Origin of the sequence: Faecalibacterium sp. 3 (genome assembly GCF_048323735.1) — a bacterium.
GTDB classification, from domain to species: Bacteria; Bacillota; Clostridia; order Oscillospirales; family Ruminococcaceae; genus Faecalibacterium; species Faecalibacterium wellingii.
This window is the reverse complement of record NZ_JBLWFN010000001.1, coordinates 1561216-1673931: the sequence shown is the minus strand read 5'-3', so window position 1 is coordinate 1673931 and position 112716 is coordinate 1561216. Positions and strand designations below refer to the sequence as shown.

108 protein-coding genes, 1 other RNA gene, 2 pseudogenes and 1 riboswitch (2 of these 112 cut by a window edge) are annotated in these 112716 nt (G+C 58.3%); of the genes and pseudogenes, 64 read left to right on the top strand and 47 right to left on the bottom strand.

Translation table 11 applies throughout. From position 1 onward, the window contains the following. The 3 genes from ACNSPV_RS07910 to ACNSPV_RS07900 all read right to left on the bottom strand — a co-directional run. Positions 1-224 carry the 5' portion of an ATP-binding protein gene (locus ACNSPV_RS07910; protein ID WP_249238374.1) on the bottom strand. The gene continues 181 nt to the left of window position 1, outside the view, so 224 of the gene's 405 nt are visible here — the first part of the coding sequence; its start codon is at positions 222-224; its stop codon lies off the left edge, out of view. A 51-nt stretch (positions 225-275) separates the two neighbouring features. After that, positions 276-1607, bottom strand: coding sequence for a glucose-6-phosphate isomerase (locus tag ACNSPV_RS07905; RefSeq protein WP_348583786.1), 1332 nt, complete (start codon positions 1605-1607; stop codon positions 276-278). Between the two features lie 213 nt (positions 1608-1820). Beyond that, on the bottom strand, positions 1821-3059 hold the full coding sequence (locus tag ACNSPV_RS07900) for a D-alanyl-D-alanine carboxypeptidase family protein (RefSeq protein ID WP_348583787.1): 1239 nt from the start codon (positions 3057-3059) through the stop codon (positions 1821-1823). A gap of 285 nt (positions 3060-3344) precedes the next feature. Here ACNSPV_RS07900 and ACNSPV_RS07895 point away from each other — a divergent pair, with 285 nt between their 5' ends. The 5 genes from ACNSPV_RS07895 (at position 3345) to ACNSPV_RS07875 (ending at position 8339) form a co-directional block, all read left to right on the top strand. Continuing rightward, positions 3345-3482, top strand: coding sequence for a hypothetical protein (locus tag ACNSPV_RS07895; RefSeq protein ID WP_339395579.1), 138 nt, complete (start codon positions 3345-3347; stop codon positions 3480-3482). A gap of 437 nt (positions 3483-3919) precedes the next feature. Continuing rightward, the gene (locus tag ACNSPV_RS07890; RefSeq protein ID WP_348583788.1) at positions 3920-4345 is read left to right on the top strand and encodes a twin-arginine translocation signal domain-containing protein; all 426 of its coding nucleotides are present in this window, start codon (positions 3920-3922) and stop codon (positions 4343-4345) included. A gap of 156 nt (positions 4346-4501) precedes the next feature. Next, a complete protein-coding gene (gene mtaB / locus ACNSPV_RS07885) occupies positions 4502-5797 on the top strand; it encodes a tRNA (N(6)-L-threonylcarbamoyladenosine(37)-C(2))-methylthiotransferase MtaB (protein WP_348583790.1) in 1296 nt (431 codons plus the stop codon). 250 nt (positions 5798-6047) lie between these two features. Beyond that, entirely contained in the window at positions 6048-7601 is a 1554-nt protein-coding gene (locus tag ACNSPV_RS07880; RefSeq protein ID WP_348583791.1) for a 4Fe-4S dicluster domain-containing protein, read from the top strand. Positions 7602-7865: 264 nt separating this feature from the next. Beyond that, complete coding sequence (locus ACNSPV_RS07875) at positions 7866-8339, top strand: pilin (RefSeq protein ID WP_249238367.1); 474 nt, start codon at positions 7866-7868, stop codon at positions 8337-8339. A 51-nt stretch (positions 8340-8390) separates the two neighbouring features. Here ACNSPV_RS07875 and ACNSPV_RS07870 read toward each other — a convergent pair whose 3' ends face one another. After that, positions 8391-8597, bottom strand: a complete 207-nt coding sequence (locus tag ACNSPV_RS07870) for a hypothetical protein (protein WP_348583792.1) — start codon at positions 8595-8597, stop codon at positions 8391-8393. A gap of 186 nt (positions 8598-8783) precedes the next feature. Here ACNSPV_RS07870 and ACNSPV_RS07865 point away from each other — a divergent pair, with 186 nt between their 5' ends. From ACNSPV_RS07865 to ACNSPV_RS07835, 7 genes are all read left to right on the top strand, one after another. Then, positions 8784-9620 carry a bifunctional hydroxymethylpyrimidine kinase/phosphomethylpyrimidine kinase gene (locus ACNSPV_RS07865; RefSeq protein ID WP_249238365.1) on the top strand — a complete coding sequence of 279 codons (837 nt, stop codon included), beginning with the start codon at positions 8784-8786 and terminating at the stop codon, positions 9618-9620. A gap of 12 nt (positions 9621-9632) precedes the next feature. Then, positions 9633-10139 carry a tRNA (cytidine(34)-2'-O)-methyltransferase gene (locus tag ACNSPV_RS07860; protein WP_249238364.1) on the top strand — a complete coding sequence of 169 codons (507 nt, stop codon included), beginning with the start codon at positions 9633-9635 and terminating at the stop codon, positions 10137-10139. Continuing rightward, complete coding sequence (locus ACNSPV_RS07855) at positions 10130-11020, top strand: DegV family protein (protein ID WP_339395588.1); 891 nt, start codon at positions 10130-10132, stop codon at positions 11018-11020. Before ACNSPV_RS07860 ends, ACNSPV_RS07855 begins: the two co-directional genes overlap by 10 nt. Before the next feature lie 224 nt (positions 11021-11244). Further along, a riboswitch (PreQ1-III riboswitch) is annotated at positions 11245-11345 on the top strand. A 9-nt stretch (positions 11346-11354) separates the two neighbouring features. After that, positions 11355-11882, top strand: a complete 528-nt coding sequence (locus ACNSPV_RS07850) for a QueT transporter family protein (protein ID WP_339395589.1) — start codon at positions 11355-11357, stop codon at positions 11880-11882. Positions 11883-11946: 64 nt separating this feature from the next. Next, on the top strand, positions 11947-12597 hold the full coding sequence (locus ACNSPV_RS07845) for an HAD family hydrolase (RefSeq protein ID WP_348583794.1): 651 nt from the start codon (positions 11947-11949) through the stop codon (positions 12595-12597). 444 nt (positions 12598-13041) lie between these two features. Beyond that, the gene (gene secA, locus ACNSPV_RS07840; protein ID WP_348583795.1) at positions 13042-15882 is read left to right on the top strand and encodes a preprotein translocase subunit SecA; all 2841 of its coding nucleotides are present in this window, start codon (positions 13042-13044) and stop codon (positions 15880-15882) included. Positions 15883-15959: 77 nt separating this feature from the next. Beyond that, a complete protein-coding gene (locus ACNSPV_RS07835) occupies positions 15960-17180 on the top strand; it encodes a M20 family metallopeptidase (protein ID WP_348583796.1) in 1221 nt (406 codons plus the stop codon). A 160-nt stretch (positions 17181-17340) separates the two neighbouring features. Here the strand turns inward: ACNSPV_RS07835 and ACNSPV_RS07830 are convergent, their stop codons facing one another. The 4 genes from ACNSPV_RS07830 to ACNSPV_RS07815 form a co-directional block, all read right to left on the bottom strand. Beyond that, positions 17341-18273 (bottom strand): hypothetical protein, encoded by a 933-nt coding sequence (locus ACNSPV_RS07830; RefSeq protein WP_418268264.1) that lies wholly within the window; start codon positions 18271-18273, stop codon positions 17341-17343. A 24-nt stretch (positions 18274-18297) separates the two neighbouring features. Further along, positions 18298-19617, bottom strand: a complete 1320-nt coding sequence (locus tag ACNSPV_RS07825) for a competence/damage-inducible protein A (RefSeq protein ID WP_348583798.1) — start codon at positions 19615-19617, stop codon at positions 18298-18300. Between the two features lie 7 nt (positions 19618-19624). Continuing rightward, the gene (thiI, locus tag ACNSPV_RS07820; protein WP_207698639.1) at positions 19625-20824 is read right to left on the bottom strand and encodes a tRNA uracil 4-sulfurtransferase ThiI; all 1200 of its coding nucleotides are present in this window, start codon (positions 20822-20824) and stop codon (positions 19625-19627) included. A 172-nt stretch (positions 20825-20996) separates the two neighbouring features. Then, positions 20997-22148 carry a cysteine desulfurase family protein gene (locus tag ACNSPV_RS07815; RefSeq protein ID WP_348583800.1) on the bottom strand — a complete coding sequence of 384 codons (1152 nt, stop codon included), beginning with the start codon at positions 22146-22148 and terminating at the stop codon, positions 20997-20999. A 433-nt stretch (positions 22149-22581) separates the two neighbouring features. Here ACNSPV_RS07815 and ACNSPV_RS07810 point away from each other — a divergent pair, with 433 nt between their 5' ends. Beyond that, positions 22582-24243: a formate--tetrahydrofolate ligase gene (locus tag ACNSPV_RS07810; RefSeq protein WP_348583802.1), complete on the top strand. Its 1662-nt coding sequence runs from the start codon at positions 22582-22584 to the stop codon at positions 24241-24243. Between the two features lie 269 nt (positions 24244-24512). On the opposite strand, the gene ACNSPV_RS07805 is transcribed toward ACNSPV_RS07810, so the two are convergent. Further along, positions 24513-25412: a GDSL-type esterase/lipase family protein gene (locus ACNSPV_RS07805; RefSeq protein WP_348583803.1), complete on the bottom strand. Its 900-nt coding sequence runs from the start codon at positions 25410-25412 to the stop codon at positions 24513-24515. Positions 25413-25652: 240 nt separating this feature from the next. Between ACNSPV_RS07805 and ACNSPV_RS07800 the strand changes: the two genes are divergently transcribed. Beyond that, positions 25653-25937 carry a hypothetical protein gene (locus ACNSPV_RS07800; RefSeq protein WP_097775268.1) on the top strand — a complete coding sequence of 95 codons (285 nt, stop codon included), beginning with the start codon at positions 25653-25655 and terminating at the stop codon, positions 25935-25937. 42 nt (positions 25938-25979) lie between these two features. Here ACNSPV_RS07800 and ACNSPV_RS07795 read toward each other — a convergent pair whose 3' ends face one another. The 25 genes from ACNSPV_RS07795 to ACNSPV_RS07675 all read right to left on the bottom strand — a co-directional run bounded on the left by ACNSPV_RS07795 (position 25980) and on the right by ACNSPV_RS07675 (position 57055). Next, positions 25980-26570, bottom strand: coding sequence for a CD1247 N-terminal domain-containing protein (locus ACNSPV_RS07795; RefSeq protein WP_348583804.1), 591 nt, complete (start codon positions 26568-26570; stop codon positions 25980-25982). A gap of 86 nt (positions 26571-26656) precedes the next feature. Continuing rightward, the gene (gene efp / locus ACNSPV_RS07790) at positions 26657-27214 is read right to left on the bottom strand and encodes an elongation factor P (protein ID WP_005928281.1); all 558 of its coding nucleotides are present in this window, start codon (positions 27212-27214) and stop codon (positions 26657-26659) included. A 119-nt stretch (positions 27215-27333) separates the two neighbouring features. Continuing rightward, positions 27334-28200 carry a TIM barrel protein gene (locus ACNSPV_RS07785; RefSeq protein WP_348583805.1) on the bottom strand — a complete coding sequence of 289 codons (867 nt, stop codon included), beginning with the start codon at positions 28198-28200 and terminating at the stop codon, positions 27334-27336. After that, positions 28197-28700 (bottom strand): YqeG family HAD IIIA-type phosphatase, encoded by a 504-nt coding sequence (locus ACNSPV_RS07780; RefSeq protein ID WP_348583806.1) that lies wholly within the window; start codon positions 28698-28700, stop codon positions 28197-28199. Before ACNSPV_RS07780 ends, ACNSPV_RS07785 begins: the two co-directional genes overlap by 4 nt. A gap of 107 nt (positions 28701-28807) precedes the next feature. Next, the gene (gene rpsU / locus ACNSPV_RS07775; protein WP_005928271.1) at positions 28808-28984 is read right to left on the bottom strand and encodes a 30S ribosomal protein S21; all 177 of its coding nucleotides are present in this window, start codon (positions 28982-28984) and stop codon (positions 28808-28810) included. 219 nt (positions 28985-29203) lie between these two features. Then, entirely contained in the window at positions 29204-31753 is a 2550-nt protein-coding gene (gene leuS / locus ACNSPV_RS07770; protein ID WP_348583808.1) for a leucine--tRNA ligase, read from the bottom strand. 239 nt (positions 31754-31992) lie between these two features. Continuing rightward, a complete protein-coding gene (gene rsfS / locus ACNSPV_RS07765) occupies positions 31993-32376 on the bottom strand; it encodes a ribosome silencing factor (protein ID WP_005944348.1) in 384 nt (127 codons plus the stop codon). A 22-nt stretch (positions 32377-32398) separates the two neighbouring features. Beyond that, positions 32399-33775 carry an LCP family protein gene (locus ACNSPV_RS07760; RefSeq protein WP_348583809.1) on the bottom strand — a complete coding sequence of 459 codons (1377 nt, stop codon included), beginning with the start codon at positions 33773-33775 and terminating at the stop codon, positions 32399-32401. A 115-nt stretch (positions 33776-33890) separates the two neighbouring features. Further along, positions 33891-34496: a bis(5'-nucleosyl)-tetraphosphatase (symmetrical) YqeK gene (gene yqeK / locus ACNSPV_RS07755; protein WP_348583811.1), complete on the bottom strand. Its 606-nt coding sequence runs from the start codon at positions 34494-34496 to the stop codon at positions 33891-33893. Beyond that, complete coding sequence (gene nadD, locus ACNSPV_RS07750) at positions 34447-35130, bottom strand: nicotinate (nicotinamide) nucleotide adenylyltransferase (protein ID WP_348583812.1); 684 nt, start codon at positions 35128-35130, stop codon at positions 34447-34449. The genes yqeK and nadD overlap by 50 nt, the downstream gene beginning before the upstream one ends. 2 nt (positions 35131-35132) lie before the next feature. After that, a complete protein-coding gene (locus ACNSPV_RS07745) occupies positions 35133-35429 on the bottom strand; it encodes a YhbY family RNA-binding protein (RefSeq protein WP_005932885.1) in 297 nt (98 codons plus the stop codon). Between the two features lie 13 nt (positions 35430-35442). Beyond that, the gene (rdgB, locus tag ACNSPV_RS07740; protein WP_348583813.1) at positions 35443-36075 is read right to left on the bottom strand and encodes an RdgB/HAM1 family non-canonical purine NTP pyrophosphatase; all 633 of its coding nucleotides are present in this window, start codon (positions 36073-36075) and stop codon (positions 35443-35445) included. A 93-nt stretch (positions 36076-36168) separates the two neighbouring features. Next, the gene (gene ftsY, locus ACNSPV_RS07735; RefSeq protein WP_249238345.1) at positions 36169-37119 is read right to left on the bottom strand and encodes a signal recognition particle-docking protein FtsY; all 951 of its coding nucleotides are present in this window, start codon (positions 37117-37119) and stop codon (positions 36169-36171) included. 31 nt (positions 37120-37150) lie between these two features. Further along, a complete protein-coding gene (gene smc / locus ACNSPV_RS07730) occupies positions 37151-40708 on the bottom strand; it encodes a chromosome segregation protein SMC (protein WP_348583815.1) in 3558 nt (1185 codons plus the stop codon). After that, positions 40709-41383 (bottom strand): ribonuclease III, encoded by a 675-nt coding sequence (gene rnc / locus ACNSPV_RS07725; RefSeq protein WP_223451991.1) that lies wholly within the window; start codon positions 41381-41383, stop codon positions 40709-40711. It lies immediately after the preceding gene. A gap of 181 nt (positions 41384-41564) precedes the next feature. Next, entirely contained in the window at positions 41565-42581 is a 1017-nt protein-coding gene (gene plsX, locus ACNSPV_RS07720) for a phosphate acyltransferase PlsX (protein ID WP_348583816.1), read from the bottom strand. Positions 42582-42596: 15 nt separating this feature from the next. Continuing rightward, on the bottom strand, positions 42597-43973 hold the full coding sequence (gene trmFO, locus ACNSPV_RS07715) for a methylenetetrahydrofolate--tRNA-(uracil(54)-C(5))-methyltransferase (FADH(2)-oxidizing) TrmFO (RefSeq protein ID WP_249238342.1): 1377 nt from the start codon (positions 43971-43973) through the stop codon (positions 42597-42599). A 216-nt stretch (positions 43974-44189) separates the two neighbouring features. Then, a complete protein-coding gene (gene topA, locus ACNSPV_RS07710) occupies positions 44190-46274 on the bottom strand; it encodes a type I DNA topoisomerase (RefSeq protein ID WP_348583818.1) in 2085 nt (694 codons plus the stop codon). Positions 46275-46401: 127 nt separating this feature from the next. Then, positions 46402-47538, bottom strand: coding sequence for a DNA-processing protein DprA (gene dprA / locus ACNSPV_RS07705; protein WP_348583819.1), 1137 nt, complete (start codon positions 47536-47538; stop codon positions 46402-46404). Then, on the bottom strand, positions 47535-48317 hold the full coding sequence (locus tag ACNSPV_RS07700; protein WP_348583820.1) for an RNA methyltransferase: 783 nt from the start codon (positions 48315-48317) through the stop codon (positions 47535-47537). The genes dprA and ACNSPV_RS07700 overlap by 4 nt, the downstream gene beginning before the upstream one ends. 176 nt (positions 48318-48493) lie before the next feature. Next, positions 48494-48844: a 50S ribosomal protein L20 gene (gene rplT, locus ACNSPV_RS07695; protein WP_005928218.1), complete on the bottom strand. Its 351-nt coding sequence runs from the start codon at positions 48842-48844 to the stop codon at positions 48494-48496. A gap of 55 nt (positions 48845-48899) precedes the next feature. Next, positions 48900-49103 carry a 50S ribosomal protein L35 gene (gene rpmI / locus ACNSPV_RS07690; protein ID WP_005928215.1) on the bottom strand — a complete coding sequence of 68 codons (204 nt, stop codon included), beginning with the start codon at positions 49101-49103 and terminating at the stop codon, positions 48900-48902. Between the two features lie 18 nt (positions 49104-49121). Beyond that, entirely contained in the window at positions 49122-49700 is a 579-nt protein-coding gene (gene infC / locus ACNSPV_RS07685) for a translation initiation factor IF-3 (RefSeq protein WP_249238338.1), read from the bottom strand. A gap of 309 nt (positions 49701-50009) precedes the next feature. Beyond that, positions 50010-53702, bottom strand: coding sequence for a UvrD-helicase domain-containing protein (locus tag ACNSPV_RS07680; protein ID WP_348583821.1), 3693 nt, complete (start codon positions 53700-53702; stop codon positions 50010-50012). Next, positions 53699-57055, bottom strand: a complete 3357-nt coding sequence (locus ACNSPV_RS07675) for a PD-(D/E)XK nuclease family protein (protein WP_348583822.1) — start codon at positions 57053-57055, stop codon at positions 53699-53701. Before ACNSPV_RS07675 ends, ACNSPV_RS07680 begins: the two co-directional genes overlap by 4 nt. A gap of 142 nt (positions 57056-57197) precedes the next feature. On the opposite strand from ACNSPV_RS07675, the gene ruvX reads away from it, so the two are divergent. Further along, positions 57198-57629 carry a Holliday junction resolvase RuvX gene (gene ruvX, locus ACNSPV_RS07670; RefSeq protein WP_348583823.1) on the top strand — a complete coding sequence of 144 codons (432 nt, stop codon included), beginning with the start codon at positions 57198-57200 and terminating at the stop codon, positions 57627-57629. Between the two features lie 30 nt (positions 57630-57659). Here ruvX and ACNSPV_RS07665 read toward each other — a convergent pair whose 3' ends face one another. Next, positions 57660-58388 (bottom strand): peptidylprolyl isomerase, encoded by a 729-nt coding sequence (locus ACNSPV_RS07665; protein WP_348583824.1) that lies wholly within the window; start codon positions 58386-58388, stop codon positions 57660-57662. Between the two features lie 239 nt (positions 58389-58627). Between ACNSPV_RS07665 and ACNSPV_RS07660 the strand changes: the two genes are divergently transcribed. The 3 genes from ACNSPV_RS07660 (at position 58628) to ACNSPV_RS07650 (ending at position 59912) form a co-directional block, all read left to right on the top strand. Next, on the top strand, positions 58628-58942 hold the full coding sequence (locus tag ACNSPV_RS07660) for a DUF1292 domain-containing protein (protein ID WP_249238333.1): 315 nt from the start codon (positions 58628-58630) through the stop codon (positions 58940-58942). A 22-nt stretch (positions 58943-58964) separates the two neighbouring features. Next, positions 58965-59169: non-coding RNA, 6S RNA (ssrS, locus tag ACNSPV_RS07655), on the top strand. A gap of 95 nt (positions 59170-59264) precedes the next feature. Further along, positions 59265-59912 (top strand): AhpC/TSA family protein, encoded by a 648-nt coding sequence (locus ACNSPV_RS07650; RefSeq protein WP_348583825.1) that lies wholly within the window; start codon positions 59265-59267, stop codon positions 59910-59912. A 151-nt stretch (positions 59913-60063) separates the two neighbouring features. Here ACNSPV_RS07650 and ACNSPV_RS07645 read toward each other — a convergent pair whose 3' ends face one another. The 4 genes from ACNSPV_RS07645 to ACNSPV_RS07630 are packed head-to-tail and all read right to left on the bottom strand — an operon-like array spanning position 60064 to position 62876. Beyond that, a complete protein-coding gene (locus tag ACNSPV_RS07645) occupies positions 60064-60267 on the bottom strand; it encodes a DUF378 domain-containing protein (protein WP_348583826.1) in 204 nt (67 codons plus the stop codon). A 59-nt stretch (positions 60268-60326) separates the two neighbouring features. Further along, the gene (gene ispE / locus ACNSPV_RS07640; protein WP_348583827.1) at positions 60327-61202 is read right to left on the bottom strand and encodes a 4-(cytidine 5'-diphospho)-2-C-methyl-D-erythritol kinase; all 876 of its coding nucleotides are present in this window, start codon (positions 61200-61202) and stop codon (positions 60327-60329) included. A 10-nt stretch (positions 61203-61212) separates the two neighbouring features. Continuing rightward, entirely contained in the window at positions 61213-62397 is a 1185-nt protein-coding gene (locus ACNSPV_RS07635; protein ID WP_348583828.1) for a pyridoxal phosphate-dependent aminotransferase, read from the bottom strand. Next, positions 62397-62876 carry an Lrp/AsnC family transcriptional regulator gene (locus ACNSPV_RS07630; RefSeq protein ID WP_005944413.1) on the bottom strand — a complete coding sequence of 160 codons (480 nt, stop codon included), beginning with the start codon at positions 62874-62876 and terminating at the stop codon, positions 62397-62399. Before ACNSPV_RS07630 ends, ACNSPV_RS07635 begins: the two co-directional genes overlap by 1 nt. A 232-nt stretch (positions 62877-63108) precedes the next feature. Here ACNSPV_RS07630 and ACNSPV_RS07625 point away from each other — a divergent pair, with 232 nt between their 5' ends. The 9 genes from ACNSPV_RS07625 (at position 63109) to ACNSPV_RS07585 (ending at position 71881) form a co-directional block, all read left to right on the top strand. Then, positions 63109-63378 (top strand): ACT domain-containing protein, encoded by a 270-nt coding sequence (locus tag ACNSPV_RS07625; protein ID WP_249238329.1) that lies wholly within the window; start codon positions 63109-63111, stop codon positions 63376-63378. Between the two features lie 24 nt (positions 63379-63402). Further along, the gene (locus ACNSPV_RS07620; RefSeq protein ID WP_418268299.1) at positions 63403-64764 is read left to right on the top strand and encodes a PFL family protein; all 1362 of its coding nucleotides are present in this window, start codon (positions 63403-63405) and stop codon (positions 64762-64764) included. 65 nt (positions 64765-64829) lie between these two features. Next, complete coding sequence (locus tag ACNSPV_RS07615; protein WP_348583830.1) at positions 64830-65459, top strand: stage II sporulation protein R; 630 nt, start codon at positions 64830-64832, stop codon at positions 65457-65459. Positions 65460-65511: 52 nt separating this feature from the next. Beyond that, positions 65512-65982: a peptidoglycan-binding protein gene (locus tag ACNSPV_RS07610; protein WP_348583831.1), complete on the top strand. Its 471-nt coding sequence runs from the start codon at positions 65512-65514 to the stop codon at positions 65980-65982. 321 nt (positions 65983-66303) lie between these two features. Continuing rightward, the gene (locus ACNSPV_RS07605) at positions 66304-67446 is read left to right on the top strand and encodes an exonuclease SbcCD subunit D (RefSeq protein WP_348583832.1); all 1143 of its coding nucleotides are present in this window, start codon (positions 66304-66306) and stop codon (positions 67444-67446) included. Next, entirely contained in the window at positions 67443-70247 is a 2805-nt protein-coding gene (locus ACNSPV_RS07600; protein WP_348583833.1) for an SMC family ATPase, read from the top strand. The genes ACNSPV_RS07605 and ACNSPV_RS07600 overlap by 4 nt, the downstream gene beginning before the upstream one ends. Positions 70248-70541: 294 nt before the next feature. Continuing rightward, complete coding sequence (locus ACNSPV_RS07595; protein ID WP_348583834.1) at positions 70542-70982, top strand: hypothetical protein; 441 nt, start codon at positions 70542-70544, stop codon at positions 70980-70982. A 93-nt stretch (positions 70983-71075) separates the two neighbouring features. Beyond that, entirely contained in the window at positions 71076-71297 is a 222-nt protein-coding gene (locus tag ACNSPV_RS07590) for a YdbC family protein (protein WP_120079997.1), read from the top strand. Between the two features lie 2 nt (positions 71298-71299). Beyond that, positions 71300-71881 carry a hydrolase gene (locus tag ACNSPV_RS07585; RefSeq protein ID WP_348583835.1) on the top strand — a complete coding sequence of 194 codons (582 nt, stop codon included), beginning with the start codon at positions 71300-71302 and terminating at the stop codon, positions 71879-71881. A gap of 181 nt (positions 71882-72062) precedes the next feature. Here the strand turns inward: ACNSPV_RS07585 and ACNSPV_RS07580 are convergent, their stop codons facing one another. The 4 genes from ACNSPV_RS07580 to ACNSPV_RS07565 form a co-directional block, all read right to left on the bottom strand. After that, on the bottom strand, positions 72063-72584 hold the full coding sequence (locus ACNSPV_RS07580; RefSeq protein WP_348583837.1) for a hypothetical protein: 522 nt from the start codon (positions 72582-72584) through the stop codon (positions 72063-72065). Positions 72585-72634: 50 nt separating this feature from the next. Further along, complete coding sequence (gene ftsZ / locus ACNSPV_RS07575; RefSeq protein WP_249238320.1) at positions 72635-73801, bottom strand: cell division protein FtsZ; 1167 nt, start codon at positions 73799-73801, stop codon at positions 72635-72637. 109 nt (positions 73802-73910) lie between these two features. Beyond that, positions 73911-75215, bottom strand: coding sequence for a UDP-N-acetylglucosamine 1-carboxyvinyltransferase (locus ACNSPV_RS07570; protein WP_348583838.1), 1305 nt, complete (start codon positions 75213-75215; stop codon positions 73911-73913). Between the two features lie 153 nt (positions 75216-75368). Continuing rightward, positions 75369-76451 (bottom strand): FtsW/RodA/SpoVE family cell cycle protein, encoded by a 1083-nt coding sequence (locus ACNSPV_RS07565; RefSeq protein WP_418268298.1) that lies wholly within the window; start codon positions 76449-76451, stop codon positions 75369-75371. Between the two features lie 174 nt (positions 76452-76625). Between ACNSPV_RS07565 and ACNSPV_RS07560 the strand changes: the two genes are divergently transcribed. After that, complete coding sequence (locus tag ACNSPV_RS07560; protein ID WP_348583840.1) at positions 76626-78515, top strand: peptidoglycan D,D-transpeptidase FtsI family protein; 1890 nt, start codon at positions 76626-76628, stop codon at positions 78513-78515. Positions 78516-78559: 44 nt separating this feature from the next. Here ACNSPV_RS07560 and tenpIN read toward each other — a convergent pair whose 3' ends face one another. After that, complete coding sequence (gene tenpIN / locus ACNSPV_RS07555; protein ID WP_418268263.1) at positions 78560-79093, bottom strand: type III toxin-antitoxin system TenpIN family toxin; 534 nt, start codon at positions 79091-79093, stop codon at positions 78560-78562. Positions 79094-79215: 122 nt separating this feature from the next. Between tenpIN and ACNSPV_RS07550 the strand changes: the two genes are divergently transcribed. The 9 genes and pseudogenes from ACNSPV_RS07550 to ACNSPV_RS07510 all read left to right on the top strand — a co-directional run bounded on the left by ACNSPV_RS07550 (position 79216) and on the right by ACNSPV_RS07510 (position 87975). Further along, complete coding sequence (locus tag ACNSPV_RS07550) at positions 79216-80595, top strand: ParB/RepB/Spo0J family partition protein (RefSeq protein WP_348583842.1); 1380 nt, start codon at positions 79216-79218, stop codon at positions 80593-80595. Positions 80596-80904: 309 nt separating this feature from the next. After that, on the top strand, positions 80905-81261 hold the full coding sequence (locus ACNSPV_RS07545) for a hypothetical protein (protein ID WP_173015368.1): 357 nt from the start codon (positions 80905-80907) through the stop codon (positions 81259-81261). Continuing rightward, positions 81248-82333 (top strand): DNA cytosine methyltransferase, encoded by a 1086-nt coding sequence (locus ACNSPV_RS07540; protein WP_348583844.1) that lies wholly within the window; start codon positions 81248-81250, stop codon positions 82331-82333. Before ACNSPV_RS07545 ends, ACNSPV_RS07540 begins: the two co-directional genes overlap by 14 nt. 4 nt (positions 82334-82337) lie before the next feature. Beyond that, positions 82338-83051 (top strand): antirestriction protein ArdA, encoded by a 714-nt coding sequence (locus ACNSPV_RS07535; protein ID WP_005927704.1) that lies wholly within the window; start codon positions 82338-82340, stop codon positions 83049-83051. 14 nt (positions 83052-83065) lie between these two features. Then, positions 83066-84115 (top strand): hypothetical protein, encoded by a 1050-nt coding sequence (locus tag ACNSPV_RS07530; protein ID WP_348583845.1) that lies wholly within the window; start codon positions 83066-83068, stop codon positions 84113-84115. 91 nt (positions 84116-84206) lie between these two features. After that, positions 84207-84677: a PcfB family protein gene (locus ACNSPV_RS07525; protein WP_025543433.1), complete on the top strand. Its 471-nt coding sequence runs from the start codon at positions 84207-84209 to the stop codon at positions 84675-84677. After that, a pseudogene (locus ACNSPV_RS07520) lies at positions 84674-85624 on the top strand (type IV secretory system conjugative DNA transfer family protein); the annotation flags it as partial. The gene ACNSPV_RS07525 and the pseudogene ACNSPV_RS07520, both read left to right, overlap by 4 nt. Positions 85625-85714: 90 nt before the next feature. Then, complete coding sequence (locus ACNSPV_RS07515; protein ID WP_050004275.1) at positions 85715-87595, top strand: recombinase family protein; 1881 nt, start codon at positions 85715-85717, stop codon at positions 87593-87595. Between the two features lie 26 nt (positions 87596-87621). Beyond that, the gene (locus tag ACNSPV_RS07510) at positions 87622-87975 is read left to right on the top strand and encodes a TnpV protein (RefSeq protein WP_050004276.1); all 354 of its coding nucleotides are present in this window, start codon (positions 87622-87624) and stop codon (positions 87973-87975) included. Between the two features lie 60 nt (positions 87976-88035). Here ACNSPV_RS07510 and ACNSPV_RS07505 read toward each other — a convergent pair whose 3' ends face one another. After that, positions 88036-89019: a helix-turn-helix transcriptional regulator gene (locus ACNSPV_RS07505; protein ID WP_050004277.1), complete on the bottom strand. Its 984-nt coding sequence runs from the start codon at positions 89017-89019 to the stop codon at positions 88036-88038. 294 nt (positions 89020-89313) lie between these two features. Between ACNSPV_RS07505 and ACNSPV_RS07500 the strand changes: the two genes are divergently transcribed. The 12 genes from ACNSPV_RS07500 (at position 89314) to mobQ (ending at position 100516) form a co-directional block, all read left to right on the top strand. After that, positions 89314-89919 (top strand): MptD family putative ECF transporter S component, encoded by a 606-nt coding sequence (locus tag ACNSPV_RS07500; RefSeq protein WP_015533385.1) that lies wholly within the window; start codon positions 89314-89316, stop codon positions 89917-89919. Continuing rightward, positions 89919-90659: an energy-coupling factor transporter transmembrane component T gene (locus tag ACNSPV_RS07495; protein ID WP_050004278.1), complete on the top strand. Its 741-nt coding sequence runs from the start codon at positions 89919-89921 to the stop codon at positions 90657-90659. Before ACNSPV_RS07500 ends, ACNSPV_RS07495 begins: the two co-directional genes overlap by 1 nt. Beyond that, positions 90659-92152 carry an ABC transporter ATP-binding protein gene (locus tag ACNSPV_RS07490; RefSeq protein ID WP_050004279.1) on the top strand — a complete coding sequence of 498 codons (1494 nt, stop codon included), beginning with the start codon at positions 90659-90661 and terminating at the stop codon, positions 92150-92152. The genes ACNSPV_RS07495 and ACNSPV_RS07490 overlap by 1 nt, the downstream gene beginning before the upstream one ends. Continuing rightward, a complete protein-coding gene (locus ACNSPV_RS07485; protein ID WP_348583848.1) occupies positions 92142-92795 on the top strand; it encodes a hypothetical protein in 654 nt (217 codons plus the stop codon). The genes ACNSPV_RS07490 and ACNSPV_RS07485 overlap by 11 nt, the downstream gene beginning before the upstream one ends. Continuing rightward, entirely contained in the window at positions 92788-94527 is a 1740-nt protein-coding gene (locus ACNSPV_RS07480) for an ABC transporter ATP-binding protein (protein ID WP_050004281.1), read from the top strand. Before ACNSPV_RS07485 ends, ACNSPV_RS07480 begins: the two co-directional genes overlap by 8 nt. Next, positions 94524-96263 (top strand): ABC transporter ATP-binding protein, encoded by a 1740-nt coding sequence (locus ACNSPV_RS07475; protein WP_024724762.1) that lies wholly within the window; start codon positions 94524-94526, stop codon positions 96261-96263. Before ACNSPV_RS07480 ends, ACNSPV_RS07475 begins: the two co-directional genes overlap by 4 nt. After that, positions 96263-96646 carry a metal-dependent transcriptional regulator gene (locus ACNSPV_RS07470; RefSeq protein ID WP_024724761.1) on the top strand — a complete coding sequence of 128 codons (384 nt, stop codon included), beginning with the start codon at positions 96263-96265 and terminating at the stop codon, positions 96644-96646. Before ACNSPV_RS07475 ends, ACNSPV_RS07470 begins: the two co-directional genes overlap by 1 nt. 477 nt (positions 96647-97123) lie before the next feature. Then, a complete protein-coding gene (locus ACNSPV_RS07465) occupies positions 97124-97537 on the top strand; it encodes an RNA polymerase sigma factor (RefSeq protein ID WP_007860240.1) in 414 nt (137 codons plus the stop codon). A gap of 103 nt (positions 97538-97640) precedes the next feature. Next, positions 97641-98093 (top strand): RNA polymerase subunit sigma-24, encoded by a 453-nt coding sequence (locus ACNSPV_RS07460; RefSeq protein ID WP_050004283.1) that lies wholly within the window; start codon positions 97641-97643, stop codon positions 98091-98093. Positions 98094-98103: 10 nt separating this feature from the next. Further along, positions 98104-98565 carry an RNA polymerase sigma factor gene (locus ACNSPV_RS07455; protein WP_009296689.1) on the top strand — a complete coding sequence of 154 codons (462 nt, stop codon included), beginning with the start codon at positions 98104-98106 and terminating at the stop codon, positions 98563-98565. Between the two features lie 28 nt (positions 98566-98593). Continuing rightward, entirely contained in the window at positions 98594-98884 is a 291-nt protein-coding gene (locus ACNSPV_RS07450) for a DUF3847 domain-containing protein (protein WP_050004284.1), read from the top strand. A gap of 186 nt (positions 98885-99070) precedes the next feature. Next, a complete protein-coding gene (gene mobQ / locus ACNSPV_RS07445) occupies positions 99071-100516 on the top strand; it encodes a MobQ family relaxase (protein ID WP_348583853.1) in 1446 nt (481 codons plus the stop codon). Between the two features lie 77 nt (positions 100517-100593). Here mobQ and ACNSPV_RS07440 read toward each other — a convergent pair whose 3' ends face one another. Both ACNSPV_RS07440 and ACNSPV_RS07435 read right to left on the bottom strand, forming a co-directional pair. Further along, entirely contained in the window at positions 100594-100884 is a 291-nt protein-coding gene (locus tag ACNSPV_RS07440) for a type II toxin-antitoxin system YafQ family toxin (protein WP_002596328.1), read from the bottom strand. Then, positions 100881-101159 carry a type II toxin-antitoxin system RelB/DinJ family antitoxin gene (locus tag ACNSPV_RS07435; RefSeq protein WP_005924829.1) on the bottom strand — a complete coding sequence of 93 codons (279 nt, stop codon included), beginning with the start codon at positions 101157-101159 and terminating at the stop codon, positions 100881-100883. The genes ACNSPV_RS07440 and ACNSPV_RS07435 overlap by 4 nt, the downstream gene beginning before the upstream one ends. Positions 101160-101285: 126 nt before the next feature. Between ACNSPV_RS07435 and ACNSPV_RS07430 the strand changes: the two genes are divergently transcribed. The 15 genes and pseudogenes from ACNSPV_RS07430 to ACNSPV_RS07360 all read left to right on the top strand — a co-directional run. Then, positions 101286-101684, top strand: a complete 399-nt coding sequence (locus ACNSPV_RS07430) for a cysteine-rich VLP domain-containing protein (protein ID WP_118209249.1) — start codon at positions 101286-101288, stop codon at positions 101682-101684. A gap of 113 nt (positions 101685-101797) precedes the next feature. Further along, complete coding sequence (locus ACNSPV_RS07425; protein WP_348583857.1) at positions 101798-102532, top strand: phage replisome organizer N-terminal domain-containing protein; 735 nt, start codon at positions 101798-101800, stop codon at positions 102530-102532. Further along, positions 102529-103392: an ATP-binding protein gene (locus ACNSPV_RS07420; protein ID WP_348583859.1), complete on the top strand. Its 864-nt coding sequence runs from the start codon at positions 102529-102531 to the stop codon at positions 103390-103392. The genes ACNSPV_RS07425 and ACNSPV_RS07420 overlap by 4 nt, the downstream gene beginning before the upstream one ends. A gap of 43 nt (positions 103393-103435) precedes the next feature. Further along, a complete protein-coding gene (locus ACNSPV_RS07415) occupies positions 103436-103630 on the top strand; it encodes a transposon-encoded TnpW family protein (protein ID WP_348583861.1) in 195 nt (64 codons plus the stop codon). 77 nt (positions 103631-103707) lie between these two features. Beyond that, a complete protein-coding gene (locus tag ACNSPV_RS07410; protein ID WP_050004289.1) occupies positions 103708-104073 on the top strand; it encodes a hypothetical protein in 366 nt (121 codons plus the stop codon). 75 nt (positions 104074-104148) lie between these two features. Next, positions 104149-105036, top strand: a pseudogene (locus tag ACNSPV_RS07405) (VirD4-like conjugal transfer protein, CD1115 family); the annotation flags it as partial. 89 nt (positions 105037-105125) lie between these two features. Beyond that, positions 105126-105341: a Maff2 family mobile element protein gene (locus ACNSPV_RS07400; RefSeq protein ID WP_016306504.1), complete on the top strand. Its 216-nt coding sequence runs from the start codon at positions 105126-105128 to the stop codon at positions 105339-105341. Positions 105342-105382: 41 nt separating this feature from the next. Then, on the top strand, positions 105383-106249 hold the full coding sequence (locus ACNSPV_RS07395) for a VirB6/TrbL-like conjugal transfer protein, CD1112 family (RefSeq protein WP_270477438.1): 867 nt from the start codon (positions 105383-105385) through the stop codon (positions 106247-106249). A gap of 42 nt (positions 106250-106291) precedes the next feature. After that, entirely contained in the window at positions 106292-106933 is a 642-nt protein-coding gene (locus ACNSPV_RS07390; protein WP_158573025.1) for a septation protein SpoVG family protein, read from the top strand. Between the two features lie 42 nt (positions 106934-106975). After that, a complete protein-coding gene (locus tag ACNSPV_RS07385; protein WP_227358979.1) occupies positions 106976-107596 on the top strand; it encodes a DUF7007 domain-containing protein in 621 nt (206 codons plus the stop codon). A gap of 44 nt (positions 107597-107640) precedes the next feature. After that, the gene (locus ACNSPV_RS07380) at positions 107641-108027 is read left to right on the top strand and encodes a PrgI family protein (protein ID WP_003500106.1); all 387 of its coding nucleotides are present in this window, start codon (positions 107641-107643) and stop codon (positions 108025-108027) included. Continuing rightward, positions 107945-110374: a VirB4-like conjugal transfer ATPase, CD1110 family gene (locus ACNSPV_RS07375; protein ID WP_412311819.1), complete on the top strand. Its 2430-nt coding sequence runs from the start codon at positions 107945-107947 to the stop codon at positions 110372-110374. Before ACNSPV_RS07380 ends, ACNSPV_RS07375 begins: the two co-directional genes overlap by 83 nt. Positions 110375-110653: 279 nt before the next feature. Beyond that, positions 110654-112321, top strand: a complete 1668-nt coding sequence (locus ACNSPV_RS07370; RefSeq protein ID WP_348583868.1) for a CD1108 family mobile element protein — start codon at positions 110654-110656, stop codon at positions 112319-112321. 22 nt (positions 112322-112343) lie between these two features. Continuing rightward, positions 112344-112610: a DUF4315 family protein gene (locus tag ACNSPV_RS07365; protein ID WP_005927622.1), complete on the top strand. Its 267-nt coding sequence runs from the start codon at positions 112344-112346 to the stop codon at positions 112608-112610. Then, positions 112597-112716 carry the beginning of a DUF4366 domain-containing protein gene (locus ACNSPV_RS07360; RefSeq protein ID WP_270477444.1) on the top strand. It continues 528 nt past the right edge of the window, so 120 of the gene's 648 nt are visible here — the first part of the coding sequence; its start codon is at positions 112597-112599; its stop codon lies beyond the right edge, outside the window. Before ACNSPV_RS07365 ends, ACNSPV_RS07360 begins: the two co-directional genes overlap by 14 nt.

Sequence of the window (112716 nt, the reverse complement as noted above, 5' to 3'; positions counted from 1 at the left end):
CTTGCCATCAGGCCAGCAATGAAGCCGTACAGCATTTCGCCGCCGGAGATCTTGTACTCGTCCAGATCGATCAGACGTGCAGAAGAAGAGATGTCGTAGGTGAGCTTCATGCCCTTTTCAACGACGACCACGTTGCCCTTGGAGGTCTTGACCGCATCATTGATCTGGTCGATCATAGCCTTGGTCTTGCCGGAGCCCTTGGTACCAACAATCAGTTTAATCATAGTTCAGTCCTCCTGTATTTTCCACGCCTTGCGGCGGGAGATCATTGTCATTTACTTCAGCTTTGCTTCCAGCTCGGCAGTCAGGCCCTCGTAGCCCGGCTTGCCCAGCAGTGCAAACATGTTCTTCTTGTAGCTTTCAACACCCGGCTGGTTGAAGGGGTTGACGCTGAGCAGGTAGCCGCTGCATGCACATGCACGCCAGAAGAAGTAGATCAGGTAGCCCACATTGTAGGCAGTCAGGTCGTCCACCTCGATCAGCACCTCGGGCACGCCGCCGTCGGTGTGTGCCAGAATGGTGCCTTCCATGGCCTTGCGGTTGACAACGCTCATGTTCTGGTTTGCCAGGAAGTTCAGGCCGTCAAAGTTGCCTTCCAGCGGGTCGATGAACAGGTCCTGTGCCGGCTTCTTCACATCCACGATGGTCTCAAACATGGTGCGGGAGCCTTCCTGAATGAACTGGCCCATGGAGTGCAGGTCGGTGGAGAAGATGCAGCTTGCGGGGAACAGGCCCTTGTTGTCCTTGCCCTCGCTCTCGCCGAACAGCTGCTTGTACCACTCGTTCATCAGGGCGAAGTCCGGCTCGTAGCACTCCAGGATCTCCACGCTCTTGCCCTTGCGGTACAGGATGTTGCGGACAGCAGCATACTTGTAGGCATCGTTGTCCTTGCCCAGCACGGAGAAGCGCTCCATGGAGTCGGCAGCGCCCTTCATCAGGTCGTCGATGCTGATGCCGGCAGCGGCAATGGGCAGCAGGCCCACAGCGCTCAACACGGAGTAACGGCCGCCCACGTCATCGGGGACCACGAAGGTGGGCCAGCCCTGTGCATCGGCCAGCTGCTTCAGAGTGCCCTTGGCACGGTCGGTGGTGGCGTAGATGCGCTTGTTGGCTTCTTCCACGCCCATTTCCTTTTCCAGCAGCTCACGCAGCACGCGGAATGCCAGAGAGGTCTCGGTGGTGGTGCCGGACTTGGAGATGACATTGATGGAGAAGCGCTTGCCCTTGCACAGACTGATGATGTTGTTCAGGTAGGTGGGGCTGATGCTGTTGCCGCAGAAGTAGATCTTGGGGCCGTTCTCCAGTTCATTGTGGAACTGGCCCTTGACAGCCTCGATCACAGCGCGGGCACCCAGATAGCTGCCGCCGATGCCGGCAACCACCAGCACATCGGAATCCTCGCGGATCTTGGCAGCTGCTTCCTTGATGCGGGCAAACTCTTCCTTATCATAATCGCGGGGCAGGTACATCCAGCCAAGGAAATCATTGCCCGGGCCGGTCTTTGCTTCCAGCTGGTTATGCGCGGCCTCTACCTGCGGGTAGATGGCTTCATATTCCTCTTCACTGATAAAACTGGAGAGGTGCTTGGTGTTCAACGTGACACTCATTTTATTATAACCTCCAAACGATTTGCAGGTTCTCAGCCCTGCGAGGAAATATCTTGGTATAAGTGTACCGTTCCCTCCGGGCAAAGTCAAGGTCAAAATCCTTGGATTTCATACAATTTTAATAGTGTTTTTTTGTTTCTTCATCCAGAATTGTTCACCCAGACAGTTCCATGCAGCCTGCTGCCGCACACTTTTGTACGCTGAAGCGTGCATTCAGTCCTCCCGGCCGGTCAGCGCGCCCCACAGAAGGCCGAAAGCCGTGCCAAAATCCATTTTTGGCGCATCCGCCGCCGCGCGGATCTCGTATTCGCCCAGCAGCGTTTCCCCGCTCAGGACACGCACCGTGCCCACCGCCTGCCCCTGCTGCACCGGTGCGTCCAGCGCATCCGGCAGATCGGCCCGGGCGGTCAGGGCAGTGCTGCCCTCCTTGGGCATCAGCAGGGTCCCGGGCAGGGCAGAGTAATCCAGCGGCACGCTCTCCTCTGCACTGCCTTTTACCTTTATAAGCAGCGGCTGGTCTTCCACCGCCGGCAGCGGCACGGCCCGGTAGGCCGCAAAGCCGTAGTCCAGCAGGGTGGTGGCTGCGTCGAACCGGTCGGAGCTGGAAGGTGCGCCCAGTACCACCGCGATCAGCTCCAGCCCGTCCCGGGTGGCGCTGGCGCTGATGCACACCCCCGCACCGCTGGTGGTGCCGGTCTTGAGGCCGGTGATGCCGTTATACCGCCGCAGCAGCTTGTTGGTGTTCACCAGCTGGGTGGCACCGCCCCGCAGGGTGTCGGTCCAGATGCCGGTGTAGTGCAGCACCTCCGGGCAGGTGTTCAGGATGTACCGGCTCATCACCGCCACATCCCGGGCCGTGGAAAGGTGGCCCTCGGCGTCCAGCCCGCAGGCATTGTGAAAGACCGTGTTCGTCATGCCCAGCTCTGCGGCGCGGGCGTTCATGCTTTGCACAAAGCCCTGCTCGCTGCCGCCCACCAGCTCCGCCACAGCCACAGCGGCGTCGTTGGCAGAGGACACGCAGATCGCCTTGATCATCTCGTCCAGTGTGAACTGCTCGCCGGGCTCCAGCCAGATCTGACTGCCACCCATGTGGTAGGCGTGCTCGCTCACCGGCACCGGCGTATCCATGGTCAGCTGTCCGTTGTGCACCGCTTCAAAGGTAAGCAGCAGGGTCATCACCTTGGTGATGGACGCAATGGGCATCTGCTGGTCGGCGTTTTTTTCGTACAGCACCGTGCCGGTCTGCTGGTCGATGAGACAGGCAGCGCGGCAGGGCAGTTCCAGTGCAGGCGGCTCTGCGGTAAGCTGCACCGGCCCCTGCGGCTGCACCGCCGTCTGCACTGCCGGGCTCTGCCGACGCAGGCCGCCGCCCTGTGCCGTGCCAAAGGCCAGCGCAAACAGCCAGAAGCACACCACCCCCGCGCACAAAAGCGCCAAGTTTTTTCGCTCCATTCCGGTCCCTCCCTGCGCAATGTCTCTTGGTGAGAAAGTATGCGGGCAGCGGCGGATTCAGAACTGTGCAAAGTCGAAAAGCAGGTTGTACTTTGTCGTAGAACGTGATAAAATAAAAATGCCACCGAACAGTGGCGTTAAGGCACTGTCTGCAAGTGCAGGTGGTCACGCTCCCTGCCCGTATCGCTGATTCTTCCTTTTTACATGGAATGAAACAGAGTTCCGGGAGTGGAACTTTTTTGGAGAAACTTCCCGGAGCCTCGAAGGCGAAGGGAGGGATGTCGGATGAATCTGATGGAGACTCTCACGCTCTTCATGGTCATTTTCAGTTTTCTGGGATTGATCGTGGACGTGATCCGTCTGACCGTTGAGGTCGTGGACAAGTTTTACCAGAAGAAACACGATGATAACAAAAAAGATTGACCGCCTCAAGTGTCCAAGCTCAAGCGGTCAATCTTTTTGACTGAACGGGCAAGGAGCTGACCATTGCGGACAGCGCCTTTTCTATTTGTAGTATAGTGATTTTTTATTCTTTTGTCAAGGGAACAGCTGCCTTTCTGACAGGTAAGGTGTGTTCTGTTTTCTTTTCCGGGCACAGTGCATACGATCACGCTTTGTATTTCCATGCGTTTCTTTTGCATTTTTCCCAAAAAGGCTTGACTTTCGCCTCCCCACACATTTGCATCCGAGAGCCAGGCTTTGCGGCCTGTCTCTTTTTGTTTGTGCTTAACTTCGGTCGTCTTTCGCAAAAACGCTTGACTATTTTTACCAGAAACGCTACACTAAAGGTGGAATAGCCCACTCCGGGCTGTATTGCTTCAATTTGTGAAATCATCTTAAATTATTAGGAGGATACTACCATGATTCTGTCTCGTCGTTCTTTCCTGAAGGTCGCAGGTCTGTCCGCCGTTGCTGTTGCAGGTGCTTCCATGTTCACCGGCTGCAACGTCAACAATCTCTTCTCCACCGGTGTTGTCTATTCTGCTAAGCCAGGCTCCGGCATCACTGAGGACACCATCAAAAAGCTGAACGAAAACAACTCCACCAAGGCTGTCCCGGGTCACTCCGATCTGTACAGTGATCCCAATAAATGCGTGAGCGCTGTCAACACCCAGCTGCGTGGTGCCGCTGCGATGAATGTTGAAGCCGCCAAGGGTGTTGAAGTCGACACCGCTACTATCGTTCATAAGCTGAACGACAAGGGCGAGATCGTCAAAGAGAACGGTAAGGAAGTCTACGTCATCAAGGCCGTGCTGAAGAAGACCACCACCTCTACCAACGGCTGATTTTCCCACGCCATCCCACGAGAGACGGGCATTTGCCCGTCTCTTTTTGTTTTGCCCTGCCTGCACACATCCGCTCTTGCACTGCATGGCCGCTGTGATATATAATAAAGAGTATTGCAAGCATCACCCCGTTTTTAGTCGAAAGGATACCCTCTCATGCGAGTTTGTTTTTATACCCTTGGCTGCAAGGTCAACCTGAACGAGACCGGCGCACTGGAACAGCTGTTCCGCGCCAACGGCTTCACCATTGCGCAGGAAGGTGAACCGGCCGATGTGTTCATCGTGAACAGCTGCACCGTGACCAACTTCGGCGACCAGAAAAGCCGCAAGTGGCTGCGCCGCAAAAAGCGCGAGAACCCCGGTGCGGTCACGGTGCTCACCGGCTGCTATCCGCAGGCCTTCCCGGAGGAAGCCGCCCAGTTCACCGAGGCCGACCTTGTGTGCGGCAATGGCGACCGCAAAGCCATTCTGGACAATGTGCAAAAGCTGCTGGACGGCCACGAGCGCATCGTTGCCATCCAGCCCCACCAGCGCGGCGAAAAATTTGAGGAACTGCCTGTGGAGCGGTTCGAGACCCACACCCGCGCCTTTATCAAGGTAGAGGACGGCTGCAACCGCCAGTGCGCCTACTGCGTCATCCCCCGGGCCCGCGGCCCGGTGCGCAGCCGCAGCGAAGCCAGCATCCTTGCCGAGCTGCGCCAGCTGGCCGCTTCCGGCTACCGCGAGGTGGTGCTCAGCGCCATCTCCCTGCCCAGCTACGGTCTGGACACCGGCACCAACCTCGTGGAGCTGGTGGAGCACTGCGCTCAGGTGGAGGGCATCCAGCGCATCCGTCTGGGCAGTCTGGACCCGGATATGCTCACGCCGGAGTTCATCACCCGCCTTGCCGCCGTGGAAAAGCTCTGCCCTCAGTTCCACCTGAGCCTGCAGAGCGGCTGCACCGCCACCCTGCGCCGGATGCGCCGTGTGTACACTGCTGAGCAGTACGCACAGGTGGTGGACCAGATCCGTGCCGCCTACGGTGCGCGCCCGGTCAGCTTTACCACCGACTGCATCTGCGGCTTCCCCGGCGAGACGCAGGCCGACTTTGAAGAGAGCTGCAGATTTTTGAAAAAGATCGGTTTTCTCAAGGTGCATGTGTTCCCCTACTCCCGCCGCAGCGGCACCCCGGCCTACGATTTCCCGGAGCAGGTGCACGAGCGGGAAAAGCAGGAGCGCAGCCGCGTGATGAACGGCATCGCCGAGGAGGTGCGCCGCGAGGTGCTGGCCGCCCATGTGGGCACCGAGGACGATGTGCTGCTGGAGACTCCCCTCTCCGGCACCCTGTTCACCGGCTACACCCGGCTGTACATCCCGGTGGTGGTGTCCGCCCCCGGCCATGTCAGCGGCGAGATCGTGCATGTACGCTTGGGCGAATACGACGGCGAGCGCGTGCGTGCAGCACTTTGCTGAGTTTACGCGATTAAAATTGTTGATTCTGTACACGAGGACGAATACAACAAATTTTTAACAAATTTTGCGTTTTATCCCTTTTCATACGGCACGCTTTATGCTAAAATGAAAGTGAACCATCCCGGGCACAGTGCTGTTTGCAGCAGTGCGTTACCAATGTGCCCTGTAACACGCCCGCCCTGCGCGGCACAACGCTGCCGGCAGCCGGGTGCAGCCCGTTTGTTTTTAGCAAAGCAAGGAGAGAATTGGAATGAGTTTCAGAGGAATCAATACCACGGTCATCCAGATCCGCCGTCAGGTGTTCACCGAGGTGGCACGCATGGCTTACGCCAACGTCAAGGGCGAGCAGGCCAACCACCTGATGCGCAAGATCCCCTACACCATCATCCCCGGTGAGGAAGGCAAGCTGCGCAAGGACATCTTCCTGGAGCGCGCCATCGTTGAGGAGCGCGTGCGTCTGGCCATGGGTCTGCCCACCCGCCGCATGGACGAGCACAACAGCGTCGTCTCCGGTCTGGAGGATGCATCCATCGCCGATAAGTATTACGATCCCCCGCTGGTGAACGTGATCAAGTTTGCCTGCAACCGCTGCCCGGAAAAGCTGGTCAAGGTCTCCGACCTGTGTCAGGGCTGCCTTGCCCACCCCTGTATGGAAGTGTGCCCCAAGAAGGCCATCACATGGGAGAGCGGCCGTTCCACCATCGATCAGGACAAGTGCATCAAGTGCGGCCGCTGCGTCGGTGTGTGCCCCTACAACGCCATCGTCAAGACCGAGCGTCCCTGCGCCGCTGCCTGCGGCATGGGTGCCATCCACTCCGATGAGCTGGGCCGTGCCGAGATCGATTACAGCAAGTGCGTTTCCTGCGGCCAGTGTCTGGTCAACTGCCCCTTCGGCGCCATTGCGGACAAGGGCCAGATCTATCAGCTGATCCAGGGCTTCAACCGCGGCGACCGCATCTATGCACTGGTGGCTCCCGCCTTCATCAACCAGTTCCCGGGTCTGGCTTCCACCGGCAAGCTCAAGGCTGCCCTGAAGGCCGTCGGCTTCTGCGATGTGGTGGAGGTTGCCATCGGTGCCGACCTGTGCACCGTGGACGAGGCCCACGACTTCCTGGAGGAAGTGCCCGAAAAGCTGAACTTCATGGCTACTTCCTGCTGCCCGGCATGGAGCATGATGGCAAAGACCGCATTCCCGGATCTGGCCAAGAACATCTCCATGACCATGACTCCCATGGTGTTCACCGCACGCATGATGAAGAAGGCCGACCCCGAAGCCCGTATGTGCTTCATCGGACCCTGCGCCGCCAAGAAGCTGGAAGCTTCCCGCCGCACCGTCCGCTCGGATGTGGACTTCGTGCTCACCTTTGAGGAGCTGGCCGGCATCATCGAGGCAAAGGACATCGACGTGGCAAATCTGGAGGTCGATCCCAACGAGCAGGATCTGATCCACGCTTCCGCTGCAGGCCGCGGCTTTGCACAGTCCGGCGGCGTGGCAAAGGCTGTTGCCGATAAGATCAAGGAATGGCACCCGGATATGGATGTGAAGATCGCATCCGCACAGGGTCTGGCCGAGTGCAAGAAGCTGCTGATGCTGGCAAAGGCCGGCAAGTACAACGGCTACCTGCTGGAAGGCATGGGCTGCCCGGGCGGCTGCATCGGCGGCGCAGGCACCATTGCCGACCCCGCACGCACGGCCATCCAGCTGAACAAGTACGTCAAGGAAGCTCCCTTCACTGACCCGGAGCAGAGCGCCTTTATGACCAACATCCATGTGCTGAAGGACGACCCCAACTTTGAGATCTAAGCCGAACTAGTTTTTCCGTTTTCAACACCGGACGGCCTGCGGGCCGTCCGGTGTTGTGTTTTCCCGGTAAAAGTCCGGCTGCCTGCGGCATAGGAGCCAACAGATCAAAAGCACCTGTTTTTTGTTTCTTATGTGCAACGTTTTTGTGAAAGGTTCACGAAGCAGATTGACATTTTTACACGTCCATGCTATTTTAGCATTGAAAGTTCCGGTATTTCGTGTGCCGGATAAGGCCGCCTCTGCGGCAAAGAAAGGCAGATATCCATGACTAAGACCTGTCAGCGCGTAAGCGCCGCCCTGCTTTCGGTACTGCTGCTGTGCATGTTCACCTTTGGTGCCAGCGCTGCTGCTACCCTGAACGTGGGCGTTAAATTCTGGAAGGAAAGATCCGATAAGGAATCCATGGCCAACTCCGGCATCGACACGGACCGCGATGCCAGCCTTACCCGCCAGTCCAACGGCACCTATACCCTCACCCTGCCCATCCGGCAGGTAAGCAAGATGGGCGTCACCGGTTACCTGACCGGCCTGACCATCGGCGATGTGAACTACACCGGCGCTGTGACCGGCGAGGTGTCCAAGGGCACCGGCGTGCTCACCATCAAGAACCTGCCCGCCTCGGTGCTGACCGGTGACGATGTCAACAAGTCCCTTACCGTGACCTGCAACATCCAGATGGATCTGAGCGTTCTGGGCGAGATCAATACTTCGGCCCGCATGTGCATCTGGAACAAATGAGCTTTTCAAAGCAAGGAACGGCGTCCCATCCGGAACGCCGTTCTTTGTTTTTTACCCTTCCATGTGCTTTTCCACAAAGTCCCCCACCATTTTGTCCAGCTGCAAAACGGCGTTTTCCGCGCCCTTCACCACCTTGCGGGTGGTGCGGCGCAGCTGGCGCTGGTTCTGGGTGGCAGCCATCACGCCCACGGCACCCAGTGCCGCGCCGGCCGCCATCCCCAGCAGCATCCCGGAAGAATTGTTCGTTTCGTGTCTCATCTTCAAAGCTCCTTTCGGTGAAAAGATCCGGTCTCCGGGGTTATTATTTCCAATAAAGTATCTGGTATCCGCTTTTTTTATGCAGAAATTTGTGGTATACTGTGTCGTGAAATTTATTATGGGTCTGTGTGCCCGGCCCAAACCGGCCGCGGCCCGTACTGCATACTGGCAAGGAGGTCCCCTTATTTGATACACCCTGTTGAACCCAAAAAAGTTCTCTGCATCCACGATCTTTCCGGCATGGGCCGCTGCAGTCTGGCGGTCATCCTGCCGGTGCTGTCGGTCATGGGCGTGCAGCCGGTGGCCCTGCCCACGGTAGTGCTTTCCACCCACACGGGCGGTCTGGGCACCCCTGCACGGCTGGACGGCTCTGCCTACGGCCAGCAGGCGCTGGAGCATTATCACGCTCTGGGTGTGGAGTTTGACTGCATCTATACCGGCTATCTGGGCGGCGAGGCACAGGTAGCACTGGCTGAAAAAGCATTTGCGTACTGGCCCGCTGCCAAAAAGGTGGTGGACCCGGTGATGGGCGACAACGGCAAGGCCTATTCCACCGTCACCTCTGCCCTCATCGACCGCATCCGCGCGCTGTGCCAGTCCGCAGACCTGATCCTGCCCAACTACACCGAGGCGCAGCTGCTTTTGCAGCGTGAGCCGTGCACCGAGCCGCTCACCGACGAGGCCGCACAGGCTCTGGCCGACGAGCTGACCACTCTGGCCCCGGGGGCTGTCGTCACCGGCCTGCCGCTGGGCAAGTACATCGGCTGCGCAGGCAGCGGCAGAGACCGCTTTCTGGTCAAAAAGCTGCACATCAGCCGCAGCTTTCCCGGCACCGGCGATCTATACGGTGCCGTGCTCATCGGCTCGCTGCTGCAGGGCAACGCCCTGAGTGCCGCCGCCGACAACGCCGCCGAGTTCGTGGCGCTTTCCATCCAGAGCACTCCCGCCGCACAGGATACCCGCTTCGGCGTCTGGTTCGAGCCGTTGCTACCGCGCCTGTGCCCTGTGTCCGTGACCGAATAAGGAGACCGACCCATGAACGAAAAACCGACTTTGAACATCGTTCTTGTAGAGCCGCGCATCCCGCAGAACACTGGCAACGTGGCCCGCACCTGTGCCTGCACGGCCTGCCGCCTGCATCTGGTGGGCCCCATGGGCTTTGCCATCGATGACAAAAAGCTCAAGCACGCGGGGCTGGACTACTGGCATTACCTCGACATCAGCTATTACGACAGTCTGGACGAGTTCTTTGCCAAAAACAGCGGCCCCTATTACTATTTTACCACCAAGGCACCCCAGCGCTACACCGATGTGAGCTACCCGGACGGCAGCTATCTCGTGTTCGGGCGCGAGGACGCCGGCCTGCCGGAAGCACTGCTTGCGGCCAATCAGGAGCACTGTATCCGGATGCCCATGCGGGACACCTGCCGCAGCCTGAACCTTTCCAACAGCGTGGCTGTAGGCGTATATGAGGTGCTGCGCCAGTGGGACTTTCCGGAGCTTCTGGACCACGGACATTTACGAGATTACCAATGGAAATGAGGGAAATTATGAGCAAGATCGCGATCCTGACCGATTCCTCCTGCGATATCCCGCAGGAGATGGCCGAAAAATACGGCATTGACATCATGAGCTTCCACATCCTGCTGGATGATGTGGATTATATTGAGCGTGAGAGCTGCACCAACACCGAATTCTATGATAAGATGCGTGCCGCTAAGGGCGTGCCTTCCACTGCCGCCATCACCCCCATCCAGTTCTGTGAAAAATACTGCCAGTACGTGGATGAGGGCTATACCGATGTCATCCATGTTCCCATCAACAAATCCGGCTCTTCCACCTATAACAACGCACTCATGGCGCAGGGGATGCTGCGGGAAGAGCGCCCGGAGCACCACTTGAAGATTCATCTGCTGGACCCCCACACCTATTCCATGGTGTTCGGCTGGTATCTGTGCGAAATGGCCCGCAAGCTGAAGAACGGTGCAGAGATCAGCCATGTGATCCATGAGTTCGAGACCCAGATGGACTGCATGGAGGTCATTCTGGGACCCTACAGCCTGAAGCAGATGAAAAAGAGCGGACGCATCTCCGCCGCTGCCGCCGTCATGGGCGAGCTGATGGGCATTCGCCCCATCATTACGCTGATCGATGGCAAGACCAGGGTGGAAGCCAAGGTGCGCGGCGATGACAAGGTGGTGCCCTCCATGGTGGAGCTGTGCAAACAGCGCTGCGAGGGCGTAGAGGACTTTGATTATATGATCGGTCACACGAACATCCCGCAGGCAGCGGATCTGGAAAAGGCCTGCCGCAGGGCCTTTGGCAAGCCGCCGCTGCTGGTGTTTGAGCTGGGCGGCGTCGTTTCCGCCAACACCGGCCCCGACACGGTGGCTCTGGTGTATACCGGCCATCCCAGAGGGTAAAACACGATTTTAATAGCCTCCGCTTTCGCTCTGGCTATTTCAGCGGTAATTTTATTTTTATTTTGAGGTTCCGAAAAGCCTGCGGGCTTTTCGGAACCTCTTTTTCACCGGAAGGGTCCAAACCAAAAACTGCATCTGTACCTGATTCTGCGAAAATTCGTTGCAATCTGCCAAAAATTATGCTATACTGCCTTTTGCTGTGTTTTTTGCGCGGCATCCTTTCAGAGCAACTTAGGATTTTAGGCTCCCCGGTGTGTCTCGAACCACGCCGGGCCAAACCCACAGGGGCTGGCGGCCCTGTGCGGTCAAAATCATCCCGCTGGAGTATTATATCATGAATCAGAATCCTTCCATCCGTAAACTGGTGCGCTGCGGCGTGGTCGCAGCCATTTATGTTGTGCTCTGCATGGCCCTGCAGCCGCTCTCCTATGGTGCGGTACAGGTGCGTGTGGCTGAGGCGCTCTGCCTGCTGCCGGTGTTCGGTGCCGAGTACATTGCCGGTGTGGTGCTGGGCTGCTTTTTGGCAAACCTGCTGGGCTCCACCATCGTGGATGTCATCTTCGGCACCCTTGCCACCCTGCTGGCCTGCCTTGTCACCTACAAGCTGCGGAACATCCGCTTCAAGGGTCTGGCTGTGGCGGCTTCCCTGCCGCCGGTGCTGTTCAATGCAGTGATCATCGGCATTGAGATCGCCGTCATGTTCCCGGACCCCACCTCCAGCGCTCCCATCTGGCTGGCCTGCATCACCAACGGCATCTCCGTGGGCATCGGCGAGCTCATCAGCTGCACCGTTCTGGGTGTGCTGCTGGTGAAGATCATCGAGAGCAGCAAGGCCCTGAACAAGCTCTTTGCAGCAGAATAAGCCGCTGTTTTCGCAGTGCGCTGATCCGTTCGCGGAAAACGGCTTCTAAAAATCGGAGGTTTCCATGCAGGCAAACGGTATGATCTTCTGGGACTGGAACGGCACCCTGATGGATGACCTGGACTTCACCCACAGCTGTCTCAACTGGATGCTGGAGACTCACGGCTATCCGCAGCGGTACGATCTTGCCGCCTACCGGGAAATTTTCGGTTTTCCCATTGAGGAATACTACATCCGCGCCGGCTTCGACTTTGCCAGACATCCCTACCCGGAGCTGGCCGAGTGCTTTATGGCGCACTACAACGCAGGCGTGGATGCCTGTCCCCCCTCTGCACACGCTGCCGAGACGCTGGCCGAGCTTTCGCGCCGGGGCTGGCGGCAGAGCGTGCTGTCTGCCTCCCGCCGGGACTACCTGATCGAGCAGGTGGCCGCGCGGGGCCTGCAGGGCTATTTTACCGAGTTGCTCGGCCTTGCAGACATCTATGGCGTCAGCAAGGTGCAGGTGGGCCGGAACTGGCTTGCCCAAAGTGGCATCGACCCTGCCGCCTGCGTAATGGTCGGCGATACGCAGCACGACGCCGAGGTTGCCGCTGCACTGGGCACAGGGTGTGTGCTCTACACCGGCGGGCATCAGTCCCGCAAACGGCTGGAAGCGGTATGCCCCCACGTCATCGACGATCTGGCCCAGCTGCCGCAGCTGCTGGAAACCTTATAATGTACATCTGACCACTTCTGATTTGCAAAAATCAGAGGTGGTTTTTGTTTTAGCTGGCTTGCCCTCTCAGTCTCGCATTCGCTCGCCAGATTCCCCTTTTTGTCGCTGCGCGACATCTTCCCCCGGACCGGGGGAAGTCTTTCCTCAAAGGGGGAGCCTCTGGCGAAACCGGAAACTTTGCGTGGATTGCCAAGGCCTCCCACTTTGGGGGAAGTGGATGCGACCAGCGGGAGCAGACGGAGAGGGCGAGGCTGTTCGCCTCCACCACATATCTTTTCCTTTTATGCCCCCCGCCAGCGCAAATTTACAGAAAATTCATTCAAAAACCGGCTAAAATAACCTTGCAGGTTTGACGCGTCTGCCGCTTTGGTGTATCATATAGTAGTATTGTTATGTCTATCTCCGGGAAGCCTTTTCCCGAATTTGATCTATGAGGTGTTACCAATGTCCCTTGTTGAAAAACTCTTTGGCAGCTTCTCCGACCGGGAGCTGAAAAAGATCAACCCCATTGCCAAGCAGGTGCTTGCATTGGAAGGCAAATATGCCGCCCTGTCCGATGCTGAGCTGCAGGCCCAGACGGCCGCTTTCAAACAGCAGCTGGCCGACGGCAAGACCACCGACGATATCCTGCCCGATGCATTTGCCGTCTGCCGCGAAGCCGCATGGCGCGTGCTGGGCATGAAGCACTTCCCTGTGCAGATCATCGGCGGCATTGCCCTGCACCGCGGTGATATTTCCGAAATGCAGACCGGTGAAGGCAAGACCCTTGTGGCCACCCTGCCCGCCTACCTGAATGCCCTCACCGGCGAGGGCGTGCATGTTGTCACCGTTAACGATTACCTTGCCAAGCGCGACAGCGAGTGGATGGGCAAGCTCTATCGCTGGCTGGGTCTGAGCGTCGGCCTGATCGCACAGGGCATGGACGGCGATGCACGTCGTGCCGCCTACGCCGCCGACATCACCTACGGCACCAACAATGAGTTCGGCTTTGACTACCTGCGCGACAACATGGTGACCTATAAGGCCAACATGGTGCAGCGCGGCCACGCCTTCGCCATCGTCGATGAGGTGGACTCCATCCTGATCGATGAAGCCCGCACTCCCCTGATCATTTCCGGCCGCGGCGAGGATTCCTCCAGCCTGTACACGCAGGTGGACCGCTTTGTGCGCACCCTGCGCAAGAGCGTAGTGGTGGAGCTGGAAGACAAGGTGTCCACCGATGAACAGGCAGACGGTGATTACGTTGTGGACGAAAAGCACAAGACCTGTACCCTGACTGCCAGCGGCATCAAGAAAGCGGAAGCCTACTTCAAGGTCGAGAACCTTGCCGCCGCCGAGAACATGACCCTTGCCCATCACATCGATCAGGCCATCAAGGCCTACGGCGTGATGCAGCGGGACATCGATTACGTGGTCAAGGATGGTCAGGTCATCATCGTGGATGAGTTCACCGGCCGTCTGATGATCGGCCGCCGCTACAACGAGGGTCTGCATCAGGCCATCGAGGCCAAGGAGGGCGTAAAGATTGCCGCCGAGAGCAAAACGCTGGCCACCATCACCTTCCAGAACTACTTCCGCATGTACAAAAAGCTGTCCGGCATGACCGGTACCGCCAAGACCGAGGCCACCGAATTCACCGAGATCTACGGCCTGAACATCGTCACGGTGCCCACCAACCGTCCCCGTCAGCGCATCGATTATCCGGACGCCATCTACAAGACGGTCAACGGCAAATACAATGCCGTTATCCAGCAGGTGCTGGAATGCCACCAGAAGGGCCAGCCCGTGCTGGTGGGTACGGTCAGCGTGGAAAAGAGCGAAACGCTGGCAAAAATGCTGCAAAAGTACACCCGCAATTTCAACGTACTGAACGCCAAGAACCACGAGCGCGAGGCCGAGATCGTGGCGCAGGCCGGTAAAAAGGGTGCCATCACCATCGCCACCAACATGGCAGGCCGTGGTACCGATATCATGCTGGGCGGCAATGCCGAGTTCATGGCCAAGGCCCAGATGCGCAAGGAGCACTTCTGTGAGAACCTGCTGAATCCCGAAAAGCCCGAGGACGCCGACCCGGCAGCGGTGGAGATGCTGCTGACCGAAGCAAACGGCCACGGCGACACCGAGGACGCCAACATCCTTGCGGCCCGCAGGCGCTTTGATGAGCTGTACGCCCAGTGCAAGCCCCAGATCGACGCCGAGGCCGAGGAAGTGCGTGCTGCAGGCGGTTTGTTCATCATCGGCACCGAGCGCCACGAGAGCCGCCGCATTGACAACCAGCTGCGGGGCCGTGCCGGCCGTCAGGGCGACCCGGGTGCTTCCCGCTTCTATCTGAGCCTGGAAGATGACCTGATGCGCCTGTTCGGCGGCGACCGCGTCTCCAGCCTGATGGACACCCTCAAGATCGACGAGGACACGCCCATCGAGAACCGCATGATCACCAACACGCTGGAAAGCGCCCAGAAAAAGCTGGAAGGCCGCAACTTCGAGATCCGCAAGAACGTGCTGAAGTACGACGACGTGATGAACCAGCAGCGCGAGATCATCTATGGCCAGCGCCGCAAGGTGCTGGACGGCGAGGACATCAGCACCGAGATGCACAAGATGCTGCGGGAGAACATCGATTCCAGCTGCGCCCAGTTCCTGGCCGGTGATGTAAAGGACGACTGGGACTTTGGTGCCCTGCGCCGCCACTATCTGGGCTGGCTGACCACCGACACCGACCTGCACTATGATGTGGCCGACTTTGAGGATATCTCCCGTCAGAGCATTGCCGATATGCTGTATGACCGCGGCATGAAGATCCTTGCCGACAAGGAGCAGCGCTACGGTGCCCCGGTCATGCGCGAGCTGGAACGCATCTGCCTGCTCAAGTGCGTGGACCGCATGTGGATGGATCACATCGACAACATGGATCAGCTGCGTCAGGGCATCGCGCTGCGCGGCTACGGCCAGAAGGATCCTGTTGTGGAGTACCGCATCGAAGGGTTTGACATGTTTGACCAGATGGTGGATTCCATCCGTGAGTCCAGTGTGAAGATGCTGCTGTCCATCGAGATCCGTCAGGCCGGTGCCGCCCCCAAGCGTGAACAGGTGGCAAAGCCCACCGGCGAAGGCTTTGTGCCCGGCAACGGCGCTCCCGGTGCCAAGGGTGCACCCCACGGCCAGCCTGTGCGGGTAATCAAGATCGGCCGCAACGACCCCTGCCCCTGTGGCAGCGGCCTGAAGTGGAAAAAGTGCACCTGTGCCAAATATCATCCGGAAGGCACCCCGACGGACGAGAACTAAGGAATAAAGAGCCCTCTCCGTCACGGCCAATGCCCGAGAGGGTTTTCTTTATAAAATAAGAGGGAGTTGATTTTGAAATGATCACACCGGAAGAACTGCTCAGCGCTGCAAAAGAGCTGGAACCCCAGCTGTGCGAATGGCGGCGCACCCTGCACCGCCACCCCGAGGTGGGCTTTGATCTGCCGCAGACCAAAGCGCTGGTGAAAAAGGCCCTGACCGAAATGGGCTATGCCCCGCAGGACTGCGGCAGATGTGGCGTTCTCGCGCTGGCAGGCGGCAAACGCCCCGGCAAGACCATCCTGCTGCGCGGCGACATGGACGCCCTGCCCATTCAGGAAGAATCCGGTGAGGAGTTTGCTTCCGAGATCCCGGGCAGGATGCACGGCTGCGGCCACGATATGCACACCGCCATGATGTTGGGCGCAGCAAAGCTGCTGAAGGCCCACGAAGACGAGATCGAAGGCACCGTGAAGCTGGAATACCAGCCTGCCGAGGAAATTTTTCAGGGCTCGCTGGACATGCTGAAAAACGGCCTGCTGGAAAACCCGAAGGTGGATGCCGCGGTGATGTTCCACGTTCTGGCCGGGATGCCCCTGCCGGTGGGTACGGTGCTGGTGCCGGGCGGCGGCATCACCATGGCAAGCTGCGAGCAGTACCACATCACCGTCCACGGCAAGGGCGGCCACGGCTCCATGCCCAACGCCTGCATCGACCCCATCACTGCAGCGGCCCACATCCACATTGCCCTGCAGGAGATCAACAGCCGTGAGCTGGACCCCGCCAAGTTCGGCGTGTTCACCACGGGCCGGTTCGAGGCGGGCAAGGCCTCCAACGTCATCCCGGATACAGCCGACATGTGGGGCACCATCCGCACGGTGGACCCCGAGGGCGCAGTCAGTGAGCAGATCCACCAGCGCATGACCGAGATCGCACAGGGCGTGGCGGCAGCCTATCGCTGCACCGCTGAGGTGGAATTCAGCGACCACTGCCCCTGCATGGTGGTGGACACGCCCCTTGCCAAAGATTCGCTCACTTATATGACCGAACTGCTGGGCCGGGGTGCCATGGACATGACCGCCCTCACCGGCGGCAAGCCCGGCGGCGGCAGCGAGGACTTTGCCTTTGTCAGCCATGAGGTGCCTACCGTGAGCATGTTCCTCTCCGCCGGAAATGCCAAGGAAGGCTATGTTTACGGTCAGCACCACCCCAAGGTGCGCTTTGACGACAGCGTGCTGTACGAAGGCTCTGCGGCCTATGTTTATATGGCTCTGCGGTGGCTGAGCGACCACAAGGCATAACCATTCGGAAAATTTATCATTTATTTGAACCTCCGAAAAATCTGCGGATTTTCCGGAGGTTCTTTTTCACGGATGGGTTCGGAGCAGCACACTGCATCTCTTAAAAAATCGCCTTTATAAACAAAAAATCCCGGAAGGTTCACACCCTCCGGGGTCTTTTTTAGATCAGCTTTGCCCCCGCGTGGGGCAGGCTGTCGGCACCAAGGCTCTGCAGTCTCTGGGGCAGGGCGGTCAGGTCGCCGCCGGTGTAATACCACGCGGCGGCAAACGCGGCCAGTGCCAGAACCAGCAGAAAAATCAGGGCATTCCGCACCCTGTGCCGTTTGCGGGGCGGCTTTGCCGGAGCAGCAGACGCCGTTCCTTCCGGCTTGTCCGGCAGAGTCTGCGCCGTCAGCACATCCGCCGGGACCGCCCTGCCGTATTTTTGCCAGCTTGTCCCCGCCGCCTGCGGCAGACCGGATGCAGCACGACGGATCATGTCCAGCAGCCAGAGGGCCGGTGCATCCGTGTTCGCCACTGTGCGCACCCAGCAGCCCCTGCGGTTGCCCAGAAACAGCACGGTGTCCTCGGCGCGCTCCACACACCCGGCGGCAAGATCTGCGCCCACAAAACGCTGTGCCGCCTGCACACGGGCCAGTTTTGCCGGAATGGGCCCGCCTTTCACGCGGCAGGTCCTGACGCTCAGCTTTTCCCGGATCTTTGCGTCCGCATAACTCAAAGCCCCAAAATCGAACACCTTTTCTGCACCCGGCACCGTTTCCAGCCGGGCTTCCAGCAGGGTGCCTGCGTCCGCATCACAGCATACCAGCAGCCTGCGGTGCGTTTCCAGCGCCTGCACCGCTGCATGAACAAGGGTCATCTCCCCTTCTCCATAGAGCTCTGCCGCAAAGCGGCCGTTCAGGGCCTTGCGGGCCTTTTCCAGCCTGGCAGGCGTTTCGGCCTGCAGGGCCGCAAGCACCTCCGCCCCACGGCCACGGCATCGGGCTGCAATGTCTGCCTGCTGTGCTGCCTGCTGCACCGTCCACAGCGGTGCGCCAAACAGACGCAGCACACAGGTGGTCTGCGTTTTTTCTTCGTGTATCAACTGCTTCACCCCCGCGGCCCGGGGCCGCTCGTATTAACCCTTGAGGAAGGTGCTGTCCAGTGCCGTCAGAGCCGCATCGTCATGCTGGGCGCTTTTTGCCAGCGCCTGTGTATCTGCAGGAACTTTGCCCTGAGCCAGACGCAGCGCCAGTTCCAGTGCCGCCTGTGCCGCGCGGGCACGCACCAGCGCACGGTCGGGGCGGGAGACGAAGAGCTTTTTCACATATACGGTCTCGCCGCAAGCCGCACCCAGATACACCGTGCCCACCGGACGGACGGCATCGCCGCCGTTGGGGCCTGCCAGACCGGTGACGCTGACAGCGATATCGGCCCCGGCAGCTTCTGCCGCGCCAAGTGCCATCTGTGCCGCCACAGGAGCAGACACCACATTGTATTTTGCAATGACTGCCGGTTCCACACCTACCATTTTTGCCTTGGCCTGTTCCCAGTAGGTGACAAAGCCGAAACCGAACACCTCACTTGCACCCGACACATTGGTCAGCCGCTGGGCGATCATGCCGCCTGTGCAGCTTTCTGCCGTGGCAATGGTGAGCCCCTTTCCCTTCAGGGTGTGCACCAGAGTCTCTTCCAGACCGGTCACATCCTCATCATACACCGCATCACCCAGCAGATCATAGAACTTTGTGGCGTATGCGCGGCACATTTTTTCGGCTGAACTGTCGTTTTCTGCCCGGGCCGTGATACGGATCTCACATTCGCCGGTCTTGCAGTAGATGGCGGCGGTGGGATTTGCATTTTCCAGCAGATGCCGCACACGGTATTCGATATCGCTTTCACCGCCCAGCACCCGCAGCGTTATGGAATGCAGGGTGCAGTTCTGGCGGGCCAGCAGCAGGCCGCGCACGCTCTCCTCCCACATGGCTTTCATTTCGTGAGGCACGCCGGGCATCAGCACGGCGCAATGGTCATCCTGCTCGAACCATGCCCCGGGAGCAGTGCCGTGGTTATTGATGATCTTGTGGCCGTGCACCGGCACCATGGCCTGCTTGCGGTTGTTGGGGGTAGTCTTGCGCCCGGTGCGCGTGAAGAAATCCACGATCTTCTGCCATTCTTCCGGGTCAAAGGCCAGCGTGTCACCGTAGCAGCCGGCAACCGTCTCCTTGGTCAGGTCGTCTGCGGTGGGGCCAAGCCCGCCGGTAAACACCAGCAGGTCGCACCGCTGCTTTGCCTCGTTGACAAAATCTGCCAGACGGTCGTGGTTGTCGCCGATGGTGCTCTCGCGCTGGACCGTAATGCCCAGTGCCGCCAGCTCGCGGCTCAGATACTGGGCGTTGGTGTTCAAAATGTTGCCGAGCAGCAGCTCGGTACCCACACTGATGATCTCTGCTGTCATGGATAAATCAACCCTCAAATTCTACCTGATCGGTGATACGGATGCGGATGCGCTCGGCGTTCTCTGCGGCTTCGGCTTCCAGCGCGGCAAGGCCGGGCATGGCGGCTTCGGCTTCCAGAATTTCGGCCAGCTCCGGGCGGATCTTCGGATGCGGCGGGGTGAAGATGGTACAGCAGTCCTCATAGGGCAGGATGCTGGTCTCAAACGTGTTGATGTGGCGGGCCGTCTCCACGATCTCGGTCTTGTCCATGCCGATGAGCGGGCGCAGGATGGGCAGGTCCTGCGCAGCATCGGTGCACTGCAGGGCCTTGACGGTCTGGCTGGCCACCTGAGCCAGACTCTCGCCGGTAACAAGGGCTTCACAGCCCTGCTTTTTGGCAATGACATTGGCAATGCGCATCATGCTGCGGCGCATCAGCACCGTGAACAGCACATCCGGAGCATTATCCCGGATGTACTCCTGCGGCTTGGTGTAGGGCACGACGAACAGATTGGAGCTGCCCGTATAGATGCTGGTGAGCTGCGCCAGTGCCTTCACCTTGAGCTTTGCGCGCTCCGAAGTGTACGGCGGAGACGCAAAATGGATGTGGTCCAGAGCCAGACCGCGCTTAGCCATGCGGTAAGCCGCCACCGGGCTGTCGATGCCGCCGGACAGCATGTTCAGTGCACGGCCGCTGGTACCCACAGGCAGGCCGCCCTCACCGGGCACCTTGGGGCCGTGGATGTAGGCACCGTAATCCCGAATTTCTACGATCACCTTAAAATCCGGGTTATGCACATCCACCTTGAGGTAGTTGTGTTTGCCCAGCAGATAGGCACCCAGTTCCCGCATCAGTTCAGGGCTGGTCATGGGGTAGGTCTTGTCGGAGCGGCGGGCTTCCACCTTGAAGGTGCGGATGCCGTGCAGGCTGGCACCCAGGTAATCCTCAGCGGTCTGGCAGATGGTGTCAAAGTCCTTGTCGCAGACCACGGCGCGGCTGAGTGCCGCAAGGCCGAACACCTTGCTCACCCGGTCAAAGGCAAGATCCATGTCCACATCCTCTTCCTCGGGTTCCATGTAAAAGGTGGACTGAGTGCAGTAGACCTTGAACTTGCCCACGGTCTTGAGCCGGTAGCGCAGGATCTTCATCATCGCCGACTCGAACTGGTTGCGGTTGAGGCCTTTCAGGGACATCTCACCCTGATAGCCCATAATGATTTCATGCATAAATGTTGTATCTCCTAAATATGATCGTAACTCGAGTGCTTCCGTCCGGCAGGCTAGCAGATAGCTTTCTCCGCGAACAGCCCGGAACCCACGGTTCCGCCCTACCACCTGCGGTGGCAGGGTCCCACTTCCCGGTCATTCGCTGGAGAAACTATCTGCTATCCTGCCTTTGTCACTTCCGGATCTTCTGCAGATGCTTCATGCCGTCCTCAAAGCGGTCAAGGAAGGCATCCACATCCTCGGGGGTGTTGTCGCCGCAGAAGGACACCCGGATTGCCGTATCGATGGCCAGCGGATCTTTGCCCATGGCCGCCAGCGTATGGCTGGGCTGGCCCCGGCCGCAGGCGCTGGCCGACGAAACGTAAATTTGTGCTTCGGCCAGCCATGCCAGCATGGTCTCGCTCTTGATGCAGTTCTCGCTGAAGTTCAGCACCTCGGGCACGGCGTTTTCCGGGCTGTTGATCTCCACCTCCGGGAAAGCCTTCAGCCCTTCCCGCAGGCGCTGGTTCAGCGCCCGCATGGCAGTGTCACGGCTCTTCATGGTCTTTGCCAGACGGGTGGCGGCTGTCGCCAGACCCATGGCATAGGGCAGGTTCTCGGTGCCGGGGCGCAGGCCGCGCTCCTGCTCACCGCCCAGATAGGGCGGCCGGAACGCCTGCACCAGACGGTCGGAAAGATACAGCGCACCAATGCCCTTGGGGGCATGGATCTTGTGGCCGCTCACCGACAGGGTGTCGATGTTGTCCAGCTTGATGGGCACACGCATCCACGCCTGCACCGCATCCACATGGACGATGGTGCGGCTGTTGCGGCGCTTGACCTCGGCGGCAAGGCGTTCCACATCGTTGCGGGTGCCCACCTCGTTGTTCACCATCATGCAGGCCACAAGGATGGTGTTTTTGTCCACATGCTCCAGCATCCGGTCCATGTCCAGCGTGCCGTCCGGGCGGGGTTTGATCACCGTGACATCATAGCCCTGCTTCGCCAGCTCTTCCAGCGGGCGCTGGACGCTGGGGTGCTCAAAGCCGGACACCACGATGCCCTTGCCAAAGGTGCGGGTGCGCACCGCGCCCAGCAGAGCCAGATTGTTGCTCTCGCTGCCGCAGGAGGTAAAGTACAGCTCCCGGCTCTTGCAGCCCAGTGTGCGGGCCACAGCGGCACGGGCGGTGTTCAGCGCTTCCTCGCTGCGGGCACCGGGGCCGTACAGGCTGGACGGGTTTGCCCAGTGTTCCCGCATGGCCTTGTCGATCACATCCGCCACCTCGGGAGCAACCATCGTGGTGGCGGCGTTATCCAGATAATGCAATTCAGGGTTTTGCAGCATAAAAGGGATTCCTGCTTTCTAAAATTTCAGAATAAACCATGATAAGTATACCACAACCCATCTTATAACGCAAAATATTTAGCACTGTTTTTCCTTGACAAACACCCCGGTGATGTGCTATCTTTACAGCATAGAGACCGCGTTTCCGCTGACGGAACCTTGTGGAGCACCACAGTGCGGATGCGCAGGAGAGTCAATGCCGACCGTCTGGGCAGCCTTGCGCATTTGCTGCGCAAAGCTGCCTTTTTTTGTTGTCGGAAGTTGTTTTTATAAGCAGCGTGCGCTGAATGGCGAGATTTTTTGCCCGCAGACAAGGCGATTTTTCGCCGTGATCCTGACGGATCGCAAGGGAAAGCAACGCAGGATGCGAGCAAAAAGGCCGTTCAGGCGGCGTGCAATGCTTGTGAAAACGGCTTCCAAAGGAGGATGTCTGATGAAAACCGATATCGAGATCGCACAGGAAGCAAAGATGAGACCCATCACCGAGATTGCCGCCCAGCTGGGCCTTTCCGATGAGCACGTGATCCCCTATGGCCGCTACAAGGCCAAGATCGATCACCGCCTGATCCACGATGCCAAAAAGCAGGGCAAGCTGATCCTTGTCACTGCCATCAGCCCCACCCCGGCGGGCGAGGGCAAAACCACCACCAGCGTGGGTCTGGCCGATGCCATGAACGCTCTGGGCAAAAAGACCATGCTCTGCCTGCGTGAGCCCAGCCTTGGCCCGGTGTTCGGCGTCAAGGGCGGTGCTGCCGGCGGCGGCTACGCACAGGTGGTGCCCATGGAGGACATCAACCTGCACTTTACCGGCGACCTGCACGCCATCGGTACAGCCAACAACCTGCTGGCTGCCATGATCGACAACAGCATCCAGCAGGGCAACCCGCTGAACATCGACCCCCGCCGCATCACATGGAAGCGCTGCATGGACATGAATGACCGTCAGCTGCGGTTCATCGTGGACGGTCTGGGCGGCAAGGTGAACGGCACCCCCCGCGAGGACGGCTTTGATATCACCGTTGCCAGCGAGGTGATGGCGATCTTCTGCCTCGCCACCAGCATTTCCGATCTGAAGGAGCGTCTTTCCAAGATCGTGTGCGCCTACACCTACGACGGTAAGCCCGTCACCGCCGGTGAGATCGGTGCTGCCGGTGCCATGACCGCCCTGCTGAAGGACGCACTGGACCCGAACCTTGTGCAGACGCTGGAAAATAATCCCGCCATCATCCACGGCGGCCCCTTTGCCAACATCGCCCACGGCTGCAACAGCGTGCTGGCCACCAAGCTGAGCCTTTCTCTGGCCGACTACACCATCACTGAGGCCGGTTTCGGTGCCGATCTGGGCGCAGAGAAGTTTTTGGATATCAAGTGCCGCTATGCAGGCATCGCACCCAGCGCCTGCGTGCTGGTGGCCACCGTGCGTGCCCTCAAGAGCCACGGCGGCGTGGCAAAGGCCGACCTGAGCCAGCCCAACCTCGAAGCTGTCAAGGCCGGTGCCTCCAACCTGATCCGCCACATCGACAACCTGAAAAACGGCTTCGGACTGCCGGTGGTGGTCGCCATCAATGCCTTCCCCACCGATACCGCCGAAGAGCAGGCCTATGTGGAGCAGGTGTGCGCCGAGCAGGGCGTTCCCTGCGTGCTGAGCGAGGTGTTCGCCAAGGGCGGCGAGGGCGGCAAGGCTCTGGCCGAAAAGGTGCTGGAGGTTCTGGAGGATCGTCCCATCCAGTACACCTACCCGCTGGAGATGCCGCTGAAGGATAAGATCAGCGCCATCGCCACCAAAATCTACCGCGCCGACGGCGTGAACTACAGCGCCGCCGCCAGCAAGACACTGGCTGAGCTCACCGACATGGGCTACGGGAATCTGCCTGTCTGCATCGCCAAGACCCAGTACAGCTTCAGCGACAACGCAAAGCTCATCGGTGCCCCCACCGGCTTTACCATGGAGGTACGCGAGGTGCGCCTTGCTGCCGGTGCCGGCTTCGTGGTGGTCATCTGCGGCAATATCATGACCATGCCCGGCCTGCCCAAAAAGCCCGCCGCTGTGGGCATCGATGTGGATGCCAACGGCAAGATCACCGGTCTGTTCTGACCTGAAGCTTTCCGTCTTTTAAACAGTAAAACGATTTGAATGGTCTCCGCTTCGCTCTGACCATTTTTCAGTGGAACCCCTATTGATATTTCGCGATTGTCGCGGCCCGCAGGCCGCGACAATCGTATTTTCACAGAAGGGGCCGCTTCCGTTGTTAGCAACTTTTCTCTGTGAAAACGTGGCCCAGAGCAACGCAGAGGGCATTTCAAATCGTCCCACACAACAAGGGGCTGTCGCACCAAACTCAGTGCAGCAGCCCCTTGTTCTTTTTACTCTGCAGTGTGGCTCCGCAGGTAGTCCACCCATGCCGCATAACCGGCGGGTCTCAGGTGGTAGCCGTCCGGCTGAGCATAGCTCTCGATCAGATCGCCGTTTTCGTCTGCCAGCACTTCCCACAGGTTGAGGAAATAGCAGTCCTTTTCCAGTGCGATGGCTGCCAGCTCATTGTTGATCTGGTACAGCCTGTCACGGTTCAGTCCCTCGTGGCCGGACTTCTGGCTCACCTCCGGACGCACCGGCGTGATCGACTGCACGTAAATTTTGGTGTTCGGCAATGTCTGGTTCAGCATGTCCAGCATCAGCCGGTAGTAGGTCAGAAAGCTGGAATAGTCCGTATCGCGGCCCAGTACATTGGTCCCCAGCAGCAGATACACCGCCCTTGGGTTCTGAGCGGTCAGGGCTTCCAGCGGCACCTCGGTCGTGCCATCGGCACGCTTGCAGGTGGTGCCATTGACGATCACATTCGGGCCCACACCCTTGTAGGCGCAGAACATGGCATTCTGCATTCCCTCCTCGTACAGCTGCATCCCCTGCGTCAGGCTGTCGCCCACAAAGCTCACATCGTTGAACCAGCTTTTTTCCACAGCCGTGCTCTGCGGCACAGCCGCCATGCGGAAATCCAGTGCCGTGGCCGTGCTGCCTGCAAGCGCCTGCACCGTGAGCGGCCGCGCCACTGCATAGGAAACCGTGTTCCATGTGTCGTCCTGTGTCACTTCCTGCAGGATGGTGTTCTGCCCCATGCCGGAGGGGTTTGTTTCGCGGTGCAGGCTTTTCCACAGCATCCCGATGGCTCCCACCATCAAGAGCAGCAGCAAAAGCCCTGTCGCCATGAACCGCCTGCGCCAGCGCCTGCGCAGCACCCGCCGCCGGTATTCCTGATAGTCTGCCATGGTGTTTTCCCTCACTTTTCCGCACCGGTCCGCCCGGGCTTTTTCTGCTTTTAGTATACCATATCTGTGCGCCGCTACAAGCCCTGTTTTCTGCCAGAGTGCCTAAAATTGCAGATTTTTTTGCACGCAGGCATGCCATTGTGTGCAAAAAGCCTGCCTTTTGCGGGTACAAAAGCTTGCATCCTGCACCACAGATGTGTTATACTGAACTGAACTACTATTGATAGGGAGGCTTTCACGATGGCATTCACTCCAAAACTGACTTATAAAGGCAAGCCCCTCGTCCGCAAGGACAATGAGCTGTACTACGGCAATATGACCGACCCATATGTGCTCTATCTGCAGATCACGACCACCAAGCCTGTGGGCGACCAGCAGGTTGCAGACAAGGTCCACCTGATGCTGCTCTCTACCGACACCACCAAGGCTCCGCAGGAGCGCGTGATGCGTCAGACCACCAAGATCGGCCTGTACAACGCTTTGGACATCGGCAGCATCTGGCTGCAGAAGGCAAACGCACAGTAAACAAAAAAGACCGCTGCACCGGAGTGCAGCGGTCTTTTTTGTTTATTCTTCGGTCACTTCAAAGTCGAGGGGCTTGCCGCAGTTCGGGCACTTGGGTGCGCCGTCCAGCAGTTCGTCTTCCTCAAACACGGCGGTGGTGCCACAGTCCGGGCAGGTCACTTCGTACTGCACGGGGCCATCCTCGGCATCCTCTTCGCCGTCCCCTTCCAGAGCGACCTCAAAGGTCACGCCGCAGTGCGCGCAGTTGGCTTCGCCTGCATCCAGATCATCCTCGCTGACGTAAACGGTCTCGCCACAGTTGGGGCAGGCCACTTCATAGAACGGCTCGCTGGCGATGTCATCATCCTTGGCATCGTCATCGTCGTCGGAGTCCTCATCCTCGGCGTCCTCGCTTTCGCCGTCTTCGTCGTCCTCCTCGTACAGATCTGCTTCCAGATCTTCCAGCTCATCGCTCAGGTCGTTGATCTGGTCGTAGGCGCGGGAAAGATCTTCGTCCACGCTCTCGATGACCTCAGCCATTTCACCCAGCAGTGCGCTCATGGCCTTGATGATCTTGCCCTCTTTGGTGGTATCATCAATGCCCAGACCATCGACCAGACCCTGCAGATAAGCTGCCTTTTTGTTCAGTTCCATACGAATGCCCTCCTTAAAATGAAAAACTCGGAGTTTTAAAAAACCGGGCAAACGGTTGCCCGCAGCCCGGTTTGGCGTTAAAGGGATCAGACGCGCTCCATATACTCGCCGGTGCGGGTATCGATGCGGATGTGGTCGCCCTCGTTGATGAACAGGGGCACACGAATCTCAGCACCGGTCTCGACGGTAGCGGGCTTCAGGGTGTTGGTGGCAGTGTTGCCCTTGACACCCGGCTCGGTCTGGGTAACTTCCAGCTCGATGAAGTTGGGGATCTCGACGCTGAACACCTTGCCCTTGTAGCTCAGCAGCTTGCACAGCTCGTTCTCCTTGCAGAACTTGAAGTTATCGGGCACATCGGCTGCGTTGACGGGGATGTCATCGTAGGTCTCGTTGTCCATGAAGTGGTACAGATCGCCATCCTCGTAGCTATAGGTCACGTCCTTGCGCTCGATGAAAGCCTGCGGGAACTTTGCGGTCGGGTTGTAGCTGGTCTCAACCACAGAGCCGGTAATCACGTTCTTGGTCTTGGTACGGACAAAGGCAGCGCCCTTGCCGGGCTTCACGTGCTGGAACTCAACGACCTGAAGAACCTGGCCGTCCTGCTCAAAGGTCACGCCATTGCGAAACTCGCCTGCAGAAATCATAGGAATTCCTCCATTAGTTTAATCTCAAATGCTTAACGCATATCTTTATTTATTTTACCCAATCCGTTTGCATTTGGCAAGGGGTTTCGGCAAAAAAGACGATAAAAACACAAAATTTTTTACGTTTTGCACGCTGCATGGTACATCTGCTGCATAGCCCCGGCATCCTCAGCCTGCGTGCCTGCGCTCTCGCAGATGATGACCGGCTGCAGCTTCCGCTCAGCCAGCAGTTCCATCAGCGGCTGCGGCTCCGGGCCGAACTGGGTCTCGGCAAAGGTCCAGTGGCGCTTTTCGCCGCCCGCCGAATACTCGATGCGGGAAAAATGCACATGGAACCGTTCTGCCCGTTGGTCCCCCAGCTTTTCTGCCATGCGGTCAAGGATGGCAGCGTAGTCCTCTTTCGAGCGGATGCCGCCCAGAGTGCGGGCATTCAGGTGGCCGAAGTCGATGCAGGGCGTAATGCGCTTATCCACGCTGCACAGCGCCAGCACCTCGTCCAGTGTGCCCAGCTGGCCGATCTTGCCCATGGTTTCCGGGCAGAGAGTCATATCGGCAAAGCCTGCTTCGTCCAGCGCTTCCACGGCACGGCGCATGGTATCCAGTGCTTTTTCAAGGGCCGCTTCCCGGCTCTGCTTGCCGCAGCTGCCGGAGTGGAAAATAATTCGCCTGCCGCCCAGTGCCCTGCACACCGCCGCGCTCTGCAGCAGATACTGGATGCTGTTGAGCCGCTTGTCCTCTTCCAGACTGGACATGCTGATATAATAAGGTGCGTGCACACTGAACAGAATGTCCTTTGGCCCGGCCAGTGCGGCCATTTTTGCGGCCTTGTCCAGTCCCAGGCGCACACCCCGTCCGCACTGGTACTCGAAGGCGTTCAGCCCCATCTTTGCGGTGTACTCCGGCACGTCCAGACTGCTCTTGTACCCTTGGGCTGCAAAGCTGTCGCTGGTGCCTGCAGTGCCGAACCGGATCTTCCAATCACTCACAGGGTCCTGCCTCCCCGGTCATAGTATTTCTGCCAGTGTTTTTTCTCCCACTTTCGCTTGAGGATGACCTGCGCACCGAGGTCCGGGCCACGGGGCACCACCATCAGGCCCGGAATGCCGTACAGCGCTGCCGCCATGCGGTCGGCATAGAGCTGGTCGCCCACCATCGCCATCTGACGGCGCTTCACGCCCATGCGGTGCTGTGCCGCTATCAGCGCAAAGGGCAGCGGTTTTGCGGAACGGTACAGGTACGCAAGGCCCAGTTTCTGGGCAAAGGGCCGCACCCGCTTTTCCGTGCCGTTAGACACGATGGTGAGCTTGACACCCGCCCTGCGCATGATGTCCAGCCACCCGGCCACTTCTTCCGGCAGCTCCTGACTGCGGTCGGCCGTAAGGGTGTTATCGATATCCAGCACCAGCGCAGTGATGCCTTTTGCCGCCAGCCATTCCGGCGTGATGTGGGTGACATCCTTGAAAACATATTCGGGGGTGATGAGCATAGTATTTCTCCCTGAAATGAAAATAGGAGAGCCTGAAATCAGGCTCTCCTACATCGGCGTTAGCAACGCGTATGAAATCTAAAGCAACAGCGATTTCAAGCGATCAATTACTTGAACTTGCGCTTGCGGGCTGCTTCGGACTTCTTCTTGCGCTTGACAGACGGCTTCTCGTAAGCCTCGCGCTTACGGACCTCTGCGAGCACACCGCTGCGAGCAGTGCTGCGCTTGAAGCGACGCAGTGCGCTTTCCAGCGACTCGCCCTCTTTAACACGAATTTCCGACATCTTATTCCCTCCCTTGGACCGTGAGGCAGGAATTTCGTTGTTACATGGTAACTAACAGTAGACAGTATAGCGCATTTTCTCTGGTTCGTCAACCTTTTTTTGAAAGTTTTTTGCCCAAAATCTTTGAAAAGATTTTGAACAGACGCTCCCGGGTGTTTTATGCGTTCGTCCGCCTCTGCGGGTAGTTGTATATCCAGCCTTACGGCAGGGTATCGGGGTTTAGCCCTTGACGGCCAGATTGACCAGACGTCCCTTGACGTAGATCTCCTTCACCAGCTGCTTGCCTTCCAGAGCGGCGGCAACAGCGGGGTCAGCCTTGGCGGCGGCAATGGCGGCTGCAGCGTCGATGTCGGCTGCCACCTTCAGGCGGGCCTTCACCTTGCCGTTCACCTGCACAGCGATCTCCACCGTGCTCTCCACGCACTTGGCCTCTTCGTACTTGGGCCAGGGATAGTAAGCCAGCTGCTCATCGTGGCTGTGGCCCAGCTTCTCCCACAGCTCTTCGGTCATGTGGGGAGCAAACGGGTTCAGCAGCTGAACAACGGTCTCCAGCTCGGCCTTGGTTGCGCCGCCGTTGTCGTACAGGGCGTTCACCAGCGTCATGAGCTGGGCAATGGCGGTATTCATCTTCAGGGTCTCGATGTCAGCGCCCACCTTCTTGATGGTCTGGTGCATCAGAGTCTCCACCTGTGGACGATAGCCCTCGCCCTCCACCAGCTTGTCGGACAGTGCCCACACGCGGTCCAGGAAGCGGTTGCAGCCTGCGATGGCAGAGGTCTGCCACGGTGCAGCCTGCTCGAAGTCGCCCATGAACATCTCGTACAGACGCATGGTGTCGGCACCGTACTGGTCCACCACCTCGTCCGGGTTGATGACGTTGCCCAGAGACTTGGACATCTTCACGATGGGGTGGCGTGCCATTTCGCCGTACTTTTCTTCCAGAGCCTTTTCAGCGGCCTTCTGGCTGCCGTACTCCTTCAGCAGCTTTTCCTGCTCCTCAGCGGGCAGGTTGACAAAGCTGTGGGGGTTCAGGCCCAGGATCATGCCGTGAGCGGTACGCTTCTGGTAGGGTTCCGGAGAAGGCACAGCGCCGATATCGTACAGGAACTTATGCCAGAAACGGCTGTACAGCAGATGCAGGGTGGTGTGCTCCATGCCGCCGTTGTACCAGTCCACCGGAGACCAGTATTCCAGAGCCTCCTTGGACGCAATGGCATCCTTGCAGTGGGGATCCATGTAGCGCAGGAAGTACCAGGAAGAACCGGCCCACTGGGGCATGGTATCGGTCTCACGGGTAGCAGGGCCGCCGCAGCAGGGGCAGGTGGTCTTGACCCAATCCTTGTGGCGGGCCAGCGGAGATTCGCCGTCCGGGCCCGGCTCAAAATCGGTGATGTCCGGCAGGGTCAGGGGCAGGCTGCTCTCGGGCAGGGGCTGCCAGCCGCACTTTTCACACTTGACCATGGGGATGGGTTCGCCCCAGTAACGCTGACGGCTGAACACCCAGTCGCGCAGCTTGTAGTTGACCTTATCGCAGCCCTTGCCGTTTGCCTCCAGCCATTCGATCATCTTTTTCTTTGCATCGGTGACGGACAGACCGTTCAGGAAGCCGGAGTTGACCAGCGTGCCGGTGGCCACATCGGTGAAAGCGGCTTCGTCCAGATTGGAGGGGGTATTGCCCTTGACCACCTCGATGATAGGCAGGCCGAACTTCTTGGCAAACTCCCAGTCACGGGTATCGTGAGCGGGCACAGCCATGATGGCACCGGTGCCGTAGGTGGACAGAACGTAGTCCGAGATAAAGATGGGGATCTCGGTATCATTGACCGGGTTGATGCCCATGACGCCTTCCAGCTTGACGCCGGTTTTTTCCTTGTTCAGCTCGCTGCGCTCAAAGTCGCTCTTGCGGGCTGCCTCGGCCTGATAGGCCTTGACGGCATCGGCATTCTTGAGGATGCCCTTGTCCAGCCACTCCTTGACCATAGCGTGCTCCGGAGAAACGACCATGTAGGTGGCACCGAACAGGGTGTCGCAGCGGGTGGTGTACACGGTCAGGGTATCGCCTGCGGTGGTGCCGAAGTTGACCTCTGCGCCGTGGCTGCGGCCGATCCAGTTCTTCTGCTGGGTGGCAACGCGCTCAATGTAATCCAGACCGTCCAGACCATCGATCAGCTTATCGGCATAAGCGGTGATCTTGAGCATCCACTGGCTCTTGACACGGTGAACGACCTCGCTGCCGCAGCGCTCGCACACGCCGTTGACAACTTCCTCGTTGGCCAGCACGCACTTGCAGCCGGTGCACCAGTTGACGTTCATTTCCTTCTTGTAAGCCAGACCATGCTTATACAGCTGCAGGAAGATCCACTGGGTCCACTTATAATACTCCGGATCGGTGGTGTTGATCTCGCGGTCCCAGTCAAAGGAGAAGCCCAGAGCCTTCAGCTGGCTGCGGAAGTGGTCCACATTGTTCTTGGTGACAATGGCCGGGTGGATGTGGTTCTTCATGGCAAAGTTCTCAGTGGGCAGGCCAAAAGCGTCCCAGCCCATGGGATACAGCACATTGTAGCCGTTCTGACGGCGCTTGCGGCTGACCACGTCCAGCGCGGTGTAGCTGCGGGGATGGCCTACATGCAGGCCGGCACCCGACGGATACGGGAACTCGACCAGTGCATAGAACTTGGGTTTTTTGTGGTCGATCTCGACATGGAAGGTCTTTTCGTCCTCCCACACCTTCTGCCACTTGGCTTCAACTGCCTTGTAATCGTACTTCATGTTGTTAATCAGCTCCAGACTTTATCCAAAATACCGTTGCTTGGGGGCGTATGCTTTCAAGGTGCTCCCGGTATAAACCCTCTCAGTCAGGGCATTCGCCCTGCCAGCTCCCCCGAGGGGGGAGCTTTTTTGCCAACTTTCCCTATTGCGCCAAAACCTCTCCCTTTCGGGAGAGGTGGCATCGCGCAGCGATGACGGAGAGGGTTTTGCCAGAAGCAGACCTGTTTGCCTTGATCAAATTATTCAAGGGTGCTGTCGGGGGTGAGGTACTCGGAGATATCAATGGGCTCACCATCTGCCCACAGGTGCTCCAGATCGTAATAGGTGCGGGTATTGGGCACGAATACGTGCACGATGACGTTGGAATAATCCAGCAGCACCCAGTTCTTGGAGTCGTAGCCCTCCGTGCTGTAGGGCTCCAGACCCTTCTGGGAAAGCTCGTACTCCACCTCGTCGGCCAGAGACGCCACCTGCGTGGTGGAAGTGCCGGAGGCAATGACAAAGTAATCGGTGAGCACGGTCAGGCTTTCCACCTTGAGCACGCGCACATCGTGGGCCTTTTTCTTATCCAGGATCTTTGCGATCTCAATGGCAAGCGCCTTGCTGTCGTTGAAGTTCTCCATATGTTTTTCCTTTCTGTCAGTTTCAGTTTGCGGAGCCTGCGGCCTGACCGTCGGTGGTAACAGCGCCATCAAGGTCTGTATCGCCGTTCAGGATGGCATCGTCCGACTCCTTATCGATGCGGCCCATATACTGCACGTTGGCATCGGTGGATGCACTGCCGTGAGGCCACTCGTCGGTGACAAGGTTCATTTCGCTCACATCAATGGGGCCGGTGTAGGTGCAGAAATACTGATTGAGCAGGTTTGCAATGGAACCCGCATCCGGCACCACGCAGGAGTAGCCGGCAAAGGTGTCGGTCTTGCCCACATTGGGCACGCCCATGAACACCGGCGTCTGCGCCAGAATGATGTTGGAGCTGTCGAGTTTGAGGAAGGACACCACCAGCTTTGCAATGGTGGAAATGTCCATATCCGTCTTGATATAGTTCTTGAACACCAGCGGCAGCTGGTTCAGGATATCGGTGACACCCATGGCGCGGGCACGCTTGAACAGGCCGGCATAGAAATAGCGCTGCATGTTCAGGCGGTCGATATCGGAATTGGCGTAGCCGTCGCCGTGGCGGCAGCGCACAAAGAACTCTGCCGATGCACCGTTCAGATTACGGTAGCCCTTGAGCAGCTTGCTGCCGCCGTAGGACATATCGTGGGGGATATACACCTCGATGCCGCCAAAGTTATCCACCATATCCACCAGCGCCTGCATGTCCACCGTCACATAGTAATCGATGGGCAGCCGGAACTGGTCGTAGATGACATCGGCCAGAGCGGCGATGCTGCCGCCGTTGGAGATCGCCACCGAGTTGATCTGATAATTCGTGGCGGCGTAGGTCTTTCCATTGGAAAGGGTGATCTTTTTGTTCTTAGTGGTGACAAGGCTGTTGCGGGGGATCTGCAGCATCCGCAGCGCGCCGTTCTTGATGTCGAACTGCACGTACAGGATCATGTCGGTCATGCCGTCGTTGGAAGTGGGGTCGTTGGAATAATTGCGGCCCTCTTCATAGTCGATGCCGCAGACCAGAATGTTCACCACATCGCCCTTGTATTCCTCGTCTGTCTTGACCTCTTCCTCAATGGTAGGGGTGCTGTCGTCCGGACGGATGCTGTCCTCCACCTTGTTCACAAGGCTGACGCCGTACACCACCACACCGGAGATCACCGCGATGATGGCCATGACCACTGCAAAAGGCAGCCAGAGGGGCGTTTTCTTTTTCTTATTGCGGCGACGCGGCGGTTCGCCCTGTCCGCTGCCCTGTGCCGGACGGCGGGGCGGCTCATTGTGTGCACCGCCTGTGCTCTGCTTTGCATCCGTGCTGGACGCGGCGTGACGCGGTGCATCTGCCGCCCGCTCCGGGCGCTTCAGCGAACGATCGGTATTGATATGGCGTGGCGTCTGGCTCATGCTTTTTTGTATCCTCCAGATTTTCACAGTCGTGCAAAAGGTTCTCTGCAAGACCTGTCATAGTCTTTAGTATAACATTGTCCGGCAGAATCTGCAATCTGTTTTCTGCATCCGGTCAGAGACCTTTGCTTTCTGCTGTTCTTTCCATTTCATTCTGCCCGCTGCTGGCCAGGATATCCTCATAGGCCGCTTTGGACATCGGGTCCAGAGGCTTGCCCTGCGAGAGCACGAAATCGTTGGTCTGCTTCAGCGCGGCCAGCATGGCGGCATCCAGATCCTTTTTTTCCAGCTTGCGCAGCTTTTCCACGCCGGGCCAGTCCCGTTCAGCACTGGTCATATCGGCCAGATACAAAATTTTGTCAAGCCGGGTCATGCCGGGTTTGCCCGCCGTGTGACAGGCAATGGCTGAAAGCACCGCTTCGTCGGTCACGCCCCACTGGGTGCGGGCCAGGATCGCGGCGCACACGCCGTGCCACACCGGGGCCGGGCGCTCTTCGCCGCCCTCGGCATACTGGGGGTAAGCGCGCAGGATCTCGCGCATCTCATCCTTGCTGATCTCCTTGGCGGAATCGTGCAGCAGGGCTGCCAGCGCGGCCCGCTCCTCGTCCTCACCGTAGATCTTTGCCAGCTTGACGGCCATTTTTTTCACATTCAAGGTATGCTCATAGCGCTTATCGCTCAAGCGGCCGCGCACAAGCTCCTTTGCCTGTTTGAGGTTCATTGGCTGATACTTCCTTTTTGTAGAGTTTCTCCCGGCGGATGACCGCCCGCACTGCCTCCGGCAGCTCAGCTTCACACCCTTCGCCTGCAGCCAGACGGGTGCGGATGTCGCTGCTGGCCATGGGCAGCGCCTGTACCGGCGCAAACAGGATGCGTGCCCCGGTGGGGTCCAGCCGGAGGGCCTTTGCGTGCAGCTCCGGTGCATCGCCCACATTGCGGCTGGTGACCACCAGATGGGCAAGGCGCAGGATATCCTGCCAGCGGTGCCAGTCGTCAAAGCTCAGCAGCATATCACTGCCGATGGCAAGGTACAGCTGTGCCCCAGGGTAGTCCCGGGCCAGCTTTTCCACCGTGAGCACCGTGTAATTGTGGTTCCCTGCTTTGGCCTGAGCTACCTCCCACCCGCTGACTTCCAGCTGCGGGATGGCATCCATCCCCTCTTCCAGTGCATGGAAGCAGCTGCACATTTCCAGCCGCAGCGCACCCGGGGCCGAAGTGTGCTGCTTGAACGGTGAAAGCCCGGCCGGCATCACCACCACCTTGTCCGGGCGGACACGGTCGGCGGCAGCCCGCAGATTGTTCAGGTGGCCGTTGTGGGGCGGATCAAACGTGCCGCCGTAGAGAAGAACTTTCATTTTTACTTCAGCAGGTCGGCGTAAGCGCTGTCCTTTTTCTTCTGCAGGTACAGCACGAACTTGGAGCCGATCACCTGCACGCAGTCGGCGCCAGTGGCCTCGGCCAGCTTGACCGAAGCCTCGCGGGCATTGTACATGCTGCTCTCCAGCACCTTGAGCTTGATGAGCTCACGGGCGTCGAGGCAGTCCTTCACGCCCTGGATCATGGTCTCGTCGATCTCGCCCTTGCCCACGATGAAAACGGGGTCCATGGTGTTTGCCTTGCCGCGCAGGATGGCGCGCTGTTTGCTTGTCAGCATAGTTTTTCTCCTTTTATTTCAAAAAATCAGGTAGTTCTTTTTCCAATTCCGCCAGCGCGTTGCCGCGGTGGCTGATGGCGTCCTTTTCGTCGGGGGTCAGCTGGGCATAGCTGCGGCCCTCGGTGTTGGGGCGCTTCTCGTGCTTTCCCACGCCGCAGTCGGCGGGGATGAACAGCGGGTCGTAGCCAAAGCCGTAATCCCCGCACAGCCGTTCAAAGGCGATGCTGCCCGGGCACTCGCCCATGCAGGTCAGATGCCGCCCATCCGGCAGGATGAAGCACACCGCTGAGACGAACTTTGCACCGCGCTGCCCGGCAGGCACAGCCTGCATGGCGTCCAGAAGCTTGTCGTTGTTGGCTTCGTCGTCGCCGTGGCGGCCGCAGTAGCGGGCACTGTAGACGCCGGGCGCACCGCCCAGCGCATCCACGCACAGGCCGGAGTCATCGGCGATGGTGGGCAGGCCGCTTGCCCTGCAGATGGTCTCGGCCTTGATGAGGGCATTCTCGGCAAAGGTGGTGCCGGTCTCCTCCGGCTCGATGGTGATGCCCAGCTCCTTCTGGCTGACCACCTCGTGGCCCTGCGCTTCCAGAATGCGGCGCAGTTCGCGGAGCTTTCCGGCGTTGCCGGTGGCTGCACAAATTTTCATCTTGATACTCCTTCCGCTTTCAAAGCTCGCCCCTTTGGGAGAGCTCCGTCTCCGCGCCGCTGCAAGCGGACGGAACGGTGAGAGGGTTCTGTTTTAGTGCTTCCACTGACGCGGGAGCAGCTCTTCCACAAAGCCCTCCGGGGTGAAGGGCAGCAGGTCGTCGATGCCCTCGCCCACGCCGATGAAGCGCACCGGCAGGCCCAGACGCTGCTTAACCGCCACAACGCAGCCACCCTTGGCGGTGCCGTCCAGCTTGGTCAGGATGATGCCGGTGGCGTCTGCAGCCTTGCAGAACTCCTTGGCCTGACTGATGGCGTTCTGGCCGGTGATGGCATCCAGCACCAGCAGGGTCTCCAGACTGGCCTCGGGGCTGGCCTTTTTGACGCTACGGCTGATCTTGGAAAGCTCTGCCATCAGGTTGGATTTGTTGTGCAGACGGCCTGCGGTGTCGGCAATGACCATGTCATAGCCGCGTGCGGTGGCAGACTTTACGGTGTCGAAAATGACAGCCGCCGGGTCTGCGCCCTCGCCTGCGCTGACGATGGGCACACCGGCGCGTTTTGCCCAGATCTCCAGCTGCTCGCTGGCTGCGGCACGGAAGGTATCGCCTGCGGCCAGCATCACCTTTTTGCCCTCGCGGGTGTAGTAATCGGCCAACTTTGCAATGCTGGTGGTCTTGCCCACGCCGTTCACTCCAATGACCAGAATGACGGCAGGCTTGCCGGAAAGGTCCATTTCAGCCTCCGGCGTCATCTCCTCGGCAATGATGTCCCGCAGGGCATCTGCCGCTTCTTCGCCGGTCTTCAGGCCCTTCTCGCGCACCCGGTCCCGCAGCTTGTCCACCAGACGCACGGCCACTTCGCCGCCCACATCTGCAAGGATGAGCTGCTCTTCCAGATCATCGTACATTTCGTCGTCGATGACGCTGCCGGTGAGGGTGTTGAGGATATTGCCCCAGAAACCGGTGCGGGTCTTTTCCAGACCCGTTTTCATTTTTTCCTGTTCTTTTTCTTTGTTTTTCTTGCCAAATCCGAAGAACCCCATAGTGTCCTCCTATCTTTTTCTTTAATATATATCAGGAAACCAGCGTGGCGTCAACCTGTTCCAGATCGAGCCTGAGCAGTTTGGACACGCCGTCCTCCTGCATGGTGACGCCGTAAAGCACATTCGCGGCTTCCATCGTGCCGCGGCGGTGGGTGATGACGATGAACTGGGTCTTGTCGCTCACTCGGCGCAGATACTGGGCAAACCGCACCACGTTGGCATCGTCCAGAGCGGCCTCGATCTCGTCCAGAATGCAGAACGGAGCCGGGTTCACCGCCAGAATGGCAAAGTAGATGCTGATGGCCACCAGCGCCTGTTCACCGCCGGAAAGCGCTTCCAGATTCTTGATGACCTTGCCCGGCGGGGCCACCCGGATGCCGATGCCGCAGGACAGCACATCGGCCTCATCCTCCAGCAGCAGGCTGGCTTCGCCGCCGCCGAACAGCTCGGTGAACACCCGGCCAAAGTTTTCGTTGATAGCGCGGAAGCTGTCAGTGAAGATCTCCCGCATTTGCGCCGAGAGTTTGGAGATCATGCGGATCAGCTCATGGCGGCTTTCCTCCACATCGGTCACCTGATGCACAAGGGCGTCGTAGCGGGCCCGGACCTCTTTGTACTCTTCGATGGCGCTGACGTTCACGCTGCCAAGGGCACGGATCTTGCCCCGCAGTTCTGCCACCTGTGCCCGCAAGGCTGTCAGGCTCTCGAACTCCACGCAGAGGTTCTCTGCCTGACTCACCGAGAGCTGGTACTCATCCCACAGCTTTGCCACCGTCTGGTCGTACTCGGTCTCGGCTGCGGCCTTGCGTTCGGCAAGGCGGGCCATTTCGCGGCCCATCTCCTCGCGGCTGTCGGAGGAAGTGCGCGCCCGGCCCAGTGCCGCGGTCTCTGCCTGCTGGCGTTCCAGCCGCTGTTCGGTGGCTTCGCGGATTGCCTTTTCTTTTTGGGTGATCTCGGTCTGGCTGTCGGACTTTGCCTGCCGGATGGCTGCAATTTCTGCCCGGCAGCTCTCGCTGCGCTGTGCCAGTGCCGCAAGGCTTTCTTCCAGCGAGGCACGGCGTGCGGCGGCATCCTGTGCCCGCTGTTCCAGCGCAGCGATCTGGCTGTAGGCCAGTTCGGCGTCCTTCTGGCGGGTCACCTGTTCCAGCCGCTTTGCGCTGAGCTTCTGGTTCAGCACCGTCTGCTGCGCCACAAAGCTGTCGTCTCCCTCGGCGATGCGGTTCACTTCAGCAGTCAGCAGATCGACCTTTGCTGTGAGCTCTGCCTGCAGAGCAGCAGCGTCCTCGGCCCTGCTCTGACTCTCGGAAAGGGACGCTTTCAGGGCATCGATCTCCTGCTGCCGGGCGGCAAGAGTGCTCTCCTGCTGCTGTACGGCAGCTTCCAGCCGCTTCTGCTCTGCCTCGGCACGCACCCTGTCGTTGGCTGCGGTGATCTGTTCACTGGCCGTGGCGGTCAGCTCTGCCTGAAGGGCATCTGCCTGCTCTTTGCAGCGGTCGGTCTTTTCCTGCGCGGCAAGGCATTCCTTCTGCAGTTTTGCAGCCTTTACCCGCAGCTCTTCTATCTCCTGCTTGCGGGTGAACAGGCCCGCGCTGCGCTGGACACTGCCGCCGGTAAAGCTGCCGCCTGCATTGACCACCTGACCGTCCATGGTGACCACCTTGCTCCGGAAGCCGTTATCCCGCGCCACGCGGGAGGCTTCGTTGATGTCGTCCACCACGATGATGCGGCCCAGCAGGTTCGATACGATGTTGTCGTACCGGCGGTCGGCCTGTACAAGGCTGGAAGCCAGACGCGCCGTGCCGGAAAGACGCCCCCGGAACACGCCGGGCTGGACGGTGTCCAGCGGCAGGAAGGTGGCGCGGCCCGCATTGTCATTGCGCAGCAGGGCGATGGCCGCTTTGGCGGCGGCCTCGTTTTCCACCACGATGTTCTGCAGTGCGCCGCCAAGGGCGGTCTCCACAGCCACCTCACAGCCCGGCTCCACCGTCAGGATAGCGGACACCGGCCCGATGACCCCCCGCAGACGGCGGGCACCGGCGGCACGCATGACGGCCTTGACCGAGTTCTGGTAGCCGTCCATGTTCTTTTCCAGCTCCCGCAGCACCGAAAGACGCTGGCGGGCGGCATCCAGCTCCCGGCCAAGCTTCTGCTCTGCCGCGTCGGCATCGTCCAGCGCGGCTTTGCGGCTTTTCAGCTTGAGCTCCAGACCGGAACGGACGTTCGCCAGCTGCTTTTCGTTTTCTTCCAGCATCCGGCGGTATTTTATGGTGTCTTCCAGATCCCGCTTTGCCTCATCCCGCTGGGCGGTGCTCTCTTCTGCGTTCGCTTCGAGAGCGGGCAGGCGCTGGCGGGCTGTTTCCCCGGCAGCTTCGGCAGCGGCCTGCGCCACCTGCGCTTCGGTACGCCGGGCCGCCAGGTCAGCAAGCTCCGCTTTCAGAGTATCCTTGCGGGCACCGCTGGCACTGCTGGCATCGGTCAGGCGAGCGATCTCCGCGTTCAGTGCCTCGATTTCTGCCGCCAGTTTTTCGCCCTCCGCTTCCATGGTCTTTGCCACGGCCCGGTGACGCTGCAAGGCGGCCTGTGCCTCGGTGCTGTCCTGTTCCCCGGCGCTGATCTCTTCCCGCAGGGATGCAGCGCTCTCCTCGTTGCGGAGGATGTCGTTTTCCAGCACGGCGATGCGGCTCTCCGACCCGCTGATCTGCTGGGTGATGCTGCGGATATCCCCATTCAGGCGCTCAACGGCAACCGTCAGCTGCTGTGCCTGCATCCGGATCTCCTCAGCCTCCTGCTCGGCGGCTCTGGTCTCGCGGTCAAAGCGTTCGTAATCGGCCTGCGCCGTCTCGTAGTCCCGCACCTGCTGGCGCACGGTCTCCCGGGCACGGTGCACGCCGTCGGTCCAGAGGGTCACTTCCAGCGTCTTGCGCCGGGCACTCAGCTCCAGAAACTTTTCTGCCTTGGCGCTTTCTTTTTCCAGCGGGCCCACCCGGCTTTCCAGTTCGCCCAGAATGTCCCGCAGGCGCTCAAGGTTCTCGCCCGCCGCAGCAAGGCGGCGCTCGGCTTCGGTCTTGCGGTAGCGGTATTTTGCAATGCCGCAGGCTTCCTCAAAGATCTCGCGGCGTTCGCTGCTTTTTGCGGCCACGATCTCCGCGATGCGGCCCTGCCCAATGACCGAGTAGCCGTCGCGGCCGATGCCGGTGTCCAGCAAAAGCTCGTAGACGTCCCGCAGGCGGCACACCTGCCCGTTGATGGTATACTCGCTCTCACCGGAGCGGTAATACTTGCGGCCAATGGTCACTTCGTCTGCATCCAGATCAAAGGTATGGTCGGCGTTGTCCAGCGTCAGCCGCACCTGCGCAAAGCCCATGGCTCCGCGCCGCCGGGTGCCGCCGAAGATGACGTCCTCCATCTTGCCTGCCGCGCGCAGCTGGCGGGAGCTGGTCTCGCCCAGCACCCAGCGCACCGCGTCCGAAAGGTTGGATTTGCCGGAGCCGTTGGGACCCACTACGCCGGTCACACCTGCATCAAAGCGAATCTTGACCTTATCGGGAAAGCTTTTAAAGCCCTGGATCTCCAGTTCTTTGAATACCATTTACTTTTCCTTTATCACGCCCAGCAGCTTGAGCGCTTCTTTGGCGGCGCACTGCTCTGCGGCTTTTTTGCTGCGGCCTTCGCCACGGGCCACGCGGTCAGAATTGAACCGCACCGCCACCACGAAATGCTTGTCGTGGTCGGGGCCGGACTCGCTTTCCACCACATAGCTCAGGCGCTCTTCCGGGTTCTGCTGCACGATCTCCTGCAGGCGGGTCTTGTAGTCAGCCTCGGCGTGCTTGCCCTCGGTGATGAAGGGCAGGATGAATTTGCGGGCCACCTCCATGCCGCCGTCCAGATACAGTGCGGCAATGACTGCCTCGAAGGCGTCCGACACCACGCTGGGGCGGGTGCGTCCGCCGCAGCGCTCCTCGCCGCGGCCAAGGCGCAGGTATTCGCCCAGATCGATCTCCTGCGCGAACTGGAACAGGGCCCCCTCGCTGACAAGGCTGGCGCGGATGCGGGTCAGATCGCCCTCCGGCCGGTCCGCATAGGCGTGGAACAGATAGTCTGCCGAGACGATCTGCAGCACGCTGTCACCCAGAAACTCCAGCCTCTCGTTGTGCTTGACCGGGGTGCGGCTCTCGTTGGCATAGCTGGTATGGGTGAGCGCGATCTCCAGCAGCTCCGGGTTTTTGAACTTATAACCAATAATTGTTTCCAACTGATGGCTCATATGTTTTAGCTCCCTTATTGATGGTCAGCATCCTCGCCCTCTCAGGCTCACGTCCGTTCGCCAGCTCCCCCAAAGGGGGAGCCCTTGGCAAATCGATGCAGTCTGCACGAACTGCCAAAGCCTCTCACTCTGGGAGAGGTGGCATTGCGAAGCAATGACGGAGAGGGCAAGCCCGCTTCCCTTATTCCTCAGTTTTCTGTGCCGCAGCCAGCTCATCCAGCGCAGACTGCATGGTGCCGCACAGATCGTTCTCCACGCAGATCTTTGCCTGACGGATGGCGTTCTTGATGCCCTTGGCCTTGGAAGAGCCGTGGGCCTTGATAACCGGCTGCCTTGCGCCCAGGAAGGGTGCGCCGCCGTACTCCTCGCTGTCCATCTGGTGCTTCAGGTCTGCCACACTGCCCTTGAGCAGCAGGTAAGCCAGCTTGCCGCCGAGGTTTGCGAGGAACATTTGCTTCAGCATGCCCAGCAGCATTTTTGCCACGCCCTCGGTCAGCTTGAGGATGACGTTGCCGGTGAAGCCGTCGCACACCACCACGTCCACTTCGCCACCCGGCACATCGCGGGGCTCGATGTTGCCCACAAAGCGGATGCCGGGGGTGGTCTTGAGCAGCTGATGGGCTTCCTTGAGCATGGGGGTGCCCTTGCTCTCTTCTGCACCGTTGTTGGCCAGCGCCACACTGGGGCTGCGGCGGCCCTCCACCTTGTTCACATAGCAGCTGCCCATGACAGCGAACGCTGCCAGCATCTCGGGGCGGCACTCCACATTGGCACCACAGTCCAGCAGCAGATAGGCCTGCTTTTTAGCGGGCACCATGGTGGCCAGAGCCGGGCGCTTGATGCCCTTGAGGGTGCGCACGATGAGGCTTGCGCCTACATGCAGCGCGCCGGTGCTGCCGGCCGAGACAAAGGCGTTGCCCTTGCCGTCCTTGAGCATGTTCAGGCCCACCACGATGGAGGAGTCCTTCTTCTGGCGGATGGCACGGGCAGGCTCATCGCACATATCGATGACCTCGGTGCAGTTCACCAGCTCGATGCCGTCCAGCGGGATGCTGTTCTCCTGTGCGGTCTTGCGCACCAGTGCTTCGTCGCCCACGCCGACGACGGTGACGCCGTACTCCTTCACGGCCTGTGCGGCACCCTCCAGCACCGCCAGAGGGGCGTTGTCGCCGCCCATCATGTCCACGATAATTTTCATAGCTTTTCTCCCTTCTTAAAGAGAAGTTTCATCCAGCCAGTGCTGGAAGCTGGCAACAGCGCGCTGGGCCTGTGCCATGTAACGCAGGCGCTTGTCCCGCGGGCGGCTCTCCTCCGGCAGCGGAGGAAGGATGCCCATATTCGCGCCCATGGGCTGGAAGTGCTTGTTCTCGGTGGTCAGGTACTGCACCAGTGCGCCGCACATGGTGTCGGCAGGCGGGGCGGGCAGCTCCTTTCCTTCCAGACGGGCATACAGGCTGCGGGCCGCCAGCAGGCCGCAGGCAGCGCTTTCCATATAGCCCTCAAAGCCGGTGATCTGCCCTGCAAAGAACACATTGGGGTGCTCTTTCAGGCACAGCTGGGCGCTGAGCACCCGGGGCGCATCGAGGAAGGTGTTACGGTGCATGACGCCATACCGCACGAACTCGGCATTTTCCAGCCCGGGGATCATGCTGAACACCCGCTTCTGCTCTCCCCACTTGAGGTTGGTCTGGAAGCCCACGATGTTATACAGGGTGCGCTCCTTATTTTCGGCCCGCAGCTGGACATTGGCCCAGGGGCGGTGTCCGGTGTTGGGGTTCACAAGGCCCACCGGGCGCAGGGGACCGAACCGCATGGTGTCGGCGCCTCGGGCAGCCATGATCTCAATGGGCATGCAGCCCTCGTAGACCGTGACGGTGTCGGCCTTTTTGCCATGGGCGTCCGGGTCGGGCTGAGCGCTCTGCTCTGCGCCGGTATCGAAGTCGTGCAGAGGGGCGCGCTCGGCAGACGCGAGAGCCGCGTGGAATTTCTCGTACTCTTCCTTGTTGAAAGGGCAGTTCAGGTAGTCGGCCTCGCCCCGGTCATAGCGGGAAGCGGCAAACACCTTGTTGTAGTCCAGACTTTCGGCGGTGACGATGGGGGCCACGGCATCGTAGAAATGCAGACGCTCGTCCCCGGTCAAGGCCCCGATCTCATCGGCCAGTGCGCCGTCGGTCAGGGGGCCGGTGGCCACCAGAATGGGGGCAGTCTCGTCGATGTGCTCCACCCGTTCCCGGTGGACGGTGATATTTTCACAGCTTTCCACCATGCGGGTCACTTCGGCGCTGAAGGCATCACGGTCCACCGCCAGCGCACCGCCTGCGGCCACGCGGGCCGTCTCGGCGGCGTTGAGCAGCTGGCTGCCCATCCGGCGCATTTCTTCCTTCAGCAGGCCGGAGGCAGAGTCCAGCCGTTCGGCTTTCAGGCTGTTGGAGCAGATCAGCTCCGCAAAGCCTGCGTTCTTGTGCGCGGGTGAAAAGTGAACGGGCTTCTGCTCGTACAGGTCCACCTGCACGCCCTTGCCCGCCAGCCAGAGAGCCGCCTCGCAGCCTGCAAGGCCCGCGCCCAGAATGGTTACTTTATATTCGCTCATTTGGTTTTTCCTTTGAGTTTCAGAAAATCGTTGAATTTATATTGCAGTTTTGCACTAGCGTCCTTGCCCTCTCCGTCTGCTCACTTTGTTCGCATCCACCTCCCCCAAAGTGGGAGGCTTTGGCATTCCACGCAGGGTTTCGGGTTTTGCCAAGGGCTCTCCCTTTGGGAGAGCTGTCGAACGAAGTGAGACTGAGAGGGCAAGCCCGTTCACAGTTCAATCCTTCTTCGGCACCGGCATCTCAAAGCCGCAGCCTTCCTTTGCGCAGTAGAGCCTGGAGCCCTTGCGGAACAGGGTGCTGCCGCACTTCTCGCACTTGGTGGGCACCGGGGTATCCCATGTCATGAAATCGCAGTCCGGGTAGCGCTCGCAGCCGTAATAGATGCGGCCCTTGGAGCTCTTGCGTTCCAGCATACGGCCCTTGCCGCACTTGGGGCAGATGCCGCCGGTATCCTTGACCAGACGCTTGGTGCCCCGGCACTCCGGGAAGCCGCTGCAGGCCAAAAACTTGCCGTACTTGCCCACCTTGATGACCATGGGCCGGCCGCACAGGTCGCACACCTCACTGGAAGGCTCGTCCGGCACCTTGACCTTCTTGCCTTCCATGTTCTTTTCGGCCTGCTCCAGACTGGCGGCAAAGCCCTGATAGAAGTCATCCACCGTCTTGTGCCAGTCGGCCTTGCCGCTCTCGATCTTATCCAGATTCTTCTCCATCTGGGCGGAGAAGTCCACGTCCACGATGTGGGGGAACTGCTCCAGCATCAGCCCATCCACCGCCCGGCCCAGCAGGGTGGGCTTGAGCTTTTTCTGGTCGCGCTCCACATAGCCGCGGTCGATGATGGTGGTGATGATGGGCGCATAGGTGGAAGGACGGCCGATGCCGTTTTCTTCCAGCGCCTTGATGAGGGTTGCTTCGGTGTAGCGGGCGGGCGGCTGGGTGAACTTCTGCTCGCTCTTCAGCTCGCGCAGCTTCAGCACCTGACCCTGTTCCAGCGGGGGCAGAGCGGTCTCCTTCTTTTCCTTTTCGTCGGTGGCTTCCTCATACAGAGCCGTGAAGCCGTCAAAGGTGACGGTATAGCCGCTGGCCTTGAAGCGGTAGTCTGCCGCGCTGACCGTGACGGACACGGTGTCCTGCTGGCAGTCTGCCATCTGGCTGGCCATAAAGCGGCTCCAGATCATGCGGTAGAGCTTTGCGGTGTCGCCGCTGATGCTCTTGTCCACCTCGTCGGGCGTCAGGGACGGCACCGAGGGACGGATGGCCTCGTGGGCGTCCTGCGCGGCAGTGGCGCTCTTGGTCTTCCATGTGCGCTTGTAGGGGCAGATATAGGCTTCACCGTAGGCCCCTGCGATATACTCCTTGGCGGCAGCCACCGCTTCGTCCGAAATGCGCAGGCTGTCGGTACGCATATAGGTGATCAGACCCATGGTGCCGTGGCCTGCAATATCCACACCTTCGTACAGGGTCTGGGCAGCGCGCATGGTGCGGGTAGCCGTAAAGCCCAGCCGGCGGGACGCCTCCTGCTGCAGGGTACTGGTGATGAAAGCCGGAGTGGGCTGCTTTGCCCGCTTGCCTTTTTTCAGCTCTGCCACCACGTACTCGGCCCCTTCCAGACCCTTTTCAATGGCCCGGGCCTCGGCTTCGTTTTTGGGCAGCAGCTTCTTGCCCTTGGCATCGGCAGCCAGACGCGCCGTGAAGCTCTTGTGGCCTGCGCCGAGGGTGGCGTCCACGTTCCAGTATTCGTCGGGCTTGAAGCTCTCGATCTCCTTTTCGCGGTCATCGATCAGCCGCACAGCCACGCTCTGCACGCGGCCTGCGGACAGGCCTCGGCGCACCTTGCGCCAGAGGAACGGGCTGAGCTTGTAGCCTACCAGACGGTCCAGCACCCGGCGGGCCTGCTGGGCGTTGAACAGATCCTCGTCAATGGCGCGGGGGTGGGCCATGCCCTCCTTCACGCCCTTTTTGGTGATCTCGTCAAAGGTGACGCGGTTGGGCTCGTGGGGGTCCAGCCCCAGAATGTTTGCCAGATGCCAGCTGATAGCTTCGCCTTCGCGGTCCGGGTCGGTCGCCAGCAGCACGCCGTCTGCGTGTTTGGCCTTGCTCTTGAGCTCCTTGATGAGCTTTTCCTTGCCTTTGATGCTGATGTACTGCGGAGCATAGCCGTGCTCCACATCGATGCCCAGCTGAGACGCGGGCAGGTCGCGGATATGGCCCATGCTTGCGGTGACTTCGTAGTCATCGCCCAGATATTTGCCGATGGTCTTCGCCTTGGCAGGCGACTCCACGATAACCAGTTTCGCCATTCGAGTTTACTCCCATTCGTTTTTCTTTCTTCTTTATCGGTAACGCGCTGTGCGGTGTGCACAGTACGGGATTCTCTATTTTTATAATATACCACAGCTGTTGTGTGCTGCGCCAGCGGAAATTATACTATTTTATCATATAGCGCTTTCCCGGCATGCACAGCACCCTGCCGGAAAGCTCCAGCTTCATCAGGGTGCCCAGCAGTGCTGCCGTGGGCAGGCCGCTGCGCACGCAGAGTTCCTCAATGCCAAGCGGCTGCGGGCCGATGCAGGAAAGCACCTTCCGCTCGTTCTCGCTCAGAGGCTCCGGCTGCTTTGCCGTCACCGCCGCTGCGCTCTGCCGGCGCAGGCCCAGCGGGCCCATCAGGTCATCTGCACTGCTCACAGCGCGGGCGCGGCCATCCCGCAGCAGGCCGTTGGTGCCTGCGGAGTTGGGCGAATAGATGCTGCCCGGCACCGCAAACACCGGTTTCCCATAGCGTTCTGCATGGGACACGGTGGACATGGTGCCGCTTTTCTCCTGTGCTTCCACCACCAGCAGCGCAGAGCTGAGCGCCGCAATGAGCCGGTTGCGCTGCAGAAAGCCATTGGCGCCAACGCCCTCACTGCGGGGCGGATATTCGCTGATGACGCAGCCCTTCTGCTCGATCTTATGCCGCAGCACCGCATTCGCTGCCGGGTAGGTGCGGTCAATGGGCACACCCATCACCGCGATGGTGGGGCAGTTGTTTTTCACGGCGGCACGGTGTCCGGCGCTGTCCAGTCCGTCGGCAAGGCCGCTGACGATGACCGCACCACTCTTTGCCAGTGCCCCGCCGATGTCTGCCGCTGCATTCAGGCCGTATTCTGTCGGCCTGCGGCTGCCCACGATGCCGATCGTGCCCGGTTCATTGAGCCAGCGCGGGTCGCCGGTGCAGTAGAGCACCAGCGGCATGTCCGGAATGCGGGAAAGGGCCAGCGGGTAATCCGGGTCATCAAAGGTCAGGATGCGCACATCGAGGTCATCGCACCGCATGACCAGTGCGTGATACTGCTCCGGGTCCAGCTGCTGTGCGCGAAGCGCAGCAGCATCCCCGGCCGCAGCGCGGAATTCAGCGGTGTCCCGTGCTTCCCACGCTTCCTGCGCACCGCCAAACGCATCCAGCACGCGGCCCGCGTGGATGCTGGCCGGGCCCAGCACGTGGGCCAGCCACAGCCAGCACAGCAGCGGGTCCGGCGCAGGCTCCGGCGGAAAAAGGCCGGTCTGCCCGGCAAGCTCCCTCACAGGCTCTCCTCCCGGAAATGCCACAGCAGGATGCTGCCCGCAATGCCGGCGTTCAGGCTTTCCACCCGGTCGGTCATGGGGATGCGCACCGTGCTGGTGCAGGCGGCGATGGTCTCATCGGTCAGACCCTGCCCCTCGCTGCCGATGACGACGCAGACGCCGCCGGGATAGCTGGCCTGCGCCGCGCTCAGCGGCTGGGACTTGTACAGCGCAGCCGCAAGGCAGGTGATGCCCTTTTCCCGCAGCTGGACGATGGCATCGGGCATGGCACCGGCTTCGATCACCGGGATGCGCACGGCGGCTCCCATGGAAGCCCGCAGGGTCTTGGGGGCCCACACGCTGGCACAGCCGTCGCTCAGGATCACGCCGTCAAAGCCAAAGGCAGCTGCAGAGCGCAGCAGGGTGCCCACGTTGCCGGGGTCCTGCACCCGTTCCAGCGCCAGATACCGCCCGCCGGTCTTCACCTCGTCCAAGCCGTGCACCGGGGTGCGGAATACGCCGAACACCCCCTGATGGGTGCCCACATCGGCCAGCTTGTCGGCCACGTGATCCTCCACAAGGTAGTGCTCGCCGGGCAGGTCTGCCAGCTCCGGGCACTTTGCCATGGCGCTCTCGGTATAAAACAAGGTCTCCAGCTGTGCGCCGCGGGCCAGCTCCGGGCACAGCTTGCGGCCCTCGGCCAGAAAGCGGCCCTCACTGCGGCGGAATGCCGCGCCGGAAGAAAGGCGGCAGGCATATTTGATCTTTGCGTTTTCCCGGCTGGTGATCTTTTCGTCCATTGTATTCCTCCTGCTGAAAGCGGGCATTCATCTGTAAAAAAGCAAAAAGGGCAGCGTCTGCCACAAAAGCTCCTGCGGCAGGGCACTGCCCTGAAACACTGTTTTCGTCCGCAAGAACCCCGGATACAAAACGGACGCCCGCGCGTATACGCGGGCGTCACGATTCAGGTTCTTGATCAGGCGTTCTTGACGGTCTCGACCAGAGCTGCAAAGCTCTTGGGATCGTTGATGGCCATCTCGGACAGCATCTTGCGGTTCAGCTCGATGCCAGCCTTCTTCAGGCCTGCCATGAAGGTGGAGTAGTTCATGCCCAGAGGACGGACTGCATTGTTGATGCGGCAGATCCACAGGTTGCGGAACTGACGCTTCTTCATGCGGCGGCCAGCCAGAGCGTAGTTGCCGCTCTTCATGACCTGCTGCTTGGCCATCTTAAAGTGCTTGCTCTTGCAGCCGTAGAAGCCCTTGGCCAGCTTCAGCATCTTCTTACGACGTTTGTGAGTCATGGTTGCGCCCTTGATACGTGCCATTTTATATATCTCCTTTAGTTATCTGTAGTAGAATGTTTGTGCCTGCGGCTCGCTCTTAGGCGTAGGGCAGCATGCTCTTGATGGTAGCTGCGTTGGTCTTATCAACGTAGCTGGGCTGACGGTAGCCACGGGTCAGCTTGGTGGTCTTCTTGGTCAGGATGTGGCTGCGGAATGCGTGGCCGCGCTTGATCTTGCCGTTCTTGGTCAGCTTAAAGCGCTTCTTAGCGCCGGAATGCGTCTTCAGTTTCATCTTAGCCATTTTAGTTTCCTCCTAAAATTAGTCCTTATTGGGTTTCGGGATCAGCAGAATGGACATCGTGCGGCCCTCGAGCACCGGCGGCTTGTCGGTGGATGCCTGCGGCAGAGCCTCGGCAAAACGCTTGAGCACGTCTGCACCCAGAGCACTGTGCGCCATTTCACGGCCGCGGAAGCGGATCGAAACCTTAACCTTGTGGCCAGCTGCCAGGAATTTGGCAGTCTGGTTCAGCTTGGTATTGAAGTCGTTGGTGTCAATATTGAGCGAGAGGCGGGTCTCCTTGACTTCGACCACCTTCTGGTTCTTCTTGGCTTCCTTCTCCTTCTTCTGCTGTTCAAAACGGTACTTACCGTAGTCCAGCACCTTGCACACAGGCGGGACGGCCTGCGGTGCGATCTTGACCAGATCCAGTCCGGCCTCTTCTGCAGCGCGCATAGCCACCTGAATGGACACAACGCCCTTCTGCTCGCCGTCTGCACCGATCAGACGGACCTCACGGTCACGGATCTGACCGTTGATCTCCAGTTCCTTCGACTTTCCAGCGGTAGCGATAATGAATGCACCTCCAAACAAAATCCATTTTGTTGCAATATTTGGCATAGAAAACGCGGCCGCCCATTTTCAGGACAGCCGCGCAAAAATTCACTCAAAAGCCGCAATCCACACAAAGATGAACTGCTTTTCGGGTATAGCCCGGGGATTCCGACCCCACAAGGCGAGCGCGGCACAGGCCGTAGCTGCTTTCTTTACCCGGTTATTTTACCACAGGCAGAAAGCGCTGTCAAGCACTTTTTATGCGTTTTGCGGGAAAAATATGACTTTTGAACCCTCTCAGTCATCGCTTCGCGATGCCAGCTCCCCCGAAAGGGGGGAGCTGGACGCGACCAATGGGAGCGGACTGAGAGGGTTTTACACCTCGATCAGCTTCCCCAGCTCCAGCGAGCAGATGCCTTTATAGGTCACCTTCTTCGGGGCAAAGCGCTTATCGATGGCAAGGGCGTAGAGGTTCAGCTGCGCGCGGTAGGCCCGCAGGAAGTCTGCTTCGGTCTTGCGGCGGTCGGTCTTGTAGTCCAGCAGTTCCAGATGATCCGGATATACCAGCACAAGGTCTGCGATGCCCTGCACCAGCACCTGCTCTCCTTCGGCCCGGACGCCCTCTGTGCCCTGCGCAGCCAGCACCGCTTCGGCTGGCAGTGCCGTGATGAAAGCCAGCTCCCGCAGCACCTCGTCTGCTGTGCAGATCTTTGCAAAGGCCTCGCCTTCCACAAAGCGGCGGATCCGGCTCACATCCAGCTTTTCCGCGATCTCCGGGGCCACAAGCTGCCTGTCCACCTGCCGCTGACGCTCGGCCAGAATGGCTTTTTCCAGCCCGCCTGTAACCTTTGCCGCTGCAAGGGCCGAAAAGTCCGCATGTTCCAGAAAGGCGTGCAGGGCCGTACCCATTTCGGCAGCGGTCAGGCCGTCTCTGGAGAGGAAGGCAGGCCGTTCCAGCGTGGTCTGCTCGGCTTTGTGCACGATGCTGGTCACGCTGACCTTGGCGGGCACAGCGGCCAGCTCTGCCGCCGGGTAATGCCAAGCAAAGCCTTCCTGCAGCCCGGCCACCAGAGCCGGGTCTGCCGGGACGGCTGCAGGCTGTTCCGGCTCCTGCCCGGACGCTTCCGGTTCCGGCTGGGCCTCCTGAACGGATACGGTGATCTCGCTTTCCGTAAACACAAAGGGCAGTTCCAGATCTCCGGCCAGCCGCCGCAGCGGCCCGCCAAAGGGATGCACCAGCAGCGCCGCACGCAGCCAGTCGGCAAAGCTGTTTGCCTGCCGGTTCAGGGTCTCCCCCGCTCCTGCCGCCAGAAACGCCGCCGCCCGGGCAAAGGGATTGCCGGTCTTGGTCATGCCCAGCGGGACGGTCAGGATCAGCATATCCTGTGCGCGGGTGAGTGCCACATACAAAAGGCGCATCTGCTCGCTGCGGGTCTCCTGTGCGTGAGCATTGGCAAGGGCGGTGTATGCGGCGGTCTTGTACAGGTCCCCCTGTTCCGGCCGCAGCCGCAGGCCTGCCCCGTATTCCCGATGCAACAGCACCGGCTGATAGGTGTCGCTCAGGTTGAAGTGCCGGGCCGTATCGCCCACGAACACCACCGGGAACTGCAGGCCCTTGGAGCGGTGGATGGTCATGATGGTCACGCAGCCCGGGCGTGCGCCGCCCGGCACTGCGTCCTGCCCGGTGGAGCCTGCCTGTGCCGCCGCATCGATGGCACGCACCAGCGCCGAAATGCCGTTTGTGCCGGATTCCGCACAGAACGCTGCAAACCGGCGGGCATCCTCCCGGCGGCGGGCTCCGTTTTCCAGCACGCCCAGCGCGGCAAGGTAGCCGGTGGAGACAAAGATCTCTTCCAGCAGCTGCTCTGCCGGAACGCTGCGGGCCATGCGCCGCATCTCGGTCAGCCGGGCGTAAAAAGCCTTCACCTTTTGGGTGAACGGCGTTTCATTTTCGCTCTGCACCACCTGCAGCACTGCGCCGTACAGGCTCATGCGGGTGTGCTTTGTGCCGGGCTCCTGCTGTTTTTTCTGCGCCTCCTCGCTGCAGGCCCGCAGACGCACAAGGTCGTCGTCTGTAAACCCGAACATCGGCCCCAGCATGGCAGCAGCAAGATAGATGTCCTGCGCCGGGTTGTCGATGACCTTTAAAAGCGAGATCAGCGGACGGATGTGCGGGGCTGTCATCAGATTTTCCCGGGCGTCCGCGTAGACCGGGATGCCCCGGGCCGTGAGCGCTTCTTCGTAGGCCAGAAAATCCCCGCGTGCCGCCAGCAGAATGCAGCAGTCCTCGTACTGCACCGGGCGGGTGGAGCTGCCGTCCCGCACCGGTGTGCCGTTTTGCACCAGCTCTTCGATGTGCTGGGCGATCCACGCCGCGTCGGTCTCGGCGGTGTCGTCCGGCAGGAAGTGTGCCTCCACGCTGCCGGCGTAGTCGCCGGGTGCACCGCACACCAGCCGCTGACCGTCGCCATAGGCGGTATCGCCCAGCCGGGGCGTCATGAGCTGTTCAAAGATAAAGTTGATGCCTGCCACCACCTGCGGGGCCGAGCGGAAGTTGGCATCCAGTGCCAGCAGTGCATCGGTGCCCGGCGTTCCCTCTGCCGGGCGGGGCCGTGCCGTGCCGCCGGGCAGAGGGGCCCAGACATCCAGCTTCGTCCGGAAGATGCTGGGGTCGGCCTGCCGGAAGCGGTAGATGCTCTGTTTCAGGTCGCCCACCAGAAACAGGTCGTCCCCCGCCGGGGATGCAAGGCAGCGATAGATGGCATCCTGCAGCGCGTTGGTGTCCTGATATTCGTCCACCATCACAGCGGCGTAGTTCTGCCGGATGCTCTGGCACAGCGGGGTAGGTTCTCCCTCCGGCGTGCGCAGCAGCCGCAGGGCCTGATGCTCAAAATCGCTGAATTCCAGCAGTTTGCGCTCCTTTTTCTTTGCCGAGAAACGGGCGTCAAAGTCCCGCACAGCGGCAAACAGGGCCCGCAGCCGGGGCAGCGCCTCCCTGCGGTCGGCTTCGGCCTCCTCCTCGCTGCAGGAGATAAGCTCCGTGATCTGCTCGAACAGCTTGGCAGCTTCATCCGTGCGGGTGCGCACCGCTGCCTTGTGGTCGCCGGTCAGCCGCTTTTTCATGCCCTTGAAGCCGGGCATCTCCTCCATACCCAGCACATAGGGCGTGAGCTTGTCATAAAGCGGTGTCCACTCCCCTGCCGCCGCCAGCCGCTCCACCTCGCCCAGCAGGGCAGCGGCGTTTTCCAGACGGGAGAGCGGCTCTGCAAATTTATCGTTGACGCCCGCCGCGGCCTTGGCTTTGGAGGCTGCCGTCTTTCCTTTTTCCTCGGCCTGCGCCTGCGCAAGGGCAAAGTCCTCTCTGCAGTCGGCCAGCGCCGCCGTCAGCAGCTCCCGGGCCGCTCCGGCGCAGCGGGCCGCTTCGGCCAGCAGCAGGTCATGCCAGCAGGTGGAGCCAAAACCGTTCTCCTGCTGCCATGGAGCCAGATATTCGTCCATGCGGCGGTCGTAGTCCGGCAGTGCACGCAGAAAATCGTACACATGCAGGATGGTATTGCCTGCGGCCTGATCGGTGCGGCCCTTGCCGTAAAGGTCTGCAAAGGCGCAGAAATCCGGGTCGCGGTAGGCATTTTCCAGCGTTTCGGCCAGCGCCGAAGCCCGCAGCACCTCCACGCTGCCGGGGTCTGCCGGGGCAAAGTCCGGCGGGATGTCCAGCGCCTGAAAGTGTTTGTGCAGCAGATCCAGACAGAAAGCATCAATGGTGCAGATGGGTGCCCGCTGCAGCAGCATCCGCTGGCGGCGCAGGGCCGTGTTGTGGGGCTGCTGCACGCTGAGCCGCAGCAGTGCCTGCCCGATGCGGGCCCGCAGCTCTGCCGCCGCCGCATTGGTAAAGGTGACGATGAGCAGCCTGTCTGCATCCACCGGGTGCTCCGGGTCTGTGATGAGCCGCACGGCACGTTCGGTCAGCACCGCTGTTTTGCCGCTGCCCGCCGCCGCACTCACCAGCAGCGCACCGCCCCGGTCCTCGATGGCGGCCCGCTGGGCTGGGGTCCATTTGGGTTCGCTCATGCCTGCTCACCTTCCTTCTCGTTCTCGGTCTCTTCCGGCTCAAAGGGCTTGGCCGGAGCCTCCAGCGCACGCTCACCGATGCCGGTCTCGTGGCAGCAGATAAAGCTGTAGTCGCACCAGACGCAGGGGTTCCTGCCTGCCCCGGCTACCAGCGGTTCCGCTTCGATGCGGCCGCTGTAGAGCTGGCTGCCCATCTGGGTTACAAGGTCATCCAGATGCAGCTGGATCCGGTTGAGCTTGGCGATATCCGCACGCTTATCCTTCTGGTTGGGGCTGGGCTTGCCGTCCCGGTAGCCAAAGGGCAGGTAACGGCCGGTCTCGGCGGCGTCCATGGCATCGAACACCCGCTGCTCGTCCCGCACAAGGCCGTCCAGCTCGTATTCCGTTCCGCGCTCTGCCTGCTGCCGGGCCGTGGTCTTGGGGGCCGGGTCTGCCAGCAGGTACAGAACACCTGCGGGTTCCGCGCCGGTAAAGCGCCCGCTTTTATCCCGGGTCAGGCTGAACAGATACAGCAGCATCTGGCAGTCCAGCCCGCAGTAGACCTCCTTCAGGTTCAGCTTTTTGGTGCCGGTCTTGTAGTCCACCACCCGCACCCAGCGGGTGCCGTTTTCCTCCACCCACTCGTCGGCGCGATCCACCGTGCCCACCAGCTGCACCGTGCGTCCGTCCGAGAGATGATACACCTGCCCGGGCACGGCGTCCTCCCCGGAGCCGATGCGCAGCTCGCAGGCTGCCGGGTGGAAGCAGGACTGCTTCTGTTCGTCCCGCAGATAGCACAAAAGGCCGGTCATGCTTTTTTTGAGGCGGGAGAGCAGGTAGGTGAACCGGGCCGTATCCTCGGGCAGATAGCGCTTTGCATATTCATCCACCAGCAGGCTGGCAAGGCCCGCCATGGCTTCGTCGTCCAGTTCCAGAAAAGGCGTCAGCGCCTTGCAGGGGTTATCCGCAGCCGGGTGCGGGTCCAGCGCCATCTGCAGCACCCAGTGCATCAGGGTGCCGCTCTGGTCGGCTGAAAGCTCGGCCCTCCTGCGGGGGCGCAGGCCCAGCACATACTGCAGGAAATAGCCATACCGGCAGGTATAGTATTTTTCCAGCTGGCTGGGCGAAATGCGCAGCCGCTGCCCCAGCAGACCGCTCAGCGCGGACAGGTCGTTCACCTGCCGGGGCGGGTTCTCCTCCATGCGCTGCAGCAGCGCAAGGCCCCGGGGTGCATCCGTCTGCGGCAGGCGCAGCGCCTCGGTCAGACTGGCGCGTTCCGTGTCGGTCAGCGGCCAGCCGCCCAGCGTGTCCAGTGCATCGGCGGGGGTAGCCGCAAGGTCGGGAAGCTCCAACTCCGGTGCCGCCGGGTGCAGGGCCTCCACGATAGGCTCCAGCGCTGCGCACAGGGTCTTGCCCTGCCCCTTGGGCCAGCTGAGCCACAGTCCCTTGGCCGGGACGGTAAGGGCCTTGTAAAAGCACACCTGCTCGCGCACCACGCGGTTCTCAAAGCAGTCCGGCAGGTCGATCTGCTTTGCCATCAGGGCATCGCGGTCGGCGTGGGTCAAAAGGCCCGTCTCGGACGGCGCACAGGGGAACTCCCCTTCCGCAAGGCCCAGCACAAATACATAGTCCGGCGCATCCAGACGCATTTTGCCGGCGCTTGCCAGCACCACCGCGTCCAGCGTCTGCGGGATGTGCCCAAGGTCCGACGAGCGCAGCAGCAGGCTGAACAGATCCTCATATTCCGCAAGGGTCACGCCCTGCCCGCCCAGCAGGTGGGCCATTTCGTCCAGCAGCTGCATCACCACGTTCCACTCCCGGGCCGCTTCCTCTGCCGCCGGGATGCCCCGGGCCGCACGGATGGACTCGATTTGTGCGGCCTGCTGTTCCTCGGCTCCCAGCTCCTTCAGGCAGAAATACAGTGCCCGGCTGATCTGCTCCGCGTTGGCCCCGCGCACCCTGCCGCGCAGGCTGTCCACCGCCGTCACCAGCAGCTGACGGGCCTTTTCGGCATCGGCCAGCGTTTTCCGGTCCTCATCGGTCAGCTCGTTCTCGCCAAAGCCCTGGGGGCTTTTTTCAAAGCCTGTCCGCCACGCCGCCGCATCGGGCGACCAGGTGTAGGCATAGTTTTCCAGTGCACAGACCTCCGGTTCGCTCAGGGCGCACAGGCCGGTCTTGGCCAGAACGGTCAGGTTCTCGGTCATGTCCGCACCGCGCACAAGGGCCAGCAGCGCACGCACCGCCGTGGCCGGGGCGCTGAACTCCGGGGTGGTGGGTTCATCACAGTAGAGCGGGATGTCTGCCATGCGGAACTCGTACCGGATGGCGGCGCGATAGCCGGCGATGTCGCGGCAGACCACCGCGATCTTTCCGCAGCGCACGCCCTGCCGCATCAGGCGGCGGATGGCCGCAGCGGTGCAGCGGGCTTCTTCTTCCCGGCTGGCGGCCGCAAACAGCCGCACCTCCGGTGCCGCAGGCGGCACCTCACAGGTGCCGGTCTCCAACAGTTCCGTCACAGCGGCAAGGCCGGGGGCGTCCCTGTGGCGCAGGTCTGTGCGCAAAAGCTCCGGCACTGCCGCTTCGGCCCCGTTTTTGCGGGCCAGCTGGCGCAGCTGCGCCGCCACCTGCTTTGCGCCGGAAAACAGCCCCATCTCCCCCGGCACCATGGGAGAACCGTCGTCACACAGGGCCACCGTGACCGTGGGCAGTGCCGCCAGCATCGCACCCATCAGCCGCTTTTTGGGGGCGTTGAAGGTATCAAATTCGTCAATGAACACCTCCCGCTCCCGCAGAAAGTCCGGCAGCTCGCCCCGGGCAAGGGCGGCTTCCAGCCGGGCCGCCGCCAGCTCCAGCCGGTCGGAGGGGTCCATGCCGGTGCCCGCCAGCAGCGTCTCGTAGCCCTGAAAGATCAGCGCCAGCTCGCTCAGCTTGCCGCTCTCGGGGCCGCAGTCCCGGGCCAGCTCTGCCAGCTGTGTGCCGGAAAGTCCGGCACTCTTCAGCTCGTCGATGGTCTGGGCCGCCATCTGGCAGAAAGCTGCGCTGCGGCGGTGGCGGTAGTAGTAATGCACGTTGTCCTGCAGTTCTTCCAGTGCGCGGCGCACCAGCACGGCCCGGCCTGCGTCCGAAAGGGTCTGCACCGCCGCACCGCCCTCGGCGGAGAGGATGCGCTCGGCCAGACTGGTAAAGGAAAAGCTTTCCACCATGCCGGAAAGAGCATCGCCCAGTTCCCGGTAGATACGGCCCTCTGTGCTGGAGGTGAACTGTTCCGGCACCAGCAGGATGCTGTACCGGCCTGCCTCGGCCCGGGCGCGGATGCGGGAATAGAGCAGCGTCGTTTTGCCGCTGCCGGAGCCGCCTAAAACCAGTTTGAGCATGGGGCACTTCCTCCTTGAAAAACGATCTGTGTTTATTGTAACACGAAAATCCTCTCAAAAGAAGTGTTATTATCTACCCTTTAGCCTTCAGCTGTGGTACACTTGGACCGATAAACTTTTCCACACAAGAGAGGAAGCCTGTATGAAAATTTTAGCTGTTGACTACGGTGACAGCCGCACCGGCCTTGCCACCTGCGACCGCACCGAGTTCCTGACCACCGCCATCACCCCGCAGATCACCCTGAAAGCCCGCAACAAGATAGCCGCCCGGGTATGCGAGGTGGCAAAGGAGATCGGTGCTGAGCTCATCGTCATCGGTCTGCCGCTGAACATGGACGGCACCGAGGGCGAGCGCGCCGCCAAGAGCCGCAAGCTGGCAAAAACGGTCGAAATCTGGAGCGGCCTGCCCGTGCGCATGTGGGACGAGCGCCAGACCACCTGCGCCGCTGCCGACCTGCTGGACGAGAGCGGCACCTTTGGCACAAAGCGGAAGGAAATTCTGGACTCTGTGAGCGCCACGGTCATTCTGGATGACTATCTGGCGTGGCGGAAGGAGCACCCGGGGGAGAGATAAGAAAAAGGACACCTGACGGTGTCCTTTTTCTTATTCGTACTGCGTAATGCTCACGCTGTTGATGGTGATGTCCTCACAGGGCTTCTGGTTTTCGTCCACGGCAGTCTGGCCGATGGCATCCACCACGTCCATGCCCTCGTACACCTGTCCCAATACCGTGTCGGTGTAGTCGAGGTAGGGCGCACCGCCCGCCGTCTGGTAGGCAGAAACGACCTCTGCGCGGTAGCCGGCACTGTTCATCTGATCCACCAGCTCCTGCGTCACAGACTGCTCTCCCGGCAGGGTCTGCACCACGTAAAAGACGCTGGCACACTCGCCGGAAGCATCCGTGCCCATGCACAGGGCACCGGAATAATGGTGCAGGCTGTCGGTGGTCTCAGCCGGGTAGCGGCCGCCGTTCCAGATAGTGCTGCCCCTGCCGTCGGCCCCCTGTCCGGCCTCCACCACAAAGCCGCTCTCCACACGGGAGACTGTCAGGCCGTTGTAGTAACCCGCCTGCACAAGGCCCACAAAGTTATCATAGGCCTGCGGGGCCTTATCCGGGAAGAGCACCGCCCGGAACACGCCCGCCGAGGTATCGAACACCGCAACGGTATCCCCCGCCGCCGGGTGGGTGAACTGCAGCTCTGCCGACTCCACCGCCGGGCGGTCGATCTTCTGGGCAGTACTGCCGCCTCCGCCGACGCCGCCAAAGCTGCAGCCGGTCAGGGCCAGTGCTGCTGCCAGCACCAGTGCCGCCCATCTTTTTTTATGCATCATTTTCACCCACGCTCCATACACTCTAGTAACCGCACGGCACACCGTGCGCAAAAGATTCAGAGGATAGTATATCATATTCTGCCCCAGAGTTCGAGAGCAAATGCGTGAAAATTTGTTACACAATTTCTGTGCGAAAAAGCATCTTGACGAGCAGGCAAAAAAACGCTACACTATATGCAGACCCGAGCGGGCGACACACAAGCGGCCCGTTTTATGACACGATACAGGAGACGCTATCTATGTCTGATGAGATCAAGAACCCCAATACCGAAGAGGAAAATCAGCCTGACCTGATGACCCTGGAAGATGAGGACGGCAACGAGATCACGTTTGAGGTGATCGATGCGCTGGACTACAAGGGCGTGCATTATTTGGCTGCTGTGGAATACGCCGAGACCGAGGAAGAGGCTGAGAACGCTCAGTTGGTCATCCTGAGCGTCGGCGAAGACGATGAAGGCGAGTATCTGGACGTCGTGGATGACGACGAACTGCTGCTGGAGCTGGGCAAGCTGTTTGAAGAGCGCCTGAGCGACGAGTACGACATCGAAGAATAATTCCAGACAAATTACCCGGCAAGACTTCCTGCCCGGCTCGATTTGTTGCGGTTTATATGATCCTACTAATCATTCAACGGGAGCCCGGAGTTCTCCGGCGGATTGCAGACCTCCCCGCCATGGGTCGACCATGGAGGTTCGATGAGGAAGCGTGAATCCGGCGACAGGGCACCCACCTGTCCGTAAGGGTAGGTTTGATTGACCGCAGACGACCGGGCGGGATCTTTTTATAGCAATCCATCCACCGCTGTCCTCTGCAAAAACAGAGACAGTGTGTGGATTTTTTTATTTCCCTGAATATGGAAAGGATGTGCATTGCGGCATGAAGTCAGAACATCTGGTTGGCACCTCCATCCCCCGTTTCACCTTTGATACCCCCACCACACCGGGAAACGATTTTTATAAGCTGTGCGAGGGTGAGCACCCGCTGGTGATGATCTTCCTGCCAGCCTTCGACCACCCTGTCACCCGGGAATACCTGACCCGCTACCTGCAGACCCTGCCCAGACTGCGCGGCGTGCGTCTGGCCTGCGTGGTGCACTCTTCGCCCCGCACGGTGGCAAAAGCCACACAGGGAGCCGAGTTTCCCTTCACGCTCATCTGCGACGCGCCGGGGGTGCTGTACGGCTATCTGGGCGTGGAGCAGGCCCGGGGCATCCTGAGCTGGAGCTTTGCGGCCCAGCGCATCTACAAAACCGCCAGAGAGCAGGGCTACCGCTACGACACCAGCGCCCCGCAGCTGCTGCCGCTGACGCTGGTGGTGGGCCATCAGGGCAGGATCTTGTTCACCCACTCCGGCCGCAGCCAGACCGACCTGCCCGAGGACTGCGCCGCCATCCGGGAGATCACCCGCGAGGTGGTGCGCACCATGGCCGAGGACCAGCGGCGTGCACATTCCCACTGCTCGGACGAGACGCTCACCCTGCCGGATCTGGTAGGGTGGGACGATCTGGACGGAAGCAGTAATTGAGTCAACAAGCAAAAGCACCTGTCATTGACCCTCTCAGGCGCTGACGCGCCAGCTCTCCCGAAGGGAGAGCTTTTTTACTTCTGGAGGACAGGCACAATAAAGCTCCCCCTTTCGGGGGAGCTGGCAATGCCGCAGGCATTGACTGAGAGGGTCATTCATCCGTTTCATCCGTAAACAGCCCCGGGATGCCGCACAGGGCTGCGATGCCCACCAGTGTGAACACGATGCGGGACCAGATGGATGCGCTGCCGCCCAGCAGCCAGCCCACAAAATCGAACTGGAACAGCCCCACAAGGCCCCAGTTGATGCCGCCCACGATCAACAGGATCAGGCAGATTTTATAAAAGGTCTGCACAAAAAAGACCTCCTTCCCTTGCGGACAGTATGCCCCGTGGGAAGGAGGTCTATGCATTTTTATCGGCTCACCCGTGCGCCGCCGCGGTCAGGCTGCGCCACGTACACCTGCTTCCAGCGCCGCTTTGCGGCCTGTGCAGCAGCCCGTGCGGCCCCTTCGTCCCGGAACACGCCGAACACCGCCGCACCGCTGCCGGTCATCAGGGCGGTGACAGCGCCATGCTCCCGCAGCAGAGCCTTGATGGCCCCGGTATCCTTTGCTCCGCTGCACTCTTCCAGCGCATTGCCGGCGGCGGCGCAAAGGGCATCCAGATCTCCGGCACGGATGGCGGCTTCCTGTGCGCCGCAGTCCGGGTGGACGCTGCTGCCCACCCGGTCGTAGGCCGCAAAGGCCTCCGGGGTGGAAACGCCGTAGTCCGGCATCACCACCGTGAACCAGCACTCCGGCACTGGCGGCAGGGCCTTGAGGAAGTCTCCCACGCCCTGCACCCGGCAGGTGCCGCCCATCAGGGCAAAGGGCACGTCCGCACCGATCTTTGCGCCCAGTGCACACAGCTCACTCATGGAGAGCCGCGCACCGTACAGCTCGTTCATGCCCACCAGCACAGCGGCGGCGTCGGCGCTGCCGCCTGCCATGCCTGCCCGCACCGGGGTATTTTTATAGATGGTGATGTCCACACCCGCCAGAAGGCCGGTGTAGTCAAAAAAGGCCAGCGCTGCCTTGATGGCAGTGTTTTTGTTATTGGGGGCCACCAGACTGCCCGGCAGCCGCAGGTTCAGGTAGGGGCTGCGGCGCAGCACCACCCGCTCGTAGAGGGTGATGGCCTGCATGGTCATGTCCAGATCATGGTAGCCGCTCGGCAGAAGACCCACCACATCCAGCGCCAGATTGAGCTTTGCGGGGGCCAGAACGGTCACGCAGTTCAGCCTTGCCATTTGTTCCTCCTCAGATGCCGTGATAGATGCCGTTTTCCTGCAGGAATTCCCGGATGCGCCGGAGCGCTTCCTTCAGATGCTCCACGCTGTAGGCGTAGGAAATGCGGGCGTAGCCTTCGCCGGAAGCGCCAAAGGCGTCGCCGGGGATGATGGCCACATGCTTCTGTTCCAGCAGCTTCGTGCAGAAATCCTGACTGCTCATGCCCGTGCTCTTGATGCAGGGGAAGGCGTAGAACGCACCGCGCGGCTCAAAGCAGGTCAGGCCCATATCGTTGAAGGCCTTCACCACAAGGCGGCGGCGCATATTGTACTCGTCGCGCATGCGGTCGATCTCGCCGTCGCACTCCTTCAGGGCAGTGATGGCGGCGTACTGGCTGGTGGTGGGAGCGCTCATGATGGCGCTCTGGTGGATCTTGGTCATGATCCGGATGATGGGTGCCGGGCCGCAGGCATAGCCCAGACGCCAGCCGGTCATGGCGTAGGTCTTGGAGAAGCCGTTCACCACGATGGTACGCTCTGCCATATCGGGCAGGGTGGCAATGGACACATGGGGCCGCAGGCCGTAGTTCAGCTCGGCGTAGATCTCATCCGAGAGCACCATGATGTTGGTGCCGCGCAGCACCTCAGCAACGGCTTCCAGATCCTCGCGCTCCATCACCGCACCGGTAGGGTTGTTGGGGAACGGCATGATGAGCAGCTTGGTGCGGGGGGTGATGGCAGCCTTGAGGGCGTCAGCACGCAGGCGGAACTCGTCCTCCTGACGGCAGGCCACATGCACCGGCACACCGCCGGACAGGGTGGTGATGGGCTCGTAGCACACAAAGCAGGGCTCCGGGATGATGACCTCGTCCCCGGGCTGCACCAGCGTGCGGATGCACATATCAATGGCTTCGCTGCCGCCCACCGTGATGAGCACCTCGTGCAGCGGGTCGTAGTGCAGGCCCATGCGGCGCTCCAGATACTTTGCCACCTCGGCGCGCAGCTCCTTCAGGCCTGCGTTAGAGGTGTAGCGGGTGCGGCCATGCTCCAGACTCTCGATGCCGGCTTCGCGCACGGCCCATGGCGTTTTGAAGTCCGGCTCGCCCACGCCCAGACTGATGCACTCGGGCATTTCGGCAGCCAGATCGAAAAATTTGCGGATGCCGGAGGGGCGCATGGCCTCAGCGGCAGGCGCGATCAGTTTATCGTAGTCCATCACAGCACCGTGCACTCTCTTTCATCGATTTCTTCGTCCTGATACAGGCGGCCCTCCTTTTTATAGGTGCGCAGCACAAAGTGGGTGGCGGTGGACAGCACATCGTCCAGCGGAGACAGGCGCTTTGCCACGAACAGGGCGATCTCCTGGAAGGTCTGGCCCTTGATGACCAGCTGCAGGTCGTAGCCGCCGCTCATCAGCAGCACGCTCTCCACCTCGTCAAAGGAGGCAATGGTGGCTGCGATCTCGTCAAAGCCGCGGCTCTTCTTGGGGCTGACGTTCAGCTCGATGACGGCCTCCACACGGTTGACCCCGGCCTTTTCCCAGTCCACAAGGGTCTTGTAGCCCTTGATGATGCCCTGCGCCCGGGCCAGATCGATCATGGCCGCCACCTCGGCGGGAGATTTATTCAGCATCGTGGCGATGTCCTCAATGGGCAGCCGCGCATTGTCTTCCAGGATCTTCAAAAGCTGTTCCATAGTATCTTGCTCCTTCTCAGCCCGTAACCGGGAAATAAATTATTTATAAGTATAGCACAAGCTGTAAAAGATTGCACCCAATTTTTGGGATAGAATGTCTTTTTCCCTTCGTGTCTGTTCTTTTTTACAAAAAGTGTGTTCAAATTTTGCCAAATCTGCTATACTGGAAGGGTAAGAGTGTGCCGGAGCTTTTGCGGCACCGTTCATCAAAAGGAAAACGAGGGTGGAAACGATGAAAGCATTCATTACCGTCATTGGTCACGATACCGTGGGCGTTGTTGCCAAGGTCGCCGGTCTGTGCACCGAGCTGAACATCAACATCGAGGACGTGACCCAGAGCATCCTGCAGGGCATGTTCGCCATGATCATGCTGGTGGATATCTCCAAGTGCAATGTGAGCCACGAAGAGCTGCACAAGCGCTGCGATGCACTGGCCGCCGAGATGGGGATGCAGATCAACGTGACCCGTCAGGAAGTCTTTGACGCCATGCACACCATCTGATGGAGGGAGTACACTGCAATGAGTATGTTTAATACCGGTGACATCCTCGAGACCATCGAGATGTTCACTCAGGACAATCTGGATGTGCGCACTGTCACCATGGGCATCAGCCTGCTGGACTGCATCGACCCGGACCCGAAGAAGGCGTGCGAGAACATCTACAACAAGATCACCACCAAGGCTGCAAGCCTTGTGCCCACCGTGGAGCACATCAGCGCCGAGTATGGCATCCCCATCATCAACAAGCGCATCAGTGTCACCCCCATCGCCATGCTGCTGGGTGCCTGCCCGGATGCCGACCCCGTGGACTTTGCAAAGACCCTGGACGCTGCCGGCAAAAAGGTGGGCGTCAACTTTGTGGGCGGCTACAGCGCTCTGGTGCACAAGGGCTTCTCCGCCGGTGACCGCCGCCTGATCGAGTCCATTCCCCGTGCGCTGGCCGAGACCGACATCGTGTGCAGCTCGGTGAACATCGGCGCCACCAAGGCAGGCCTGAACATGGACGCCGTCAAGCTCATGGGCGAGGCCGTCAAGAAGGCCAGTGAGCTGACGGCCGACCGTCAGTGCATCGGTGCCGCAAAGCTGGTGGTGTTCTGCAACGCACCGGAGGATAACCCCTTCATGGCCGGTGCATTCCACGGCCCCGGCGAGCCGGACTGTGAGATCCACGTGGGCGTTTCCGGCCCCGGCGCTGTGCGCGCCGCACTGGCCCGCCTGCCCAAGGATGCTCCCATCGACGAGGTGGCAGAGCTGGTCAAGCGCACCGCCTTCAAGATCACCCGCGTGGGCCAGCTGGTGGCAAACCTTGCCTCCAAGGCTCTGGACGTGCCCGCCGGCATCATCGACCTGTCGCTGGCACCTACCCCCGCCATTGGCGACAGCGTGGCCAACATTCTGGAAGAGATGGGCCTTGAGACCTGCGGCTGCTGCGGCACCACCGCCTGTCTGGCCCTGCTGAACGATGCTGTGAAGAAGGGCGGCGTGATGGCCTCCAACCACGTGGGCGGTCTGTCCGGTGCCTTCATCCCGGTCAGCGAGGACGCCGGCATGATCCACGCCGCCGAGATCGGCTGCCTGACCATTGAAAAGCTGGAAGCCATGACCGCCGTCTGCTCGGTGGGCATCGATATGGTCATCATCCCGGGCGACACCACCCCGGCCGTCATCAGCGCCCTGATCGCCGACGAAGCCGCCATCGGCATGGTGAACAGCAAGACCACCGCCGTGCGCGTCATTCCCGCCATTGGCCGCAAGGCCGGTGAGGTGCTGGACTTTGGCGGTCTGCTGGGCTATGGCCCCATCATGGCCGTGAACCAGCACGACCCGTCCGTGTTCATCAACCGCGGCGGCCGCCTGCCTGCCCCCATGCAGTCGCTGAAGAACTAAGAGAATAAATCTACTCCAACAGGCCCATCCTCTGGATAACATTTCCAGAAGAAGGGTCTGTTTTTATGTTATCCAGAATGCTTACACGCGCTCAGATGGCGCTGCTCTGCCTTGGCCTGTTTCTCGCCCTTGCCCTGTGCGGCGCATGGCAGGCATTTGCATGGGGCCGCACCCAGCTGGACACCGGGACGCTGGTGTGCGCCGACACCCTGCGGCTGCACATCCGGCCCGAGAACGATTCCATCGCCAGCCAGAGCGCAAAGCTCCATGTGCGAGACGCCGTGCTGGCCTATCTGGACGCCGCCTGCCCTGCCAAAAGCAAGCCTGACGCCCTTTGCTGGGCGGCGCGGCATCTGTTTGAGCTGCAGCTCACGGCCCGGCACGCGCTGGCAGGGCTGAACATCCGCGCCCCGGTGCGGGTGCAGCTGGTGAACATGTACTTCGACACCCGGCGCTACGCTTCGGGCATCCTGCCTGCCGGGCGGTACGACGCGCTGCGCATCCAGATCGGCGCCGGCACCGGCCGCAACTGGTGGTGCGTGCTCTACCCGGGCCTGTGCCGCTCTGCCTGCGGGGGCTACGCCCGGCCCGCCGAAAACGACCTCGTCTGCGGGAACTACATCCTCCGGCTCCGGCTGGTGGAATGGGTGCAGCAGCACACCGCCCGCCGGGAGGACGTGGTGCTGCTTGGGTAACGCCCGGCGCTTTCGCCGCATAGCATAGGGCGAAAGGAGTGTGCTATCCACTATGGCGATCCCTGCTTATTATTCCCTGCTCCAGCGCGGCTCCTCCGGGCCGGACGTAGCCCTTGTGCAGACCTGGCTCAACGGTGTGCGCGATGCCTGCACCTGGTACAGCGAGCTGAAGACCGACGGAAAATTCGGCATTTCCACCGAGAACGCCGTGAAGGAGTTCCAGCTGAAAAACAAGATGAATGTGGACGGCAAGGTGGGCGCGAACACATGGAACGTGCTCTACACCCGCTACACGGCCAAACACGGCCTGCATGTGCCCTACCCCGGCATTGCCCTGCGCAGCGGCTCTTCCGGCGGCACAGTGCGTCTGGTGCAGCAGAAGCTCAACTCTCTGGGCGAGCGGCTGACCGCAGACGGCAGATTCGGGGCTTCCACAGCTGCAGCGGTGCAGCGGTTCCAGCGCCGCAACAGCCTTGCCGCCGACGGCGCGGTCGGCAAAGAAACGTGGGAGAAGATGTTCTGATCCTTTGCAGGTCGTAAAACGATCTGGAATGGCCGCCGCGTGCGCTTTGGCCACATTCAGCGGAATAAACTTTTATTATTTGTGGATCGGAAACAACGGCGGTTGTTTCCGATCCACTTTTTCACAGTTGGGGCCGTAACCGTCAGCAGCATTTTCAAGAGCGGCTTCTGCGCTTTGCCTCCTGATGCATAAAAGCCCGCCCTTCGGGAGAGCCGACAATGCGAAGCATTGACTGAGAGGGTTTTCCCTTTTTTGTTTTCCTTGCCCCCACCCCCGCCCTGCTGTATAATAAAGAAAACTCTGAAAAGGCGGTGTTTCCGTTTGCGTTTTCTGCATCTTTCCGACCTGCATCTGGGCAAGCGGGTGTGCGAGTTCTCCATGCTGGACGACCAGCGGTACATTCTGGAACAGATCCTCTCCCTGCTGGACAGCACGCCCGTGGACGGTGTGCTGCTGGCGGGCGACCTCTACGATAAGCCCGTTCCCCCTGCCGAGGCCGTGCGCCTGCTGGACTGGTTCCTCACCCAGCTGGCTGAGCGGCAGCTGCCGGTGTTCGCCATCAGCGGCAACCACGACTCCGCCGACCGCATTGCTTTCGGCGCGGCCCTGCTGCAAAACAGCCGGGTGTACGTCAGCCCGGTGTTCACCGGTGCGCCGGTGCCCATCCCCCTCACCGACGAGTACGGCACGCTGGACGTGTACCTTCTGCCCTTCCTCAAGCCCGCCATGGTGCGGCATGTCTGGCCGGACGAGCCTGTGGAGAGCTACAACGATGCCCTTGCCTGCGTGCTGCGCCACTGCCCGCCGGACCCGGCGCACCGCAGCGTGCTGGTGGCCCATCAGTTCGTGGCCGGTGCTGCCTGCTGTGAGAGCGAAGAGGTGTCGGTGGGCGGCGTGGACAGCGTGGACGCCAGCCTGTTCGATGCCTTTGACTATGTGGCCCTCGGCCATCTGCACAGCCCCCAGAGGGTGGGCCGCGACACCGTGCGCTACTGCGGCACCCCGCTCAAGTATTCCTTCTCGGAGGCCCGGCAGCACAAAAGCGCCTGCTTTGTGGAGCTTGGGCCCAAGGGCGAAGTGTCCATCACCACCGCGCCGCTCACCCCAAAGCACGACCTGCGGGAGGTGCGCGGCAGCTACATGGAGCTGACCGACCGCCGCCGCTACGCAGACACCGCCGTGGACGACTACCTGCACATCACCCTGACCGACGAGCAGGATGTGCCGGACGCGCTGGCCCGCCTGCGGGTGATCTACCCCAACCTGATGCGGCTGGACTACGATAACCTCCGCACCCGGGAAGATCAGCAGATCACCGCACCGGAGCGCGCCGAGAGCATTACCCCGCTGGAGCACTTCTCGGCGTTCTACCAGCTGCAGAACAACCAGCCGCTGACCGCTGCGCAGGCGGCATTCTGCCAGCAGCTCATTGAGGAGATCTGGAAGGAGGGCGAGGACGCATGAGACCGCTCAGACTGACCCTTTCGGCCTTTGGCCCCTATGCGGGCGAGACCGTGCTGGAACTGGAAAAACTGGGAAAAGGCGGTCTGTACCTTGTCACCGGCGACACCGGCGCGGGCAAGACCACCCTGTTCGATGCCATTACATACGCCCTGTACGACCATTCCAGCGGCGGTGTGCGCGAGGGTGCCATGCTGCGCTGCAAGTATGCCGACCCCAGAACGCCCACCTTTGTGGAGCTGGAATTTGAGGTGAACGGCCAGCGCTATACCGTGCGCCGCAACCCGGAATACACCCGTCCCAAGGTGCGCGGCGAGGGCTTTACCACCGAAAAGGCGGATGCCGTCCTCACCTTTCCCGACACCCGCCCGCCGGTGACCAGAGCCAAGGACGTGACCGCCGCCGTCATGGAGATCATCGGGCTGGATTACAGCCAGTTCTGCCAGATCGCCATGATCGCACAGGGACAGTTCACCCGGCTGCTCAACGCCTCCACCGAGGAGCGCAGCCGCATCTTCCGCAAGCTGTTCCGCACCCAGCGCTACGCCCGCCTGCAGGAGCGCTTGCAGGCCGAAAGCGCTGCCCTCAGCCAGCAGCGCACCGCCCAGAATGCAAAGCTGGACAGCCTGCTCTCCGGCATCCAGTACGCCCCCGATGACCCGGACACCGAGGCTCTTGCCGCGCTGAGTGCCCAGACCGAGCCGGACGCCGCGCTTGCTTTGCTGGACGCCCTGCTGGCCCGCCAGCGGGCCGCACAGGAAAGCACAGCTGCCGCCCTGAAGGACACCGAAGCGCAGCTGGACGCCGTGCAGCAGCAGCTGGGTGCGGCACAGCAGGCCCGGCAGCTGGCAGAGCAGCTGGCTGCAAAGCAGGCCGACCTTGCCGCCGCGCAGCCCGTACTGGAAGCCGCCCGGGCCGAGAGCGCCCGTCATGCAGGCGATGCCGCACAGCTGGACCTGCTGGCCGGGCAGGCCACACAGGCCAAAGCCGCCCTTGCCGCCTATGACGAGCTGGAACGGCTCTGCCGCCAGCAAGGCACTGCCCGGGACGCCGCACAGCTGGCCCGGGCGCAGGCCGCACAAAAGCGCGCCCAGCTGGAAGAGCTGGCTGCAAAGCTTGCTGCCGATGAACAGGAACTGGACGCTCTGGCCGACGCTTCCACTCGCAGGCTGGCGCTGGAAACGCAGGAAAAGGAGCTGGCCCAGCGCAGCACAGCGCTTTCCACCCTGACCCAGCGGCTTACCGCCTGCCAGCAGCTGGCCCAGAAGGCCCACCGGGCACAGGAGGCCTACCGCACCGCCGCCGAAGCCAAGGCGCAGGCGCACACCCGCCGGGATGCTCTGGACCGGGCATTTCTGGACGCACAGGCCGGGCTGCTGGCCCAGAGCCTGACCGAGGGTGCTCCCTGCCCGGTGTGCGGCAGCACCCATCACCCAGCCAAGGCCCAGCTGCCCCGCACCGCCCCCACGCAGGCACAGGTAGACGCCGCCAAGCAGGAAGCCGAGACCGCAGATGCCCTTGCCCAGAAAGCCAGCGCCGCCGCACAGAGCGCCAACGCTGCCGCAGAGGAAGCCCGCCGCTCTCTGCGCCGGGATGCCGAGGATCTTCTGCCCGAACGGTTCACTGCGCCCGACGGCCCGGTGCAGCTGACCTTCAAGGGAATGAGCGCCGTGCTTGCCGAGGAGACCGCCGCACTGCACGCGGCACAGGCCGAATGCACCGCAGCCCTGCGCCGGGCCGCAGCCGACTGCACCCGCCGCACCGCATTGGAGGCCGACCGGCAGACGAGGACCCGCCAGCGCCCGGCACTGGAACAGGCGGCATCCGAGGCAGACCGCTCTGCCGCCGCCCAGGCCGCGCAGGCCGACGCACTGGAACAGCAGATCGCCGGGCAGCGTTCTGCCCTGCCCTACCCCCAGCGAGCCGAAGCACAGGCTGCGTTGGATGCACTGGAAGCCCGCCGCACCGCTCTGCGCACCGGCATGGAGCAGGCGCAGGCTGCCCTCAAGCGGGCGGAGCAGGCGCAGGCCGCCGCGCAGGCCGCCGTGGATGCCCTGCAGGCGCAGCAGACCGCCGCAGCACAGGCCGTGCCCGCACAGCCGCTGGAAGAGTTACAGACCCTGCAGACCCGGCTCATCGCTGCCCGGAGCGCTCTGCGCGAGCAGGAACAGCAGCTGGCAGCACAGCTGCTGCCCAACCGCGCTGCAGCAGAAAAATACCGCGCTGCCGCTGCCGCCCGCACCCAGCTGGAACAGCGCTGGCAGTGGGTGAGCGCCCTTGCCGCCACAGCAGGCGGCACCCTGACCAGCAAGCAGAAGATCCGGCTGGAAGCCTATATCCAGATGAACTATCTGGACCGCATCCTGCGCCATGCCAACACCCGCCTGATGCAGATGACCGCCGGGCAGTACGAGCTGGAGCGCATCGGGGCAGAGAACCAGCGCAGCCAGTCCGGGCTGGACCTTGGCGTCATCGACCACTACAACGGCACCCGCCGCAATGTCAAGACCCTTTCCGGCGGCGAGAGCTTCAAGGCCTCGCTGGCGCTGGCGCTGGGCCTTTCGGACGAGGTGCAGAGTGCCGCAGGCGGCATCCGGCTGGACACCCTCTTTTTGGACGAGGGCTTCGGCAGTCTGGACGAGGAATCGCTGGAACAGGCCATGCGGGTGCTGGCGGGGCTGACCGAGGGCGACCGGCTGGTGGGCATCATCTCCCATGTGAGCGCCTTGAAGGACCGCATCGACCGACAGGTGGTGGTGCGCAAAGCCCGCACCGGTGGCTCTACCGTAGAATTGATCGTGTGAAACACCGCAGGCCAGCAGGGAGCTTTCTCCGCGAACAGCGACGGGTTGCGACACCCAGCATCCGCTTCGCTATCGCTTGCGTCTTGCTGGCCGCTGCCCCAACAGCTTCTCCCTGTTTTCTGCCGCGGGCAGCGGTCGTCGCTGTTGCAAGACTCCAGTCCCGCCCTACTGCTTGCGGCAGCAGGGTCCCACCCCCAGGACATTCGCTGGAGAAACTCCCTGCCGTCCTGCTTCACTGCCTCTTTATAAGTTACATCTTTCCGGGGCATCCTATCCCCGGAGGTGATTTTTTCAATGAACTCTCTCACGCCCTTCATCCGCCACGAGATGGACGAACAGCCCGGTGCTTCTTCTGCACCGGAAAACAGCTGCTCCCGCTGCAGCCCGCCGCTGGGCAAAGAGCCGGAGGCTCCTGTCATCCTGCCGCCCGGCGACCCCACTGCCCCCGGCACACAGGTGCCGCCGCACGTTGAAACGCCGGGCCAGACGCCCCACCCGGACACCGGCAGCACCCCGCAGGGTGTGCCCATGACCGACGGTACCCCTGTGGCCTGCCGCCAGAAAAACGCCAAAGATTTTTTAGCCGGAGACGTGCAGACCAGCGTGATGGCCCACTATGCCCCCGGGCTGTTCAGCACCGGCCAGCACACCCACTCCCGCCATCCGGCCCCGGACGAGGACACCGCCGCCGTGCTGGAACTTGTGGACTGGCGGGAAGAATCCCCCTATGGCTAAAAATTTTTCAAATTATTTTCGCTCTACCTGTTGAAATCTTCGTCCGCTTCCCTTATTATGGTAGCAAACAAAGATAAAGGCAGGTTTTGCATCATGGCAGAGATCAAATACGAAGTAGTTCAGCGCATTGCAGTGCTCTCGGAGCGTCCCCGCGGCTGGGAGCGTCAGCTGAACCTCATCAGCTGGAACGACGGCGAGCCCAAATACGACATCCGCGACTGGTCCCCGGACGGCACCCGCATGGGCAAGGGCATTTCCCTGAGCCATGACGAAATGGCCATCCTCAAGGGCCTGCTGGACGAGCTGGAGCTGTGAGCATGGGCGACCGCGAAGAGTTTTTGCAGATCTGGAAGCAGCACGTCACCCGCCCCGGCGGCGAAAAGCTGCTGGACTGGCTGGACCACAAGACGGATTTCTTCACGGCACCGGCCTCCACCCGGTTCCACGGTGCCTGTGAGGGCGGGCTGTGCATGCACAGCCTGAACGTCTATCACGCGCTGCACGACACCTTTTTTGCCGAGGGCGACAACGAGGAGAGCTTTGCCATCTGCGCACTGCTGCACGATCTGTGCAAGGCCAACTACTACAAGCCCGGCACCCGCAACGTGAAAAACGAAGCCACCGGCCAGTGGGAAAAGGTGCCCAGCTACAGCGTGGAGGATCTGTTCCCCTACGGCCACGGCGAAAAGAGCGTATTCCTCATCGAGCGGTTCATGAAGCTGCGGGTCGAGGAGGCCGTTGCCATCCGCTGGCACATGGGCGGCTTTGACGATGCGGCCCGGGGCGGCTGTTTTGCCATCTCGGAAGCCTACGACAAGTATCCCCTTGCCGTCAAGCTGCACATCGCTGATCTGGAAGCCACCTATCTGATGGAGCACCGCACCAGCGCGGTGCGCTGAAACCGCAAAGAATAAGCCCGGACAGGCCGCAGTTTTCTCTGCTGTGCCTGTCCGGGCTTTTTAAATCAGATCGCCTGCGGGACGGATGAGCGCAAAAAGGGACTGCCACCCCATCCGGTGCAGCAGTCCCTTTTTTATTTCGGTTTCTGTCCCGCAGAAGCGGAGCATCCCAGCCAATACGTCACGCGCCCATCATATCGTCGAACCAGTTCATCAGCTCCACCGAGAGGTGCTCCAATCTGGTCTGGGGCTTCCAGTCCGGCTGAGCAGGCTGTGGGGCTTCCGGCTCGGGCTGCGGGGGCTGTTCAGCCTCCGGCTCCGGTCGCGGGCTCTGGGCAGCCGATGGTACCGGCTGCGGGGGCGTATGTGCCGCAACCGGCACAGGCCGCACAGCTTCCGCATGGCGGGCCAGCTCCTGACGCAGCTGCTCTGCATGAGCGCCCGCGCACTCAGCCTCCTGCCGCGCCTGTTCACAGGCCGCTTCCAGCTGGGCATTTTCCTGCCGCAGTGCCGCCATCTGCCGCTCACAGGCAAACAGACGGGTCTGGTAGCGGAGGATCTCCGCACTGGCAGCTGCCAGCTTGCGGTTCAGCTGTTCCAGCTGGGCACACACCGCCTTGGGCGGCTCTGCCGAAGCCTTTGCCGCGGCAGACTGGGCACAGCGCTGCCGCGAACCATTGTTCTGCTGCCTGCCCTGCGCCATGGTGTCCCTCCGATCCATCCGTTACGCCTGTATGCTTTATCTCCCTGTTTTTATCTGCGCTTGTTCAGCATGGCCATCAGCTGATCGTAATAGCCATTGTCGCTGTTGTCCTCTTCCACCGGCTTTGCAGCAGCGGAAGCAGCCGGTGCTGCGGCAGAAGGCTCCTGCGCTGCCGCCTCGCTGCTGAACACTGCAGACGGGGTGGACTGTGCGCCGCCCATGGCATTGCTGATACTGCTGCGCAGGTCGTTTGCGCTCTTGTTGTCAAAACCGGTGGCAACAACGGTCACGCGCATCTCGTCCGAGAGGTTCTCGTCGAACGCAGTACCCCAGATGATGTTCGCATCCGGATGTGCGCTCTGGGTAATGAGGCCTGCTGCGGTCTCCACATCCTCCAGACCGATGTCCGGGCTGGAAGTGATGTTGATGATCACGCCGTGTGCACCGGCAATGCTGGTCTCCAGCAGCGGAGAGGAAATGGCTGCCTTGGCAGCGTTCTCGGCCTTGCCTGCGCCCTTTGCGCTGCCCACGCCCATGTGTGCGTAACCGGCATCCTTCATGATGGAGCGCACGTCGGCGAAGTCCAGATTGATGAAGGCGGGCACGTTGATCAGGGCAGAGATGGACTCAACGCCCTGACGCAGCACGTTGTCTGCAGCCTGGAAGGCATTCATCAGGGTGATCTTTTCCTGGCTGATCATCTTCAGACGCTCATTGGGGATGACGATCAGGCTGTCCACATGCATGAGCAGGTTTGCAATGCCCTGCTCTGCCAGACCCATCTTGCGCTTGCCCTCAAAGGAGAAGGGCTTGGTGACGATGCCCACGGTCAGGATGCCCAGATCATGGGCGACCTCGGCCACAACGGGAGCCGCACCGGTGCCGGTACCGCCGCCCATACCGGCAGTGATAAAGACCATCTGAGAGCCCTTGAGTGCATTTGCGATCTCGTCCTTGCTCTCCTCGGCAGCGCGCTGGCCGATCTCCGGGTCTGCGCCTGCGCCGCGGCCCTTGGTCAACTTGGAACCCAGCTGCACCTTGGTGGCAGCGTGGTTCTTGGCCAGAGCCTGCTGGTCCGTGTTCATCGCGATAAATTCAACGCCCTGCAGGCCATCGCTGACCATGCGGTTGACCGCGTTGCCGCCGCCGCCGCCAACACCGATCACCTTGATCGTCGTAACGTTTTCGTCCATTTCTTCATCGAGCATGAGTGCCATAACTTTGTCCTCCATCGGATTTTATCGTAGAAGTGCGCAGAACGCACAGAAAGTATCCTGTTTACATTTATATAACTGTATCGTATCATCTTTTTGCCCTGAATGCAAGTCAAATTTGCTTTTTTGAAGGTGTTTTTTTCTCGCAGGTGCTCCCGCACGGCATTTCCCGCTCAATTTGGGCACCAAGTTCCGTCAGCATCTGCACAAAACAGGCATATCCGCGGTCGATATGGCCGGTGTCTGCAATGCGGCTGCGGCCTCTTGCCGCCAGCGCCGCGATCACCAGCGCAGCCCCGCCGCGCAGGTCCGGGGCCGCCGCCTCCGCGCCCTGCAGCTGCCGCACCGGCCGGATGTGCAGCGTACGCTGCTGCACCTGCACGTCCGCTCCAAAGGCCGCAAACCCATCTGCGCAGGCAAACCGCCGCTCAAACACCACATCCTCGATGCTGCTCACGCTGTCGGCGCACAGCATCGCTGCCGCCAGCAGCGGGGCCGCGTCGGTGGCCAGTGCCGGATACACCCCGGTGAACACCCTGCCCGCCCCGTGCAGCGCACCGGACCGGACAATGACCGCACTTTCGGGCCCGGTTTCTATGCCGCACCCCATTTGTGCCAGAATTTCCAGCAGCGGCGCATAGACTGCAGGCGCGCAGCCGGTCAGCTCCACCCTGCCGCCTGCCGCCGCACAGGCACAGGCAAGGGTGGAGGCCACGATGCGGTCTGCCATGGGCGCAAAGCTGCAGCCGTACAGCATCCGCCGTCCCTGCACCCGGACCGTGCCGGTGCCTGCCCCCTGCACGCAGCCGCCGCAGCGGTTCAGGAATGCCGCCAGATCGCCGATCTCCGGCTCCCGCGCCGCACCGCGCAGCACGGTTTCGCCCTGCGCGCAGACAGCCGCCAGCAGCAGCGTTTCGGTGGCTCCCACACTGGGGAACCCCAGCGTGATGTCCGCACCGTGCAGCCCCGCCGGGGCGGTCAGGATCAGCCGTGTCCCCTCCTCGCGGCAGTGCGCTCCCATCTGCGCAAGGCCGGAAAGATGCAGGTCGATGGGTCTTGCACCAATGCGGCACCCGCCGGGCAGAACAGTCTCCACCCGGCCAAGCCGTGCCAGCAGCGGTGCGCAGAACAGGATGGATGCCCGCATCCGTGCTGCAGCCTCTGGCTCCAGACGACAGACCGACGGCATGCTTTGCACCGTGATGTCACTGCCCTGCCAGCGGGCCGCGCAGCCCGCACCCCGCAAAAGGACAAGGCTGGTGTCCACATCCGCAAGCTGCGGCACCGCCAGCAGGCGCACCGTGCCGCTGCACAGAAGGGACGCCGCCAGCAGCGGCAGGACACTGTTTTTGGCTGCAGGGATGCGCACCGTACCGTTCAGCGGCACACCGCCTGTAATGATCAGATCTCCGCCCATGCAAAAACCCCCGTTCCGCAAAAGATACCTCATGCTATGCGGAACGAGGGCAGTTTGTTTCTATTTGTTCTGCGGCCTGTGTTTTATTTGTCGGGTCATTTGTAGCAGTTCCGGGGCCGGATCGTGCCGTTTTAAGGCGCGGAACGTCCGGTTTTACATCTCTCCGCGGGACACCGACAGCACGATGCCCATTTCGCCCAGCAGCATCATCAGGCTGGTGCCGCCGGAGGAGAAAAACGGCAGGCTGATGCCGGTATTGGGGATGGTGTTGGTGACAACGGCCATGTTCAGCACCGCCTGCAGGGCCACCTGCACCACAAAGCCCACCACCAGCAGCGCCCCGAACCGGTCCGGCGCGTGGGCCGCCAGCGTGACGCCCCGCCACAGCAGCAGCGCAAACAGCAGGATCACCCCACAGGCCCCCACAAAGCCCAGCTCCTCGCACAGGATGGAAAAGATAAAGTCGTTCTGGGGCTCCGGCACAAACAGGTGCTTCTGGCGGCTGCTGCCAAGGCCCAGCCCCGCCGCGCCCCCGCTGCCGATGGCGTACAGGCTCTGGATGGTCTGGTGGCCGTCCCCCAGCGGGTCCGCAAAGGGGTCCAGCCATGAGCTCAGGCGGCTGGCCGCATAGGGTACAAGGTCCGGCATGATGGCAATGGCCGCACCGATGGCCGCTGCGCCGCCCACCCCCGCCAGCACGAACCACCGCAGCCCGGTGCCGCCCACGAACATGAGCACCGCACCAATGCACAGGATCAGCACCGTGCCGGAGAGGTGCGGTTCCAGCAGCATGAGCACTGCCACCACCCCCAGCACCAGCGCAAAGGGCAGCACCCCTACTGCAAAGCTGCCCATGCGGTCGTGGTTGAGGGAAATGATATGCGCAAACACCAGCACCACCGCAAACTTGGCGATCTCGCTGGGCTGCAGCGTTCCAAGGCCCGGCAGCACCAGCCAGCGTTTGCAGCCGTTGTACTCCGGCATAAAGAGCACCGCTGTCAGCAGCACCATGGAAAGCCCCAGCAGCGGCCATGCCAGCTTATGATAGATGTGGTAATCCACCCGGCTGGCCGCCCACATGGCCCCGATGCCCAGCGCCGCATACAGCAGCTGGGGCCGCAGGTAGGCAAAGGCATCGTTCCTCCGGTACAGCGCCACGGCACTGCTGGCACTGCCCAGCATCACAAGGCCGAACCCCACCAGCGTGAGCACCAGCACCAGAAAGGGCAGGTCCATGGCCGGCAGACGGCGCAGCGGCAGTCCCCGCCCTGTGTGGGTGCGCACCCCGTGGGCTGCGGCTTTCGGCATCTGCATCACCTCCATTCCCTTATTGTACGCGGCGGCGGTGCCGGTTAGTCATAGGCCCGGCGCACCGGCGCATACATTCCATTTGAAAGAGAGGTGCCCGCCATGCCAAAACCGGAGCCAAGGCCCCTGCGCACCCTGCCGGAACGGGCATTCCGTGCCCGGGCACGGCTGGTGGCCGCCCTGTTGTGCTGCGTCTGCTTTGCAGGGCTGGCCGCGCGGCTGGCATATCTGCAATTATTTACGGGCAGCTGGTACACCAGCCGTGCGCTGGGCCAGCAATTGCGGGACACCGTGGTGCCCGCCGACCGGGGCCGCATCTACAGTGCGGACGGCGCGCTGCTGGCCGCCAACAGCAGCTGCTGGACCCTGCGGGCCTCCCCGCGTGAAATGCCGGAAGAAAAGCTCAGCCTTGCCGCAGACGGCCTTGCGGAGATCCTGGAGCTGGACAAAGCCGCATTATTGGAAAAGTTCAGCGACCGCCGCTCCAACGACTGCCTGCTGCGCTACCGTGTGGAGCGGGACACCGCCGATCGGGTGCGGGACTTCTGCGAAGCAAACGGCATCACCGGCATCCGCATCAATCAGGACTCCAAACGCTGGTATCCGCAGGGGGAGTTTCTTGCAAGCGTGCTGGGCTTTACCAACGTAGACAACGCCGGTGTGAGCGGGCTGGAGCTCAAGTACAACGAGGTGCTCACCGGGCAGAACGGTGTGGTGCTCACCGCCGTGAACGCATGGGGCTATACGCTGGAACAGAGCTACGAGACCGAACGTGTACCGCTGGAAGGCAGCGGCCTGCGGCTGACCATCGATGCCAGCATCCAGCACTACCTCGAAAACGCCCTGACCTATGCCGTCAGGGAGCACCATGTGGCGGCACGGGCTGTGGGCATCGTGATGGAGGTGAACACCGGGGCGGTACTGGCCATGTCCACCACCCCTGCCTACGACCCCAACCAGCCCCGCGTCATTTACGACGCCGCCGCCCGGCAGAGGGTGGACGCGCTCTCCGGCAAAGAGCGCACGGCGGCACTGCAGCTGGCCCAGCAGACCCAGTGGCGCAACAAAGCCGTCAGCGACCTGTACGAGCCGGGCAGCGTGTTCAAGCTCATCACCTGCGCCGCCGCGCTGGATGCCGGGGCTGCGAGCCCCCATTCCACCTTTTATTGTGGGGACTCCATCTCGGTGGCAGGCACCCGGTTCCACTGTGCCAATCACAAGCGCCACGGCAGCCAGACCGTGACGCAGGCGCTGGAAAACTCCTGCAACCAGAGCTTTATCCAGATCGGGGCCAGGCTGGGCAAGGAAGCCTTCTGCGATTATTTTGCCGCCTTTGGTCTGCGGGAGCCCACCGGCATCGACCTGCCCGCCGAGCCGAAAAAGAGCCTGTACTACACCGCCGACCGCATGGGCCCGGTGGAGCTGGCGTCCTGCGCCTTTGGCCAGAGCAGCAAGATCTCCTACATGGAAATGGCCGCAGCCGTGTGCGCCGTGGTGAACGGCGGAAAGCTCATGCAGCCCTATCTCGTCAGCGACATCCTGAACCCGGACGGCAGCGTATTGCAGCACATCGACCCGGTGTGCCGGCGGCAGGTCATCCGGCCGGAGACCTCCCAAATCATGCGCGGCATGATGGAGGCCGTGGTGCTGAACGGCGGTGGGCGCTATGCCCAGATCCAGGGCTATCGGGTGGGCGGTAAGAGCGGCACCAGCCAGAAGCTGGACAGCGCCGACGAAAAAGCCCGCATTGCCAGCTTTGTGGCTGTGGCCCCCATCGATGACCCGCAGTTTCTGTGTCTGGTCTGTCTGGATGAGCCCCACAGCTGGACCACTGCCGGCGGCAGTCTTTCGGCCCCCGTGTGCGCCGAGGTGCTGGAACAGACGCTGGTGTACAAAGGTATCCCCCGCGCCGCCGAGCCGGAAGCGGATGCCGGTCCCGCCCAGACCGCCGCAGACCTGCCCGCAGACGGTGACAGCTTTGACGGGGCGTAAACTTTTGTTACAGAAAAGAGACCGCCGGAGCGGTCTCTTTTTTGTCAGATACCCATAATGTCGTGAAAATACGGAAGTGTCGAATACTGATATTTTCGCTGATACTCTCGCAGATGCAGCGGCCTTTTTCCTGTGACATGGTTTATGTAAGTATCCACATAGTCCACCGCTTCGCCTACGATCCGCTTGATATTTTTCAGCGTCTCCGTATACTCGTCCTGATCCACCACGGCCTTTGCCTGATCAAAATAGCGTTCGTCACTGATCAGAACAATTTTGGAATAATCCAGCCCCGACCTTGTTCTCCGGGAACGCTGTGTTCCCCGAAAAAGAAATGCGTTATTGTGCTGGATGGAGGAGCGATACGGAATGCAGATAAAATAGTCCTGATGCAGATCGACCAGCAGGCAGCTGTATGGCCGGCCTTTTTTGCACATCAGTTCCGGATAGCGTCCGGCCGGATAGTCCTTCTGAAAATCCGACGAAAGCTGATAAATTTTTACATCAAATTCCATTTGCAACGGTGTACAAAGGGAACATAATAAAAAACTTAATAATGGACTGCCAATCTTACACAAAGTACCGCCCAAACGAGACTATGGGCGGTATTTTTGTATCATGGCGGAGAAAGGAGGAACTTCCCACGGGGGCTTGACTGAAAAGTTGAGCCCCTTTTTTCATGCCAAAAAACAGGAGGTAAATGCTTATGGCAGATGATAAAACCACAAAAACGCCGGAACAGCCGGTAACGGATAGCGGGCCGGGCAAGGAAACGCCTCCCGCTCCCCCAAAAGAGCCGGGGAAGGTTTCCGTTTCCCCGGAGCCGGAAAAAAAGACGGAACCGGAGGTAAAGAACCCGCAGGTTTCCGTCTATAACTTCGCTGAAATTATGAAGGAAAAGAAGGTCGAGGAACGGGCGGCAGCTCCCGGCGGGGAAAAGCCTGACCCGGCAAAAGCGGAGAAACCGGAAAAGCAGCCGGAGGCTCCGAAGAAAGCGGAGGAAAAACCCAAAGAGCCGGAACAGCCGAAGCGCCGGGGCCGTCCCCCGAAAGCAGATAAGGACAAGGCCGCAACCCCGAAGCCCGAAGCTCCCGCACAGAAACCGGAAAATGCGGTCAAAAAGGAACCGGAGAAAAAAACGGCGCCAACGGTACAGGCCGCTCCCGCTCCGAAGGAACCCGAAAAACCGAAGGATGCACCACGCCGGGGCAAGGAACAGATCGTCTATATCAAGCTGAACGAGCTTCACGCCTTCAAGAACCATCCCTTTGAGGTTCGGGATGATGAAGAAATGCGGGCTATGGTGTCCAGCGTCAAGGACAAGGGCGTTACCCAGCCCGCTATCGTCCGTCCCCGTGAGGATGGCGGCTATGAGATCGTGTCCGGCCACCGCCGCCAGAAAGCCAGTGAGCTTGCCGGATATGCGGATATGCCCTGTATCGTCCGAAACCTGACAGATGATGAAGCCATCACACAGATGGTGGAGGACAATCTGAACCAGCGTGAAGAAATCCTCCCCAGTGAGCGGGCCAAAGCCTTAAAAATGCAGCTTGAAACCATCAAGCACCAGGGCTCCCGCACTTCGGGCCAGATTGACCCGAAGGACGCAGGTAAACGCTCCAACGAGATCGTGGCCGAGCGGAACAAGATGGCCGTCAAGCAGGTGCAGCGGTATATCCGTCTCAATGAGCTGGTTCCAGACCTGATGAAGCTGATGGATGAAAAAAAGCTGGGTTTTACTACGGCGGTGGAGCTTTCCTATATCGGCAAGAAGAACCAGAACTATATCGCCGTCGCCATTGACAGCCAGCAGTCCTCGCCTTCACAGGCGCAGGCAAAGCGTATGCGTGAGTTGGACGAAAAGAAGCTACTCAACGGGGACGTGATCGACGGCATTATGATGGAGGACAAAAAGGAGGTAGACAAAGTGATTTTGACAGGTGCGGAACTGAGCAAGTATTTCGGCAAGGAAACTACGCCGAGGGAAATGAAGGACCAGATTATCAAGCTGCTGGACGACTGGAAGGGCCAGCAGAAGGAACACGAAAAGCCGGAGAAGAAAAACGAGCAGGAAAAGTAAGCCGAAACTTCGGGTCAACGTGCCCCGAGGATTGCGGGGCTCTGCCCCGCGCCCCGAAGCTCTGGAGATATAAATTATTCCCCGTCGCCAGTTATTCCGTAGCATAGCCGGGAAAATCAGTCAAGGGCAGCGCCGCCGCAGGCGGTGCCAGAGGCACCCTTGACGGATTTCTCCCGGTTATGCTTTTTCCCGATCAAGCGACGGGGATATAAATTCTCCAGAGCCGTTCCCCTTCCCGGGGGAAGGGGCGGAGGGGTTGGGCGATACCTTGCTTTTCCCTAAACCAAAACAGAAATGGAGGCTCAACCAATGAAACGACCTTTAGCATACCTGACCGCCGCATGGAGCGGCGAGCCGGATGTTGATATGGAGCTGGCGACCCACTACTGCCGCCTTGCTTATGAGGCGGGCTTTTCCCCGATCTGCCCGCTCTTGTATCTGCCGCTGTTTTTGAATGACAGCGTTCCCGAGGAACATAAGGCCGGGATCGATATGCGCCGGGATATGCTGCGGCGCTCCCACACCCTGATCGTCTGCGGTAGCGCTGTGGACGAGGATGTGAAAAACGATATTGCGGTTGCCGGACGGCTGGGCATTGCGGCGACCACACTGGAAGGGGTGCTTGCCGTGAAGGGACACGGCACCCCGGGCCATGCCGGACATTAAGCTGGGGAGCCTTTTCGACGGGATTGGCGTGTTCCCTCTGGCTGCTTCCCGGTGCGGTATCCGTCCGGTCTGGGCCAGCGAGATTGAAAAAGCGCCCATCTCCATAACCAAAAGGCACTTTCCCGACATGGTGCATTTGGGGGATATTACGAAGGTGGACGGCGGGAAAATCCCGCCGGTCCATGTGATAACCTTCGGTTCCCCCTGTCAGAACCTTTCTCTGATCGGCAACCGCTCCGGTCTTGCCGGGGCAAAATCAAGCCTGTTCTATCAGGCGTTTCGTATCATACAGGAAATGAGGGATGCTACTGATAACCTATATCCAGCTATCGCTGTTTGGGAAAACGTCATGGGAGCGTTTTCTACAAATGACCGGATGGACTTTAGAGCCGTCCTATCCGCCTTCTCGGACACCGAAGTTCCAATGCCTCCTTCGGGAAGATGGGGAAACGCCGGAATGGTGCGAGGGGGAACGCCTGATGTGTGCTGGCGGCTCATGGACGCCCAGTATTGGGCAGGCTCCCGAAGGCTGGCACGAAGGCAGCGGATTTTCGTCGTGGCGGATTTTGGAGGCAGACGTGCCGCAGACATACTATTTAAGCCCCGTCCAATGCTCCCACTTCCTCCGCCTTGCGGAGAGGGCGGGCGGGCCGCCGCCGAAGGAGATCGAACAGCTTCTTTTGAAACAGGGTGGCAGATACCAGTCATCCACCCCTTTCAGTGCTTCCGTATGCGGGGAGCGGCAAAAAGGCAGGAAGAAACGGCCTTCCGAAACAGCTTCGGATTACCAACTGACCCTTTTCCCACTCTTTTAGCCAGTGATGTAACGCCCTTTGCCTTCTGGTATGAGGGCGACCCGGAGGGTGGCTGTATCCGTTTTCTGACGGAAACAGAAAGTGAACGGCTGATGGGGCTGCCGGAGGGCTGGACAAAGTACGGGGCGGACGGCGTGGAGATTCGGCCTCTGCAACGCTACAAGGCGCTGGGAAATGCGATTGCCCTCCCTTGCGCCGATTACATTATGGCCGGGATTTATGAGGTGCTGGCTGACCGGGCCGGAAAGGAGGAATGAGCCCATGTTTGAAGCCTATATAACCAATACAGCCCTATACCCCTTAATGGGGATTGAGGTAGGGACAACGGTACATTTCCCCATGACGACACAGGAGTTGCAGGCCGCCCTTGCCAAAATCGGGATAGACGGAAAACGGTACAGCGAAGTGTTCTTTACCAGCTTTGACAGTGATGTGCTGGGGCTCTACGATCATCTCTACGAATGTGAGAACATCGACGAGCTGAACGAGCTGGGCCACGCCCTGCTGGAAGTACGAGATAAGGGCGGACTGGAAACCTTTGAAGCCGCTCTTGTCTTAGGAAACCACACAAGGAGCGTGAAGGATTTGATAAACCTGACGCAGAACCTTGACCTTTACCGCTTTTACCCGGATATTTCCGATGATGAAGGGCTGGGCCGTCTTTACGCCGACGAGCTTGGGACTATCGACATACCGGAGCACATTCAGAACTACTTCGATTATGAGGCATACGGGCGGGATGTGCGTATCAACGAGGGCGGCGTATTCGCTCCCGGTGGGTATGTCTCGGCAGTCCCGGAGGGCTTCAAGGAGTATTACCACGGGCCGCAGGACATTCCGCCGGAACACCGGATATTTGCCTATCCTGAAAAGGCCGAGCCTGTCCACTCCATTCTCGCTGCACTCAAACGGTTTCAAGAAGCCCCGCCCGCTCCGAAAAAGGACAAGGCGGGGCCTTCCCATGAAGAACGGTAAGACTTCGGGCCATCATGGCCCGAAGCATGAAGGAGGTGCATACCATCAACTATTACCCTATCAATGAAGGGGCCGCCCGCCGGGCAAAGGAAATGAACAGCTTTTCCGACTACAAGGAAGGGAGCGCAACGGCGGAATACCGGGCAATGGTGGACAAGGCCGCCGCCATAGCGGAAAAGCAGAAATCCCGGGTGGACCCCATGTACCATGAGAAGATCGACCATCTGTTAGACACCTACGCCCGCAAGCTGGCCGAAAACATGAACCAGGGCTTTGCCATTGACGCAAGGGTTCCCTCTGTGATGATCGCCGGACCTGCCAATTTCCCGGTGGGAAAGAAGGAAAAACAGAACCGGGCCCGGGACAGCAACATGGAAGAATGGCGGTATATTCAAGGGCTTCTGGATAAGATACGCAGTACCGGCATGGGCGGGATCAGCGCCGATGACCCGGCAGCGATTGAAAAGCTCCAGAAGAAGCTGGACGGGCTGGAACGCTCCCAGCTCATTATGAAGGAGGTCAACGCCTATTACCGCAAGCATGGCAAGCTGGATGGCTGTGCGCTGCTGTCGCCGGACCAGATCGAAAAGCTGAAAGCAAGCATGGCGGCAAACTGGCGGAGCGACCCGAGGCCCTTTGAAAGCTACCAGCTTACCAACAACAATGCGGAGATCCGCCGGGTAAAGACGCGTATCGAACAGCTCACCAAACAGGCGCAGCGGGAGTTTTCCGGCTGGGAGTTCGATGGGGGTCGTGTGGAAATGAACCGGGAGGACAACCGCTTGCAGGTGTTCTTTGACGGAAAGCCTGACGCGGACACCCGGGCCGAGCTGAAAAGCAGCGGCTTTCGTTGGGCTCCCAGCGTGGGCGCATGGCAGAGGCAGCTCACGGACAACGCCATCCGGGCGGCTGACCGTCTGGAATGTATCAAGCCGCTGTCCGGCGAAAAGCCCTCCCAGCTTCAAAAGAAGCCCTCTATCTTGCAGACCATGCGGGAACAGGGCGAAAAAGTCCAGACGGAGCCGGAAAAGAAAGCTCCGTCCGGCAGAGATGCCGAGCGGTAAGCCTCGGGCCACATTGGCCCGAGGTTTTCTGTTCCCCGAGATTGTACGGGGGCCTCCCGGATAGCGGGAACCCCGACGGAAAGGAGGTTTTATGCAGGAAGAAGTAAACCAAAAAACGGTTGCCCTTTCGATCAGGACAACGAAGCTCACAGGAAAAGTGCTGGCTGCCGCTCTTGGCAAGGTGGTTCGGGCGCTGCAAAAGCACCACCAGAAGGCGCTGACCCCGCAGGGACGCCAGAGCGTGAAAAAGCTGATGAACCACTATGGCGGCAAAAGTGCCATGCCCTATGTGGGAGCTCCAAAGGATTTTGACCGGATCGCGAAGGAGTTCCATGTGGACTACGCTTTCCATAAAGTGAGCCCCGGTCATTACCTGCTGTTTTTCAAAGCCAATCAGGCGGACGCTATCACGGCGGCCTTCCAGAAGTACAGCGCAAAGGTGCTGAACAAAGAGCAGGACAAGGCTTCCATCCTCGGTCAGCTTCGGAAATTCACGGAGCAAATCAGGACGCAGGCAAAGGAAAAGCAGCGGACCAGAGAGGCGGTGAAGGACGGACGTTGAGTGACAAGATCAGAAAATATGTGCTCCCAAACCTGCCGTACCTCTTTGTGTTCTGGTTTTTCTCCAAAATCGGGACGGCCTACCGGATCGCCCCCGGCACAGACTTCGGGACAAAGCTCATGGGGATGCTTGATACCTTCCCCAAAGCCTTTGAAACCTACTGGCCGGGGCTGGGAGGTATTGACCTGCTGGTGGGCCTTGCCGGTGCGGCTGGGATGTATCTGCTGATACAGTCAAAGATCAGGCAGGCGAAAAAATTCCGGCGGGATGCGGAGTACGGCACCGCCCGCTTTGGAACAAAGGAGGATATAAAGCCATTTGTTGACCCTAAATTTCAGAACAATGTCATTCTGACCGGGACGGAGTTCCTTACCATGAACACCCGTCCGAAGATACCCGCCAATGCCCGGAACCTAAACGCCTGTGTCATCGGATCGTCCGGCTCGGGAAAGACAAGGTTCTGGTTGACCCCGCAGCTCCTTCAAGCCCATTCCTCGTATGTGGTGGTAGACCCGAAGGGCGGCACTCTCGACCAGTGCGGGCGGTTTCTGCAACGGGAGAAATACAGGGTGCGGGTGTTCAACAGTATCGACTTTTCAAAATCCATGCACTACAATCCGCTGGCCTATATCAAGACAGAAAGCGATGTTTTGAAATTTGTTACCGCCCTGATTGCCAACACCAAAGGCGACGGCAAGGAGGGCGACGAGTTCTGGACAAAAGCAGAAACCCTTTTGTACTGCGCCCTTGTGTCCTACATCGTCTTTGAGGGGCCGGAGGAAGAACGCAACATGAATACGCTGGTGGAAATGATAAGCAGCATGGAAGTCCGGGAGGATGACGAAACCTTCAAAAACGCGGTGGACTATATGTTTGACGGGCTGGAACGCCGCAACCCCCAGCACTTCGCCGTGAGGCAGTATAAGAAATACAAGCTCGCCAGCGGTGATATATGCTCTAAGTGACTTCTTAATCATGATTTTGTCATGGTTAGTGAAGCAATCACTTAGAGCATTTTTGTTTCAGGAGGTACAACCATGAGAAATGAAAAAATTACCCCACTGTACGAGCGCCTGAGCCGGGACGATGAGTTACAGGGCGAGAGCAACTCCATATCCAACCAAAAACAGATGTTAGAGGATTTTGCCCGCCGGAACGGGCTGCCCAACCCTACGCACTTTACCGATGATGGTATCTCAGGCACCCGTTTTGACCGCCCCGGATTTTTGGCGATGATGGAGGAAGTGGAGGCAGGGCGTGTAGAGGCAATCGTCATCAAGGACATGAGCCGGTTGGGGCGCGACTATTTAAAGGTCGGTCAGGTCATGGAGGTTTTGCGGCAGCGCGGAGTTCGGCTGATTGCGATCAATGACGGTGTGGACAGTCTGAAAGGCGATGACGATTTCACTCCGTTCCGCAACATTATGAATGAATTTTACGCCCGTGATACCAGCCGGAAAATCCGCTCTGTGTTTAAGTCAAAAGGCATGAGCGGTAAGCACCTGACAGGCACCGTGATTTACGGCTACTTATGGGACGAAAAGCGGGAGCATTGGCTGGTAGATGAGGAAGCTGCCGAAGTGGTACGCCGTATATTCTCCCTCACGCTGGAGGGATATGGGCCTTATCAGATCGCCTGCAAATTATCCGCAGAGCGGATTGAAATTCCTGTCGTACACCTTGCCCGCTTCAACGAGGGTGTGAACCGTTCAAAGCCGGTCAAAGACCCCTATGGATGGGGATCATCTACCATCGTGAACATTTTGAAAAAACGAGAGTATTTGGGGCATACCATCAATTTCAAGACCCGCAAGCACTTTAAGGACAAGAAAAGCCACTATGTTTCTGAGGACGAGTGGACGATCTTTGAGAATACCCATGAAGCCATTATCGACCAGCAGACCTTTGATTTGGCGCAGAAAATCCGCAGCAATGTACGGCGTTATCCAAACGGCTGGGGCGAAGCGGCTCCCCTCACAGGCTTGCTCTATTGTGCCGATTGCGGCGGCAAGATGTATGTCCACCGCACCAACAATGGCAAGCGGGTTTCTCAATATACCTGTTCCAATTATACCAAAGTTCCGTGTGGGACACTATGCCCTACACAACACCGTATCAATGAGAGTGCTGTCCTGACATTGGTTTCCGACACGCTCCGGGCTATCGCTGAATATTCGAGAAATGACCGGACGGAATTTATTCACACTGTTCAGGAGACGCAGGTTGCTCAACAGAGTGCCGATATATCGAAAAAGCGCATGCGTCTGGCTGCTGCCCAAAAGAGAGCCGGAGAACTGGAAAAACTGATTTGCAAAATCTATGAGGACAACGCCCTCGGCAAGCTGCCGGATGCACGATATAAGGCGCTTGATGCACAGTATGCCAAAGAGCAGGACGCACTTGAGATTGAAATTGCAGAGCTGGAAAAGGCTGTTACCGGCTATGAGCAGAGCCAGAAATCCGCAGAGAAATTTATAGCCCTGATTGATAAATACGAGAATTTTGACACGCTGACAAACACCATGCTCAATGAGTTTGTAGAGAAAATCCTTGTCCACGAACGCGCCCGAAAAGGCAGCCAGGACACCACGCAGGAAATTGAAATCTACTTCAATTTTTTAGGACGCTATATCCCACCATCCTTACAGCCGGTTCCTTTAACACCGGAGGAACAGGAAGAATTGCGAAAAAAAGAAGAACGCAAGGACAGGCTCCATCAGAACTATTTGAAACGAAAAGCCAGCGGCGCACAGAAACGGTATGAGGACAAAATCAAGGCGCAGAAAAAAGCGGAAATGGACGCTAAGAAAGCCCTGATCCGGGCTGAGGATATGAAAAAAGGTGTTTTTTCTACTGTCGGACAGCTGCCGAAAGAAGAACCGCGCAAAGGCAGCATAGCAGCCAGCGCAGCAGTCTAATCATCACGGAGCAAAGGAGAATGAATATGAGTAAGTTGACTTACATTCGTTGTGGAGATTATGATATACCCAACCTAAAACTTTCTGAACAGCCGGAAACTTCTATCGGTAAGTACGGCAGGATGAGAAAGTCCTACCTGAAGGAACACCGTCCTATTCTCTACAACCAACTGCTGATGAGCGAGAAGCTGTATCCGCACCTGTTAGAGATTGAGCGGACAGCACAGGGGCGTGTGGAAACCATGTTGCCTCACATGATGGAAGTTGCGGGTGTCACGGAGGAACTGAAAGCCTGTGACCCTATGCGCTGGGTGGGGCTGATGAACACGCTGAAAGCGCAGGCAGAAGAAATCATATTAGCAGAATTGATTAACGACTGATTCCCTAACAATAAATTACAATATAATCAAAAAGACGAAGTTAGTGTAAATAGACTGACTTCATCTTTTTTGATTCCTATATTCTTCTGGGGATTTTCCATAAACTTTACGGAAAGTGGCCGCAAATTTACTTGCATTGGCATAGCCCAAATGCTCTGCAATATTGCCGATTGTCAAATTCGGTTTTGACATCAATAAAAGCGCATACCGCATTTTTGCCTGTCGGATATAAGCCCCAATAGGAACACCATACATGGCTTTGAATGATTCTCGAAGTTTGGTCTGCCCCATTGCTGCTATTTTGCAAAGCTGCGAGAGTTCTGGTGGGTTTAAAATATTCTGTTCAATAGCCAGACGTACAGATTCCAGCGCCTTTTTCTCTTGTTTGGAAAGAGACTGGTGTTTAGATGCTATCTCCTGTCGCTGTTTATGAAAGTTGCCTGCCACAATAGAAAGCAGTTCACCTACTTTGCTTTCGTAGTAAAGACGGGAGGTTTCGCCAGCAATCAGTTTATCCCGTATCTGCAAAAACAGGGTTCCAATTTCCGGGGTATTATAATCAAAAGCTTTCCAATCATAAACCTCTGCATAGTCAAAATCGTCCGGGGTAAAACGGTCTTGCAGATTTTTCTCTATGTAATCTTCAAACAGCAAAACTGACGCATAGCTGATTGGTATATTGGGTTGATATAATACTCGCCCCTGTGACGGCTTATTTAGATAAAGGTGGATTCCCTCTGTGATAGGTTGGGCTTTCCGCCCATTCTGGATCAGGGTAACACCGCCGGATTCCAAATAATAAATTTTCACCAGCTTTTGATTGATCTCATATTTGCGTTCCATTGAGGCGTATGGTATCCAGCTTCCGGTTGATAGGAATAATCCATCTGTCGGTTGAACCTGATAGATATTTCCATAGCCTTGTCTGTTTTGCGGCTGCAAGGTGCAGATTCCATTATGATTATCCTGTCGAAAATGATAATCATGCAGATAAAAAGAAGCATCCCCTAATTCGTGCGCGGCCTGTGTAGAATCGGTCTGCATCCTGCTCACCCCCGTTTCTTATGTAGTCGGAATAATCCGCAGTATCTTTTTTTATGCTCCAAAATGTCGCAAAGGCTGTCAGCAAAACCACAAAAAGCACTGATATATCCGGTTGTTTTTCCACTTTTAACTCCTGTTTTGACCTTTTTTGCCGGATTTGACACCCAAAAAATCACTGAGTAGAATGACATTACTGGCTGGTTAGCTGACTCTAATCACAGCAATTCTATCACGATTTTGTGCGTAGGTCAATGAGGCTTCTGCCAGCAAATAATAAATAGGAGGACGTTGAAAATGTCTAATTCACAACAAATGAAAAAAGGGCTGTCTGTGCGTGATTTGATTACCACCGGCATCCTTGCTGCTTTGTACATGGTATGCGCCATGATTGGCGAGGCTATCTTTGGGTTCTTCCCTGTACTGACTTTCCTTTGCCCGCTGTCTATTGCGCTGCTGTGCGGCCCGGTTTATATGCTGATACTGGCGAAGGTGCCGAAGCATGGCCCAATCATTGTCACCGGTATTTTGGTAGGAGGTGTACTGTTCGTACTCGGTATGTACTGGTCTATGTGTTTGGCATATTGTATTCTCGGCGTTGTGGCCGATCTGCTGGCCGGTTCCGGGAACTTTAGAAACAAAGGGCGTAACCTGTTGTCCTACATGATTTTTGTTCTCAGCCCAGTTTTCTCCTACGGTATGCTTTGGTTTGACCGCGACGCCTATGTGCAATATTTGGTAGAAAAGGGAACAGAACAGACCTATATGGACACAATGGTTTCAACCGCGCAAAACTGGATGCTCCCGGCAATGATTATCGGCGTGTTGATCTGTGCTGCTATCAGCGGTCTTGTAGGCCAGAAACTATTGAAAAAGCATTTTGAAAAGGCCGGAGTAGTGTAATGGAGATGCAACTGCAAACAAAAGACACACTTGCCACATTACATTTAGACCCTCGCACAAAACTATATCTGTTGATCGTCGGAAATGTTGCGTTGTTCCTTGCGCCCTCTTTACTCTATGAGATTGCGCTGGTTGTATGCGTTGTGATTCTCGGCATCCTTGTAGGAGCAAAGCGGTTTACGGTAAGAATGGCTGCTGTCTATGCGGGAATGGTTGTTCTGCATATCATTGGAACAAATTATTTGACAGGGACTTTGCAGATTGCGATTGTAACATTTACCGTATTTATCCGTAAAATCTTTCCTTGTGCCATGCTCGGAGGTATTTTAGTCAGCACGACAAGGGTAAATGAATTTATGGCGGCCATGAACCGTATTCATATGCCAAAAGCAATGGTTATTCCTCTGACGGTCATGCTCCGCTATTTTCCTATGGTGCATGAGGATTGGGGCTATATCAGCGACGCCATGCGGATGCGCGATGTAGCTCCAACCGTCAAAAGTCTGCTGACCCATCCGGCCCGAACAGTGGAATGTATCTATGTTCCGATGATGATGTCAGCACTGAAAGTGGCGGATGAATTGTCGGCGGCGGCTGTTACAAGGGGGCTGGAAAATCCGAAGCCCCGAACCTGCTTGCAGGAAATCCACTTTAGTGTTGCGGATGCCGTATGCTTTATCCTGTTCACTTTGTTTATGTCAGTGTCAATCTGGCTGAAATTGAAAGGGGGTGCAGGCTAATGATCCGTTTTGACAAGGTTTCTTTTACCTATCAGGAATCATTACAAAATGGCGGACTGCGCGATGTTGATTTGACAATCAACAAAGGCGAGTGTGTGCTGTTGTGTGGGCGAAGCGGCTGTGGGAAGACCACATTGACCCGTCTTGTGAATGGCCTGATTCCATACTTTTATCCGGGAGAAGTCACCGGAACAACCTATGTTGACGGTAAAAATATACAGGATTATCCCATATATGAAGTGTCCGAGTATGTGGGGTCTGTATTCCAAAATCCACGCTCTCAATTTTTTAATGTAGATACAGACAGTGAAATCTCCTTTGGAATGGAAAATCTGACTTATCCAAGGGAAAAAATGAAAGAACGCATTTCAAAGACAGTTGCGGATTTAGATATAGCACATCTGACGGGGAGAAGCATATTTGAATTGTCTGGCGGCGAAAAACAAAAGGTGGCGTTTGCGTCCATCTATGCTATGTCTCCGAGTATTTACTTGTTAGATGAACCATCGTCCAATCTGGATATGGATGCTATTGAGGATTTGCGGCGTACACTTGAACTCCTAAAGAAACAAGGCAAGACCATTCTAATTGCAGAACATAGGATTTATTATCTGAGGGAATTAGTTGACCGCATTGCGTATATGGAAAACGGGGCTATATCTGCTGTGTTTTCTCCAAGCCAGTTTCTTTCTATTCCTGAAGAACAGCGGCATAGTATGGGACTTCGCGCTTTAGATTTGTCAAAGGTACAGCCAAGGGCCTTTGCTGAAAATTCTCAAAAGCCGATTTTGGAAGTCAGGAACTTATCCTTGTTCTATAAGAAAAAACTGGTTCTGGACGATTTGAATTTGAGTGCGGCACCGGGAGAAATCATAGGAATTATCGGCCATAACGGAGCCGGGAAATCTACATTTTCCAGAACACTATGCGGCCTGCACACAAACTGTACGGGACAAATTCTTTGGGATGGTAAAGAACTGAACGCAAAGAGCCGGTTAAAACGCTCCTATATGGTGATGCAGGACGTAAGCTATCAGTTATTTGCCGATACATTGGAAAAGGAATGTGTATTTGGAATTAAGCATCCTGATCTGGATGCAGCAAAACAGGCAATGGAACGGCTGGGTATTTATGAGTACCGTACTCATCATCCCAATACACTTTCCGGGGGGCAGAAGCAGCGTGCAGCCGTGGCGGTCAGTATGGTATGCCGTAAGGATGTTTTAATTTTTGATGAACCAACTAGCGGACTTGATTATGACAGCATGATTCAGGTTGCGGGGTTATTTCAAACGCTTTCCAAAATGGGAAAGGTAATTTTTGTTGTAACCCATGATTACGAATTTTTAGCGGCAGCCTGTACAAGAGTGATTCATTTAGATAACGGAAAACAGCAGGAAGATTACCCACTTTCCCCCGACAATCTGCATCGACTACATGATTTTTTCTTGCGGTCAGAAAGGAGGCAGAACCTTGAGGAGAATGGAAAATGACCTCCTGTTCTTCCATGAGCTGATTGGTAACTGTTCCGTTGAAAAGGATTCAAAGATATATACAATTTCTCCCAAATTTGGGAAAGGCACCATGCAGAGCTTTGAAGTGATGCCTGGTGCTGAAATTGTTTATAGCAATGTTCATATCACAACTCCAATTCAAAAAAATATCCAATGTATAGATCGTTTTATTGAAGTCACCTATTGCTTTCATGGGCGAGTGAATATGCTGTTCAGCGACCAGCCGGAGAAGATTATGAGCGACCATTATATTTCTGTTTTCAATGGTGCAAGCCACCTGAAAAGCTGTGATTTTGGAGAAGAACCTTTTGTTGGTGTTTCAGTGGTGGCTTATCTGCCGCAGATCATAAACAGCCTGAATATCATGCTGGGGACAATCGCGTTTGACGAGGACATGGATTTTCAAGGACTTTTTACAGCGGGCGGATGCTTTATAGCACCCGCAACAAAAAGTGTGGAGCATATTTTTACCGAACTGCTCTTGCTGCCGGAACAGTACCGCAATTACCTTATGCGTATTAAAGTCATGGAACTATTGCTATACCTGGTTGGCAAAATGGAGTATCGGACAGATTTTGGAATTTCACTATTCCGCAAGGAGGAGATGAATTGTAATGAGTGATGTAAAAGCCCTGTTTGGACTAATTGATAAGAGAAATAAGCGCCGCCTGATTGGTGCGGTGATCTGTTGCGTCCTGTCTGTTTTGTGCGGCATCCTGCCCTATTTAGGCGTTTGGGGTATTGTGACCTGTTTCCTGGATGAACGGACAGAGAACCTTTTTCAATATGTGTGCCTGATTGCCGCAGCAATCATTTTGAAACATCTGCTGTTTGGAACCGGCACAAAAATCTCTCACAAGGTAGCCTACCAGACATTGGGGGAAACCCGTAAAAAGCTGTTCCGTAAAATTGCCCGCTTACCAATGGGCTATGTGAAAACAACGGCATCCGGGCAGGTCAAAACGATCATTATGGACAATATGGAACAGTTGGAGACATTTTACGCCCATAACATTCCAGAGATTATTTCCGGCCTCGCTGTACCGCTGTGTATGGAAATCCTGCTGGTGATATTGGACATCAGGGTAGCCGGTATCATGCTGATTCCGGTCGTTCTGTTTATTCTTGTCGGTATTCTTATGATTATCGTTCAGATGAAAAAAATGGACGAATTTAATCAGGCGTTTGCCGATGTCAGCGTTAAGACGGTGGAATATGTCAACGGTATGAAAGAACTGAAGATATTTGCTGCCGACGAATCCACTTATGGCCGCCTGTCAGAAAGCATCCGCACTTACAGCACCGTTGTAACAGAGTGGTTCCAAAGCTGCTTGAAATATGTTGCTTTCAATCATACCGACTTAAACAGCAACCTTGTGTTCCTGTTTCCGCTTGCCGGTTTGATGTACCTCTCCGGCAGCGTGACAGCGGCCAGCTATATTATGTATCTGTTTATGGGGCTTGCCATGCTGATTCCGTTGGAAACTGTTTCTAATAACTTTGATTATATCGGCATGAACGCCTCTGTTGCAAAAAAGATAGACGAAATTCTGAAGCTGGATGAAATGGCGGATACGACCTCAAAGGCAGAACTTGCCGACCACACGATTGCGTTTGAACACGTTACATTTTCCTATGGGGAAGAACAGCCGGTATTAAAAGATGTCTCATTTACTGTTCCTGACGGAAAAGTAACGGCGCTCGCCGGTGTTTCCGGCAGCGGCAAAAGTACAGCGGCCAGCCTGATCTGCCGGTTTTGGGATATAACCGAGGGACAGATTTGTATGGGCGGCGTACCGCTGAACCAGATTCCGCTATCCGATCTGATGTCCCAGATTTCCTTTGTGACCCAGAATACGTTCCTGTTCAAAAAGAGCATCCGGGATAACATTATGATGGGAAACCCAGAGGCCACGGAGGAAGAAATGATGCAGGCAGCCAAGGATGCCGTATGTCACGACTTTATTATGCGGCTTCCAAAGGGCTATGACACAGTGATAGACAAGGAAACCAAGTTGAGCGGCGGTGAAAAACAGAGAATCACATTGGCAAGGGCGATTCTGAAAAATGCGCCGGTCGTGATTCTTGACGAGGCAACGGCTTACATTGATGCCGACAATGAAGATTTACTGCAAAAGGCGCTAGCTAAATTATCAGAGGGAAAAACCGTACTTGTAATAGCGCACCGTCTTTCCAGTATCAAGGAAGCTGATTCGATTGTGGTTCTGGAACAGGGCAAAGTGATTGACTGCGGCACACATGATGAATTGATAAACCGTTGCTCCCCGTATCAGGATATGTGGGCGGCCTTTGAACAATCCGATCAATGGAAAATGGGAGGTGTAAACGCATGATTGCTATGATAAGGAAATTCTTAGACCTTGCAGGCGAGCGCAAAAAGCAGCTTTATCTTGCGTGGCTGTTTCAGGCGTTGACCTCAATTTGTGAGGGCGCGATATATTTCATGCTGTTCCTTGCGATAAAAGATATTTTGGGCGGCTCGTTTACAAAGGAAAAACTGATGCAGTATAGCCTTATGTTTCTGGTCTATACTGTCCTGCATTTTGTTTTTTATTACTTTACGATTGCAAAACAGCGCCCGGTATCTTATGCCATGATGCGGGATGAACGTCTTTCGATTGCGGCGAAAATCAAACAGTTTCCGCTCTACTACTTTACAAAAGACAAGATCAGCCAGCTTACATCTTTGTTTACAACTGATTTAAGTTTCGTGGAAATGAATATCATGGAGATTATTGCCGGTTTCGTTTCCAGCATGATCATGACGGTTGTATTTGCTCTGATGCTGCTTAGTGTGGACTGGCGTATGGCGCTTCTTCTGTTTGCGGGGATCATCCCCGGCTATATCCTCTACCAGCAGTTTCAAAAGAGCATGGTTCAACTGGGAGAGCAGAAGAAAAATACGCAGGTGGCAATGATTGATTCCACGCTGGAATATGTACAGGGCATGGAAACGATCAAGGCATACCGGCTGGAGCAATCTGGTAAGCTCGTGGAGAAGCAGGTGAACGGATATTGCACGGCTTCTGACCGTTATGAAGCGACGCTGACGAATTGGAGCATGGGTTATAAAATCTGCCTGAATCTGGGCCTGTTTTTGAGTTTGGGTGTTGGCATTGCAATGGTTCGTTCTGGTTCATTAGCCCCGGCAACCTATTTGTTTTTTGCAATCATGGGTATTATTTTTTACCGTCCGCTGGAAGCTCTGATGGGTTCCTTTGCCATGATGAATCTTGCAAACGCATCGTTGGATAATATAGCAGAAATCAACAACCTGCCGACCGAAAATGAAAAACAGGGAACTACACAGTTTGCAGATACACAAGCCGATGTACGGTTTGAAAATGTATCGTTTAGCTATGATGGAAAGCGTGACGCAGTTAGTCATGTAAGTTTTTCAGCTAAACCCGGAACGATCACTGCATTGGTGGGTCCTTCTGGAAGCGGCAAATCCACTCTCCTTAATTTAATTCCGGGATTCGTGACGCCGAAAAACGGGCGGATTCTGTTGAATTGGAAAGATGCGGCAACATTAAAGCATAGTGATCTGGTGCGTCATGTGAGTGTCGTTTTTCAGGAAGTATATCTTTTTCAGGATACCATGATGAATAATATCCGAATGGGAAACCAGAGCGCAACGGACGAGCAGGTGGTAGAGGCGGCAAAAAAGGCTCACTGTCACGAATTTATAGAAAAGCTCCCACAGGGCTATCAAACGGTTATCAGCGAGGGCGGCGCAAGCCTTTCCGGTGGAGAGCGTCAGCGCGTCGCTATTGCGAGGGCAATTTTGAAAGATTCCCCGATCATTCTTTTAGATGAGGCGCTGTCCAGTCTGGATGCCGAAAATGCCGTAGCAATACAGAAGGGCATAGAAGAAATGATTAAGGGCAAGACGGTGTTCCTTGTATCACACACTTTGTCCTATATCCAAAATTCAGATCAGATACTTGTCCTATCTGACGGCATATTGCAAGGCTGTGGGAAACATGAAGAACTGTTGCAGACCGTGCCGCTTTATCAAACTATGTGGGAAAAAGAGAAATCTATTAAAAACTGGAAGCTGGCATAATGAGCAGCAAGAACAAACTTCATGCGTCCGGGGAGGACTACCTGGAAACCATCCTTGTTCTCCAAAAGAAACGCGGTATGGTACGCTCCGTAGATGTGGCCCGGCACATGGAGGTGTCAAAGCCCAGCGTGTGCCATGCAGTGGCTATCTTGCGGGACGGCGGCTTTCTCACTATGGACGAAGATCACTTTCTCCATCTGACCGATGTAGGCCGCGAGGTAGCCGAAAAAATCTACGAGCGTCACTGCTTCTTTACCGAGCAGCTTATCGCCGCAGGCGTTGACCCCAGGACTGCGGAGGCTGACGCCTGCCGGATTGAACACATCATCAGCGATGAGAGCTTTTCACGGCTGAAAGAGGCAGCCGAACAGGAACAAACCTAAACCAAATAAGACAAGCGATCCTGCCCCGCAAGACGGGGAAAGAAAAAAACCGTTGCAGGGCAGGCAGCTTCGTGCGCCCATAATGGATTTTCCGGGTACTGCGGCGGTTTTGAGTAACATCAAGGCCGCCGTTCCTTATGCCCTCAACAAAGGAGTGACGACTACACGCTGACACGGCGGCTTTAGGAGGGAACCGCCATGAAGCACATTGACCGCCGACAAATTCAGACGATATTTCACTACCGTCAAAAAAAGCCCAGTCAACGAACAGGCCCCGTCTGGTAGCCGGTGCGAAAATTGTCATTCTGTAAGTGAATATTGGAGTTTTTGCGCTCGAATAGCTTTTTGCTGTCCGGGCGCTTTTTTGTCCCTATGGAGCCGGAACATCGGGCCAGCATGGCCCGAACCCTGGCCCCAGTGCCGCGCCCCGCCGCCTCATTCAGATTTACCCAAAAAATCTGAATGGAGGAAAGGCAGATGGAAGTTACCATCAATTATAACGGACAAGCTGTAGCCGTGGAGGTTACGCTGGAAGTCTATGAATTTCTTGACCGGGCCGATCATAAAACGGAGAACCTCTTCCATGAACAGCGGCGGCATTGGGATGGCCGGGAGTTTGACGAGTACATCATTACTACCGAGGGTGTAGGGGTCTACGGCGAAACGCCGGAGGAATACCTTTGCCGCATGGAAACGCTGCATGAGCTGATGGCTGTTCTGGATACCTGTACCGAGGCCCAGCGCCGCCGGTTCCTGCTCTATGCGCTTGACGGGCTGAGCCTTGCAGAGATCGGTGTACTGTGCGGCTGCTCCAAAGTGGCTGTTTATCAAAGTGTGGAGGCGGTCAGAAAAAAATTTATAAATTTCTTTGAGAACAGGCTTAACGAATGACCTGTTTTCTGGCTACCAAGTGAAAGGGATCATTTCCCTTATCTCAGCGAGGGGCGGACAGCGGACGAGCTGTCCGCCTCTCCGATTTTCAGGAGGTAAGCCTATGAAAACAATCAATCTGCGGTGGATGTATCCCCACTACCGGCATGACGAGTTTGTGGATGTTACGGACGAAGTATGGGCAGCGATGTATCAGGCCAAGCGGGAGATGGAGAACTATGAGCGTCGGAAAGTCTACCACCGCGCCTACTACTCTCTGGACGCATACAGCTGGCTGGAAAATTACGCACTGGAACACAGCAGATCGCCGGAAGATATTTTGCTGGAACGAGAAGAAATGACCACCCGCCTATACCTGATTGCAGCTCTGCCGGTGGCTCTGGCTCATGCCACTCCGACACAGGCCCGCCGTGTTCACGCCTACTACATTGCCGGTATCAAGCAGCCAGAAATCGCCCGGAGAGAGGGCATCCACAGCAGCAAGGTCAGCGTTGCCATCCGTCGAGGTCTGCGGAATATGCGCAGCTGCTATGATGACCTTTTTCAAACAGAGTGAGGGCGTGCCTATGCAGACCATCAATCTCAAACAATATTATCCATTTTGCAAAGAGGACATTTTTGTGGAGGTGTCCGATGAGATCGTCGAAGCGTTTCTTCTGGACAAGAGAGCCGAGGCCGCCAGAGATCGCAAGATGTTCCGGTATAAGGCGTTTTATTCCCTCGATTGTAACGATGGAATCGAAAATGCCGCCATCGGCTGGGCGCAGCCATCGCCGGAGGACTACCTGATAGAAAAAGAAGAATTAGCCGAATACGAAGAACTGATACGGCGATTGTACGAAGCCATTTCCTCCCTGCCGCCTATGCAGGCTCGCCGTGTCCACGCCCGCTATATGCTGGGTATGAAAGTGAAAGATATTGCCGCAATGGAGGGTATCACGCCATCACAGGCGGGAAAATCCATCCATGCCGCACTGCGGAGGCTGCGCCGGTACTTTGCTCGACAGAAATGGACGGTCAATCTATGAGTATTTTCAAAGAAAAGAGGTGCCTGACATGAACGAAAAAATTACAGCCCACCCCCAAAAAGAAGAACGGGAGAAAGTCCTGAAGGAGATTCGGCAGCTTGAAAACCGAAAGAAGATTTTGGAGAACAAGCAGCGGAACGAAGAACGCAGGGTTCGCACCCGCCGCCTGATTGAGCGCGGGGCCATTTTGGAGGGCATTTTCCCTCTGGCCCTCGACCTTCCCGGCGTAGAGGTCAAGGCGTTCCTGATTGCCCTGTCCCATCTTCCGGGGGCTGTGGAATTGACTGCAAACCTGCCAAAATCCGGGGACACGCCATAAGTCCCTTGTTTACAAGGGCGCACTTATACACCGTTGCCGGTGCTGTGCGCCCTGCCGGGGGCGTTGCGTACTTCGTTCGCGATGGGGCGCTACACTCCCCAAACCCCTTGTGCGCTCTGCGCAGCCAGACACCCGCTTTGCGTTTGTCCGGCTCCACAGAGCCTGTTATCCCCTCACTGAAAGGAGGTGTTCCCCATAGATTTCTGTCATATCCCCGTCAGTATCATCAAGCGCAGCGCGGGCCGTTCTGCCGTTGCCGCAGCTGCTTACCGCAGCGGAACCAAGCTGACAAATGAATGGGACGGCATGACCCACGACTACACCCGGAAAGGCGGCATTGTTCATGCGGAGATCATGCTGCCCGCCCACGCCCCGCCAGAGTTTGCAGACCGATCCACCCTCTGGAACAGTGTGGAGCAGATCGAGAAAGCCAGGGACAGCCAGCTTGCCCGTGAGATCGAGGCAGCTCTGCCCCGTGAACTGTCCGGTGAACAGCAGCTTGCCCTTGTGCGCGCCTATGTGAAGGACAACTTTGTAGACAAAGGAATGTGTGCTGACTTTGCTATCCATGACAAGGGAACCGGCAACCCTCATGTCCATATCATGCTGACGCTCCGGCCTTTGAAAGAAAATGGACAGTGGGGCGCAAAGTGCCGCAAGGCATACGATCTGGACGAGAATGGACAGCGTATCCCGGATGGGAAAGGCGGTTGGAAAAATCACAGAGAGGATACGACCGACTGGAACGATAAAGAAAATGTGGAGATTTGGCGGGCAGCGTGGGCGGCCTGCACCAACCGGGCATTGGATGCCGCCGGTCATCCCGCCCTGGTAAACCACCGCAGCTACAAGCGACAGGGAATTGATAAAATTCCCTCTGTCCATCTGGGGCCAGCCGCCAGCCAAATGGAAAAGCGCGGTATCCGCACCGACAAGGGAGAAGTAAACCGGCAGATCGCCGCCGACAACAAGCTGCTGAAAGAAATCAAAGCCCGCATTACCCGTCTTTATCGCTGGTCGAAAGCCGAAACGGAAAAACCACAAACACAGCAAAGCAGCTTGACCGCCTTGTGGGAGGCCCAGCAGCAGTTGGACGCTCCCCGCACCCGCACCGGCAAAATCCGGGCTTTGCAGGAAAGCGCTGCACTATTCAGCTTTTTGCAGGCAAACGGCATCCAGTCTATGCAGCAGCTTCATGAAAAAATCGCTGATATGAACAGCCGTTACTATGACCTGCGGGGAAAGATCGTCAAGGCCGAGCGCCGGATCGCCACCCTTACCGAGCGCGGGGAGATGTGGGAACAGTACAACCAGTACAAGTCCATCCACAAGCAGCTTGCCAAAGTAAAGCCGGAAAAACGGGAACAGTTTGAACAGCGCCACAGCCGGGAACTGATTCTGTATGACACAGCGGCCCGGTATCTGAAAGAACTGAAAGACAGCGGCGAGGCAATCACCCCAAAGGCATGGCAGCTGGAAATTGACCAGCTGGCCGCTGGAAAGCAGACGGACACGCTTGCCATGAAATCCATGCGGGAGGATTTGAAAGCAGTGGAACGGCTCCGCAAAACCGCCGAGCAGCTGTCCAGACAGGAACGGGACAAGTCTCACGACCGGGAGCCGGAGCGGTAAGGGCTACCGCGTTTCACGACATACTTTTGCACACAGAAAAACCGCCGTACAGGTTTCCCCATACGGCGGCAGACTGTTTATTTGCCGAACAAGTCGCTGTGTGTGCCGGTGCGGGCCAGCGTCAGCACCAGAACATCATCCTCTATGCGATAGACAAGCAGCCAGTCCGGGAGAATATGACATTCCCGATGGCCTGCCCAATCGCCGGACAGGTCATGGTCACGGTTCTTATCTGGCAGCGGTTCGCCCATCGCCAGCAACGCTACGACCTGCTCCAGCAGCTCGATCTTCAAGCCACGCTTGATGGCTCGTTTGTAGTCCTTTTTGAAACTGGTCGTGTACTTGACGGTATATTTGGTTTCTTTCATCTTTTCAGGTCAGCAAACAACTCGTCAAGGTCATTGTAGCCCTTTACAGACGGGTCTTTTGCAATCCTTTCCGCTTCCAGCATGGCAGCAACCGTTTCTTTGTTCGGCTGTTCCAGCCTTACTTCAAAGGGAATGCCGCCTTCACGAAGCGACTGGCGCACAAAGATGTTAAACGCCGTAGTCAGGTTCATGCCAAGTTCAGTAAACAGTGCGTCCGCCTGTGCTTTCAAATCTGCGTCCATGCGGATACTGATGTTTGTGGTATTTCCAGCCATACGATCAACCCCTTTCTGCTGGCAATTATAGTATATGCCATTTGCACGAAGAAAACAATACTTTGCACGAATATTTAACAATAAATTCATTCAAGGAGGTTACCTGCTTTGTGAGAGAAATCATTTATAAAGAACGACAAGACTGAACCTATCCCCGTCATGGATTACCGCCAGTACCGCAGAGCGCGGAGGCTGGTGCATGAGTGCTGCAACTACATCGACGGAAATTGTATCGCCCTGGACGATGGGGAGGAATGTGTCTGTGTCCAGTCTATTTCCTACTCCCTGTTGTGCAGGTGGTTTCGGACGGCGGTATTGCCGCAGGATAAGGAACTGGAAACGGCGCTGTTCCACCGGCTGAATGCGAAGAAATGCGCCGTATGCGGGGCGCTGTTTACCCCCGGTTCTAACAGGGCCAAATACTGCCCGGAATGTTCCACTCGCATGAAGCGGATCAACGCCGCAAAGCGCAAGCGGAAACAACGGGAGAAATGTCACGCTTTAGGGGCTGAAAAACCCTTGTAAATCAAGGATTTTTTCGAGGGTGTCAAAGGCAGGCTGATAGATTTATCCTCCGACCCCTAAAACGGCCTTAAAATGCGTACAGAATCCCAAGAGAAACCCCAAGGAGGAACCCTATGTCAGACAACCGAAAATATTATTACCTGAAACTCAAAGAAAACTATTTTGACGATGATTCCATCGTGCTGCTGGAAAGTATGCAGGATGGTGTGCTGTATTCCAACATTCTGCTCAAGCTGTATCTGAAATCGCTGAAACATGGTGGACGGCTTCAACTTGACGAGGACATTCCTTACACGGCGCAGATGATCGCCACCATTACCCGCCAGCAGATCGGCACTGTGGAGAGAGCCTTGCAGATCTTTTTGAAGCTGGGTCTTGTGGAGGTGCTGGACAGCGGCACATTCTACATGAGCAACATCGAACTTTTAATCGGCCAGTCCTCTACCGAGGCCGAGCGAAAGCGGGCTGCAAGGATTCAAAATAAGGCTCTTTCTGCGCCCCGGACAAACGGCGGACATTTGTCCGACATTCGTCCACCAGAGATAGAGATAGAGTTAGAGAAAGAGATAGAGATAAAGAGAGAGATAGAGAAGGGACGCTTCGCCCGCGCCTATGGCCGTTACCAGAATGTTTTCCTGACGGACGAGGAACTGGCAGACTTACAGGCCAGTTTTCCCACTGTATGGGGCCAGTACATCGAAAAGCTGTCCGAATACATGGCCTCTACCGGTAAGCGGTATCAGAGTCATGCCGCCACCATCCGGCGCTGGGCCGGTGAGGACGCGAAAAAGGCGGCCCCGCCCACCCGCAACCGGGATTACAGCGTAAAGGAGGATGAAACTGTATGATTGAGATTACCGCAGAAATCCGGGCGCTGATCGACAAGGCAGCTGCCGGTATGGAATTGGCCGGGGACGAGTATATAGACCCGTCAGACGGTCTCATCCACTGTAAGAAATGCGGCGGCCAGAGGCAGACCGTTGTGCCATGCTTCGGGAAATCCGGCTACTTTATGCCGCGCTGCATCTGCCAGTGCCAGCGGGAGGCTGAGGAGCAACGCAAGGCTGCTGAAGAACGGCAGCGCCGCATGGAGCGTATCAAACGCCGAAAGGCACAGGGCTTGCAAGACCGTTATCTGTATGACTACACATTTTCCAATGATAACGGGCAAAACCCATTGATGGACAAGGCTCATGCCTATGTGGAGAACTGGAAAGAAGCATATAAGAGCAATATCGGGCTTTTGCTGTTTGGAGATGTGGGAACCGGCAAATCTTTTTTCGCCGGATGTATCGCCAATGCTCTACTTGACCGGGATGTGCCTGTGCTGATGACGAACTTTCCCACCATCCTGAACCGCCTGACAGGGATGTTCTCCGAAGACAGGGCCGACTTTATCGCCAGCTTTGACGAATACGACCTGCTTATCATTGACGATTTGGGTGTGGAGCGCAGTACCGAATATGCTATGGAGCAGATGTTTTTCGTCATCGACAGCCGCTACCGCAGCCGCAGGCCCATGATTATCACAACAAACTTGAAACTGTCTGAGCTGAAAAACCCGCCTGATCTGGCCCACGCCCGTATCTATGACCGTATTCTGGAACGGTGTGCGCCGCTTCTTTTTGACGGGAAGAATTTCCGGGAAGAAAATGCCGGTGCTACCCGACAGACAGCAAAAGACATTGTAAACAGTAAGCAAGACTGATTTTTTACCGGGCGGCACAGCCCCGTTCGGAGAAAGGAGCGCCATGAACAGAGAACCCCGTACTATGCAGGTGGCAGACGCCGTTACTGCGTCCAGAGCGCCGGAAAACACGCCAGCGATGGTAAAGAAAATCGGCAAGACAACCTACAAGGTTCATGTCCATTTCAGCCAGACCAGCACAGAAACCATGAGCGATAAAATCAAGCGTATGCTCAAAAATGAAATTCAGCAGATGTGACAGACTGATAAACGAAGCCGCCTTGTGCTAAACTGATAATGGTACGCACCAAAATTTTTGTCAAGGAGGACACGAAAATGCTTTACACAGAAAAAGAGAAGCATGAAATTGAACGAGTAAAGGAGGTCTTTGCGGAACATCTGCGGCAAAGCCCTGATTTTGAACTGCTCTGGTCGGACAAGGTAGGCTATGTCTGGCTGGCGATTGGCGTCAATCCGCTTTATGTGGATACTGGCATTAGGATAGAATCAGCTGCTGATCTCTGCGGCAGGTGTTTGGATGATGTTGCTACGGATGTTTTATATATGACAGGCAACGATCATGCACTGGAGAAAGCCGATCCGCTGGAATTGGCGGAAATCAAGCGGCGCTGGGAGCCATATATCAACCAGCTGCCAGACTATGCGTATCTCTGCAAAGACTTGCTGAACGGAAAAATGTAATCTGTCAAACGAGGTGTCAGGAGCCATACGGTGCTTCTGGCACCTTTTTTGTGAATTTGATTAAAAAGTCCTTGACAATTTGTCTCTGGCAAGACAGCCAAAAGCATTTTGATTTCCTGCGGTGCAAGACTGGCTCCCTTTGATATTCCCCAGCTTCGGGAGATTATGTCTTATGACGAGCTGGAGCTGGATAAGCTGGGGGATGAAAAATCGGCTCTGTTCTTCCTTATCAGCGACACGGACACCACCTACAACTTTTTGGTTGCCCTCGCTTTTTCGCAGATGTTCAACCTTCTGTGTGAACGGGCTGACAACACCTATGGCGGGCGTCTGCCCTACCATGTGCGGGTGCTGTGGGACGAGGCTGCCAACACCGGGCAGGTGCCGGGGCTGGAAAAGATCGTGGCCGTCATCCGCTCCCGTGAGATCAGCCTGACGCTTTTTTATCAGGCAATGAGCCAGTGCAAGGCATTGTACAAAGACCATTCCGAAACCATCATGGGCAACATGGACAGTATCGTATTCCTCGGAGGCCGGGAGGCTTCCACCCTAAAGGATATTTCGGAAAACTGGCTGGGCAAGGCCACCATCTCTATGCAGACCGAGGGCCGAAGCCGTGGACAGTCTGAAAGTTACAGCCAGAATATGCAGCGGCTTGGCCGGGAGCTGATGACCACCAGCGAGATCACCACCATGCCCGGGGATAAATGTATCTTGCAGCTTCGGGGGCTCCCGCCCTTCCTGTCCCCGAAGTATGACTTGAAAAAGCACCCGAATTACAAGTACACAGCCGAATTTGATAAAAAGAAAAACGCCTTCCGCTTGGAAAGCCTGTTCCGCCACCGGCCATTGAGACTAAAGCCGGAGGACGAATACACGGTGTACGAAGTGGACGGCTCCGACACGGACGAAGAAGCTGACCTGTTGAATTTCGATGATCTGGACAGCGACGAGTTTGTGTAACTTCGGGCCATGTTGACCCGAAGCGCCGCCGATGTGGGCGGCTTTTTTTGTACCCAAAATCATCAAACAAACAAAATGGAGGAACGTATATGGAATTTTTCAATCAGGCAATCGACATTCTCAAAATTCTGGTCATGGCTCTTGGCGCCGGTCTGGCGGTATGGGGCGTCATCAACCTTCTGGAAGGTTACGGGTCGGACAACCCTGCGGCAAAAAGCCAGGGCATTAAGCAGCTGATGGCGGGCGGCGGTGTCGTTCTGATCGGTCTTCAGCTTATCCCTCTGCTGTCCGGCCTGTTCAGCTAAATGTCACCCGTTGTCCCTTTTTCCAGAAAAGGAGCTGATGTATGGACTTTATCATCGACGCAATCGTTGAATGGCTGAAAGGTCTGCTCGTCGATGGTATCATGGGAAATCTGGATGGCCTTTTCGATAACGTCAATCAGAGCGTTGGCGAGATCGCCACACAGGTAGGCACGACCCCGGCGGACTGGAACGCCGGGGTCTTTTCCATGATACGACAGATCTCTGAAACTGCCATCCTGCCAATCGCCGGGGTCATCCTCACTTTTGTAATGACTTATGAGCTGATACAGATGCTCATAGAACGCAACAACCTCCATGAAGTTGACACATGGATATTTTTTAAGTGGGTGTTCAAAACCTTTGTGGCTGTGATGATCCTGACGAATACCTTCAATATCGTGCTGGCGGTCTTTGATGTGAGCCAGCATGTGATCCAGCAGTCAGCGGGCATTATCCAGAACGGGACAGAAATCACGCCGGATGTGCTTGACAGTCTGCGGACAGAGCTTGAAGCGATGGAGTTAGGCCCTCTGTTCGGACTCTGGCTACAATCCTTCCTGATCCAGCTTACCATGATTGCCTTAAACATCGTGATCTTCGTCATCGTATATGGCCGTATGATTGAAATTTATTTACTCACAAGTTTAGCGCCTATCCCGTTTGCCACCGTCCCCAACAGGGAAACCGGACACATGGGGCAGAACTATTTCCGCTCCCTCTTTGCGGTGGGCTTTCAAGGTCTGTTGATCTTAGTCTGTGTTGCCATCTATGCGGTGCTGATCCAGAGTATCGCCGCCGACGGCGACCCCATCGGGGCGATCTGGGGATGCGTGGGATATACGGTGTTGCTGTGTTTTACCCTGTTCAAAACGGGCAGCCTTGCAAAATCCATCTTCGGCTGCCATTAAGAGACTTCGGGCCATGCTGACCCGAAGCGGAAAGGAGGCGGTATGCCCCGGCGTTACAAACAGGGTGCGGACGGACAGCCGCACCCGGCTTTCTACGGAAAGCTCCCCGAAGAATTTTCTAAAGCAGACACCATGCGCTTTATGGTGGAAACCGATCTGAAACTGTCCGGGTGCGTATCGGCGGACACGCTGGCGGCACTCCGGGCGGAAGGCTATGACTACAAGGACGGGAACCTTGTTCCCGCCGGAAAGGAGAAATCCATGCAGGAAAAAACTGCGGGCGGAACACCAGCCGCCCCTATAAAGCTGGATGTAAGCGTGCGGGTCATCGAACCTGTGAAAAATCTCATGGGCTTTGCCAGCGTGAAATTCAATGACTGCTTTGTGGTGGAAAATCTGAAAATCGTACAGGGCAGCAAGGGCCTCTTTCTTGGGATGCCCAGCCAGCCGGACGGCAAAGGCGGCTATCGGGATATGGCCTACCCTGTCACAAAGGAGTTCCGGGAACAGCTCAATACTGCTGTTCTGCAAGCCTATGAGGCAAAGTTGGAACAGATGGCGGAGCGCGGCTCTGTGGGGCGTGCGTCCATCAGCGACCAACTCAAAGCCGGAAAAGCGGCTGCCGAACAGGCAAAGGCAGAGCGGCCTCCGAAGGAAAAGCCCAGCCGCAGTGCAGAGCGTTGACCTCGGGCCATGCTGGCACGAAGCAGAAAGGAGGCGGGAACCATGCCACGCAAACGGACGGGCTATGACGCGGCCTGCTATTACGACGGAAAACTGCTGGGCCGCTGTACCAAAGCGGACAGCGACGCCTATACCCTGTTGATGAACGCCTGCGGCGGGGAGGCCGCCCGTGTCCTGCGGGAATATGCCTATTTTTCCCCGGAACTGAAAGCCATCTTAGAAAAGGCAGCGCTCATGCAGGCAGACCGGAGCCGGACGGGCGGAATGTTCCATGCGCCGAAAAGCTCCCCGTGGGGCGAGGTGCAGAATTGTGAAACCCTCTGTCCGGGGGTGTTTCTGGTATCTACCGCCAGCCATGGCGGAACGATGGTGGCAAATGAGGTAGCCGCCGTCCTCTCCCCAGCAGCGAAAAAGTGCGGCTTCAAGGACAAGGGCTATATTTGCTATGAGGAGGACGCACAGGAAAGCGTAGTGCTCCGGGAGCTGCTGGACAAAAAGCTGTGGAAAATCCCTGACCGCATTAAGGACAAAGGACAGTTTGAAGAAAAACTCAATCAGTCCATCCGGCAGTATCACCCCGAATACTGGCGGGCAAGGCAGAGCGGACGAGAGGCCGCCGAAGCTGCCCGCAGCACAGCCCCGGCCAAAGAGGCCGCAAGATAACCTCGGGCCATACTGGCCCGAAGCAATAAAGGAGGTGTAACAAAATGGCCTATGTGCCAGTACCAAAAGACCTTTCCAAAATCAAGACAAAGCTGGCCTTCAACCTAACGAAGCGCCAGCTTGTTTGTTTTTCCAGCGCGGCGGCGGTGGGCCTCCCGGCTTACCTGTTTTCCCGTGGCAGTATCGGGAACAGTGCCGCCATGTTCCTGATGATCGGCCTCATGCTCCCGTTCTTCTTTCTGGCTATGTATGAGCGGGACGGCCTGCCGCTGGAAAAAGTGCTGAAAAACATCATCCGCACCCGGTTCCTCTATCCCCGGGTGCGGCCTTACAAAACCGAAAACTTCTATGCGCTGCTTAGCGCCAGAAAGGAGGCGCAGCCGATTGCGAAACAGCAGAAGGGCCGGAAAGCCCGCAGGCAGAAAGCCTGAAAAACAGGGCCTTACCGGCCTGTTCACGAAAGGAAAGAATATTCCCACCACCGCCCAGCAGACCCTCCCTTACCGGGAAATGTACCGGGACGGGGTGTGCCGGGTAGCGGACCGCTATTACACCAAAACCATTGAATACGAGGACATCAACTACCAGCTCGCACAGTCCGAAGATCAGGCGGCCATCTTTGACGGGTGGAGCGCCTGCCTTAACTACTTTGACAGCAGCCTTCCGTTCCAGCTTTCCTTCCTCAACCACCGGAGCCGCCCGGGCAGCCGGTACAGCGTGAACATCCCCATGCAGGACGATGATTACAACAGCGTCCGGTGTGAGTATGTGGAAATGCTGGAAAACCAGATCGCCAAAAGCAACAACGGCATTGTCCGCACAAAGCTCCTGACCTTCGGCGTGAATGTGGACGACCTTTCCACCGCCAGGGCAAGGCTGGAACGTGTAGAGGCGGACATTTGCGGGAACTTCAAAAAGCTGGGCGTCAAGTGCCGTTCCCTTTCGGGGCTGGAACGGCTGGAGCTTCTTCACGGGCAGCTCCACCCCGGCAGCGGCTCCCCCTTCCGGTTTTCATGGGATATGATCCCCAAAACCGGGCTTTCCACCAAAGACTTTATCGCCCCGGACAGTTTCGATTTTCGTTTCAGCCGTCTGTTCCGGGTGGGGACGACTTGGGGCGCTGCCTCCTACTTGCAGATTTTGGCCTCAGAGCTCTCGGACAAGCTGCTGGCGGAGCTTTTGGAAATGGATGCGGAAATGACCATCACCCTCCATATCCAGACCGTCGATCAGGCCGCTGCCGTAAAATCTATCAAGGCCAAAGTCTCCGACATTGACAAGATGAAGGTGGAGGAACAAAAGAAGGCAGCCCGGTCAGGGTACGACATGGACATACTTCCGCCCGACCTTGTAACGTACAGCAACGACGCAAAGACCCTTCTGGAAGATTTACAGAGCCGGAATGAAAGAATGTTCCTGCTGACCTTCCTTGTGGTAAACATGGCCCCGACCCGCCGGGAGCTGGACAATGACCTGTTCACGGTGTCGGGTATCGTCCAGAAATACAACTGCACCTTGAAGCGGCTGGACTTCCAGCAGGAGGACGGTTTTCTTTCCAGCCTTCCGCTGGGTCATAACGGCATTGAGATCAAGCGCGGCATGACGACCAGTTCCACGGCCATTTTCGTTCCCTTTATGACGCAGGAGCTCCGCATGGATGGCGAAGCCGTCTATTACGGGCTCAACGCCCTTTCCCATAACGTCATCATGGCAAACCGGAAAAAGCTCAAAAACCCCAACGGCCTGTTCCTCGGTGTGCCGGGCTCCGGTAAATCCTTCGCCGCAAAGCGGGAGCTTGTGAACGTGTTCCTTGCCACAAAAGACCGCATTATCGTGGTGGACCCGATGGGCGAATACTCGCCCCTTATCAGGCGGCTGGGCGGACAGGTCATCGAGATCGCACCGGACAGCCCCCACCACATCAATCCGATGGACATTGATTTGAGCTTTGACGAGGAAAACCCGATGGCACTGAAAGCCGACTTTATCCTGTCGCTGATGGAGCTGATCGTCGGCGGCAAGGACGGCTTGCAGCCGGTGGAGCGTACCGTCATTGACCGCTGTGTGCGCCAGATGTACCGGGAACACTTGCAGGACCCGGAAACAAGCAAAATGCCGACCCTCCAAACCCTGTATGACCTGCTCTGTTCCCAGCCGGAGGGCGAGGCGGTGCGGCTGGCGACGGCCCTTGAAATTTATGTGTCGGGCTCCCTTAACGTGTTCAACCATGAAACCAATGTGGACTTAAACCGCCGTCTGGTATGCCTTGACTTAAAAAAGCTGGGGGCCGGGCTTCGGACGATTGCCATGCTCATTATGCAGGACTTGGTAAACTCGCAGGTGTCCATGAATTTCCTCCGCGGTATCGCCACATGGTGTTACTTTGACGAATTTCATGTGCTGCTCCGTGACCGTCTGACGGCAAGCTATTGTGTGGCGATCTGGAAAATGCTGCGAAAAAAAGGGTGCGTTCCGAGTGCTTTAACGCAGAATGTAAAGGATTTTCTGGCAAGCCCGGAGATCGAGAACATCTTTGAAAACTCGGACTTCCTTGTGCTACTCTCGCAGGCACAGGGGGACCGGCAGATTTTAGCCAAACAGCTTGGGATCAGCCCCCACCAGCTTTCCTATGTGACCCATACCAATTCCGGCGAAGGGCTGCTGTTCTTCGGGAATACCACCATCCCGTTTGTTGACCGCTTCCCGCAGAATACCGAGCTGTACGCCATTATGACCACCCGCCCGGAGGACAAAAAACAGGAAATGAACCGGGCGTAACACACTTCGGGCCATGATGGCCCGAGGTTTGGAAAGGAGGGATACATTATCGGAAAGAAACCGGACAAACGGAATTTTCAAAGGCCGGGGCCGACGGAGGATACCGGGGACAATCGCCCCGGACCGGCAGAACGGGAAGGACCTTCCCCCGCACCGTCCCGACGTCTGCGGTTTGAGGACGAGGATGCCGGGCAGGACAGTCCTTCGGGCCATGATGGCCCGAAGTCCAAAAGCGGCAAGTTTCAAGAGGACAGCCGCAAAAGCCGTCCCTCTGACCGCATGAGGCAGGAGGATGAAGCGAGCAGGCCGCAGGATACCGGCAGGGCACAGGAGCCGGAGGGCTCCGCCGAGAAGGCCGGGAGTAAAAAGGACAAGTACCAGAAGGCGCAGGCCAAAGCGGAGCGCGCCGGGGAAAAGCTGGGAAAGGCCCGGGAGAAGCTGGATAAGGTCGAGGCGAAACGGGCGGCGCAGAAGCCGCCGGGGCTTGCGAAGAAAGCTGTCCGGGGAGCCCGTACAGAAGCATGGTTCTATGTCCACAACAAGATCCACGAAGTTGAGCATGAAAATGTGGGTGTGGAAGGAGCCCATAAGTCGGAACTTGTGGCCGAGGCCGGAGCCCGGAAACTGACCCGGTATGCCAAACGCCGCTGGCGGGAGCACCCGACCCGGAAGGTGGCAAAATGGGAACGGAAGGACATAAAAGCCCGGGCCAATATGGATTTTCAGAAGATGGCCTCCGAGCACCCGGAGCTTGCCAGCAATCCGCTTTCCCGTGTGCAGCAGAAATGGAAACTGAAACGCCGGTATTCCAAAGAAGCAAAGGCGGCTGCAAAACAGGGCGCAAAGGCCGCAAAGAAAACCGCTGCCGCTTCGGGAACTGCGACCCGTCGGGCGGCGCAGTTTGTGACCCGTCATCCCGTGGCGGTGCTGGTCCTGCTCCTGCTGTTGCTGCTCTGTTTTCTTGTGTCGGCGGTAAGCTCCATCTTTCCCACGCTTGGCAGCGGCCTTGCCAATGCGTTATCCGGCACCTCCTACGCCTCGGAGGATACGGACCTGCTGGGCGTGGACGAGGACTACACGGCACTGGAAAACGAGCTGGCGCAGACGGTAGCGAACATCGAAAGCACCCATCCCGGCTATGACGAGTACCGCTATTCCGTGGACGAGATCGGCCATAACCCCTATGAGCTGGCGTCCTATCTCTCGGCAAAGTACCATGTGTATTTCCGGGAACAGGTGCAGGACGAACTGCGGGAGATCTTCGAGGCACAGTATGAGCTGACCTTGACGGAGAAAGTCGAGATACGCTACCGCACCGAAACCAGCACCGACCCGGAGACCGGGGAAACCACCACCGAGGAAGTCCCCTATGAGTATTACATTCTCAATGTGACCCTCACAAACAAGACGCTGCCCGCCGTGATCCTGCCGAGGCTTAACGAACAGCAGCGGGAAATCTACACCGTTATGCAGCAGCTCAAAGGCAACAAACCCTATCTGTGGGAAGGGATTTACAACGGCGGCGAAGATACCGGCCCCAGCTATGAGATACCCGGCGAGGCGCTGGATGACCCGGCTTTTGCGGCGCTCATGGAAGAAGCCACAAAGTACATCGGCTGGCCCTATGTGTGGGGCGGCTCCAGCCCGTCCACCTCCTTTGACTGTTCGGGCTTTGTCTGCTGGGTGTACACGGCCAGCGGCGTCCACAACCTGCCCCGTACCACGGCGCAGGGCATTTACAACCAGTGTGCTATCATTTCCCCCTCCGAGGCAAAGCCCGGCGATATTATCTTTTTCACGGGAACCTATGACAGCCCCGGCCCTGTGTCCCATGTGGGGATTTATGTGGGCGACGGGATGATGCTCCATTGTGGTTCGCCCATCCAATACGCAAACATCAATTCAAGCTACTGGCAGACACATTTCTATGCCTTCGGGCGTTTGTGAGCCAGAGGAAAGGAGTCCTTGCATGAACAAGATCGACAAGCTCGATAAGGAACTGGAAAAAGCCCGGGAGAAGGCTGCCGAGTGGCAGGCCAAAATCCGGGAGCTGGAAAAGCAGAAACAGGAGGAAGAAAACAGCCAGATCGTGCAGGCGGTGCGCTCCCTCAAACTGACGCCCGCCCAGCTTATGGCTTTTTTGAACGACCCCAAAAACAGCCTTACCGCTTCGGGCCATACTGACCCGAAGCCGGAGGCACCCGAAAAGGAGGACACAGCCCATGAAGAAAACTAAATTTCGCAGGCTGGCGGCGATGGCTGCCAGCCTTTTGTGTTGCCTGATCTTTACAGTCCCGGCTTATGCACAGAGCAGCGAGCCGCAGCCGGAGACAACGCCCGCC

Excerpts from the sequence above, each read along its gene's own strand:
- ACNSPV_RS07905 (WP_348583786.1), bottom strand. The coding sequence starts at position 1,607 with ATGAGTGTCACGTTGAACACCAAGCACCTCTCCAGTTTTATCAGTGAA.
- ACNSPV_RS07900 (WP_348583787.1), bottom strand. The coding sequence starts at position 3,059 with ATGGAGCGAAAAAACTTGGCGCTTTTGTGCGCGGGGGTGGTGTGCTTC.
- ACNSPV_RS07895 (WP_339395579.1), top strand. The coding sequence starts at position 3,345 with ATGAATCTGATGGAGACTCTCACGCTCTTCATGGTCATTTTCAGTTTT.
- ACNSPV_RS07890 (WP_348583788.1), top strand. The coding sequence starts at position 3,920 with ATGATTCTGTCTCGTCGTTCTTTCCTGAAGGTCGCAGGTCTGTCCGCC.
- mtaB (WP_348583790.1), top strand. The coding sequence starts at position 4,502 with ATGCGAGTTTGTTTTTATACCCTTGGCTGCAAGGTCAACCTGAACGAG.
- ACNSPV_RS07880 (WP_348583791.1), top strand. The coding sequence starts at position 6,048 with ATGAGTTTCAGAGGAATCAATACCACGGTCATCCAGATCCGCCGTCAG.
- ACNSPV_RS07875 (WP_249238367.1), top strand. The coding sequence starts at position 7,866 with ATGACTAAGACCTGTCAGCGCGTAAGCGCCGCCCTGCTTTCGGTACTG.
- ACNSPV_RS07870 (WP_348583792.1), bottom strand. The coding sequence starts at position 8,597 with ATGAGACACGAAACGAACAATTCTTCCGGGATGCTGCTGGGGATGGCG.
- ACNSPV_RS07860 (WP_249238364.1), top strand. The coding sequence starts at position 9,633 with ATGAACGAAAAACCGACTTTGAACATCGTTCTTGTAGAGCCGCGCATC.
- ACNSPV_RS07855 (WP_339395588.1), top strand. The coding sequence starts at position 10,130 with ATGGAAATGAGGGAAATTATGAGCAAGATCGCGATCCTGACCGATTCC.
- ACNSPV_RS07850 (WP_339395589.1), top strand. The coding sequence starts at position 11,355 with ATGAATCAGAATCCTTCCATCCGTAAACTGGTGCGCTGCGGCGTGGTC.
- ACNSPV_RS07845 (WP_348583794.1), top strand. The coding sequence starts at position 11,947 with ATGCAGGCAAACGGTATGATCTTCTGGGACTGGAACGGCACCCTGATG.
- secA (WP_348583795.1), top strand. The coding sequence starts at position 13,042 with ATGTCCCTTGTTGAAAAACTCTTTGGCAGCTTCTCCGACCGGGAGCTG.
- ACNSPV_RS07835 (WP_348583796.1), top strand. The coding sequence starts at position 15,960 with ATGATCACACCGGAAGAACTGCTCAGCGCTGCAAAAGAGCTGGAACCC.
- ACNSPV_RS07825 (WP_348583798.1), bottom strand. The coding sequence starts at position 19,617 with ATGACAGCAGAGATCATCAGTGTGGGTACCGAGCTGCTGCTCGGCAAC.
- thiI (WP_207698639.1), bottom strand. The coding sequence starts at position 20,824 with ATGCATGAAATCATTATGGGCTATCAGGGTGAGATGTCCCTGAAAGGC.
- ACNSPV_RS07815 (WP_348583800.1), bottom strand. The coding sequence starts at position 22,148 with ATGCTGCAAAACCCTGAATTGCATTATCTGGATAACGCCGCCACCACG.
- ACNSPV_RS07810 (WP_348583802.1), top strand. The coding sequence starts at position 22,582 with ATGAAAACCGATATCGAGATCGCACAGGAAGCAAAGATGAGACCCATC.
- ACNSPV_RS07805 (WP_348583803.1), bottom strand. The coding sequence starts at position 25,412 with ATGGCAGACTATCAGGAATACCGGCGGCGGGTGCTGCGCAGGCGCTGG.
- ACNSPV_RS07800 (WP_097775268.1), top strand. The coding sequence starts at position 25,653 with ATGGCATTCACTCCAAAACTGACTTATAAAGGCAAGCCCCTCGTCCGC.
- ACNSPV_RS07795 (WP_348583804.1), bottom strand. The coding sequence starts at position 26,570 with ATGGAACTGAACAAAAAGGCAGCTTATCTGCAGGGTCTGGTCGATGGT.
- efp (WP_005928281.1), bottom strand. The coding sequence starts at position 27,214 with ATGATTTCTGCAGGCGAGTTTCGCAATGGCGTGACCTTTGAGCAGGAC.
- ACNSPV_RS07780 (WP_348583806.1), bottom strand. The coding sequence starts at position 28,700 with ATGCTCATCACCCCCGAATATGTTTTCAAGGATGTCACCCACATCACG.
- rpsU (WP_005928271.1), bottom strand. The coding sequence starts at position 28,984 with ATGTCGGAAATTCGTGTTAAAGAGGGCGAGTCGCTGGAAAGCGCACTG.
- leuS (WP_348583808.1), bottom strand. The coding sequence starts at position 31,753 with ATGAAGTACGATTACAAGGCAGTTGAAGCCAAGTGGCAGAAGGTGTGG.
- rsfS (WP_005944348.1), bottom strand. The coding sequence starts at position 32,376 with ATGGAGAACTTCAACGACAGCAAGGCGCTTGCCATTGAGATCGCAAAG.
- ACNSPV_RS07760 (WP_348583809.1), bottom strand. The coding sequence starts at position 33,775 with ATGAGCCAGACGCCACGCCATATCAATACCGATCGTTCGCTGAAGCGC.
- yqeK (WP_348583811.1), bottom strand. The coding sequence starts at position 34,496 with ATGAACCTCAAACAGGCAAAGGAGCTTGTGCGCGGCCGCTTGAGCGAT.
- nadD (WP_348583812.1), bottom strand. The coding sequence starts at position 35,130 with ATGAAAGTTCTTCTCTACGGCGGCACGTTTGATCCGCCCCACAACGGC.
- ACNSPV_RS07745 (WP_005932885.1), bottom strand. The coding sequence starts at position 35,429 with ATGCTGACAAGCAAACAGCGCGCCATCCTGCGCGGCAAGGCAAACACC.
- rdgB (WP_348583813.1), bottom strand. The coding sequence starts at position 36,075 with ATGAAAATTTGTGCAGCCACCGGCAACGCCGGAAAGCTCCGCGAACTG.
- ftsY (WP_249238345.1), bottom strand. The coding sequence starts at position 37,119 with ATGGGGTTCTTCGGATTTGGCAAGAAAAACAAAGAAAAAGAACAGGAA.
- smc (WP_348583815.1), bottom strand. The coding sequence starts at position 40,708 with ATGGTATTCAAAGAACTGGAGATCCAGGGCTTTAAAAGCTTTCCCGAT.
- rnc (WP_223451991.1), bottom strand. The coding sequence starts at position 41,383 with ATGAGCCATCAGTTGGAAACAATTATTGGTTATAAGTTCAAAAACCCG.
- plsX (WP_348583816.1), bottom strand. The coding sequence starts at position 42,581 with ATGAAAATTATCGTGGACATGATGGGCGGCGACAACGCCCCTCTGGCG.
- trmFO (WP_249238342.1), bottom strand. The coding sequence starts at position 43,973 with ATGAGCGAATATAAAGTAACCATTCTGGGCGCGGGCCTTGCAGGCTGC.
- topA (WP_348583818.1), bottom strand. The coding sequence starts at position 46,274 with ATGGCGAAACTGGTTATCGTGGAGTCGCCTGCCAAGGCGAAGACCATC.
- ACNSPV_RS07700 (WP_348583820.1), bottom strand. The coding sequence starts at position 48,317 with ATGGACGAAAAGATCACCAGCCGGGAAAACGCAAAGATCAAATATGCC.
- rplT (WP_005928218.1), bottom strand. The coding sequence starts at position 48,844 with ATGGCACGTATCAAGGGCGCAACCATGACTCACAAACGTCGTAAGAAG.
- rpmI (WP_005928215.1), bottom strand. The coding sequence starts at position 49,103 with ATGGCTAAGATGAAACTGAAGACGCATTCCGGCGCTAAGAAGCGCTTT.
- infC (WP_249238338.1), bottom strand. The coding sequence starts at position 49,700 with ATGCCAAATATTGCAACAAAATGGATTTTGTTTGGAGGTGCATTCATT.
- ACNSPV_RS07680 (WP_348583821.1), bottom strand. The coding sequence starts at position 53,702 with ATGAGCGAACCCAAATGGACCCCAGCCCAGCGGGCCGCCATCGAGGAC.
- ACNSPV_RS07675 (WP_348583822.1), bottom strand. The coding sequence starts at position 57,055 with ATGCTCAAACTGGTTTTAGGCGGCTCCGGCAGCGGCAAAACGACGCTG.
- ruvX (WP_348583823.1), top strand. The coding sequence starts at position 57,198 with ATGAAAATTTTAGCTGTTGACTACGGTGACAGCCGCACCGGCCTTGCC.
- ACNSPV_RS07665 (WP_348583824.1), bottom strand. The coding sequence starts at position 58,388 with ATGATGCATAAAAAAAGATGGGCGGCACTGGTGCTGGCAGCAGCACTG.
- ACNSPV_RS07660 (WP_249238333.1), top strand. The coding sequence starts at position 58,628 with ATGTCTGATGAGATCAAGAACCCCAATACCGAAGAGGAAAATCAGCCT.
- ACNSPV_RS07650 (WP_348583825.1), top strand. The coding sequence starts at position 59,265 with ATGAAGTCAGAACATCTGGTTGGCACCTCCATCCCCCGTTTCACCTTT.
- ispE (WP_348583827.1), bottom strand. The coding sequence starts at position 61,202 with ATGGCAAGGCTGAACTGCGTGACCGTTCTGGCCCCCGCAAAGCTCAAT.
- ACNSPV_RS07635 (WP_348583828.1), bottom strand. The coding sequence starts at position 62,397 with ATGGACTACGATAAACTGATCGCGCCTGCCGCTGAGGCCATGCGCCCC.
- ACNSPV_RS07630 (WP_005944413.1), bottom strand. The coding sequence starts at position 62,876 with ATGGAACAGCTTTTGAAGATCCTGGAAGACAATGCGCGGCTGCCCATT.
- ACNSPV_RS07625 (WP_249238329.1), top strand. The coding sequence starts at position 63,109 with ATGAAAGCATTCATTACCGTCATTGGTCACGATACCGTGGGCGTTGTT.
- ACNSPV_RS07620 (WP_418268299.1), top strand. The coding sequence starts at position 63,403 with ATGTTTAATACCGGTGACATCCTCGAGACCATCGAGATGTTCACTCAG.
- ACNSPV_RS07615 (WP_348583830.1), top strand. The coding sequence starts at position 64,830 with ATGTTATCCAGAATGCTTACACGCGCTCAGATGGCGCTGCTCTGCCTT.
- ACNSPV_RS07610 (WP_348583831.1), top strand. The coding sequence starts at position 65,512 with ATGGCGATCCCTGCTTATTATTCCCTGCTCCAGCGCGGCTCCTCCGGG.
- ACNSPV_RS07600 (WP_348583833.1), top strand. The coding sequence starts at position 67,443 with ATGAGACCGCTCAGACTGACCCTTTCGGCCTTTGGCCCCTATGCGGGC.
- ACNSPV_RS07595 (WP_348583834.1), top strand. The coding sequence starts at position 70,542 with ATGAACTCTCTCACGCCCTTCATCCGCCACGAGATGGACGAACAGCCC.
- ACNSPV_RS07590 (WP_120079997.1), top strand. The coding sequence starts at position 71,076 with ATGGCAGAGATCAAATACGAAGTAGTTCAGCGCATTGCAGTGCTCTCG.
- ACNSPV_RS07585 (WP_348583835.1), top strand. The coding sequence starts at position 71,300 with ATGGGCGACCGCGAAGAGTTTTTGCAGATCTGGAAGCAGCACGTCACC.
- ACNSPV_RS07580 (WP_348583837.1), bottom strand. The coding sequence starts at position 72,584 with ATGGCGCAGGGCAGGCAGCAGAACAATGGTTCGCGGCAGCGCTGTGCC.
- ftsZ (WP_249238320.1), bottom strand. The coding sequence starts at position 73,801 with ATGGCACTCATGCTCGATGAAGAAATGGACGAAAACGTTACGACGATC.
- ACNSPV_RS07570 (WP_348583838.1), bottom strand. The coding sequence starts at position 75,215 with ATGGGCGGAGATCTGATCATTACAGGCGGTGTGCCGCTGAACGGTACG.
- ACNSPV_RS07565 (WP_418268298.1), bottom strand. The coding sequence starts at position 76,451 with ATGGACCTGCCCTTTCTGGTGCTGGTGCTCACGCTGGTGGGGTTCGGC.
- ACNSPV_RS07560 (WP_348583840.1), top strand. The coding sequence starts at position 76,626 with ATGCCAAAACCGGAGCCAAGGCCCCTGCGCACCCTGCCGGAACGGGCA.
- ACNSPV_RS07550 (WP_348583842.1), top strand. The coding sequence starts at position 79,216 with ATGCTTATGGCAGATGATAAAACCACAAAAACGCCGGAACAGCCGGTA.
- ACNSPV_RS07545 (WP_173015368.1), top strand. The coding sequence starts at position 80,905 with ATGAAACGACCTTTAGCATACCTGACCGCCGCATGGAGCGGCGAGCCG.
- ACNSPV_RS07540 (WP_348583844.1), top strand. The coding sequence starts at position 81,248 with ATGCCGGACATTAAGCTGGGGAGCCTTTTCGACGGGATTGGCGTGTTC.
- ACNSPV_RS07535 (WP_005927704.1), top strand. The coding sequence starts at position 82,338 with ATGTTTGAAGCCTATATAACCAATACAGCCCTATACCCCTTAATGGGG.
- ACNSPV_RS07530 (WP_348583845.1), top strand. The coding sequence starts at position 83,066 with ATGGCCCGAAGCATGAAGGAGGTGCATACCATCAACTATTACCCTATC.
- ACNSPV_RS07525 (WP_025543433.1), top strand. The coding sequence starts at position 84,207 with ATGCAGGAAGAAGTAAACCAAAAAACGGTTGCCCTTTCGATCAGGACA.
- ACNSPV_RS07515 (WP_050004275.1), top strand. The coding sequence starts at position 85,715 with ATGAGAAATGAAAAAATTACCCCACTGTACGAGCGCCTGAGCCGGGAC.
- ACNSPV_RS07510 (WP_050004276.1), top strand. The coding sequence starts at position 87,622 with ATGAGTAAGTTGACTTACATTCGTTGTGGAGATTATGATATACCCAAC.
- ACNSPV_RS07505 (WP_050004277.1), bottom strand. The coding sequence starts at position 89,019 with ATGCAGACCGATTCTACACAGGCCGCGCACGAATTAGGGGATGCTTCT.
- ACNSPV_RS07500 (WP_015533385.1), top strand. The coding sequence starts at position 89,314 with ATGTCTAATTCACAACAAATGAAAAAAGGGCTGTCTGTGCGTGATTTG.
- ACNSPV_RS07495 (WP_050004278.1), top strand. The coding sequence starts at position 89,919 with ATGGAGATGCAACTGCAAACAAAAGACACACTTGCCACATTACATTTA.
- ACNSPV_RS07490 (WP_050004279.1), top strand. The coding sequence starts at position 90,659 with ATGATCCGTTTTGACAAGGTTTCTTTTACCTATCAGGAATCATTACAA.
- ACNSPV_RS07485 (WP_348583848.1), top strand. The coding sequence starts at position 92,142 with ATGGAAAATGACCTCCTGTTCTTCCATGAGCTGATTGGTAACTGTTCC.
- ACNSPV_RS07480 (WP_050004281.1), top strand. The coding sequence starts at position 92,788 with ATGAGTGATGTAAAAGCCCTGTTTGGACTAATTGATAAGAGAAATAAG.
- ACNSPV_RS07475 (WP_024724762.1), top strand. The coding sequence starts at position 94,524 with ATGATTGCTATGATAAGGAAATTCTTAGACCTTGCAGGCGAGCGCAAA.
- ACNSPV_RS07470 (WP_024724761.1), top strand. The coding sequence starts at position 96,263 with ATGAGCAGCAAGAACAAACTTCATGCGTCCGGGGAGGACTACCTGGAA.
- ACNSPV_RS07465 (WP_007860240.1), top strand. The coding sequence starts at position 97,124 with ATGGAAGTTACCATCAATTATAACGGACAAGCTGTAGCCGTGGAGGTT.
- ACNSPV_RS07460 (WP_050004283.1), top strand. The coding sequence starts at position 97,641 with ATGAAAACAATCAATCTGCGGTGGATGTATCCCCACTACCGGCATGAC.
- ACNSPV_RS07455 (WP_009296689.1), top strand. The coding sequence starts at position 98,104 with ATGCAGACCATCAATCTCAAACAATATTATCCATTTTGCAAAGAGGAC.
- ACNSPV_RS07450 (WP_050004284.1), top strand. The coding sequence starts at position 98,594 with ATGAACGAAAAAATTACAGCCCACCCCCAAAAAGAAGAACGGGAGAAA.
- ACNSPV_RS07440 (WP_002596328.1), bottom strand. The coding sequence starts at position 100,884 with ATGAAAGAAACCAAATATACCGTCAAGTACACGACCAGTTTCAAAAAG.
- ACNSPV_RS07435 (WP_005924829.1), bottom strand. The coding sequence starts at position 101,159 with ATGGCTGGAAATACCACAAACATCAGTATCCGCATGGACGCAGATTTG.
- ACNSPV_RS07425 (WP_348583857.1), top strand. The coding sequence starts at position 101,798 with ATGTCAGACAACCGAAAATATTATTACCTGAAACTCAAAGAAAACTAT.
- ACNSPV_RS07420 (WP_348583859.1), top strand. The coding sequence starts at position 102,529 with ATGATTGAGATTACCGCAGAAATCCGGGCGCTGATCGACAAGGCAGCT.
- ACNSPV_RS07415 (WP_348583861.1), top strand. The coding sequence starts at position 103,436 with ATGAACAGAGAACCCCGTACTATGCAGGTGGCAGACGCCGTTACTGCG.
- ACNSPV_RS07410 (WP_050004289.1), top strand. The coding sequence starts at position 103,708 with ATGCTTTACACAGAAAAAGAGAAGCATGAAATTGAACGAGTAAAGGAG.
- ACNSPV_RS07400 (WP_016306504.1), top strand. The coding sequence starts at position 105,126 with ATGGAATTTTTCAATCAGGCAATCGACATTCTCAAAATTCTGGTCATG.
- ACNSPV_RS07395 (WP_270477438.1), top strand. The coding sequence starts at position 105,383 with ATGGACTTTATCATCGACGCAATCGTTGAATGGCTGAAAGGTCTGCTC.
- ACNSPV_RS07390 (WP_158573025.1), top strand. The coding sequence starts at position 106,292 with ATGCCCCGGCGTTACAAACAGGGTGCGGACGGACAGCCGCACCCGGCT.
- ACNSPV_RS07385 (WP_227358979.1), top strand. The coding sequence starts at position 106,976 with ATGCCACGCAAACGGACGGGCTATGACGCGGCCTGCTATTACGACGGA.
- ACNSPV_RS07380 (WP_003500106.1), top strand. The coding sequence starts at position 107,641 with ATGGCCTATGTGCCAGTACCAAAAGACCTTTCCAAAATCAAGACAAAG.
- ACNSPV_RS07375 (WP_412311819.1), top strand. The coding sequence starts at position 107,945 with ATGCGCTGCTTAGCGCCAGAAAGGAGGCGCAGCCGATTGCGAAACAGC.
- ACNSPV_RS07370 (WP_348583868.1), top strand. The coding sequence starts at position 110,654 with ATGAGGCAGGAGGATGAAGCGAGCAGGCCGCAGGATACCGGCAGGGCA.
- ACNSPV_RS07365 (WP_005927622.1), top strand. The coding sequence starts at position 112,344 with ATGAACAAGATCGACAAGCTCGATAAGGAACTGGAAAAAGCCCGGGAG.